The organism is Marinibactrum halimedae, assembly GCF_021234875.1.
GTDB lineage: Bacteria > Pseudomonadota > Gammaproteobacteria > Pseudomonadales > Cellvibrionaceae > Marinibactrum > Marinibactrum halimedae.
On record NZ_JAJQVM010000019.1, the window covers coordinates 1 to 109,761 of the forward strand.

The 109,761-nt window shown below is 45.8% G+C and carries 84 protein-coding genes, 1 tRNA gene and 1 pseudogene; 27 read left to right on the plus strand and 59 right to left on the minus strand.

The genetic code is table 11. The annotated features are described in order from the left end of the window. Positions 1-161: 161 nt before the first annotated feature. From LU351_RS11855 to LU351_RS11875, 5 genes are all read right to left on the minus strand, one after another. Positions 162-647 (minus strand): hypothetical protein, encoded by a 486-nt coding sequence (locus LU351_RS11855; RefSeq protein WP_232594289.1) that lies wholly within the window; start codon positions 645-647, stop codon positions 162-164. Between the two features lie 24 nt (positions 648-671). After that, a complete protein-coding gene (locus LU351_RS11860; RefSeq protein WP_232594290.1) occupies positions 672-1,235 on the minus strand; it encodes a hypothetical protein in 564 nt (187 codons plus the stop codon). Between the two features lie 924 nt (positions 1,236-2,159). Next, positions 2,160-2,864 carry a response regulator transcription factor gene (locus tag LU351_RS11865; protein ID WP_232594291.1) on the minus strand — a complete coding sequence of 235 codons (705 nt, stop codon included), beginning with the start codon at positions 2,862-2,864 and terminating at the stop codon, positions 2,160-2,162. 2 nt (positions 2,865-2,866) lie between these two features. Then, the gene (locus LU351_RS11870) at positions 2,867-4,438 is read right to left on the minus strand and encodes a sensor histidine kinase (protein WP_232594292.1); all 1,572 of its coding nucleotides are present in this window, start codon (positions 4,436-4,438) and stop codon (positions 2,867-2,869) included. A 109-nt stretch (positions 4,439-4,547) separates the two neighbouring features. Next, positions 4,548-5,072 carry a hypothetical protein gene (locus LU351_RS11875; protein ID WP_232594293.1) on the minus strand — a complete coding sequence of 175 codons (525 nt, stop codon included), beginning with the start codon at positions 5,070-5,072 and terminating at the stop codon, positions 4,548-4,550. A gap of 270 nt (positions 5,073-5,342) precedes the next feature. Between LU351_RS11875 and LU351_RS11880 the strand changes: the two genes are divergently transcribed. The 7 genes from LU351_RS11880 to LU351_RS11910 all read left to right on the plus strand — a co-directional run bounded on the left by LU351_RS11880 (position 5,343) and on the right by LU351_RS11910 (position 10,660). Continuing rightward, positions 5,343-6,071, plus strand: coding sequence for a CPBP family intramembrane glutamic endopeptidase (locus tag LU351_RS11880; RefSeq protein WP_232594294.1), 729 nt, complete (start codon positions 5,343-5,345; stop codon positions 6,069-6,071). A gap of 278 nt (positions 6,072-6,349) precedes the next feature. Next, complete coding sequence (locus LU351_RS11885; RefSeq protein WP_232594295.1) at positions 6,350-7,582, plus strand: hypothetical protein; 1,233 nt, start codon at positions 6,350-6,352, stop codon at positions 7,580-7,582. After that, positions 7,582-8,421 (plus strand): hypothetical protein, encoded by an 840-nt coding sequence (locus LU351_RS11890; RefSeq protein ID WP_232594296.1) that lies wholly within the window; start codon positions 7,582-7,584, stop codon positions 8,419-8,421. Before LU351_RS11885 ends, LU351_RS11890 begins: the two co-directional genes overlap by 1 nt. A 41-nt stretch (positions 8,422-8,462) precedes the next feature. Then, complete coding sequence (locus LU351_RS11895; protein WP_232594297.1) at positions 8,463-8,633, plus strand: hypothetical protein; 171 nt, start codon at positions 8,463-8,465, stop codon at positions 8,631-8,633. Next, a complete protein-coding gene (locus LU351_RS11900) occupies positions 8,633-9,472 on the plus strand; it encodes a hypothetical protein (protein WP_232594298.1) in 840 nt (279 codons plus the stop codon). Before LU351_RS11895 ends, LU351_RS11900 begins: the two co-directional genes overlap by 1 nt. Next, positions 9,438-9,821 (plus strand): hypothetical protein, encoded by a 384-nt coding sequence (locus LU351_RS11905; protein WP_232594299.1) that lies wholly within the window; start codon positions 9,438-9,440, stop codon positions 9,819-9,821. The genes LU351_RS11900 and LU351_RS11905 overlap by 35 nt, the downstream gene beginning before the upstream one ends. After that, entirely contained in the window at positions 9,821-10,660 is an 840-nt protein-coding gene (locus LU351_RS11910; RefSeq protein WP_232594300.1) for a hypothetical protein, read from the plus strand. Before LU351_RS11905 ends, LU351_RS11910 begins: the two co-directional genes overlap by 1 nt. Before the next feature lie 260 nt (positions 10,661-10,920). Here LU351_RS11910 and LU351_RS11915 read toward each other — a convergent pair whose 3' ends face one another. Then, the gene (locus LU351_RS11915) at positions 10,921-11,916 is read right to left on the minus strand and encodes a LysR family transcriptional regulator (RefSeq protein ID WP_232594301.1); all 996 of its coding nucleotides are present in this window, start codon (positions 11,914-11,916) and stop codon (positions 10,921-10,923) included. A gap of 434 nt (positions 11,917-12,350) precedes the next feature. Here LU351_RS11915 and LU351_RS11920 point away from each other — a divergent pair, with 434 nt between their 5' ends. Further along, entirely contained in the window at positions 12,351-13,598 is a 1,248-nt protein-coding gene (locus LU351_RS11920; RefSeq protein ID WP_232594302.1) for a 3-deoxy-7-phosphoheptulonate synthase, read from the plus strand. Between the two features lie 354 nt (positions 13,599-13,952). Continuing rightward, the gene (locus LU351_RS11925; protein ID WP_232594303.1) at positions 13,953-14,936 is read left to right on the plus strand and encodes a hypothetical protein; all 984 of its coding nucleotides are present in this window, start codon (positions 13,953-13,955) and stop codon (positions 14,934-14,936) included. Between the two features lie 57 nt (positions 14,937-14,993). Here LU351_RS11925 and LU351_RS11930 read toward each other — a convergent pair whose 3' ends face one another. The 13 genes from LU351_RS11930 to LU351_RS11990 form a co-directional block, all read right to left on the minus strand. Further along, positions 14,994-17,756 carry a serine/threonine-protein kinase gene (locus LU351_RS11930; protein WP_232594304.1) on the minus strand — a complete coding sequence of 921 codons (2,763 nt, stop codon included), beginning with the start codon at positions 17,754-17,756 and terminating at the stop codon, positions 14,994-14,996. Beyond that, entirely contained in the window at positions 17,747-18,325 is a 579-nt protein-coding gene (locus LU351_RS11935) for an ECF-type sigma factor (protein WP_232594305.1), read from the minus strand. Before LU351_RS11935 ends, LU351_RS11930 begins: the two co-directional genes overlap by 10 nt. 401 nt (positions 18,326-18,726) lie before the next feature. Further along, entirely contained in the window at positions 18,727-20,022 is a 1,296-nt protein-coding gene (locus tag LU351_RS11940; protein ID WP_232594306.1) for an adenylosuccinate synthase, read from the minus strand. Positions 20,023-20,130: 108 nt separating this feature from the next. After that, the gene (locus LU351_RS11945) at positions 20,131-21,321 is read right to left on the minus strand and encodes an ATP phosphoribosyltransferase regulatory subunit (protein ID WP_232594307.1); all 1,191 of its coding nucleotides are present in this window, start codon (positions 21,319-21,321) and stop codon (positions 20,131-20,133) included. Between the two features lie 188 nt (positions 21,322-21,509). Beyond that, positions 21,510-22,385 (minus strand): protease modulator HflC, encoded by an 876-nt coding sequence (gene hflC, locus LU351_RS11950; protein ID WP_232594308.1) that lies wholly within the window; start codon positions 22,383-22,385, stop codon positions 21,510-21,512. After that, the gene (hflK, locus tag LU351_RS11955) at positions 22,385-23,542 is read right to left on the minus strand and encodes an FtsH protease activity modulator HflK (protein WP_232594309.1); all 1,158 of its coding nucleotides are present in this window, start codon (positions 23,540-23,542) and stop codon (positions 22,385-22,387) included. The genes hflC and hflK overlap by 1 nt, the downstream gene beginning before the upstream one ends. A gap of 271 nt (positions 23,543-23,813) precedes the next feature. Continuing rightward, positions 23,814-25,127, minus strand: a complete 1,314-nt coding sequence (hflX, locus tag LU351_RS11960; RefSeq protein WP_232594310.1) for a ribosome rescue GTPase HflX — start codon at positions 25,125-25,127, stop codon at positions 23,814-23,816. A 77-nt stretch (positions 25,128-25,204) separates the two neighbouring features. Beyond that, positions 25,205-25,462 carry an RNA chaperone Hfq gene (hfq, locus tag LU351_RS11965; RefSeq protein ID WP_232594311.1) on the minus strand — a complete coding sequence of 86 codons (258 nt, stop codon included), beginning with the start codon at positions 25,460-25,462 and terminating at the stop codon, positions 25,205-25,207. 115 nt (positions 25,463-25,577) lie between these two features. After that, positions 25,578-26,591 (minus strand): tRNA (adenosine(37)-N6)-dimethylallyltransferase MiaA, encoded by a 1,014-nt coding sequence (gene miaA, locus LU351_RS11970; RefSeq protein WP_232594312.1) that lies wholly within the window; start codon positions 26,589-26,591, stop codon positions 25,578-25,580. A gap of 70 nt (positions 26,592-26,661) precedes the next feature. Further along, positions 26,662-28,620, minus strand: coding sequence for a DNA mismatch repair endonuclease MutL (gene mutL / locus LU351_RS11975; protein ID WP_232594313.1), 1,959 nt, complete (start codon positions 28,618-28,620; stop codon positions 26,662-26,664). Between the two features lie 160 nt (positions 28,621-28,780). Beyond that, positions 28,781-30,172: an N-acetylmuramoyl-L-alanine amidase gene (locus LU351_RS11980; protein ID WP_232594314.1), complete on the minus strand. Its 1,392-nt coding sequence runs from the start codon at positions 30,170-30,172 to the stop codon at positions 28,781-28,783. A 314-nt stretch (positions 30,173-30,486) separates the two neighbouring features. Beyond that, the gene (gene tsaE, locus LU351_RS11985) at positions 30,487-30,999 is read right to left on the minus strand and encodes a tRNA (adenosine(37)-N6)-threonylcarbamoyltransferase complex ATPase subunit type 1 TsaE (protein ID WP_232594315.1); all 513 of its coding nucleotides are present in this window, start codon (positions 30,997-30,999) and stop codon (positions 30,487-30,489) included. 124 nt (positions 31,000-31,123) lie between these two features. Continuing rightward, entirely contained in the window at positions 31,124-32,722 is a 1,599-nt protein-coding gene (locus LU351_RS11990; RefSeq protein ID WP_232594316.1) for an NAD(P)H-hydrate dehydratase, read from the minus strand. A gap of 197 nt (positions 32,723-32,919) precedes the next feature. On the opposite strand from LU351_RS11990, the gene queG reads away from it, so the two are divergent. Further along, positions 32,920-34,188, plus strand: coding sequence for a tRNA epoxyqueuosine(34) reductase QueG (gene queG, locus LU351_RS11995; protein WP_416053951.1), 1,269 nt, complete (start codon positions 32,920-32,922; stop codon positions 34,186-34,188). Positions 34,189-34,319: 131 nt separating this feature from the next. On the opposite strand, the gene orn is transcribed toward queG, so the two are convergent. After that, the gene (orn, locus tag LU351_RS12000; protein ID WP_232594317.1) at positions 34,320-34,877 is read right to left on the minus strand and encodes an oligoribonuclease; all 558 of its coding nucleotides are present in this window, start codon (positions 34,875-34,877) and stop codon (positions 34,320-34,322) included. A 193-nt stretch (positions 34,878-35,070) separates the two neighbouring features. Here orn and rsgA point away from each other — a divergent pair, with 193 nt between their 5' ends. The 4 genes from rsgA (at position 35,071) to asd (ending at position 39,809) form a co-directional block, all read left to right on the plus strand. Next, positions 35,071-36,096, plus strand: a complete 1,026-nt coding sequence (gene rsgA / locus LU351_RS12005; protein WP_232594318.1) for a small ribosomal subunit biogenesis GTPase RsgA — start codon at positions 35,071-35,073, stop codon at positions 36,094-36,096. Between the two features lie 85 nt (positions 36,097-36,181). Continuing rightward, positions 36,182-37,960, plus strand: a complete 1,779-nt coding sequence (locus LU351_RS12010; RefSeq protein WP_232594319.1) for a hypothetical protein — start codon at positions 36,182-36,184, stop codon at positions 37,958-37,960. A 76-nt stretch (positions 37,961-38,036) separates the two neighbouring features. Then, positions 38,037-38,861, plus strand: coding sequence for a sulfurtransferase (locus LU351_RS12015; RefSeq protein WP_232594320.1), 825 nt, complete (start codon positions 38,037-38,039; stop codon positions 38,859-38,861). An 84-nt stretch (positions 38,862-38,945) separates the two neighbouring features. After that, positions 38,946-39,809: an archaetidylserine decarboxylase gene (gene asd, locus LU351_RS12020; protein WP_232594321.1), complete on the plus strand. Its 864-nt coding sequence runs from the start codon at positions 38,946-38,948 to the stop codon at positions 39,807-39,809. A 98-nt stretch (positions 39,810-39,907) separates the two neighbouring features. On the opposite strand, the gene LU351_RS12025 is transcribed toward asd, so the two are convergent. The 12 genes from LU351_RS12025 to LU351_RS12080 form a co-directional block, all read right to left on the minus strand. Next, positions 39,908-41,287 (minus strand): HD-GYP domain-containing protein, encoded by a 1,380-nt coding sequence (locus LU351_RS12025; RefSeq protein WP_232594370.1) that lies wholly within the window; start codon positions 41,285-41,287, stop codon positions 39,908-39,910. A gap of 302 nt (positions 41,288-41,589) precedes the next feature. Then, complete coding sequence (gene hemE / locus LU351_RS12030) at positions 41,590-42,654, minus strand: uroporphyrinogen decarboxylase (protein ID WP_232594322.1); 1,065 nt, start codon at positions 42,652-42,654, stop codon at positions 41,590-41,592. An 86-nt stretch (positions 42,655-42,740) separates the two neighbouring features. Next, positions 42,741-44,159: an FAD-dependent oxidoreductase gene (locus tag LU351_RS12035; RefSeq protein ID WP_232594323.1), complete on the minus strand. Its 1,419-nt coding sequence runs from the start codon at positions 44,157-44,159 to the stop codon at positions 42,741-42,743. 82 nt (positions 44,160-44,241) lie between these two features. Continuing rightward, entirely contained in the window at positions 44,242-48,690 is a 4,449-nt protein-coding gene (gltB, locus tag LU351_RS12040) for a glutamate synthase large subunit (protein WP_232594324.1), read from the minus strand. A 228-nt stretch (positions 48,691-48,918) separates the two neighbouring features. Next, positions 48,919-50,535 (minus strand): SPOR domain-containing protein, encoded by a 1,617-nt coding sequence (locus LU351_RS12045; RefSeq protein ID WP_232594325.1) that lies wholly within the window; start codon positions 50,533-50,535, stop codon positions 48,919-48,921. 115 nt (positions 50,536-50,650) lie between these two features. Then, the gene (gene aroB, locus LU351_RS12050) at positions 50,651-51,733 is read right to left on the minus strand and encodes a 3-dehydroquinate synthase (protein WP_232594326.1); all 1,083 of its coding nucleotides are present in this window, start codon (positions 51,731-51,733) and stop codon (positions 50,651-50,653) included. Between the two features lie 93 nt (positions 51,734-51,826). Then, positions 51,827-52,339 carry a shikimate kinase AroK gene (aroK, locus tag LU351_RS12055; protein ID WP_284284843.1) on the minus strand — a complete coding sequence of 171 codons (513 nt, stop codon included), beginning with the start codon at positions 52,337-52,339 and terminating at the stop codon, positions 51,827-51,829. Positions 52,340-52,388: 49 nt separating this feature from the next. Then, on the minus strand, positions 52,389-54,548 hold the full coding sequence (gene pilQ, locus LU351_RS12060) for a type IV pilus secretin PilQ (RefSeq protein WP_232594328.1): 2,160 nt from the start codon (positions 54,546-54,548) through the stop codon (positions 52,389-52,391). A 3-nt stretch (positions 54,549-54,551) separates the two neighbouring features. Continuing rightward, on the minus strand, positions 54,552-55,091 hold the full coding sequence (locus LU351_RS12065; protein WP_232594329.1) for a pilus assembly protein PilP: 540 nt from the start codon (positions 55,089-55,091) through the stop codon (positions 54,552-54,554). Between the two features lie 11 nt (positions 55,092-55,102). Beyond that, positions 55,103-55,720 carry a type IV pilus inner membrane component PilO gene (locus LU351_RS12070; protein WP_232594330.1) on the minus strand — a complete coding sequence of 206 codons (618 nt, stop codon included), beginning with the start codon at positions 55,718-55,720 and terminating at the stop codon, positions 55,103-55,105. Further along, positions 55,720-56,298, minus strand: a complete 579-nt coding sequence (locus LU351_RS12075) for a PilN domain-containing protein (RefSeq protein WP_232594331.1) — start codon at positions 56,296-56,298, stop codon at positions 55,720-55,722. The genes LU351_RS12070 and LU351_RS12075 overlap by 1 nt, the downstream gene beginning before the upstream one ends. Then, positions 56,298-57,365: a pilus assembly protein PilM gene (locus tag LU351_RS12080; RefSeq protein ID WP_232594332.1), complete on the minus strand. Its 1,068-nt coding sequence runs from the start codon at positions 57,363-57,365 to the stop codon at positions 56,298-56,300. Before LU351_RS12080 ends, LU351_RS12075 begins: the two co-directional genes overlap by 1 nt. 121 nt (positions 57,366-57,486) lie before the next feature. Between LU351_RS12080 and LU351_RS12085 the strand changes: the two genes are divergently transcribed. Continuing rightward, positions 57,487-60,267, plus strand: coding sequence for a penicillin-binding protein 1A (locus LU351_RS12085; protein WP_232594333.1), 2,781 nt, complete (start codon positions 57,487-57,489; stop codon positions 60,265-60,267). A gap of 111 nt (positions 60,268-60,378) precedes the next feature. Here LU351_RS12085 and LU351_RS12090 read toward each other — a convergent pair whose 3' ends face one another. Together LU351_RS12090 and rpmE are read right to left on the minus strand one after the other, a co-directional pair. After that, on the minus strand, positions 60,379-61,677 hold the full coding sequence (locus LU351_RS12090) for a malic enzyme-like NAD(P)-binding protein (protein WP_416053953.1): 1,299 nt from the start codon (positions 61,675-61,677) through the stop codon (positions 60,379-60,381). A gap of 316 nt (positions 61,678-61,993) precedes the next feature. Then, the gene (gene rpmE / locus LU351_RS12095) at positions 61,994-62,206 is read right to left on the minus strand and encodes a 50S ribosomal protein L31 (protein ID WP_232594372.1); all 213 of its coding nucleotides are present in this window, start codon (positions 62,204-62,206) and stop codon (positions 61,994-61,996) included. 209 nt (positions 62,207-62,415) lie between these two features. On the opposite strand from rpmE, the gene LU351_RS12100 reads away from it, so the two are divergent. The 7 genes and pseudogenes from LU351_RS12100 to LU351_RS12130 all read left to right on the plus strand — a co-directional run bounded on the left by LU351_RS12100 (position 62,416) and on the right by LU351_RS12130 (position 70,032). Next, complete coding sequence (locus LU351_RS12100) at positions 62,416-64,644, plus strand: primosomal protein N' (RefSeq protein ID WP_232594334.1); 2,229 nt, start codon at positions 62,416-62,418, stop codon at positions 64,642-64,644. A gap of 209 nt (positions 64,645-64,853) precedes the next feature. After that, positions 64,854-65,591 (plus strand): glutathione peroxidase, encoded by a 738-nt coding sequence (locus tag LU351_RS12105; RefSeq protein ID WP_232594335.1) that lies wholly within the window; start codon positions 64,854-64,856, stop codon positions 65,589-65,591. Positions 65,592-65,855: 264 nt separating this feature from the next. Next, positions 65,856-66,623: an SPOR domain-containing protein gene (locus tag LU351_RS12110; protein ID WP_232594336.1), complete on the plus strand. Its 768-nt coding sequence runs from the start codon at positions 65,856-65,858 to the stop codon at positions 66,621-66,623. Between the two features lie 245 nt (positions 66,624-66,868). Then, on the plus strand, positions 66,869-67,408 hold the full coding sequence (hslV, locus tag LU351_RS12115) for an ATP-dependent protease subunit HslV (protein WP_232594337.1): 540 nt from the start codon (positions 66,869-66,871) through the stop codon (positions 67,406-67,408). Positions 67,409-67,505: 97 nt separating this feature from the next. Continuing rightward, positions 67,506-68,819 (plus strand): annotated as a pseudogene (gene hslU / locus LU351_RS12120) (ATP-dependent protease ATPase subunit HslU); the annotation flags it as partial. Positions 68,820-68,998: 179 nt separating this feature from the next. Next, positions 68,999-69,406: a gamma-butyrobetaine hydroxylase family protein gene (locus tag LU351_RS12125; protein ID WP_269783446.1), complete on the plus strand. Its 408-nt coding sequence runs from the start codon at positions 68,999-69,001 to the stop codon at positions 69,404-69,406. 194 nt (positions 69,407-69,600) lie between these two features. Continuing rightward, a complete protein-coding gene (locus LU351_RS12130; RefSeq protein WP_232594340.1) occupies positions 69,601-70,032 on the plus strand; it encodes a diacylglycerol kinase in 432 nt (143 codons plus the stop codon). A gap of 7 nt (positions 70,033-70,039) precedes the next feature. Here the strand turns inward: LU351_RS12130 and LU351_RS12135 are convergent, their stop codons facing one another. The 10 genes from LU351_RS12135 to LU351_RS12180 all read right to left on the minus strand — a co-directional run bounded on the left by LU351_RS12135 (position 70,040) and on the right by LU351_RS12180 (position 83,758). After that, a complete protein-coding gene (locus LU351_RS12135; RefSeq protein WP_232594341.1) occupies positions 70,040-71,581 on the minus strand; it encodes an O-antigen ligase family protein in 1,542 nt (513 codons plus the stop codon). Positions 71,582-71,785: 204 nt separating this feature from the next. Beyond that, positions 71,786-74,533 carry an AMP-binding protein gene (locus LU351_RS12140; RefSeq protein WP_232594342.1) on the minus strand — a complete coding sequence of 916 codons (2,748 nt, stop codon included), beginning with the start codon at positions 74,531-74,533 and terminating at the stop codon, positions 71,786-71,788. Between the two features lie 74 nt (positions 74,534-74,607). After that, complete coding sequence (locus LU351_RS12145) at positions 74,608-76,239, minus strand: hypothetical protein (RefSeq protein ID WP_232594343.1); 1,632 nt, start codon at positions 76,237-76,239, stop codon at positions 74,608-74,610. Between the two features lie 102 nt (positions 76,240-76,341). Continuing rightward, entirely contained in the window at positions 76,342-77,718 is a 1,377-nt protein-coding gene (locus tag LU351_RS12150) for an oligosaccharide flippase family protein (protein WP_232594344.1), read from the minus strand. A 136-nt stretch (positions 77,719-77,854) separates the two neighbouring features. After that, positions 77,855-78,637 (minus strand): WecB/TagA/CpsF family glycosyltransferase, encoded by a 783-nt coding sequence (locus LU351_RS12155; protein WP_232594345.1) that lies wholly within the window; start codon positions 78,635-78,637, stop codon positions 77,855-77,857. Beyond that, positions 78,630-79,889 carry a glycosyltransferase gene (locus LU351_RS12160; RefSeq protein WP_232594346.1) on the minus strand — a complete coding sequence of 420 codons (1,260 nt, stop codon included), beginning with the start codon at positions 79,887-79,889 and terminating at the stop codon, positions 78,630-78,632. Before LU351_RS12160 ends, LU351_RS12155 begins: the two co-directional genes overlap by 8 nt. A 22-nt stretch (positions 79,890-79,911) precedes the next feature. After that, positions 79,912-80,862: a glycosyltransferase family 2 protein gene (locus LU351_RS12165; RefSeq protein ID WP_232594347.1), complete on the minus strand. Its 951-nt coding sequence runs from the start codon at positions 80,860-80,862 to the stop codon at positions 79,912-79,914. 52 nt (positions 80,863-80,914) lie between these two features. Further along, the gene (locus tag LU351_RS12170; RefSeq protein ID WP_232594348.1) at positions 80,915-81,937 is read right to left on the minus strand and encodes a glycosyltransferase family 2 protein; all 1,023 of its coding nucleotides are present in this window, start codon (positions 81,935-81,937) and stop codon (positions 80,915-80,917) included. A gap of 232 nt (positions 81,938-82,169) precedes the next feature. Next, positions 82,170-82,754 (minus strand): serine O-acetyltransferase, encoded by a 585-nt coding sequence (locus tag LU351_RS12175; protein ID WP_232594349.1) that lies wholly within the window; start codon positions 82,752-82,754, stop codon positions 82,170-82,172. Between the two features lie 23 nt (positions 82,755-82,777). Beyond that, positions 82,778-83,758: a glycosyltransferase family 2 protein gene (locus LU351_RS12180; protein WP_232594350.1), complete on the minus strand. Its 981-nt coding sequence runs from the start codon at positions 83,756-83,758 to the stop codon at positions 82,778-82,780. A gap of 368 nt (positions 83,759-84,126) precedes the next feature. Here LU351_RS12180 and LU351_RS12185 point away from each other — a divergent pair, with 368 nt between their 5' ends. The 5 genes from LU351_RS12185 to fusA (LU351_RS12205) all read left to right on the plus strand — a co-directional run bounded on the left by LU351_RS12185 (position 84,127) and on the right by fusA (LU351_RS12205) (position 90,886). Further along, positions 84,127-84,768, plus strand: a complete 642-nt coding sequence (locus LU351_RS12185; RefSeq protein ID WP_232594351.1) for an XrtA/PEP-CTERM system exopolysaccharide export protein — start codon at positions 84,127-84,129, stop codon at positions 84,766-84,768. 18 nt (positions 84,769-84,786) lie between these two features. Further along, entirely contained in the window at positions 84,787-86,301 is a 1,515-nt protein-coding gene (locus tag LU351_RS12190) for a hypothetical protein (protein WP_232594352.1), read from the plus strand. A 9-nt stretch (positions 86,302-86,310) separates the two neighbouring features. Then, complete coding sequence (locus tag LU351_RS12195; protein WP_232594353.1) at positions 86,311-87,096, plus strand: tyrosine-protein kinase family protein; 786 nt, start codon at positions 86,311-86,313, stop codon at positions 87,094-87,096. A gap of 103 nt (positions 87,097-87,199) precedes the next feature. Beyond that, a complete protein-coding gene (locus LU351_RS12200; RefSeq protein WP_232594354.1) occupies positions 87,200-88,486 on the plus strand; it encodes a porin family protein in 1,287 nt (428 codons plus the stop codon). Between the two features lie 309 nt (positions 88,487-88,795). After that, positions 88,796-90,886, plus strand: coding sequence for an elongation factor G (gene fusA / locus LU351_RS12205; RefSeq protein WP_232594355.1), 2,091 nt, complete (start codon positions 88,796-88,798; stop codon positions 90,884-90,886). Positions 90,887-90,965: 79 nt separating this feature from the next. Here fusA (LU351_RS12205) and LU351_RS12210 read toward each other — a convergent pair whose 3' ends face one another. The 15 genes from LU351_RS12210 to tuf (LU351_RS12280) all read right to left on the minus strand — a co-directional run. Then, positions 90,966-91,307 (minus strand): hypothetical protein, encoded by a 342-nt coding sequence (locus tag LU351_RS12210; protein WP_232594356.1) that lies wholly within the window; start codon positions 91,305-91,307, stop codon positions 90,966-90,968. Positions 91,308-91,376: 69 nt separating this feature from the next. Continuing rightward, a complete protein-coding gene (gene tuf / locus LU351_RS12215) occupies positions 91,377-92,600 on the minus strand; it encodes an elongation factor Tu (protein WP_232594357.1) in 1,224 nt (407 codons plus the stop codon). A 74-nt stretch (positions 92,601-92,674) separates the two neighbouring features. Then, positions 92,675-94,786: an elongation factor G gene (gene fusA / locus LU351_RS12220; protein ID WP_232594358.1), complete on the minus strand. Its 2,112-nt coding sequence runs from the start codon at positions 94,784-94,786 to the stop codon at positions 92,675-92,677. A gap of 110 nt (positions 94,787-94,896) precedes the next feature. Further along, positions 94,897-95,367, minus strand: coding sequence for a 30S ribosomal protein S7 (gene rpsG / locus LU351_RS12225; protein WP_232594359.1), 471 nt, complete (start codon positions 95,365-95,367; stop codon positions 94,897-94,899). A 147-nt stretch (positions 95,368-95,514) separates the two neighbouring features. Beyond that, on the minus strand, positions 95,515-95,886 hold the full coding sequence (gene rpsL / locus LU351_RS12230) for a 30S ribosomal protein S12 (protein WP_232594373.1): 372 nt from the start codon (positions 95,884-95,886) through the stop codon (positions 95,515-95,517). Positions 95,887-96,147: 261 nt separating this feature from the next. Beyond that, the gene (rpoC, locus tag LU351_RS12235) at positions 96,148-100,371 is read right to left on the minus strand and encodes a DNA-directed RNA polymerase subunit beta' (RefSeq protein ID WP_232594360.1); all 4,224 of its coding nucleotides are present in this window, start codon (positions 100,369-100,371) and stop codon (positions 96,148-96,150) included. Between the two features lie 155 nt (positions 100,372-100,526). After that, a complete protein-coding gene (gene rpoB, locus LU351_RS12240; RefSeq protein ID WP_232594361.1) occupies positions 100,527-104,612 on the minus strand; it encodes a DNA-directed RNA polymerase subunit beta in 4,086 nt (1,361 codons plus the stop codon). A 225-nt stretch (positions 104,613-104,837) separates the two neighbouring features. Then, positions 104,838-105,215 carry a 50S ribosomal protein L7/L12 gene (rplL, locus tag LU351_RS12245; protein WP_232594362.1) on the minus strand — a complete coding sequence of 126 codons (378 nt, stop codon included), beginning with the start codon at positions 105,213-105,215 and terminating at the stop codon, positions 104,838-104,840. Between the two features lie 75 nt (positions 105,216-105,290). Further along, complete coding sequence (gene rplJ, locus LU351_RS12250; RefSeq protein WP_232594363.1) at positions 105,291-105,821, minus strand: 50S ribosomal protein L10; 531 nt, start codon at positions 105,819-105,821, stop codon at positions 105,291-105,293. A gap of 346 nt (positions 105,822-106,167) precedes the next feature. Further along, positions 106,168-106,863, minus strand: coding sequence for a 50S ribosomal protein L1 (rplA, locus tag LU351_RS12255; RefSeq protein ID WP_232594364.1), 696 nt, complete (start codon positions 106,861-106,863; stop codon positions 106,168-106,170). A 1-nt stretch (position 106,864) separates the two neighbouring features. After that, positions 106,865-107,296, minus strand: coding sequence for a 50S ribosomal protein L11 (gene rplK / locus LU351_RS12260; protein ID WP_232594365.1), 432 nt, complete (start codon positions 107,294-107,296; stop codon positions 106,865-106,867). 200 nt (positions 107,297-107,496) lie between these two features. Next, entirely contained in the window at positions 107,497-108,030 is a 534-nt protein-coding gene (nusG, locus tag LU351_RS12265) for a transcription termination/antitermination protein NusG (RefSeq protein ID WP_232594366.1), read from the minus strand. A gap of 12 nt (positions 108,031-108,042) precedes the next feature. Then, entirely contained in the window at positions 108,043-108,414 is a 372-nt protein-coding gene (gene secE / locus LU351_RS12270; RefSeq protein WP_232594367.1) for a preprotein translocase subunit SecE, read from the minus strand. Positions 108,415-108,435: 21 nt separating this feature from the next. Beyond that, positions 108,436-108,511 (minus strand) — tRNA-Trp (locus LU351_RS12275). Between the two features lie 35 nt (positions 108,512-108,546). Beyond that, positions 108,547-109,761: elongation factor Tu (tuf, locus tag LU351_RS12280; protein ID WP_232594368.1), on the minus strand; the 1,215-nt coding region annotated here is incomplete at its 5' end.

Sequence of the window (109,761 nt, forward strand, 5' to 3'; positions counted from 1 at the left end):
CGATTTGTCACGCTATGCGGCCAACGTGCGTCTGGAATATACAAATAGGGAGAAAAAATCATCAAAAGAACGAATTTTTATCCAATATTTTTGTAAATAAATGCGTAATGATAATTATTTTCGGTAAGTGTTCCGGTAGAAAAAATTAGAAAATTATCGCGCTAAAAAAACGAATTTATAGAGGTTCCCATCAACAAGATATCCAACCCAGTTGATTTTCTAACTAATCGCTCAATAAGAGTAATACAAGAAAGCAGTGCCGAAGCACTGTATAAAAGCACTAAAATTATTTCCTGCCGTGTTAGTTGATATTGCTTCACACTGGCTTCCAGCCTCTCAGCAGCCCACTGGGGTAAAATCGAAGATAACCAACTGGCTAATCGTAATCGGCTGATAATGCCATAAGCAATGAGAATATCGCCACATAACACTATGACGTAATACCACCCGCCCAACGCAGGCAAATTAACTTTTTGCCTAAGCAGAAGGTAGAGGAAATCAACAACTAAAATAAAACCCAATAGAAATCGAGTATTAGGACATCTTAAGCTAAGTAAAAATGCGGCAAAAACTATCGATTGACCAATGTAATCATTGTAAAAACTATAATTATTAAAAAAATCGATATACTGGTTTAGATATTCCACAGCTTCGATATCCTTCTAATGTATTTAATTTGGCTTAGGCTGCTCACCCGTACCCACACCAAAAGTTGACCGCAAACTTACTGGCTTGGGTTGCTCACCCGTTCCGATTCCGGCTGCAACTGCGGGTTTCGGTTGTTCTCCTGTGCCAATACCGGAAGTAACCATTGGCTTCGGTTGCTCTCCTGTCCCAATGCCGGAAGTAACCATTGGCTTTGGTTGCTCTCCTGTGCCAATGCCGGAAGTAACCATTGGCTTCGGTTGCTCTCCTGTCCCAATGCCGGAAGTAACCATTGGCTTCGGTTGTTCTCCTGTGCCAATACCGGAAGTAACCATTGGCTTCGGTTGCTCTCCTGTCCCAATACCCATTACGATCGAGTTTAATGTTTCATTAATATTACTGTCGCTATGAATCAGAACCTGCCGACTCTCTAAATCCAAATAGCCCCATGCTTGTAACTGGTTTAGACAGTAATCTATATCGTCTTGAACCAAACATGTTTCTTGCACTTCAGAAGGTATCAACATTTCCCCCCCCTCTTCCGCGCCAAAAATATGCGCCAATAGAAAATACAAAACTATTTTATTCATCAGACTTTTCCTATTCTCGCTTATTAGCATTAATTGTATGAATTCTAATGAAGCTCTACCAGAACTGTGCTCAATAGAGAGCAATTATGTAGTTTATCTATCTCGGTCAAGACAAACTTGGTAGAAACAAAGGGTTTACCCTGAAGTGATTACCTGAAGACTCTTGGCGTGCGATTCTTTCCATTCACGACACTTCAGTATCAAGCCAATATTGCCTTGATTACACAAGCGCCTCACTAACTTATAGGGTAACGCAATAGCGCTACAATTCCTCAAAAATAACGGAAATATTTCAATTTTTTGATAAATATTGTACACATCAAATACAGAAATGACGCACAAGAAAACATAAAAAAGCAACAAAGTGCATTAAGCGCCCAGCAATATGGAAAAGTAATACATGCTTTCATCCTCCTTATATTGCTCTCCTTTATTACTCTCATTAACACCCATTATTCGTAAATAAGTGTAAAGATAGGTTATTGCCACAACAGACAAAAAATAGACATAAATCCTTTTAAATCAGAGATTTTGATTATTAGATCGGGAGCAAAATAATTGCTTTAAGAACGAATACGGCAGAAATCGGCGCCGTGGCTTATACACTAGCCCCGACTAATCGATCTATCCAGTATCAAGATAGAGTAATGAGCACAATAAAAAGAGTTTTATCATTATAACGAAAAACACCTGTTTTTGGCAGGAGGTCATAAACAGAGAGTTATAAACAGAGAGTTATAAACAGAGAGTTATAAACAGAGAGTTATAAACAGGAAGTGACAAATAGGGCGTTATAGTAATAAATGAGAGCTACTATTAAATGCTGAATTTTCACAGCACTTATAATTTTAGATCATGATTTTCAATCATAAAAATGATGGATTACAACCATAAAAAAGGCCAAATAAATTGGTAAAATGAATACTATCGGCATGGGCCTAAGCGATACCCCATTCCTCTTAACGTATGAATGAAGCAGTCTGCTGCCACCTCACCCTGTAATGCAGTCGAGCTTAATAACTTTTTCCTCAACCGCCTAATATAAACATCCACAATATTTGTCATTGGGTCTGACGTATTGCCCCATACTTTACTGAGAATACGCTCACGAGAAAGTACTCTATCTGGATTCGACAAAAAGTATCTCAGTAGTTGAAATTCCAATTGCGTTAGTTCTACTTCTTGATCATTGATCCACACACGCTGGCTTTCTACATTCATGCGCAGTAAACCTCTGGAGAGCATATTATCAACCGATATGCCTTTATCAGAGCGACGAATTAATGCTTCGATTCTCGCTAACAACTCTTCAAAATCAAAAGGCTTTGCCAAATAGTCATCCGCACCTGCACGTAACCCGTGAATTTTCTCCTCTATATCATGGAGTGCCGTTAAAATAAGCACCATTGACGACGATTGCTTACGACGTATTTCAGGCAATAAATTGATGGTATCAATGCCATAAAGTATTCTATCCAACAAAATCAAATCGAAGGTTTTATTCTCAAGGAATGACAACATAAGCTCAGCACGATCCACCCATTCACACTGATATCCTTCATTTTTCAACCCTCGTAGTAAAAAGTTCGCCAGTTTTTCTTCATCTTCCACAACAAGAATACTATTCATAATTATTGAATACTCGGTAATGAAAGGGTAAACGTACTTCCTTTTCCGACAATAGAAGAGACATCAATTGCCCCCCCGTGGCCTACCACAATGGCCTTAGCAATCGCCAGCCCTAAGCCTGCCCCTTTTCCGGTTCGAGAGTCGGCACCTCGGAAATAACGATCAAAAATATAGGGCAATTCTTTTTCGTCAATGCCTTCTCCCTCATCTTTTATAATGATAATTAATTTGTCTTCTTTAAAAAAGCAATGTATAAAAATACGCGCACCATAAACGGTATGATTGAGGGCATTATCCAAAATAATAATCATCACCTGTGCAATTCTTTCAGGGTCGAACTCAACAAGAGGCATATTAGGCTCTATATCCACTTCCAACTTCACTTTTCTGCGCTCGATAAAACCATCGATTTTTTTAACGGTCTCCACAACAAATTCTTCAACGTTAACCTGACGAGGCACTAAACGCATTTTTCCAGATTCTGCACGTGCAATAAGTAATAAGTCATCCACCAGACGGCTTAAACTGAGGGATTGGTCTAATACCGTTTGTAATGTGGCTTTATAATCTTCTTCCGATACGGTTTTTTGGCGTAAGGTCACTTGCACCTCACCGCGAATGATAGAGAGGGGCGTTCGTAATTCATGGCTAATATCCCCAAAGAATTCTCTACGATCTTTATCATTATCCTGAAGCAGTTGATTCGCGTCGGTTAGCTCTGCCGTTCTTTGTGCAACTTGGAACTCAAGCTCACGAGTGGCTGACTCAACTCGATTGCGTTGTTGTAATAATTCCTCAGCCATTGCATTGAATGATGCGGCAATGGTATCAAATTCTGCATCAAAACCCCGAGAGATCCGGTATTGGTAGTTTTCTTGAGAAATGGCTTCTGCACCCAATCGAATTGAGTTTAAAGGTTGATACAACACACCTAGCAACCAGTAACAACCAAATACCACCATGGGAATCGCAAGTAACGCCAACAATATTGAATACCAAAAAATAGACTGATGTAAGGTTTGAATACGCGCTTCCATTGAGGCCACCACACGACTCTGACGTGTCACCGCTGCATTAATGGCTTCTCTAAAGCGATTGTCGATAGTGACTTCCAGCAACTGTTGGGTTCTCTGTTGCTGCATTCGGTTCTTCTCTTGCGCCTCGTCTTCCGCGTCATCAATAATACTTCTAAATTCCTGTATGATTTCATCCAACAAAGCACTTAATTCGCTGGTGTCCTCTATACTGCCTAAGGTGGCTTCCTCACCCAGAGCATTTCGTTGCTTTTCTTCTAACTGAATGATTTTTTCGATCGACTGATCAATAATAGCGCGTTTATTTCTTACTTCTGCCTGATTGGCATCTTTACCAAAAATCAGCTCATCCGTCAGTTGCTTGAATAAACGGTAAGAGGTGCTAGATACAATGAGGTGTTCATTTAATAAGGATTGCGCAATGGCATTTTGAGTTAAACTAGAGCGAGTAATTTGAGTTATCATCACCACCAACACAGAGGTGATGACGATAACAAAGACAAGTAAGCCGGCGAAGAAAGCAAGTTTGCGTTTATACATTGACCTTATATTGCATCCTAATTAATGTTGCTCACTATCACTATAGGCACTTTTTATCAATGTTACGAAAGCCATACCTTACTTCACATTTTACCTCAATACTAACGTGCTATTGGTTTGAAAAGGGCAATGAAGAATGATGTAAGACAATTTTCAAATCATCATTATCATCAAGCCGATAACCAAACGTATATTCAACTTTAACTTCCTCTCCATTGAGGGTTTCAAAGAAGTAGTTGCCCATTACCATAGCCAATCTGCCTTCTATCAACATTTCATGATTCTCAAACCGTACCGCTGTCCAAGGCGCAATAGCAAAACCATCATCCTCTGGAACAACACCTGTTACGAAATAAGAATGAGCTTCATCAAAGGTTTCTCGAAATTGATCGTTTTTCGCTTTGGTTGGCTTAAATAATACGGTTCCCTCCTGATAGTCATAAAGCGTATTAATGTGCTGAGTCGCCAACAACTCATAATTACCACCGTTAATTTTTGCTTTCCCAATTTCAACAATGCCCTTTCCCCAGCGCTCCTGTGCCGCCACAATAGATTCAGGTGTAATTCCTGCCGACGCCACACTAGAAAACACAGTAAAAAGAAAAGCAACAAGTATGTATTGACCGATATTCATAACGCCTCCAAACAAGTCGATGAGTTTAGGAAACCTTATAAACAAACCGATGAATACGTCTTTACCATCAGATTAACAGAAGATTAACAAGCGGCACTATCACTACCACATGGGTATTGATAAAATTGAATGACTCTAAAACCATTTTTTGGAATAATAAAATAGGTTATCACTAAGAAAATTATGAGCTTTAAAGAAACACACGCCAATCGACGCTATGCAACCGTAATCCTTCTCGCTATATCCTTTATACTTTACACCAGTGGCATAATGCCTCTGTTAAATACACTGCTTTTATTACCCTACTGTGCATTGCTTTATCTCATAACATACCCAAGTAGCAGTAAACTACGAACAGGTTTATTTTTCGTACCAACAATCATACTCGGCTTTTTTATAGCAACCTACCGCCCCAGTGGTTTTCACTACCCGCTTGTATGGACAACAACAGAACTCTACCCAGGGGGAAAAGAATTTGCGTTATACGCAAACGTGAGCAAAGCGATAGCCGGCTACCTCACTCTGGCCTGGCTAATTAATAACACCAATTTAAAGCAGGGGTTTTTCAAGCTGGGAGCCTCCAAAGAAAAGGCCATTCCGCTCATTATTGTGAGCATTATAACCATACTATCCACGGCATTAATATTTTTTGATATTCAATGGCAACCCAAGTTTTCTGAAGCCGTGTTGTATTTCGCCATAATTAATTTGTTTTTTACAGTGATATCTGAAGAGGTCTTTTTTCGCTTATTGCTTCAAGATGGCATTGCTTCTTTTTTTACCAATAAGAAACAAGGCGCTTTTTATGCCCTAATAGCAACGACATTACTGTTTACGCTTGCGCACACTACTGCTTTTGGCCCACTTTTTTTCTTATTTTTATTCTCTGGGTTTATCTATGCTTTTGCCTATACCTACACCAAGAGTTTAACCGTATGCATATCGATACACTTCGGTGTTAACCTTTTTCATTTTATTCTACTGGAGTACCCCCTTTAGAGCGGCAAAAATGAGCAAGGCCCGCTGTTTTGGCAGTGAGCTTTTTATGAGATCCCTCCCCTCTCTTATGATATTTTGCAATTTGATGAAAATTTGCCCCTTAGTTCGTTGAAATCAAACACTTGCATGAATAAAATTCCCGCTCCTTGATTACTAATTGACCTATTGATCACCGCTCTATTGATGAGATTGGCGTACATTAACGCACAGCGGTAGATCAGAATATTTTAGGGCGGCAGCCTTTTACCATCACCCCGATGAGACTACGGAGAGTATTCATGCAAGAAACCACCATTGCTGGCAACAATCACATTGGCATTCCCGTCAAATTACTTGGCCGAGAAACCAAGGAGATGTACAAGCGCATTGTGGCCGCCCACCGACGTCAAAACTACTGGGCCACAGAAGTGCTTACCCAACTTAAGTCGTTAGATTCAGGCCACTACAAAGACAATATCTACCGCGATATGACCGTCCAAAAAGCCGAAATGCTCCTAATGACGTTCTCTGGCTGCACCGTTCGTATTTTACGTCGCACCAATGGGGAGTACGCCATCTTCAAAATTGAGGTGAACCCTCAGTTATTGAATGATTATGGTGCTGAGCAACAAAGTAAAGGGCAACAAGGCATCTATAAAGTTACCCTAAAAGCCGATGGTTCTGTTGAGAATACGGAATTTACTAGGGGAGGGGCTGTAACAGCCGAAAAAGGGCGTGTTATTGTTATCTCAGATCGCCATCCAACAATTGAAGCTGCTGCTAGTGAAGCGGCCAATGTGATGGACCCAGTGTTGGGCTCAAATACAATGAATGATATAAAAAATGAATCGTTCGACTTATTTTACACCCACGGAAAAAAACGAATCGGTGGGGCCCTCAGGTTGAAGGAGGCCGCTAACCCAGAACAGAATATAGCCTTATTTGAACCCGCCGCCCAATTGGCCAACACCATGCGGCGGGCACAGAATATTCAAAATGCCGCGTGGGTGACGGTACGCGGCGGTGCCGGTGTGTTTACGCATTCAACCAACTTATTAAGGCACCAGAAGCTGAATTTTTCCGACTCGAAGCAAAAAGCGTATTTTGGGGAGATCACTACCAACGTGGTGAAGGCAGAACAGCACGCCCGCGAATGCGGGTTTACCGTTGAAAAAGACAAAGGGGGCCTCCTATCGCTCGATATGGCGCGCACTTTTGGTTCTGGCGCCATTACTGGCGGGGCCCTTCACGCCGCAATGAATCGTTTTAGAGCCGATCCAGAAGGAAGTATTCTAAAACTCACTGGCGATATCAGCCGTGAGGTAACGGCGGGCAAAGGGGTTTTTGAGACAACCCAAAAAGTAGCCGCTGCCGTAATGCCCGTGGTGGGTATCAGTGCCGGTGCCGCAGGTACCTTGTCCCCCGGCGCGGCCTTTATTGTTACAGCATCGGCCGCCGTATTGCCCTTGGGGGACGCCCTCGTAAAAGCCTGGTTGCCTGATTTTTATGCTCGCATGAAGAGAAAATTCTAATGTTTTATCAAACGTGGGTGTGGAAAGAACAAACAGAGCCTTTTACGCCGAAAGGGCCCAACTTATCCCGATTAAAAAATCACAAACTCAAATTAGACGGGTCCGTCATTGAGATACGCTGCCCTCGCCATCGCAGCCCTCATAGGGAATCAAAGGTGCTTAAGGGCAATATAGCATTGTGTGGCGAAAATCTTCGGTATGGAGGCGCGTTCGGACCCAATTGGAAACCCATTTATGCCTTTACACATCAATGGGAATTTTACGGGCCACTAGGCACAGGAACCAGTGGTACCGTCACGTTGAGTTTGGACTTATTGACATACAGAGAACACAAAAAAGAGGTGTCGTATTTTACCCCCCGTGCGTTTGAGTTTGCGGTCACTCAGTTCTTAACTGATAAGTACGGTGAATCTGAAAAAAGTGTGGGTAATAAAATTCAATATATTTTTGCACCTTTAAATTGGCGGGTGATGAAAGAGTTTAGTGTTCCAGCAGCACGGTTTGATATGGATATCAGTGATGAAACAAGAAGTCGGCACTTTCTGATGTTTCCAGTATCGTCAGATTTTTTCGCACTGGTAAGAATTGAAATTAATAGGGTGTCTAACACGCAGTGGAAACGTTACCCCAAGTTGGATGATTTCGTCCGCCCGGATGAGATGTTTGCCCTGCGCGATTTGGTTTTCGACAACATAACATTAACCCTTTCACCCGAAGCACAAACACAACAAAAAGCGGCGCTGGAAGGGTTGGACGACACCGAACTGGTTAAGAGCTTTCCGCCGATTCAGTGGTTGCCGTTGGATGACGAAGGCAAGAAAAAATTATTGCTCACTTAAGTGGTGTGTTTTTAGAAGGCTTCCAATTGGAAGCCTTTTTTATGGCCTCCGCCATAGTGTCCGTGGTGGGTATCAGTGCCGGTGCTGCGGGTACCTTGTCCCCCGGTGCGGCTTTTATTGTTACGGCATCGGCCGCCGTATTGCCCCTGGGGGACGCCCTCGTAAAAGCCTGGTTGCCTGATTTTTATGCTCGCATGAAGAGAAAATTCTAATGTTTTATCAAACCTGGGTATGGAAGGAACAAACAGAACCTTTTACACCAAAAGGGCCCAACTTATCCCGACTAAAACGTCACAAACTCAAACTGGACGGGTCTATCATTGAGATACGCTGCCCTCGCCATAATGACCCCGATACGTCTCCCAAAGTGCTTAAAGGCAATCTCGCCCTGAATGCCGAGAGTATCTTGCCTAAGGACTCGTATGGGGATAATTGGAAATACCTTCACCCCGTGACGCAAGAGTGGCAATTTTACGGGCCGCTGGGCACAGGCATGGCTGCCGGCGTCACGCTGCAATTGCATTTACTGACTTATACCAAGCACAAAAAAGGGGTGTCGTATTTTAACCCTCGTGCGTTTGAATTCGCGATCACCCAATTTTTAACTGAAAGCTTTGGTAATTGGGAAAAAAGGTTAGGTAATGATACGCAGTGTTATTTTGCACCCTTAAATTGGCAGGTGTTAGAAGGGTTCGACGTGCCGGCAGCACGGTTTGATATGGATATCAGTAATGAAACAATAAATACTCACTTTTTGATGTTTCCGGTATCGCCGGACTTTTTAGCGATGGCGAAAATAGAAATTAGTAGAGTGCCTAACACGCAATGGAAGCGCTACCCCAAGTTGGATGACTTCGTCCGCCCAGATGAGATATTCGCCTTGCGCGATTTGGTTTTGGATAACATAACATTAACCCTTTCGCCCGAGGCACAAGCACAACAAAAAGCGGCGCTGGAAGGGTTGGACGACACCGAACTGGTTAAAAGCTTTCCGCCGATTCAGTGGTTGCCGCTGGATGACGAAGGCAAGAAAAAGTTATTGCTCACTTAAGTGGTGTGTTTTTAGAAGGCTTCCAATTGGAAGCCTTTTTTGTGGCCACCCGCTTCGCCAACATCATGCGGCAATCAATCGTTTTAGAGCCGACCCAGAAGGAAGTATTCTAAAACTCACCAGCGATATCAGCCGTGAGGTAACGGCGGGCAAAGGAGTTTTTGAGACAACCCAAAAAGTAGCCGCTGCAGTCATGCCCGTGGTGGGTATCAGTGCCGGTGGTGCGGGTACCTTGTCACCCGGTGCGGCTTTTATTGTTACGGCATCGGCCGCCGTATTGCCCCTGGGGGATGCTCTAGTGAAAGCCTGGCTGCCTGATTTTTATGCTCGAATAAAGAGAAAATTTTAATGTTTTATAAAACCTGGGTATGGAAGGAACAAACAGAACCTTTTACGCCAAAAGGCCCGAACTTATCCCGACTAAAACGTCACAAACTCAAATTGGACGGGTCTGTCATTGAGATATGCAGTCCTCGCCATCGTAGTCCCCACAGAGAATCAAAGGTGCTCAAAGGCAATATTGCTTTGTGTGCCGACAGTGTCTTGCATAGGGGCCCATTTGGTGATAATTGGAAATGTATTCACCCCGTTACGCAACAGTGGGAATTTTACGGGCCGTTGGGCACAGGTTCTTGTGGTATTGTCACGCTGAGTTTTTATTTGTTGACTTATACCAAACACAAAAAAGGGGTATCGTATTTTAATCCTCGCGCGTTTGAATTCGCGATCACCCAATTTTTAACTGAAAGCTTTGGTGATTGGGAAAAAAATGTGGGTAATGATACCCAGTGTTATTTTGCACCTTTAAATTGGCGGGTGTTAGAGGAGTTTGGCGTGCCAGCAGCACGGTTTGATATGGATATCAGTGATGAAACAAGAAGTACTCACTTTTTGATGTTTCCGGTATCGCCGGATTTTTTAGCGATGGCGAGAATAGAAATTAGTAGAGTGCCTAACACGCAATGGAAGCGCTACCCCAAATTAGATGACTTCGTCCGCCCGGATGAGATGTTTGCCCTGCGCGATTTGGTTTTCGACAACATAACATTAACCCTTTCACCCGAAGCACAAACACAACAAAAAGCGGCGCTGGAAGGGTTGGACGACACCGAACTGGTTAAGAGCTTTCCGCCGATTCAGTGGTTGCCGCTGGATGACGAAGGCAAAAAGAAATTGTTGCTTACCTAATACAGTGAGCAGCATAGGGTCCGCAAAATAGCGGGCCTTTGACCTCTTTCTACGAGCTTATGTGAACTGAAAATAGGCTTAATTCCAACTCAGTTCACATTACCCACAAGAAACTTCAATAAGTCTGATGATAGCCTGTGGATAACTAAAGGCAGGCCGCTCTTTATCGAGACAAACCGACTCTGCTGAATAACTGAGCGACGACGATAAATTGCCCTTTTATGCTCTCTTACAGCGCTAAGCCCTGTAAATTAACGTAGTTAATCCTCGCACCATTCGTACTGACCAGGCTGGTATTCCACAAACGGCTCTCCTAATTGTCGACGCCGTTCAAGACGAGTACAAATATCCAGTATCACGCGTCGAAACCAGGTATGCAAAGGGGAGTTGCGTAAACGTTCGTGGTTCACCAAGGTGTAACTCACCACAGCGTCTTCTGAGGAAGCGATATTCAATTGCGTTAAATTGTCGCTCAATTTGGTGTAATGCAATGCGGCAGGCGGCGCGAGCATGACACAATCGGTGCGGCGCAGCACCTCCAGTGCTGCAGGTAAATGTGAGGTTTCGAACACCACATTCTCTCTGCTTCCCCCTCTTTTTTCGGAAGGGTGAAACTGACGGATTTGCTCTAGCTCGCGCTGATCAGAAACGTAAAAATGCACATGAGGGTAAGACAAAACGTCTTCCTCTTCGGCTTGTTTACCCACCAATGGATGCGTGTCTCGTGCAACCCACACTGGTGGCATCGCTCCCACCAAATGCACATCAAATTCCGACCCGTATTGCGCCCGCCGCATGTGCAACGCAAAATCCAAACTGCCATCGGCAAGCCGTTCCAGTTGTCGTTCAACCCGATTAAATGCATGTACACGAATGCCGGGCGCCCGTCGTTGCAGAAAATCGACCAGAACCGGTAAGAGTACAATCCCCACATAAGAGCCTACGGCTAAATGTACGTCTGCGCTGGCTGTTTTGGGGTCGAACTGATCGTCGAGAACTAACTGATCAATATCCCGTAATATTCGATGCAACACCGGCTGTAGCTGAGTGGCTTTTGGCGTAGGCACCATACCTTTGGGCGTACGCACAAAAAGCGGATCGTCAAATAAAGTTCGTAGTCGGCCTAATGATTTGCTCATCGCAGATTGCGTTACAAATACACGCTCAGCCGCTTTCGACACACTGCGCTCTTCTAACAGTGCATGCAAAGCCACTAGCAAATTCAAATCAATACGCAATATTTGGCGTATATCCACTCTCTTTATCCTTATTTTCAAGGCGCCTTTAATATTCATGTGACGCCACTCAATAGAGCACCTACTTTATTGCGTTATTTAACCATAAAAGCCACCACCCCAAAGTAAACGGCTGGAATGCTTGAAATGCCTTAGTAGGAGGCGACATTTTTTATTCAATTCACTCATTCTCTCACTAACGGGGTTGATTTATCATCAACGCTGGTTACAATTTGGGTCATGAATATTGATCGTCCGAATAATCGCTGTGTTAACAGCCATAATTTTTCACGAGGCTTGGTGACAAACAACCAGGTTTCGTGGCGCGGTTTTTTTAGCTTTTATTTTAGCTAAACCGCGCCTGACGAGCTTTCGTAGGCAGCGAATACAACAACTGCCTACCGGAACACACCATAAAAAAACCTCCGCTAGGCAAAACCAGCAGAGGTTTTTTTATGTCAACGTGTGAACTTACCCTTAATGAGCCCGGCGCCGTTTTAGAGTCGATGCCAGTGAGCGTCTCCCCACCCAATAAACCGTGTGCTTCACACAATGAGGAACTTTCATCCTCACCCCCTCCCACATCCTCAAACAGCGTACCACTTCCTACTCCACAATCCATACGAACCCAATTCGCCATTGATGATGCCACCGAGGCGAGTATTTCAGCGAATCGAATCGCGATTAACCGCATACTGAAAGGTCAAGACCATCGACAATTGGTCATTACCGGCCCGTGCTCCATCCATTGCCCAAAGGCAACATTAGAGTACGCCGAAAAGCTACGAGCCCTGCAAAACAGAGTGGGGGATCAAGTTCTGTTGGTCATGCGCTGCTACCTTGAAAAACCTCGCACCACCGTGGGCTGGAAAGGGTTCATCAATGACCCCTACATGAATAACACCCATAACCTTCAAGAAGGCATTGAACAAAGCCGAAAACTGCTCATTGCAGTGGCGAATTTAGGCTTACCTATTGCGGTAGAAGCGTTGAACCCTTTATTAGTTCCCTTTTACGAAGATGTGGTTAGCTGGGCGGCTATTGGCGCCAGAACCGTTGAGTCGCAAACCCACAGAGAATTAGCCAGCGCGCTGCCCTTTGCTGCAGGCCTGAAGAATACAACCGCAGGGGATATTGATATCGCCATTGATGCGCTCGAAGCCAGTCGAGCCAGTCATACCATTACGGCCATCAACACGGTAGGCCAACTTGAATTACGTACCTCCACAGGCAACCCCCATAGCCACCTCATTCTTCGTGGCGGCAAATCAGGGCCCAATTACACACAAGATCACGTTCAATCTGTTGAAGCAAAACTGCAAAAACGCAGCATAACCAGCCGTATTATCATCGATTGCAGCCATGCTAATTCTGGCAAACAAGCCAATCGCCAACCCGAAGTGCTTCAATCCGTACGTAATCAATTATTGGATGGGAATCAGTCTATTGCGGGTATCATGCTCGAAAGCCATTTACACCAAGGAAAGCAAAAGATCAGCAATGATCCTTCTCAGCTTTCATATGGGGTATCAATAACGGACGAATGCATTGGGTGGGATTCAACCGCCACTGAATTATTAAACTTCGCACAACAACTCAGGGAGTGGCGTACTGAAATGAGCGCTTTTCAACCCGCTGTCACCGAACCAAAGCCAATGTCAGCACAGCAAAACATGAATTCAATTCATGTTGAAGCTGAATAAAAAGCATTTGAGGAATATCCCACTCATCGATATTGTAAGCCTCAGTGGATGGGCTATCGCAGCCCGAGACACGAGCCTCTTGCTCCTTATGAAAATAGGCGCCCGACCTCTTGGCGCTGAATCGTGGTAGTTTCATAGGTTGAGCACTTCCCAGAGTCAAAATGTATTTCATCCAGGATACATTCGCTAGCTCAGCCCATTGGTAAACAATGGGCTTTTTTTTGCCCTAAATATTCGCGTATTGACCTACCCCACCCAGAGCGATTAAAAAAATTTCCCCAAACTGTCCTCATATTTCACTCGTTCCGGTAAGTATCATTGTTCCCACAATCAGGACTTTACAAGGACGAAATTATGATACTTAACAAGATACACTGGACAATCGCTGTTTCATTTTTACTCTTAACCACTGCCTTTTCTACCCACGCAAACCATCGCTCTTTGGTGTTAATAAGTAACCATCATAATACTCAGGAGTGCAGTGCCTCTCACGTACTGCTACATGACTTTGAATCGCCCGTGTGTATTGCTCCTTCATTACTCCAGAGCATCAGCTTCCAATACGACGGCGAATGCGTAGAGAAAGAACACGTGCCTATTGAAGGCACAGACATGTGCGTCAAGCCCAAACAAATCAAGCTAGACATCAACCATAAAAGTATGCGCTTTATCGAACGTAACCTCAGTAAAGAATATTGCGCTTATGGATATTTACCTATTGAGGAACAACATTACTGTGCCGCCGATTACCTCGCCATTAAACTCATAAAAAATCGTGGTAAATTGGTCTTCCCCAAATTGCGATGCCCAAAAGGCTTTCAACAAGCCCCAAGCTCCACCCAATGCGTACCTGTAGTCTCTCAAAAAATAACGTCTCCACTTAAAACCGTACTACAAACACCCGCATTAAGGCAGTGCGCCAAGGGCTACATGAAAACTCCTGGTAAACCATTGTGTCTCGATCAAAAAATTGTCAAACGCAGTTCCCACAAAGAGAGTTTCGGCATTAAAATTCCAGCTAAAAAATGCCCAATCTACTGGGAGAGAATGAATAAAACCGGCTTTTGTGTTCCGAGCTTCTCAGCCATTGTTTATCGAACCGTACTCGATGATTACCTCTCTTCCGAGGAGGGGGAAAGTGTATTAAGTATCGATATAGTAAAAAAACCCTGTGTAGGAAACCTCAGCGCCATTCCTCAGCCTTCCAATGACGACCCGAAAGAGGAAGATGACACCTCTGAAGATAACGATGAGGAAGAAAGCGAAGGAGAAAACGTTGATGTTCCTGTCTGTTTTGAACAATACTATTCACGAAACGGCTGGCCAATTCCATATTAGTTTGGAATACGACTAACCCTCATTACGATAAATAGAAATCGTGCTATAGAACCATACTCACTGTTTTTCTATGGCACGATCTAACTGTCCCGGCAGCAGTGTACGTATACCGCGAAAAAAGAATTCCGGATAAACATCTGCCCTATCCATCTCTGTGCGCAATGTAACAAGTTGATTTTTATCTTTGTCGGTGAGAGAAGAATACACTCTTTCCATCAGCGCTATTTCGCGTATTTTACTGTGGTGATTTGGGTATCTTTTCTCTCTAATTTGATAAGCTCGTTTTAATCCCGCTAACGCAAGATCGAATTCATCATTAAACAAATACATCGAGCTTAACCCCACCTCAGCGGTGGCACGCCATAAACTCCCCTCAGACATAATATTTAATGCCCTCTGATAAAGCAATTCCGCTCCTTGTTTATCGCCTTGCACAAAAGCCAACGACGCCTGTAATGTCACACCAACACCCACAAGATCATTGTTCAACTCTAATCGGTGAATATTTTCCATCATCACCTTATAACTTTCTTCTGCTGCTTGAAATTTTTTCTGCTCTTGTTGAACAAGCCCCAGCCAGAGCAAATCAAATACATATTCTATGCGATCAGTATGACGCAACGTTTTTCTAATTCGAATGGCGTCTTCTAATAAAACCAATCCACGCTCATACTCGCCTTGGTAGTATTTGATAATCCCTTGGGTTCTTAACGTGGTTGCCACAAAATAGTTATCTTTTTCACCAAAGAGTTGCTTTTGAAGAACCAATGCCTTTTCAGCACTTTGCATCGCCTCATCAAACATTTCCATATCAATTAATGCAAGGGCCAAATTCGTAAATTGCACAGTATGATTAACATGCATGTACTTTGAATTTCGGCTTTGCAACTGAATGGCTTTATTAATATTTTCAACGGCCTCATCAAACTTTCCCAACATTAGCTGGACTAACGCAAGGTTATTTAAAGAAATCGACAACTGAAATGCATCCCCCTCTTGGCCGGTATATAAGCCACGTAGGTGGCTAACCGCCTCTTGAAGCAATTGCTCAGATTGTAAAAAATTCCCCTGTATCTTTGAAAAATTACCTTTCATACCGAGCAAAACAGCATATTCGATCTCAAAATACCGTGTCTCACTTTCATTTTCGGGAAGCGTATAAATCTGAAAAAACCATTCAAGCTGATCAATTAATGCCTCCGCCTTATCATTCTGGCCTAATCGCATATAACTTTCAGCCAGTTGACGGGTTGCTTTTACCTGAGATAAAGAAGTAATAACATCAATTTGATCATAATGGTGGACTGCACTTTCAAAATATCGAACGCTTTCAGCATAATCACCTTGCCAATGGTATATTTCTCCGAATAGAGATAACAAATGAGCTTGAACAGCCGGAACAGTATGCAATTCATTCAGTATTCTCTGCTCACCCCGCTCTAGTAAATCCTGAGCAGTAATCACATCCAAACCCGATACATTAGGGTCTGCCGCTTTAAAAATACCCGTAAGAAACTCAGACACTTGTTGAGATTTCTTTTGCTCAACTTCGCTTATTTGCAACGCTTTACTGATTTCATGACGTTGGACAGTCACCGTAACAGCGTACGACACCAGCAGCATCACAAATGCAGCACTGACCAAAAGGCCACGCCAATGGGTTTGAACAAATTTACGCGCACGATAGGACAGTGCATCTCCCCTTGCAGCAATAGGCGTATTATTTAAATAGGCAATAAAGTCCTGACGCAAAGAGGACATCGATTCATATCTTTCCAGTGGATCATTGCGTAGCATTTTTAAGATAATGGCATCAATATCTTTTCGCTTATCACTGGCGATAGAAAAGGAAAAAAACCAACTGGGTGGGTCCGGCGATTGAGTACAAATGGTTTCAACCATTCTCGCCAGAGAGCTTGCACAATGGGCATAAGGGTGTTTTTGACAAAAAAGCTGGTAGGTAACAATACCAACTTGATAAACATCGGTCGCTACTGTAATGGTTTCGTTTTTTATTTGCTCCGGTGCAGCAACCCCTGGCGTCAATACCTGTTCAGCTGTTGTGGTTTCGTTTACCTGATCATGATCACCAACCAATTTCGCAATACCAAAATCCAATAATTTTAGAACCCCCTCCTCTGTTACTAAAATATTAGAAGGCTTAATATCACGATGCACCACTAAATGACTATGCGCAAAAAACAGTGCATCCACCAATTGTAATAACAAGGAAAATATTTTATCCGCACACAGTGAGTGAGATTGACAATACTCATCAATTCGAACACCCTCTACGTATTCCATTATAAAATAAGGAAAACCTTTCTCGGTGACGCCTCCATCGTAAAAGCGCGCTATATTAGGGTGGTTTAAGGTAGCAAGGACTTGCTTTTCACGCTGGAAACGAGCCAAGACACTTTGTGCTTGACTGTCTTTATTTAAGACTTTGATGGCTACTTTCTGCTCAAATTCACCATCATCTCTTTCACCCAGAAAAACAACACCCATACCGCCTTGACCTAAAGTGCCAGAAATTCGATAAGGGCCAATTTTTTGAAAAGTGAACTCTGAAGCTGTCCCAATCCATGAGGGAGAAGAAATTTTCAATTTTGACTGAAAGAATTTTCCCGTTATCGCTTCTAATAAACTGGCTTCCTTTCTGTACAAATCGAGCATTTTTTTTATTTCTTGATAAGTCTCATCCTCTTTTTTTACTAATCTCTCTAAGACATGACCCCACTCATCCTCCGGATGCCTTAAAATATTATCCAATAAGGCATCCATTTTTTTCCACTGTTCACCTGAATAGGTTAATGGCATAACGATGATTTTTCATCCATGATTTTCAACAAAAGTAGCTTTGCCTTTTGCCAATTTCTTCTTACCGTTCGAACATGAACAGACAGCAATTCAGCAATCTCAACCTCAGTCATCCCTCCAAAACATTTCAACTCAATGAGATTAGCAAGGTCGTCACTGATGTTGCGAACTTTATCAATCACTTCATTGATAAATAAAAATTCTTCTTCGGGTGATTGATGATCAAAAATGGATTCGGTATAGGTTTGCTGCAGCCAATCTCCACCGCGCTTCTGCGCATACTGCTGCTCAATGTGATTCACAAGAACTTGACGCATGGCCCGTGCGGCCAATGCAAAAAAATGTTTTCTATTTTCAATACGTAATGAGTCTGGTGCACTTAATTTAATGTAAGCTTCGTTCACTAAAATAGTGGCATTTAAATTATCGATCGACCAAGCTTTGCGCAACTGATATCGAGCAATAGACTTTAGCTCTGAATACACTGCAGCATAAACATCATTAAAACCTGACAAATCACCAACGGCATGACGACCTAATATTTGAGTAATGTCTTGATGCGCTGACATAATTTCTCGTCCTCTTCCTTAATTTCAGTTTCCTTAGCTTAAATAACCAATACTGCACACCTCCGAATTCATAATGCTTAAAAAGCACCATGAATAGTTTTAATTCGCTCAAAAAATACAAAACACTGCTGCATATTAAGCAGTAAATATACGGCTGCGAATTCGAGATCAGAGTAATTGATCATCTACGTTAGCCATATTCTACCTTGACCTAACTCAGTGACCACAACCGTTTGAGAATCAAAATTTATAAAAAAATAAAATTTTAATTTTAATGAGAAATAAAAAAGGCCGGCATTGCCGACCTTTTTTAAAATAACGATTCTATGCGCCACGCGGCGTAAAAATCATTAAATCATCACTCCGATGGAGACATGAGTAATTAATCCCTGCGTGAATAGTTACTCATCAAATGGGTGACGTAACACAATCGTTTCATTTCTATCTGGCCCTGTAGAGACAATGTCCACTGGAGCTCCGACCAATTCCTCCAAACGATTGATATAATCTCTCGCCGCTTGCGGCAATTCATCTAACGTTTTGGCACCGAAAGTAGATTCAGTCCATCCCGGCATAGACTCATAGACGGGCTTCGCATTTGCCCAATCTTCTGCGTCACTAGGCATCGGCACTGGGTTGCCATTAGCATCTTCGTAGGCCACGCAAATACTCACGCTCTCTAAGCCATCCAACACATCCAGTTTGGTTAAACACAATCCGGTAATGGAATTAATACGAATAGCATGTTTTACCGCGACGGCATCAAACCAACCTGTTCGACGCTTACGACCTGTGGTTGCACCAAATTCATGGCCTTTTACCCCTAAGTGCTCTCCCACTGCATCGTCCAATTCCGTTGGGAAAGGCCCTGAGCCCACTCGGGTGGTATAAGCTTTGGTAATACCTAATACGTAATCAAGATACAAAGGGCCAAAACCGGAACCGGTTGCGGTTCCACCTGCCGTGGTGTTGGATGAGGTCACAAAAGGGTAGGTACCATGATCAATGTCCAATAATGAACCTTGAGCCCCTTCAAATAAAATACTGTTGCCCGACTCACGAGCCGTATGCAACGCATCGGTGACATCAGCGATTAATGGCTTTAATTCCTCTGCCCAGGCAAGAGCATCCGCCAATGTTTTATCATAATCAACAGCATCAACTTTGTAGTATTCGGTTAAGGCGAAATTATGGTATGCCAGCACGTCTTTAAGTTTCTCGGCAAAGCGCTCCTTGTCTAACATATCACCCAAACGTAAACCACGACGGGCGACTTTGTCTTCATAAGCTGGGCCAATACCACGACCGGTAGTACCGATTTTAGCATTACCTCGCGCCAACTCTCGGGCCTGATCGAGTGCAACATGGTAAGGCAATATCAACGGGCAAGCCGGCGATAAACGCAGACGCTCACGCACAGGCACGCCTTTTTCTTCGAGCCCTTTCATTTCTTTTAGTAAAGCATCAGGTGCTAAGACCACACCATTGCCAATTAAACAGGTAACACCGTCACGTAAAATTCCAGACGGAATCAAATGCAAGACGGTTTTTTCGCCATCAATAACCAACGTGTGGCCTGCATTATGCCCCCCTTGAAAACGCGCCACTAAACTGACTTGGTCTGTCAGTAGATCAACGATTTTACCTTTTCCTTCATCACCCCATTGGGTGCCTAAAATAACGACATTTTTGCCCATCGCGTGTATCAACTCTCTTGGACTAACGGTTAAAACAAAACAGTTTTTGTATGTGCGAGTGCATCACTCAACACACTCATTCATCTTTTCTGAGGCGACATCGATACCTTAATTTTTATTTAAAGGCTTGACGCAATATTCACCCTCTTCTAATACCAACTGGCGATCACACAGAGATTCCGAAATCACCAAAGCTTGATCTGCCAGACCACATACAACTCGCTCGCCTTGGCTACGCAACGCCTGAATGGCCAACCATTGTTTTGGATCTTCTGTGGATGCCGCAAAAATAGCGGGCTTTGGTTGGTATTCCACACTTAACAGCTGGTGCAATGTCGTCAATGCGATAGAAAAACCCGTTGCAGGTCTCGCATGACCAAAAACTTCACCAATGTGATCATAGCGCCCGCCATTGGCGATAGCTTCACCATGCCCTGGTGAAAACGCCGCAAAGACTACACCTGTATGATAGTGATAGCCTCTTAGCTCGCTTAAATCGAAGTATAATTTCGCTTGTGGATAACGCTGGCTGATCACACTTGCCATCACCTCAAGCTCATCAATCGCCGCAATGACTTCTGCCGGTGCCTGATCAAAAACATCCCGCGCACGTTGTAAAACAGAAGCATCGCCAGCCAAACCTGCCAAAGCAAAGAACCATTTCGCACTCTCGGTATCGGTCACATTCGCCTCAACCCATGCATCAATGTCTTTTGTGGATTTTTGCTGAAGCAAATCAAATAGCTGTCTTTCTTGCTCTGTCGAAAAACTCACCGACTCTGATAACGCTCGGAAAATACCTACGTGCCCAAGATCAATATTAAGACTTGGTAACCCTGCCGTTTGTAATGATTCCAGCAATAAGGAAACGACCTCTATATCAGCCTCAATCCCCGCCTCACCATACAATTCTATGCCCGCTTGAATAGGAGTGCGTGATGCTAAAGGGTTTTTCGGTTTAGCGTGAATAACATGGCCGGTGTAACAAAGTCGGCTGATGCCCTCACGACGAAAACTGTGGGCGTCCATACGGGCAATTTGCGGTGTCATATCTGCCCGCAGCCCCATCATCCGACCACTTAATTGATCGGTAAGGCGGAAGGTAAGTAAGTCAATGTCGGAACCGAGTCCAACAAGTAGGGAGTCTGTATATTCAATCATCGGCGGTATTACCAAGTCATACCCCCAGCGATGATATAAATCCACCAGTTGTCGTCGCAGCGACTCAATTTGCTCCGCCGCCGCAGGTAAGATCTCATCAACCCCGTCAGGCAACAACCACCGGTCTGCATAGCTCATAGATGTCTCACTTGTGATCGTTCTAGAATGCCGCAATACAGGTTTCAACCGGAGCTCACCCCAGTTACAAAACCTCAAGACACAAAAAAACCGGGCGCCTGGCCCGGTTTGTTCAATTTTACCACTAAGTTAGCGGCTTTGTTTAGCCTAAAACACAAAATGTTAGGCATTAACCTAAGAATGAAGAATTATTGTCCGCCGCCTTTAGGATCATTCAGGTAACGAAAGAATTCACTTTCTGGATCAACCAGCAACAAATCACCTCGTCCACTGAAGGTTTGTTTGTAAGCTTGTAAGCTTCTTAAGAAGCTGTAGAACTCTCTGTCCTTATTGTAGGCCGAAGCGTAAATGGCCGCCGCTTGAGCATCCCCTTCACCTCGGATGTACTCAGAATCACGATAGGCCTCTGCTTCAATTACCGCTTTTTGACGATCCGCATCGGCTTGGATAACTTCGGCTTGCTCACGACCTTTAGCACGATGTTCACGCGCTTCGCGTTCACGCTCAGAAGTCATACGACGAAACACGGAGTCACTCACATCTTCCGGTAAATCAATGCGCTTGACTCTCACATCAACCACTTCAATACCCAAGCTGGAGTTACTGAATTCATTAAGCGCATTGGTAAGATCAATCATTAATTGGTCGCGCTCACCAGACACAACCTCCAACAAGCTGCGTTGCGCGAACTGGTTACGAAGCCCCTCATTAATACGCTGAGCCAACAACTGCTCTGCGCGAGCTTCATCACCATTGGTGGCTTTATAGTAGGTATTCACATCTTGAATACGCCACTTCGCAAAAGAGTCCACCATCATGCCCTTTTTCTCAAGGGTTAAAAAACGCTCTTCCGGCGCATCGAAGGTCAATACACGAGCATCAAATTTACGCACCTGTTGAACCATTGGAATCTTAAAGTGCAAACCTGGCTCAATATTGGGCTCAGATAAACGACCAAATTCCAATAACACCGCACGCTCTGTCTCTTTCACGATGTAAATACTGTTGGCCACAATGATCAGTGCCAAAACGCCAATAACGGCTCCTATTATTTTACCGTTCATTAACGAGACCCTCTTGAAGTGCGGCTATTAATCACATCTCTACGAACCTGCTCAGAGACTCTATCAGTGATTTCTCTTAGCAATTCAGGCGAAATCGCTGTCGCCCCACTGTAACCAGGCGCTGAAGTACTGCGCTCCATAAGCTTATCAAGAGGTAAATACATCATGTTGTTACCACCATCGATATCAACCAGTACCTTAGAGCTATTGGCCATCACTTCTTGTACAGCGTCTAAATACAAGCGTTCACGAGTCACTTCGGTGGCTTTTTGGTATTCGACTAATAGTTTTTCAAAACGCTGCGCATCACCTTGAGCACGAGCAATGACTTGCTCACGGTAAGCATTCGCTTCTTCGATCATTCGTTGCGCGCGACCTCGAGCTTCAGGCACAACACCATTGGCGTAGGTTTGCGCTTCGTTTTTCACACGCTCCTCATCTTCTCGCGCTTTGTTCACATCATCAAACGCCGCTTGCACTTGGCTTGGTGGGGCAGAATCTTCAACGTTGACTTTATCCACCAAGATACCCGTTTGGTAAGCATCCAAGTATTGCTGTAAGCGTGATTGAACATCTGAAGCAATAGCTTGGCGGCCTTCGGTCAACACAGAATGCATGACATTAGACCCCACAACATGACGTAAAGCAGAGTCAGTGGCTTGATACAAGCTCACTTCGGGCGACCGCACATTCAACGCAAAATCACGCGCATCGCCGATGGTGTATTGAACGGAGAGACGAATGTCCACAATATTCAAGTCTTCTGTCAGCATGGTGCCTTTCGTACTGTGAAGACGTTTACGAGTGACATTCACTTTTTCAATGGCATCAATCAGCGGTGGGTTCCAATGAAGACCTGGACCAATCGTGGAGTGATAGGTGCCTAAACGCAAGACAACGGCACGCTCTTGTTCGTTCACCTGATAAAAGCCGGCTATGCCATAAATCGTGGCGGCAATGATCAAAATCAAACCAATGGGTATGCCACTGAGCAGTGAACCACCGCTACCAGAGTTGCCGCTGTTTCCCCCTCCAAACATTCCATTTAATTTTTCTTGGAATTTTTTTAATGCCTCATCAAGATCGGGCGGTCCATCACCGCCGCGCTTGCCGCCCCATGGGTCTTGCTTATTGCCACCCGGTTCATTCCAGGCCATAGAGACTCTCCAATTTAATTGTTCTAATGTGATCGTTCTTTTCTATAGTCGTTATCTTCTATAGTCGCTCTTAAGTAGAGATTCTTAATCAACTATTCTTAAGGAACTACTTTTAATTAGCAGTTACGAATAGTAGTTACGAATATTGTTATTTCAATATCCGTTAGCACTTGTGAATTCTAACAAGCATAAGGTTGGGATATAACAGTTTGTTGTTTCTGCCCGACAACGTTTATCCGACTTAACAACAGCTTAACAACAACGGGCGGGGTTAATTATTGAGTGCCTTTGGGTCACCAGACCAACGTAAGTCGCTCCAATCAATACCGATATAACTAAGAATACGCATTAAGTCTGGCTTTGGGATGCGCAAGTGCAATTCACTGCCACCATCCTCAGCATACTCTTCGCTAACCACCGCTTGCTGTTGATACAACTGAGCGCGCAGTTTGGCATCCGTTGGCGAGAGAGTAACGCAACCATCAACAACATCTTCACCCAGAATTTCCGAAAGCGCTTCATGAAAATACTCAAGCCCAACGCCGTCGCGAGCAGAAAGCCATACAGCGACTGGCCGCCCTTCTTCATTTCGGTCAATGCGGGGTTGAAAATCGCTCAGCAAATCGATTTTATTATAAACACGCAATTGCGGTAGATCGGCGGCTCCAATTTCTTCCAGTACAGAGTGCACTTCAATAATATTTCGCTCACGCTCGTCATCGGCACAGTCAATCACATGCAATAGTAAATCGCTGTTTGATGCCTCTTCCAGCGTAGCACGAAATGCTTCAACTAAGCGGTGAGGTAAATGGCTGATGAAACCAACGGTATCGGCCAAAATACAGGCACCGACATCCCTTAGCTCGATACGGCGCATGGTGGGGTCGAGTGTAGCGAATAACTGATCCTTAGCGTAAACATCAGAATCGGTCAGGACATTGAAGAGTGTGGATTTACCGGCATTGGTATAACCAACAAAAGAGACTGTTGGAATAGAATTGCGTTGCCTTGAACGGCGACCTTGCTGACGCTGCCGACGCACTTTATCTAAGCGAGCCTGAATGGCTTTGATACGCGCCCGTAACAACCGACGGTCAGTTTCCAGCTGTGTCTCACCCGGGCCTCTAAGACCAATTCCGCCTTTTTGCCTTTCCAAATGTGTCCAACCTCGGATTAAGCGCGTGGACATATGCTCTAACTGAGCAAGCTCAACCTGCAACTTACCCTCATGGGTTCGTGCACGTTGTGCAAAAATATCCAGAATTAAGCCGGTTCGATCGAGCACACGACATTTTAACGCAGCTTCAACATTGCGCTCCTGGCTGGGCGATAGGGCATGATTAAAGATCACCAACTCGGCATTGTGCGTCGAGACAATATCGCGAATTTCTTCGAGCTTACCCCCGCCAATAAAATAACGAGGATCCGGCTTCGCTCTTTGCCCAGTTACAAAGGCAACAGGGTCAGCGCCAGCGGATAACGCCAACTCTTCAAATTCTCGCGGATCATCAGGATCATCAATCTGGGAAAAATCCAAGTGAACCAATACGGCTAGCTCACCAGATTGCGGACGTTCAAAAAACAACGATTAAACCTCTCAATCTAACAATACTGTTGCTTCAATTCGTCCGCACTGCCCTTGCGCCAGTATAGCGAGCGCAATCATGCCTCTTCGCTTTCTGCTTCACCCGCTGCCGGGTTGAGCATAGGCACTCGTACCGCACGCGATGGCACAATGGTGGAAATAGCGTGCTTGTAAACCATTTGGCTCACCGTGTTTTTCAGTAATACGACGAATTGATCAAAAGATTCCACTTGGCCTTGCAGCTTAATGCCATTTACCAAGTAGATGGATACTGGAATGCGTTCTTTACGTAAGACGTTTAAGTAAGGGTCTTGTAAGCTATGCCCTTTTGACATATTTATTCTCCTAATTATAAAAAAGACGTACCCACACCAAAATCCTAAAATTACTGCATTATGGGGTACAAGCGTAAAAAACTAGAAAGCGAATCAACTGACATTATATGGCCATTTACGGCAAAAAATTCAAGGCTTGTTCAAGAATTTGACGACGCGTGTAAGGCTCCCCTGATTCATTTTCCGTGTAAACCCATGACAGCGGATATTGCCAACCCCGCAGCCAGGTAAGTTGGCGCTTCGCCAATTGACGTGTCGCCACTAATGATTTTTCTTTTGCTGTTTCTAAATCATACTCACCAGCGATATATTTCCATACCTGTCGATACCCAACGGCACGTATCGCCGGTAATTCTTCGTGTAAATCACCACGCTCATAAAGTTTTTCCACTTCATCAACAAATCCAGCATCAAACATTAATGCTAAGCGTTTTTGAATACGATGATGCAAGACACTTCGATCACGTGGCGTAATCGCCAATTGATGAACACGGTATTGTTCGAGTATATCCCATGTCCCTGACTCTCGCTGCTCAGCTCGTAATTGAGTCATGGTTTTTCCACTGGCATAAAAAACTTCTAAGGCTCGACTTAAACGTTGCGAATGATTCGGATGAATTTGCACTGCCATCTCAGGGTCAATCTCAGCCAATTCACGATGCACACTCGGCCACCCTTCCTTTTGGGCTTTCAGCTCAATACGAGCACGAATATTCGAGTCGGCAACGGGCATTGGCGCTAAACCTTCTAACAAGGCTTTGAAATACAGCATCGTGCCCCCCACCAGCAAAGGTATACGCCCCGCTTCTATGGCCTCTTCAATAGCTATTTTGGCATCTTTACAAAAATCCGCTGCAGAATAAGGCTCGGATGGATCTCGAATATCAATTAATTGATGCGGAAATTGGGCCAACTCTTCCTGTGTGGGTTTGGCAGAGCCAATATCCATATTTCGATACACCAACGCGGAATCAACACTGATCAGTTGCACCGGCAATGTTTTAGATATCGACATTGCCAAATCGGTTTTACCAGAAGCGGTAGGGCCCATTAGAAAAATAATCAGAGGGCGCTCGTTTCGCGCCAATAAGCATTGCTCTTTATGAGGGCCAGCCATCGGGTTAGACATTCTTAGAATTCACTTAATATCGTGGGGCATTTTTTTAGCCGGAAAGAAAACACTGCGTCCAGATACTTTTCTACTGACCACGCATGAATAATTTATCCAATTCCGCCAAAGATTGTAATGCCCAGGTTGGGCGCCCGTGGTTACATTGCCCGCTGCGTTCCGTGGCCTCCATATCACGCAAGAGTGCGTTCATTTCTGCCAAAGTGAGTTTTCGGTTAGCACGCACCGCGCCATGACAAGCCATGGTGCCTAAAATGGCATTCATGTTTTCACGGATACGTGTACTGGCACCGTGTTCTCGTAAATCTGCCAAGACATCTCTGACCAAATTCTCTGCATTCGCTTTCTGTAAAATCACAGGAATCTGGCGAACCACTAAACTTTCTGGCCCCGCACGTTGTAACTCAAAACCAAGGTTTTTAAACACCTCATTTTGTTGCTCGGACAAATCCGCTTCTGCCTCACTCACCGCGATGGTTAACGGCACCAAAAGCGGTTGCGCTTGTATGCCTTTCTCTTCAAAGGAAATTTTCATTCGCTCGTACGTAATTCGTTCATGAGCGGCATGCATATCCACGACCACCAACCCTTGCTCATTCTCTGCCAGAATGTAAATGCCTTTTAATTGAGCGATGGCATAACCCAATGGTGGGGCCTCTCCGCTACCAATATTATGGCCCACTGTATTTTCGACACCACCGCTCGACATTGACGGAGAAAATGGCGCCGCGTCTATCGCAGACCCTGCAGATGAACCCGATTTTGATTGATCAGGATGCAAGGCTCCGTAGGCGCCTATTTGTTCTTTTACCGCCATCGCCCCATGGGATGCAGCAGGATCAAATAAAGATTTGGGACGATACGAATGCACCGGTGCATTCGAGCTGGCCTGAGCTGATGAATCTTGCAGATTCATTTGTCCTTGCCCTGAAAACTCTCCGCGAGTAATTGGGGCATTTTCTTGAGTAGTGGCTGACGATACATTTCCGGCATGATCTAATTCTGAATGGACAGATAACTGGTCTGCTGGTCGTACTTCTGCCAAAGCATGGTGCAAACTTTTAAATAAAAAGTCGTGAACAGAACGATTATCACGAAAACGCACTTCGTGTTTTGTAGGGTGTACGTTGACATCTACCGAGGCCGGGTCCAATTCCAGGAATAATACAAACGCCGGATGACGACCATGGTAAAGGACATCCTGATAAGCTTGGCGAATCGCATGACTCACAAGCTTATCTCTAATGGCACGACCATTAACGTAAAAGTGCTGTAAATCCGCCTGGCTGCGGGAAAAGGTAGGTAACGCAACCCACCCCCACAAACGCAATCCAGTACGCTCAATATCGATATGAACAGCGTTTTCCATAAACGCTGGTCCACACACCTGTGCCACTCTTCGCTCTTGTTCAATTTGAGCAGTAGCCGGTCGCCATTGGTGAACCACCCTACCGTTAGTGCGCAGTGTAAAACCGACACCGAATTGCGATAACGCCACACGCTTGATGACATCGTCAATTCGATTTTGCTCTGTTTTTTCTGTTCGTAAAAATTTACGCCGTGCGGGAGTATTAAAAAACAAATCACGTACTTCAACAGTGGTGCCTTGCGGGTGCGCCGCAGGCGAAGTTTCCGCTTGCATGTCTCGCCCCTCAGCTTTCGCCTGCCAACCGACATTGCCATCGGTGGACGACGTTAAGGCCAAACGCGCCACCGAACTGATGGACGCTAGGGCCTCACCACGAAAGCCCAATGTAGAGACCGCTTCAAGGTCATCTAACTGATAAATTTTACTGGTCGCATGACGACTTAACGCCAAGGGCAAATCATCTTGCTCAATACCACAACCATTATCACGCACACGCATGAGCTTAACGCCACCCTGCTCAATATCGATATGCAAATGGGTCGCACCAGCATCAATGCTGTTTTCCAATAATTCTTTAATGACAGACGCCGGTCGCTCTACTACTTCTCCGGCAGCAATCTGGTTTGCCAAACGCGGACTTAATAATCGAATTTTTGCCATGAATACTGTCGCACTCAAGTTGCTTGTACCATTACAGAAAGCACTTGAGACTTTGGGTTTAAATTTAGGTTAAAGGCTATCTGTTTGAATGGCCCGATGGTAAATAGCCCTGAAAGTTACATGTCCGTGTCTCAGTTATCTTTGAGACCCTCTCATACGATCAAGATGTGGGTATTTTAATACGCTGACCTACACGAATTAAATCGCTGCGTAATCCATTATGGGCCCGTAGGGTATTTACACTGATGTTATAACGCTGTGCGATTTTAGATAAGGTATCCCCAGACGCAATGACGTGAACAGTTTCACCGCTCCCTTTTTTACTTTTGCGCCATGCGACGAGGGAATCCGATGGAGGGTTATCATAAAAATACGACTTAATACCTGAAAAGATTTGTTTTGCTAACTTACGACGATAAGACGGCGTCGAAAGTTTTTTGGCTTCACCCGGATTGGAAATAAAACCGGTTTCCACCAAAATGGATGGAACATCTGGCGATTTCAGCACCGCAAACCCTGCCTGTTCCACATGGCTTTTATGGAGTTTTGCCACCTTACCCATGGACTTTAAAACTTTATCCCCCACCTCAAGGCTCGAACTCAACGTCGCGGTCATGGATAAATCCACCAACACGCTTTGCACATCCGGGCTTTTACTGCCCAAATCTACATTCCCAACGCCCCCAATAAGGTCAGATTTATTTTCGTTTTTTGCCAAAAAACGTGCTGTTTCCGACGATGCTCCTTTTCGAGACAACGCAAACACCGAGGCGCCTTTTGCCTGAGGCTTGTGAAACGCATCCGCATGGACAGAAACAAACAAATCCGCACGCGCATTACGTGCGTGATCACGACGCTTATACAAAGGAATGTAATAGTCTCCAGTGCGCACTAAATTCGATTTAAATCCAGACTCGGCATCAATCAATTTTGCTAATTCTTTCGCAATGGCCAACACAACATCTTTTTCTCTGAGTCGGCCAGGGCCACTTGCACCTGGGTCTTCACCACCATGGCCTGCATCGACAGCAATCAAAATATCTCTTCTCTGATTTCCAGAATCGGCTCGTGCCGTTGCGACGGTTTTCACGGTGGATTTTTTTACATCATCGTATAAATCCACCACAAGACGATCTGGCTTGTCAGCGTTTTTAAGCAATGCAAAACTTTTGGGTTTGATGTCCGCTTTTAAATCCAACACCACGCGTAAATTTTTCTTGTTACGCACTGCAGATCGGATGCGAGCAATGGGCGTATTCTCTAATTCAAGATCGTTAAAGGAGGCAGACAATTGCGTATTTTCAATATCGATAACAAGACGAGAAGGGGATGACAACGTAAATAACTTATGTTCGGCAGGATGGGATAAGTCAAAGACTAAACGTGTATTGTCAGGGGCACGCCACAAACGCACCCCTTCAACATCAGCAGCCAGAGTTTCAATATTAACAACGACGGAGCTTAATAGGATTAAACCGTAACCTAAGCACTTCCCTCCGCGATGTCTTAACGACAACCAACATCGTTGCAATCGCTGAATCAAAATAACCATCTACCCCCCGTGCACCCTACTTTCCAATTTCAATCATTCAACGATATCAACATAAATTGGCGCTTGTTTATAGTTTAGACACCAATCCCCGTTTACTGAAAGCCCTCATCAATTTCACCAAGGCAAATTCACTTCGTGAAATGGCCTTTAGAAATAACCTTTAAAAACTCTCTGTAGTGTGTGCCTATCATTTTAACCTACCCTGAATAGTGACCCAATCGCCACTGAAGTGAAGTAAAAATACTAAAATGAAGAAAAAACCACACTGCAAAATGCCCCGATCACTCCAACAATACATCACCAAGACATTTCGATTACGATAAAAAGGAGGTGAGAATCCCTTCGCCTTTGGAATTCAGCGCCGTCAACAACGCCGAGCGTCCGGGTGCTTTCACGGAAATATCAATCATAATATCGGCCGGCGGTAAAAAGCCTTCCCCACGGGATGGCCATTCCATCAAGCACACAGATTGACCTTCAAAGTAATCACGAATTCCCATAAATTCTAATTCTTCAGGGTCCGCCAAACGATACAAATCGAAATGATACACACGAGGCGATAATTGTTCGTAAGGTTCCACCAAAGTATACGTCGGGCTTTTCACCGCACCATGATGACCAAAACCCGTCAGCAAACCTCGGCTAAACGTGGTCTTACCTGCCCCCAAATCTCCTTGCAAATAAATAACGACCCCTAATGACGCATCACTCTCAGAAAACACTTTAGTAATGGCACGACTCATTCGCTGACCCAATTCAATCGTGGCTGGCTCACCTTCGAGATAGCGCGTTACTGTCAACGTTGAGGTATGAATATCCGCACCCATTTCAAACAACCCATTTCCTATTCTTAATCAACTGATTTTTATCAACTTATGCAATTCATAAAACGAGCTCACGTTTCGCCACGCTCGCGCCCAGAATAAACACAAAAAAACGAATACAACAAAGCTAATACACCAAAATGCCCGAATCGTGATACTCCACCCCATTGAGCAAACTTCGAATAAAGGGAATTAAATCACGAGCCAATAACCCTCGTTGCCCGTCTTCCTCTGCGGCCAAATCTCCCGCTGCGGCATGTATCGCCGTCGCCATGCACGCCGCCGTATTTTGCTCAACACCCTGCGCTAAAAGAGAGGCAATAACCCCGGTAAGCACATCACCCATGCCACCGCTGGCCATACCCGGATTCCCCAAAGTGCAAATAAACAACTGCTCATCGGTTGTCGCCACCACCGTACCTGCCCCCTTTAACACCACAGTGCAACCGAATTTCCGGCGTAATTGGCGTGCTGCAGACAGGCGATCAGCCTGAATATCTTTGGTGCTCATTCCCAGAAGGCGTGCGGCCTCTCCAGGGTGCGGAGTCATCACCACATTAGAGAAATCAGCATTATCGGCATCGCCTAATAAATCGGTTTCTGCAAGCAAGTTAAGAGCATCAGCATCCAATACTTTCGGCAAAGGACATTTTAAAACCGCTTGCAACAGTTGCTGAGACCATGCGGATTTTCCTAAACCCGGGCCAACGGCCAATACCGTTGGCCGAGAGAGTAAATCCGCCAATTCCTGCCCCGACTGAACCCCCAAGGCCATCACTTCTGGATGTGCAGTGATGGCAGCCCCTACATGCTCAGACCGTGTAGCCAAGCTGGTCAAGCCACTGCCACAGCGTGCACTTGCCTGTGCCGCCAACAACGCCGCGCCGCCATACCCACGGTCTCCTCCCACCACCAATACATGCCCAAAGTCCCCTTTATGGGCATCATTCATTCGAGGCGGTAACTGACCCAACAACGTGGGTAAACGCAAACGTTCTGCCGTTGTATCGGCGACATGGTAAGCCTCGGGAGGAATATCCAGGTGATCAAACACCACCTCACCACACAGCGCAGGCCCACGACCTGTAAACATCCCCAACTTCAAACCAATAAAAGTCACAGTAAGATCAGCTTCAACCGCTACATCACTGACCGCGCCCGTATCGGCATTCACGCCCGAAGGTAAATCCACCGCAACCACTTTTGCCCCGAGGGCACGGGCTTTATTGATCGCTTGTACACACTGAGCGTATCGGTCACGAAGCTTGCCAGAAGCACCTGTCCCCAGTAAGGCATCAACGATCACTTCACCAGAAATCATGTCTGCACCAACCGTCGTGGCTTCATTCACTTGCTCAACACTCACCCCTTCTGCTTGAGCGAATTGACAAGCGCGAAGCGCATCTCCTTTCAAATCATCAGGGGCACTCATCGCCAATAGCTGCACTTCAACTCCACGACGCTTGGCTAGCGCCGCAATAACATAGCCATCACCACCGTTATTGCCTGATCCACAAAAAATGGTTATTCGATCTACATTGGGCCACCGTGAAAGTATTGCCTGAAAACATGCACGTCCCGCTCTTTTCATCAACACCACACCGGGAATATCCAATGATTGGATCACATGTTGATCAATCAACCGGGTAGCCTGTGCGGTGTACAGTTGCACAGGTAACGAAAAATGCTGCGTTGTACCCTCCAACGCTTGAAATTCAGGCTGCATAATATTCTCTCAAACTTAATTTAGCGCCGTTGCGAGCAAGGCCTTACCCCAAATAATGTTGGAAGATAAGCTTTGCTCATTCACGATCTTTTCAAAAAACCGTAAAATTATACGGCAGGCTACATGCAATACACAGAGTTTGCGAACACTTAGTTTGCGAACACAAACTCCGTAAAAAACCAACACTCTTACTTGATATGACTCACAATACGCCTTCGCCACAATGCCACCACGCCTCCTGTGAGACAGAGTCGTCGAATGCGCTATCCATGACCCAATTAATGAATCAAATACGAATGTGGGCCAAAGAATTTGGATTTCAACAAGTTGGCGTCAGCGATTGTGATTTATCAGATGCTGAAGATCGGCTAAAGCAGTGGCTCGCCAATGGCTTTCATGGAGACATGCAATGGATGGCCGACCATGGCAATAAACGTTCACGACCCGACGAACTCTTGCCTGGCACCACAAGAATATTAAGTTTTCGAATGGATTATTTGCCCGCCGATACAGATCAAATTTTAATTTTAAAATCCCCTGAAAAAGCATACGTATCGCGTTACACCCTAGGGCGGGATTATCACAAGCTAATTCGAAAGCGCCTCAGTACAATTGCTCGAAAAATCGAAACCTATGCCCAACAACATCATCCAATCAATAGGACGATTAATGGAACAACCAATAGGACAACCAATAGAACAACCAACAAGACAACCCACGACCCTAGTTCATTTTCCCACCGAGCCTTTGTTGATAGCGCACCAGTCATGGAACGGCCCATAGCAGAAAAAGCCGGGCTCGGCTGGGTGGGTAAGCATTCTTTAGTTATACACCCCAATGCCGGCTCGTGGTTTTTTCTAGGGGAGATTTACACGAACTTGCCGTTACCCGTTAACGACACACTAGAAGAAAATCGCTGTGGAGAGTGCACAGCCTGCTTGAAGGTATGCCCTACTGATGCTTTTACGAAACCTTATGAACTAGACGCCCGCCGTTGTATTTCGTATTTAACCATTGAAAACAAAGGCCCGATTCCAGAAGAATTTCGCGAGCCAATGGGCAATCGCGTCTTTGGTTGCGATGATTGCCAAGCGATTTGCCCTTGGAATAAATACGCACGCTTCACTCAAGAAGACGATTTTCAGCCACGCCATCATTTAGATCGAGCAGATTTAGTAGACTTATTTACTTGGCGAGAAGAAGAATATTTACAACGTACCGAAGGCTCTGCCATCCGACGTATCGGTTATGAAAACTGGGTACGTAATTTATCGATAGGGTTGGGCAACGCTCCGACTTCCGAGTCTGTCATCAACGCGTTGACAGAAAAATTAGACGATAAAGACCGCCCGTTACCCGACATGGTAAAAGAACACATCCAGTGGGCGCTGAACCAACACACGGTGGTAAAACAACACAACCCCAAACACCGGCGACGCCGAAAAGTGGCCGACCACAAGTGGTGATGCCTTGACGACATCCGCCACGACTGGCGCCCAATGACTGTGGCCTCTCAATAGCCATGAAAGCCATGGACACTCAATAACCATGGACGCTCAATAGCTATGGGAACGCAATAACCATGGACGCTCGACAATCACTGGTGCTCGGGGAGCCGAATAAAATGTTCCTGATAATGACGCAATTCATTAATGGAATCTCTAATATCATCCAACGCCAAGTGCGAACCAGATTTTTTCACCCCAGCCAAGACCTCAGGTGCCCAGCGCCGCGCCAATTCTTTTAACGTACTGACGTCTAAATTACGGTAATGAAAATATTTTTCTAACTGCGGCATACCTTTAACCAAAAAGCGTCGGTCTTGGCAGATGGAATTACCACACATAGGTGATTTTCCTGCCGGCACCCATTGTTTTAAAAATTCAATGGTATCCGCCTCAGCCTGTGCCAATGTCATCTGGCTTTGGCGCACTCGCTCGGTTAACCCTGAGCCACCATGCTGGCGAGTATTCCACTCATCCATCGCGGCAAGAGCAGACTCACTTTGAGAAATCGCGTACACCGGACCTTCAGCCAACACGTTTAAGTGTGCGTCCGTCACGATGGTTGCAATCTCAATGATGACATCGTTGTCCGGATCAAGGCCGGTCATTTCCAAATCAATCCAAATTAAATGATTATTTTCCTCTGCCATGAACTCACCCTGCCGTTGTGGTTTATCTGTCGTTGTTACGATTTTATTATGTGGTTTTTAAAAAATAAAATTCGACGATTAATACATCGTCGTGGAAGGAATCTTAGCAAAGTTGCGTATAATCACGCCTTTAGAATTTCTTTCTTTTGTTATTTACCATTTGTTATTTACCACTGGAGTACCGGTTTCCAATATGTCGAAACGCAAACTGACTCGCCGACAAGCTTGGCGCGTAGCCAAAATTCAGGAAGAACGACAAAAGCGCGCAGAAAAGCGAGAGCGTGAAACCGATGCCTTATTAGAAGACTCCGCATTGGAACCAGAAGAAATTGGCTTGGTGACTGCGCATTTTGGTGTTCAAGTCGAAGTGGTCAATATTGATGACATTGAGCGCAAAGACCGCTTTCGCTGCCATATGCGGGCCAATTTAGGCTCTTTGGTTACCGGTGATCGAGTGGTATGGCGCCGGGAAAAAGACAGCGACATGGGCGTGATTGTGGCGGTGCAACCCAGAGAGAGCGAACTGACTCGTCCCGATAGCCACGGTGCCCTAAAAACCGTCGCCGCTAACATCAATCATATTATCATCGTATTTGCACCCTACCCAGAACCCCACAGCTTTCTGATTGACCGCTATCTCGTCGCAGCAGAAACACTGGGGATTCGCCCGGTACTCCTGTTGAATAAAATCGATAGCGTGAATAACAAAAACCGGGCTTCAATCGAACAACTCTTGAATATTTATCGGAATCTGGATTACCCCTTGATGGAAGTCTCCACCAAAACCGGTGAGGGAATGGAAACATTAAAAGACTTTCTCGCCGATCAAATCAGTGTGTTTGTGGGTCAATCTGGTGTGGGAAAATCATCCCTTGTGAACAAGTTGCTGCCTACCGCCGAACAGCGAGTAGGCGCGCTTTCTGAAGCACGACAAAAAGGCACCCATACCACCACCACAGCACAACTTTTTCACTTTCCTGCGGGAGGCGACCTTATTGACTCTCCAGGGATTCGAGAGTTTGGCCTATGGCATATGGATGCCCAAGCCGTTTTAGAAGGGTTTACTGAGCTGCGTCCTTTTATCGGCCACTGTAAATTTCGGGATTGCCGCCACGAACAAGAGCCCCATTGTGCGATTCTGAAAGCAGTGGAAGACGGTCATATAAGCGCTGAACGGATCGCCAGTTACCGACACATCATTGCCAGCCTAGAAAAGTAAATACGCACACCAAAGATGGCCTTGCTATGCTTGGGGATGAGTCATTTTCACTCCCAATGTTAATCACAGAGGCCAACTTATTACGATGGATGATGCCAGTCACGCCAGAAAACCACAGGCAGTACCCTCTGAGCATCCATCCTCACAAAAGACGGACACCTGGCTTAGAAAGATTCAAAAATCGTCTACGTTACTGTTGCCAGGGCACCGAGACAGGCTCCTACAAGCCTTATCACGCAAAGCAGCCAATGCGAATAACATTGCCGACGCTGTGGCCAAAGATCTCGCCCTCTCAGCTTGGGTATTCACCAAAACACATCGATTAATGGCAGCGAACCCCAACGGGCAATCGGAATCTCATAATCTTGCCCACGCCATCAGCTTGCTGGGTATTCCCGCACTTGAAGAGCAAGTACGCCGAAGCCAGGAACACAATCCCAAAGCACTGCAAGCCAATCTTGGGCTATGTAATGCGTTTGTGGATGCTGAGCTCGTACAAACCCTCTGGTCGACATTGTCTTCACCCAACCTATCGACATCGCCAATCAAACCCATCGGCGAGCCACATCTGCACCAATCGCAAAACCAGTCGGGCCAAAGCCTATCGGGAGTAAACATAAACGCAGCAATCTTATTCAGTGCACCACTGTGGCAACTGTGGCACATACAACCCGGTGCTATGTTGGAACGAGAGCGACGATTTATTGCGTTTCAGCGAAGCCCCGTCCAAGTGGAAAAACAGCTATTCCAATGTACGCTGGCGCAAATCTGCAATCACTATTTTTCAGACTCTCCTCTTTCCCATGTTTGCGCTGACGCCTGGGCGTTTATCGGCACACTGCAACAAAATCCATTCGCTCAGCAACGCCATATTATCGGTGACTTCACAACCCCTGACTCGCCACAACGTTCCACCGCGCCTGAAAGCTTGCAGCATCGATCCTCTCAATGCTTGGCATTGACCTATTTATGGGTGCGATCACTGCGAACGCACCCTCAACATCCTCACACCCAGCGTTGGCAACACTGGCTCGCTAACCAACTTACCCCACCATTGGAAGGCAACGATGCCCATCAACATGAATGGCTACACAAGCTGTGGATAAACACCATCACCCAGTACACACTTGCACCCCAATTCCCGTTAGAAGCCCACCCTGCACGACATCTCATCAGCCATGGCGGTACGGTGGATTATCTATCGCCACTGCGTGATGCCCCCCTTCAGGCAGAAGGGCATCAAACAACAGCGCCCGCACAAGCTATAGCTATATCCAAAACAACATCCAAAACAACATTGAAAACGGAGACGATAACACCGAAAAGCACAGCAAAGACCCGAAACAGCATTGTGCTGTCGCAACTTCAAAAACGCCTTAAAAACGGTATGCCGACTCTGCATTCACTCATGCATGCACTGGTGAGCGGCCTCCATGAGGGGCTTGGGCTAGAAGTCTGTACACTCGCTCTACTCAATAGCCAACGAGATACTTTACGATGGTATTACTATCAAGGTGTGACTCGGGACGACGAGTTAATCCAAACCTCACTGCCTTTTCCAAACGCAACAGGCGAGGTGTTCAATCAACTACTTGACAGTGACCCCCCAGAAGCCAACCAAGCGAGCGCTCTGTCATCCCGCTACCTTCAAGCCGTGCAGTGGCAGCACCTGAAAAAGTCGTTACCGGCACCATTACATGCCTTCGAGCGTCACGGAACTCTGTCTCTTGTCCCGATTCGACATTACCAGAAAGCCATCGGCATTCTTATGGCGACGCCAACAACCCCATCAGAGCACAAGCGTATTATTCAGTTCTCGGCATTAACAACCAGTGCGTTACAACGCTTACGTCGACGTCAATAGCGATTAGGGAAATCAATATCATTGTCATACAATGACGACCTAACTGTTATTCTTCATTCCGCCACAAGAGTGCGTTATGTCTTCACTTCCATTACTCATCGAACCCGCAGAACTGGCATCACTCCTTGAACAAGGGAAAGCCGACTCTCAACCGTCTACCTTGTTAATTATCGACCTCTGCCAAGAAGCCCAATACCATGCCGGACACCTTCCTGGTGCCATTTATGTCTCTCCTCGATCACTGGTGGCAGGCACGCCGCCAGCGCCAGGAAAACTGCCTAACGAAGAACAACTGACACAACTGGCAAGGCAAATTGGTCTGACGCCAAACACCCATGTGATTGCTTACGACGACGAAGGCGGCGGCTGGGCTGGGCGTTTTTTATGGACGCTGGAAATCATTGGCCACCATAAATTCAGCTACCTCAACGGTGGGCTACATGCTTGGGCCGGTGAAAGCTTGCCCATGGAAAATACCGTCAATACAGCCACACCCAGCGACTATGATATCGCACTCAATTTCACACCCAGAGCCACTGTCGAGAGTATTCTTTCAGGCCTTGAAAGTCATAACCTTATGGTGTGGGACGCCCGTGGCGCCGATGAGTATCGTGGTGAGAAAGTCCTAGCAGCCAAAGGCGGCCATATTCCTGGTGCTATTCACTGTGAATGGACCGAGCTCATGGATCGCAATGCCCATTTGAAAATTCGTCGCGATGCACGGGAATATCTGCAACAAAAAGGTATCGATGGAAGCCTACCCATCGCCACCCATTGCCAATCTCATCATCGTTCTGGTTTTACCTATTTGGTTGGCAAAATCCTTGGGTTTGAAATGCAAGGCTATGACGGTTCATGGTCTGAATGGGGTAACCACCCCGATACCCCTGTTGAACGCTGATTCCTTGGCCCGACTTCTTTCCCTTAGTCTGACTTTTTAAAAGAGATACAGATTAAAAGAAACACCGATTAAAAGAGACACCGAATGAACGAAAAACTTTTTGCGGCACTGCAATATTTCACGCCTCAAACAACTCTATCGCGCGCCGCAGGCTGGATGGCAGAAACCCACATTAGCGCTATTAAAAACCCCTTTACCCGTTGGTTTGTCAAACAATTTGATGTGAACATGAGTGAAGCGGTAGAGGAAGATCCAACTGCCTACCCAAGCTTCAACGCCTTTTTCACCCGCGAATTAAAAGAAGGGGCTCGTCCTTTTGACTCAAGCCCCCATGCTCTTATCAGCCCCGCCGACGGTGCCATCAGCCAAATTGGCGCCATTGAATCAGGCCGTATTTTTCAAGCCAAAGGGCAATCGTTTACAGCATCTGAGCTGGTGGGCGGCAATCCGGAATGGGCAAAGCCTTTTAATTTTGGCCAATTTTCTACCATTTATTTGTCCCCTAAAGACTACCACCGCGTCCATATGCCCATCGCCGGTACTCTGAAACGGATGGTGCACATCCCAGGAGACCTGTTTTCGGTAAACAACGCCACCGCAAATCAAGTACCACGCTTATTTGCACGCAACGAACGCGTTGCCTGCTTCTTTGATACGGAATACGGAGAAATGGTCATGGTGTTGGTGGGCGCGATGATTGTAGCCAGTATTGAGACTGTATGGGCAGGCTTAGTCACACCACAAAAGAAAGTCGTCCGCACCTGGGATTACGAATCAGATCCGATTCACTTAGAAAAAGGCGCAGAAATGGGCCGATTCAAATTAGGCTCTACCGTAGTGATGCTCTTCGAGCCTGGGAAAATCGATTGGTGTAAAAAATTAGAGCATGGCTCTCCTTTAAAAATGGGCGAAACCATTGCGAATAAAATCATTGATCAAAAAAGTTGATGGAAAATAAATCATCAATCTGAAGTGAATCACCAACATCAAAACATGGCGCAAGGACGCGTCAAAAAAATCTTTGCACAGAGAGGTTAAAATTAGCGTTACCGTTTAAAAAAAGAAAAAAGACCTTTTTTCGGTTTTACCATTTGCGAAAAAATATATTTGTCACGAATAGCATTAACGTCCACATCGTAACTGCCCGGCTCTAGATCACGAGCAATTTCAATCATTTCCACTTCGTAGCGCGTCTTTTTCCCTTCATCAATTTGCTTTTGTTTATTTCGTTCATCCACCGCCAAATCCAGTAACACCGGCTTGGGCAAGCGCTGCTTGAAAGAATCCAATACCACCATGACTTTGGGCTTCAAACGACGAGAAAAATTCTGCTCCACTACAACACCGACTTCACCTGTGGACAATTCCACCAACGTACCCGTCGGATATAAACCAATCGCACGAATGAATTCCACGACCAACTCTTCCTGAAATTCAATATCGCGAAGTTCATACAATTTGGCGACCGCCTTTGAAGGCGACATCGGGTGTTTTTGGTCTCGTGGGTTGGTGGTGTAATCGTAAAACGTCACAATGCCCGCAATTTTTCCCAACAAAGGAATCTTATCGCCACGCAAGTGCTGCGGAAACCCACTACCGTTTATACGTTCACAATGCGTTTTCACTACAGAAATCACTCGGGGTTCTACACCCGAGGTATTTCGTAACATTTCAACGCCTTTATCAACGAAGGATTCAAACACTTGCACTTCATCAGGGGAGCGTAATTGTTTTGCCAAAAGGTCACGAGACAATTGTGTCTTACCCACATCTTTTAGCAATACACCCATCGATAAAGTCTCTAAATCACTCTTGGGCAATCCGATGTGACGACCAAAAAGAATGGCCCATACTGAAGAGCGAACAACGTGGGCATAGGTATATTCATCCACTTCCTGTACACGAGAGAGCCACGTAAACGCATCGGGGTTACGCAGTACGCTATCCACCATTTGGCTGGCATAACGCTTAGTTTCATGAATAGGTACATCACCGCCTTCACCAATGTGCTGCATTACCTCTGACACTGCTCGATACATGCGTGAATGCAACTGCTGGGCGCCCGATAATTCCACTTTTAACGGCTGGGTAAACTCACCGTATACTCCGCCACGAATTTTTAATGGCCCCACTTGAATATTGGCTCGCTCATGCTTTGCAGAGCGAGCTTGTTTTGGGCTAAGAATACCGGGTTTATTAGGAGCAACAGGGGCGGCGGAATGTTTGACTGAGACCACACCACGGCCTTTTGCCACATCAATATAAACATGCTTACAGTGAATTTTTAACTCGCGAATTTCATCCAAATCACGAACGTAAAAGCCCTGTAAAGGGAAGGGCGTTTGCGTCCACGGGCGATCCAGCCCAGACACAAACATGCCTACAACCAATTCATTAACATCCACCTTAACTTGTTTTACGCCCAACGTAGCTCCCTCATGGTCGATCGACAAAGATCAATCATCATCGGGTTACCCATAAATACCTCTCACAGAGGGACTCAAATTATGGCCCGAAATGTTATTTATATAATAAATATGAACGCGAAGTCATCTAATCGCCACAGCTATCTTCAGCATAAAAACGCTCACACGAAGATGACTCAACAATACACTTACAGTGTAGAAAAGGATAAAGGTCTTTGTAAGGCGGTAAACTGAGTCTACCGCCACTCAATCAAGGGCCAACAGAGCCAAAATAACCCGCTCTAGCTGCACTCTATGTTCGATCAACGATGATAGGATTCCGACAACTCATGCACAGCATTGATGAAAGCCCCGGCATGTTCTGGATCCACTTCAGGCGTAATTCCATGGCCTAAATTAAAGACATGGCCACTCCCCTGACCAAACCTCGATAAAATCCGGCCCACCTCTTCCCGAATACGCTCAGGTTTTGCGTACAAAATGGAAGGGTCCATATTGCCTTGCAGGGCCACTTGACCGCCGACTCTCGCACGAGCATCACCGATGTCACAAGTCCAATCAAGCCCCAAGCAATCAGGCCCGGCCTCTGCCATGGATTCTAACCAAAGACCTCCGCCCTTGGTAAATAGAATGGACGGGACTCTACGCCCTTCACGCTCTTTAATTAAACCACTGACAATCTTTTTCATCGGCTTTAAAGAAAACTCTTGGTAAGCGTCGGCCGATAACGCCCCCCCCCAAGAATCAAAAATTTGAACCGCCTGGGCACCGGCTTCAATTTGCGCGTTCAAATAAGCGGTAACGGAATCTGCCAACACATCCAATAGCTGCGCAAATACTTCAGGCTCGTTATACATCATCGCTTTCGTTTTACGATAATCTTTGCTGGAACCCCCTTCAACCATATAAGTGGCCAATGTCCATGGGCTACCCGAGAAACCAATCAGTGGCACTCGACCATTCAGCTCTCTGCGGATAGTACTGACCGCATCAATGACGTATCCAAGATCCTTGACTGGATCAACAATACTCAATGACTCAATGTCCGCAGCGGTAGAAATGGACTTTTTAAACCTCGGGCCTTCCCCGGTTTCGAAATACAAACCCAAACCCATCGCATCCGGTATCGTTAAAATATCAGAGAACAAGATGGCCGCATCCAGAGGGTAGCGCTCCAAAGGTTGCAAAGTTACCTCACACGCGAGCTCAGGGTTCATACACAAGCTCATGAAATCTCCTGCTTTCGAGCGTGTTGCTCTATATTCTGGAAGATAACGGCCCGCTTGGCGCATCATCCATACGGGGGTAACGTCCACCGGCTCACGCATCAATGCGCGTAAAAAGCGATCATTTTTTAGTTCTGTCATTTCGCTGCCAACCTAATTTGTTGATTCCTAATACGGTTTAACCATAAGAAAACGGGGGCCAATGGCCCCCGTTTCGTCATTCCCCTTTATACCCCCAAATAGTCGAGGATACCATCGGCGGCTTCACGCCCTTCCCAAATAGCAGTCACGACAAGGTCAGACCCTCTGACCATATCCCCACCGGCGAAGACTTTCGGGTTGCTGGTTTGAAACTTAAATGTTTGCTTCTCAGCGGCAACGACGCCGCCCCAATCATTCACCTGAATATCATGATCGGAGAACCAAGGTTCGGGGCTCGGCCTGAAACCAAAAGCAATCAGCACCACGTCTGCCGGTAAAACCTCTTCACTACCAGGTATCGGCTCAGGGCGACGACGACCATTCTCATCAGGCTCACCCAGTTTTGTGGTCACCACTTTCACACCTTCAACGCGATCATCACCCACAATGGCAATAGGCTGACGATTAAACAAAAACTGCACACCTTCTTCCCGAGCGTTAACGACCTCGCGTTTGGAACCCGGCATGTTTTCTTCGTCTCGTCGATAAGCACAGGTGACGGATGTTGCCCCTTGGCGAATAGAGGTTCGATTGCAATCCATGGCTGTGTCTCCACCACCAAGTACAACCACTTTTTGCTCTTTCACACTGATGAAATCAGCAGGGTCTTTCTCAAATCCCAAATTACGATTGACGTTGGAAACAAGGAAAGGCAATGCATCATGTACGCCTGGTAAATCTTCACCAGGGAACCCACCTTTCATGTAGTTGTATGTTCCCATGCCCATGAATACAGCATCGTATTCTTGAAGCAGTTCTTCCATCGTAATGTCTTTACCCACTTCAGTATTTAATCGGAATTCAACCCCCATCTCTGTGAATATCTCACGACGGCGGCTCAATACAGACTTCTCCAATTTGAACTCAGGAATACCAAAAGTCAGCAAACCACCGATTTCAGGGTAACGATCAAACACCACAGGTTTCACGCCATTGCGCACCAAAACATCGGCACAACCAATCCCGGCAGGGCCCGCACCAATCACGGCGACTTTTTTGTCGGTCCAAACCACCTTGGACATGTCTGGCTTCCAGCCCATGGCAAAGGCGGTGTCAGTAATGTATTTTTCTGCATTGCCAATCGTGACGGCACCAAAGCCATCGTTGAGGGTACACGCCCCTTCACATAATCTATCTTGAGGGCAAACTCGACCACACACTTCCGGCAGTGAGTTAGTTTGGTGGCTCAGTTCCGCTGCTTCAAAAATATTGCCTTCAGAAATTAACTTTAACCAGTTAGGGATAAAGTTATGCACTGGGCATTTCCACTCACAATACGGGTTTCCACATTCCAAACAGCGGTGGGATTGCTCTTGCACTTCTTTCTTAGAGAAGGGCTGATAAATCTCAACGAACTTTTCTTTGCGCGCTCGTAGAGATTTTTTAGCGGGGTCTTTACGCCCCACGTCTATAAACTGGAAATTGTTATTTAGCCGTTCAACCATCGAATATCACCTTTTCTCGTGGCTCACCCTAGGCCGTCGAAACGACCAGCGCCTTGTTTATGAGGAAGTCAGGGCCGCCCGGCTATTCGCCGCGCTTCGTTACCCTGTCCAACAAGCTGGCCAAATCGGCCGCTTTGGGTTTTACCAACCAGAATCGACCCAGGTAGTCTTCAAAGTCATCGAGGATCTCCTGGCCCCACGCACTGCCCGTTTCAGCAACAAATTCTTCAATCACACCACGCAGATGGTTACGATGTCCTTCTGTTGCTTCACGATTAATGCGTTGAATATCGATCAATTCATGGTTATAGCGATCTACGAACGCGTTGTTCTTATCTAGCACGTACGCAAAACCACCGGTCATACCAGCACCGAAATTCACACCGGTATCACCCAGTACTGTGACGACACCGCCAGTCATATACTCACAGCAATGATCACCAGCACCTTCTACCACCACATGGGCACCCGAGTTACGGACGCCACAGCGCTCACCGGCCCTACCCGCTGCATATAACTTCCCGCCAGTGGCGCCATACAAACAGGTATTACCCATAATGCTGGTGGTGTTGGTTTTGAAACTGGAAACTTTCGGTGGGCAAATCACAATTTTACCACCGGCCATGCCTTTACCCACATAATCGTTGGCGTCGCCTTCGAGATACAGCTCCAAACCGCCAGCATTCCAGACACCGAAGCTCTGCCCCGCAATACCCGTTAAATTCAGTTTGATCGGTGCCTCGGCCATGCCTTGGTTACCGTGACGTTTGGCAATTTCACCACTTACACGAGCACCAATTGAGCGATCACAGTTGGTGATGTGGAAATCAAATTCCCCTCCCGACTTAGATTCAATCGATGGAAGCACTGCTGCCACGATCTCTTCGGCTTTTTGACCTTCATCGTAGGGCTTATTTCGCTCAACCTGACAAGAATCAGGTTTGGACTGTAAGAAACTATCTGTGTGGATAATTCGGCTTAAATCCAATTTTTTGTGCTGCTCTGTCGAGCCATCAATCACTTTAAGGAGGTCCACGCGACCAACAAGCTCTTCCAAGGAACGAACACCCAATGTAGCCATCCACTCACGGGCTTCCTCGGCAACAAACTTAAAGAAATTCATGGCCATATTCACCGTGCCAATGTAATGATCACGACGAAGATCATCTCTCTGAGTGGCTACACCGGTAGCACAATTATTGAGATGACAAATTCTCAGATATTTACAACCCAACGCCACCATCGGAGCAGTTCCGAACCCGAAGCTCTCTGCACCCAAAATAGCCGCCTTGATCACATCTAACCCTGTTTTCAATCCACCATCAGTCTGTACTCGTACTTTATCGCGCAAATCATTCGCTTTCAGAGTTTGATGCGTCTCAGATAAGCCAAGCTCCCAAGGGGAACCCGCATAACGGATCGAAGTTAAAGGGCTCGCTGCCGTACCGCCATCGTATCCAGAAATCGTGATCAAATCGGCATAGGCTTTTGCCACACCTGCCGCGATGGTACCGACACCAGGACGAGAAACTAACTTGACCGAAACCAGTGCATTCGGATTCACTTGCTTCAAGTCATAAATCAGCTGCGCCAAGTCTTCAATAGAATAAATATCATGGTGGGGCGGGGGTGAAATCAAGGTCACACCCGGCACAGAATAACGCAGCCGTGCGATCAATTTATTGACTTTACCGCCGGGTAACTGGCCACCTTCACCAGGCTTAGCGCCCTGAGCCACCTTAATTTGCAATACATCAGCGTTGACCAGATAGTGTGGTGTCACACCAAAACGACCTGATGCAATTTGTTTGATTTTCGAGACTCGATTGGTGCCAAACCTCGCTGGGTCTTCACCACCTTCACCAGAATTAGAACGACCTCCTAAGGTGTTCATCGCCTCCGCTAAAGCTTCATGGGCCTCTGGCGACAACGCGCCTAAAGACATCGCTGCAGAATCAAAACGTCGTACGATCGCCTCAATGGGTTCAACTTCATTAACGTCAATTGATTGCAGATCGTCTTTAAAACCCAATAAATCACGGAGTGTGGCGGTTGGACGGTTATTCACAAGCTCAGCCACATCACGCCATGCACTGTAGTCACCGGATTTCACCGCACGGTGCATAGCTTGAACCACATCTGGATTGTACGCATGGTATTCCTGACCATGGACATACTTGAGTAAACCGCCTTGAGCAATAGGTTTACGATTAATCCACGCGTTGGCCGCCAATAAGCGCTGTGCGTCTTCCAAGTCTGAAAAATCCGCACCTTGAATACGGCTGGGCGTGCCAACAAAGCACAGATCAACCACCTCGTCTGCCAAGCCAACCGCCTCAAATAGCTGAGCACCACGATATGACGCTACCGTGGAAATACCCATCTTCGATAGGATTTTCAACAACCCTTTGTTGAGTCCTCGGCGATAATTTTTATAGGCGGAATCGGTATCCACCATTAACTCACCGGTCTCGATTAAGTCATTGAGGAGGTAGTAACTCAGATATGGGAATACTGCTGTGGCACCAAAGCCTACCAACGCCGCCACTTGGTGTGGGTCTCGTGCCGTTGCGGTTTCCACAAGCAGATTAGACTCACAGCGCAAACCGGTATTGGTCAAATGATGATGAACTGCTCCGGTGGCGAGTAAGGCATGAATGGGCAATTGCCCTTGTTCAATACCATTATCGGTCAAAACAAGAATAACGCGGCCATCTCGAACGGCGGCTTCGGCATCCGCACAAAGCTTTTCGATAGCCTGTTTTAAGTTAAGCTGGCTTGGGTCGTACATCAATGGCAGTTGGATCGCCTCATAACCGGGGCGCGATACATCCAACAAGGTACGGAATTTTGCAGGTGATAAAACAGGCGAAGTCAGAATAATTCGATCAGCATGGTGTTCGGTTTGATCATACACCGACAACTCACGCCCAATACACGTCTCCAAAGACATAACGATCGCTTCCCGCAATGGGTCGATCGGTGGGTTGGTCACCTGTGCAAATTGCTGACGGAAATAATCATAGGGACTACGTAATTGGCCCGAAAGAACGGCCATCGGCGTGTCATCGCCCATGGAGCCTACGGCTTCTTGACCACCTTCGGCCAGAGGGCGTAGCACCTGATCTCGCTCTTCAAAGCTGACTTGGAACATTTTCATGTTCACTTTAAGTGCTTCAGCATCCATGGCGTTTTCCGCCACATCCGCTTCTAAGGTCGATTCAATACGTAACGCATTCTTGCGCATCCATTTTTTATACGGGTGGCTGTCTTTCAATTGACGATCTACATCTTCGGTATGGAAAAGCTCGCCAGTCTCTGTGTCTACTGAAAGAATCTGACCCGGCCCTAAACGCCCTTTAGCAACAACATCTTCAGGCTTGTAATCGTAGACACCGACTTCAGACGCGACCGTAATCACGTCGTCTTTTGTAATGACCCAACGGGATGGACGCAAACCATTACGATCGAGCGTACACACGGCATAGCGGCCATCGGTAATCACCAAGCCTGCCGGGCCATCCCAAGGCTCGATGTGCATGGAATTGTATTCGTAAAAGGCACGCAGGTTGGAGTCCATGTTCTCCACATTCTGCCATGCAGGCGGCACCAACATACGCACCGCTCGATGGAGCTCCATACCGCCTGTCAACAATACTTCTAACATGTTGTCCAAGCTGGAGGAATCTGACCCTTCTCGGTTTACCAACGGAGTGATGTCTTCAACATTGGGTAGCAAATCGCTGACAAATTTCGGCGTCCTCGCTACAGACCAGTTGCGATTGCCCATAACGGTATTAATCTCACCGTTGTGCGCCAAATAGCGGAACGGCTGAGCCAATGGCCAACGAGGCAAGGTATTAGTGGAGAAGCGCTGGTGGAAAACACAGATGGCGGTTTCTAAATCAGCATCGGCAAGGTCAAGGTAGAACTTGTCCAAGTCCACCGGCATCATCAAGCCTTTGTAAGAGATCACTTTGGTGCTAAGGCTTGCGATATAAAAGCTTTCGTCGCCAAATAGACGTTTTTCAATTTTTCGACGAGCCACATACAGTCTGGCGCTGAGCTGCTGCTCAGTTAAACCAATACCACTGGCAAAAACATGGAAGAAGGAAGGAAGGGATTCTAAAGCGATAGGACCAAGGCAACTAGGGTCGACAGGAACCTCTCGCCAGCCATGCACCTTAATGCCTTGAGCTTCAAATTCTTCATTGGCGATAGTTTGAGCCGATTTGGCTTTCTCACTATCGGAATCCAACATTACCGATCCTACGGCATACAATTGCGGTAGATCGATATCCAGGGCACTTTTCGCGACTTTGCGAAGAAAAGCATCAGGCTTTTGCAACAGCAAACCACAACCATCACCCGTTTTCCCATCTGCGGCGATACCACCACGGTGGGTCATGCACGTTAAAGCTTCGATAGCAGTCTTCAGCAAACGATGGCTTGGCTCACCCTTCAGGTGGGCAATTAACCCAAAACCACAGTTGTCTTTAAACTCATCCAAGCTATAGAGGCCATTACTCATAGACGGTCTCTCTTTTTACTCAGGTTACACACGTTTTTTGTTTGTTGTTGTCCCTATCGATGTCCTTTAAATGACATCAATTGCTTTTCCTCTTCCCTGAGACCAAAAAGCCCCGGAAACGGGGCTTTTTCTAAATGGGCGCTGAATGTTACTCGCAGTATTTGACCTTGGCAAGACAGCGCCGTTCCAATCATCGTCTAAAAAATCAAAAAACCGTCGAAAGGTGATTTAATTTCGTCGATATTCGTCTATTTGCTGCTTTAGTTCACTAATTTTTCTCGGCCAAGCACCGGCTTTTTTTTGTGCATTTGGAAGATTTTGCAGCCCAATCCTTGCTTCAGCCTCACTTTTATAGTCACCTTCCACTACCACAAACCAATCTTTTCTGCCCCGTTTCAACTTTAGCAGGCGTAGAGAAGCTCGGTTGGGTTGACCCTGTAAAAATTGCGTAATCGCCCTTTCTGATTCCGCCCCCATTACTTGCAGCATGAAGCGCGAATCTTCTCTTTGGTATACGTCTTCTGCATCATAAGACTCAATATTATTCGCATCTATCGATTGAACGACCTCTGGACTCTCGACAGATTCCCTATTTGGCAATGGCTCTGTAACCTCATCGACCAGCACCCCTATTTCATCTGGTATATTTTTGGCCATCTCGACTTTCCCATCTTCAAGTTGAGTATCAATCTGCTCAGCATTGCCCTCCAAAACGGCATCTGTCTTATAATCAGAAGAACTAGGTGCTTTCTCCGAAGTACCACTCAAAGGCAAACTCACCGTTATTACTTTTCTTTTTTCCTCATCGGCTTTTTCGATTTCTTGAAGAGCACCCATAACTGGGGGAGTGGCCACATCATCAATTATAGGCTCAGCAAGACTTGAATCCTCAGATACAGTCTCTTTTTGAGTCGCGTTTTTACTGGCACCAAGAGGGTTCGTATCCCCTTCAGAAGCCGCAAAGCCCGTTTGTTCAGAAGACCACCAACCACCAAACACAAGAACCAGTACAAACAGGACCCCCAAGCCAATAAGCATCGATAAGTGCATAGGGGGTAATCTGCGGTTTACGCGCTTATCTTCACCCTCAACCATGCTCATTAAGTGGCTCATCATCATTCGATTGAAATGATTGACATCACCAGAAGCTTTCTCAGCACAATCGGAAATAAAATCAGGCTCAATTTGAATTAAACCCTGAGAACCAGCTCCCTCTAGACACTCTTCAACATAACGACACCAGTCCTCTTGTGTAGGTGAGGCAAGTTCCATGTCGTACACCATCACCTCAATCAAATTTAAAGCATCCAATCGCTGAAGCAATGCATGAGTTCCTGCAAGAACTAAACGAAAGGCGGGCGACTCCTCCGATTCTGCCGCAGCCAACGCTAAGGTCATCAACATACCCAACAACTCGTCTTTACAGGTGTCAGCGGAATCAAGCAGTAAAGTGATCGGGCTATCACTCGAATGCGCTATACGAGAACGTAGTAACGCCAGTAACGAACCGGCCGTAGCTCCCTCATCCGCATTTAAATGTAAATGATGACAAACATGGGAAAGAAATTGCTGACTGGAGAGGTACTGACGAGAATCAAGCAGCAAACAAGGCGATGATTTTGATAAAGAGCTCGATAATGTTTCTAAAAAATAACTTTTACCAACACCAGTTTGACCACAAACCACCAAAACCTGATTACCAAACTGGCATAAGTGCTCAGCATGCTCAAGCTGCTGAAGGCGTGCTTTTGCAATAAAACCATCTTTACTGCCTTCCCCTTCAAAGGGAAGGGAGGTTAACCCCAAGGTCTCCAAATAATTTTCTGGAGAATGAATTTGAGTCATCCGAAATCTCCCTTTGGCGACATCGGTTTCGCTTTATTGTTGTGAATGGAGAAAATGAAAGGGAAACAACATGTTAAATGTAATGACGATATTTACCACCCTCACTATATGATGTTCAACCTTTACAGGCATCAAGCGTTTCTTTCACACGCTCAATATCAACATCACTGGTGACAACAGCCCCACCCAATGCCTTTAACAACACTAAGCGAATTCGGCCATCAATGACTTTTTTATCCAAAGACATCAGCTCTAAAAAACGAGCGTTAGATATTTCTGAAGGTGCCTTTATAGGCAACTTTGCTGCATCCAAGAGTGCAATCAAACGTGTCAAGAGAGGCGCATCTACCCACCCGAGCCTAACGGATAGGTCTACCGCCATGACCATTCCGGCGGCTACGGCTTCACCGTGTAGCCATTTACCGTATCCCATGGCCGTTTCGATCGCATGACCAAAGGTATGCCCAAGATTTAAAATCGCACGAATGCCCCCCTCCCTTTCATCCATAGCGACGACCTTAGCTTTATTTTCACAAGAGCGCTCAATGGCATACGCTAATGCCTCATCATCAAAGGCCATGAGCTTTCCCACATTTTGCTCAAGCCAATCAAAAAAAGGCGCATCGCAAATCAAACCGTATTTAATGACCTCAGCAATACCGGCGGATAATTCACGAATAGGCAGAGATTTTAAAACACGAGTATCTGCCACAACACACGACGGCTGGTAAAATGCGCCAATCATGTTTTTCCCTAAAGGGTGATTAACGCCTGTTTTTCCACCAACACTGGAATCCACCTGCGAGAGGAGCGTTGTGGGTATTTGCACAAACCCAACACCACGTTGATAACAAGCGGCCGCAAAGCCCGCCATGTCTCCGATCACCCCACCCCCCAAAGCAACAATCGTCGTTGTTCGATTGTGATTATTCTCTAACAACTGATCAAAAATTTGGGTAACCGTCGCCATGGTTTTGTAAGATTCACCATCAGGCAAAACCACGGTCAATACATTAAAATCACTTAAATGTTCGACAATCTGCTCTAAATAAAGAGGCGCCACGGTTTCATTTGTCACAATACACACTTGCTGACCTTTTATGTACTGCGGCAATTGCTCCTTTAACTCTTCTAAGACAGAACCAATGAGTATGGGGTAGCTTCTCTCACCTAACTCAACCAACAAACGCTTTAGCATAATTTCACTTCTCCGTGACGTAACAGCATCTACGCCAAACACTACGCAAAAAAATCAATTCAGAAAAGGTTTAGCAAAAAAGAAGAATGAAGATTACAGTTGCTGAGAAAGCTGTATGATCTTCTCTGCAACTTGCTTGGGGGATTTTGATTCGGTAGAAACCACCAACGAACAGACCTCCCTATAAAGAGGGTCTCTGGTCGACATTAATTCTTTGATTCGCTGCTCCGGATTGCCCACCTGCAATAGCGGACGCTTCTTATCTCTACAGGTGCGTTTAATAAGGTCTTCTAACGATGCTGTTAAATACACAACACAGTTTTGCTGCTGCAAAAGTGATCGGTTAATAGACTGGGTCACAATGCCACCGCCAGTAGCAATCACCAATTGCGGCTGCTCAACCAACTCCTTAAGCACAGAAGACTCCCTTGTACGAAACCCTTCTTCACCTTCAACATCAAATATCCAAGGAATATTTGCCCCTGTTCGGGCTTCAATCACATGATCTGTGTCTTTAAATTCACGAGAAGAGAGTGAGGCCAAGATGCGGCCGATGGTGGATTTGCCGACCCCCATGGGGCCGACAAGAATAATATTATCAGCAATAGGCATTCAACTTCCTAAACATACCAAAGAACACCAATCGCCTAAAGGATTACCGGCGAACAGGGTCCTCAAGCAGTTTTGGTGTAATAAAAATCAACAGCTCGTTCTTTTCTGTGTCTCTTGAGTCATTTTTGAATAATCTACCCACATAAGGGATATCACCCAACAACGGCACCTTTCTTTCAGTGACACTTTCTACAGACTGGAATATACCACCCAATACGATTGTCTCACCATTTTTTACCAGCACTTGAGTTATTACCTCAGTGATATCAATGGTGGGCGCTGCGCCGGTTCCCAATAACACATTCTCCCCGATCGCATCCTGATTCACTGCCAGATCAAGAATAATGTGATCGTCAGGGGTAATTTGCGGTGTCACCTCCAGCTTTAAGGTGGCCTCACGGTAAGCAGTTGTCGTTGCACCACTGGCAGAGGCTTCTTGGTATGGGATTTCAGAACCCGAACGAATCGTGGCAGTTTGTTTGTCTCCCGTTACCACCTTAGGTTGAGAGATGATTTCACCAGTACCCTCAGACTCCAAAGCACTGAGCTCCAGTCCAATCAAAGAGTCATCTGTGATGTAACCGAATGCAATATCAGCAGCTGCACCAGCAACCCCCAAGTCCACCACACCGAAGTCGCCACTTAATGTTCCAGAATCAAATTGTAAATCCCCAGCAAGATTACCTCCTGCAAATCCCACTGAATCATCATTAACATCCAGCGTTGCAGAACTCCACTCAACGCCTAATTGACGGGCAAAGTCAGCACTTGCCGTTACAATTCTGGCCTCAATTAATACTTGGCGAATGGGGATATCAATTTGCTCGACAAGACGTTTAAACTCCTGAATTTTTTCTTCTGTATCCGTAAGAATGATGGAGTTCGTCCGCTCATCCACAATAACGCTGCCACGTTCAGACAAAATGCTACCGGTAGACGTTGAGCCACTTGCGCCGCCGGCTGCTCCACCTCTACCTTGGCCACCACCCTGATTATTTTGATCACGAAAGAGTTCAAACAGCTCAATTGCATTTGCATAGCGCACACGAACATGCTCTGTTCTGAGTGGTGCAAGTTCCTCCAACTGTTTTCGTGTTTCCAGCTCCTGACGCTCCCGATTGGCAATTTCAGCCGCAGGCGCCACCATTAAAACATTACCAATCTGCCGCTTATCCAGCCCTTTTGCTTTTAATACGATATCTAATGCCTGATCCCATGGTACATTTTCTAAACGCAAGGTAATTCGACCACTGACAGTATCACTGGCAACCAGATTAAGGTCAGTAAAGTCGGCTATTAACTGCAATACCGCACGGACTTCAATATCTTGGAAGTTTAACGATAATTTATCACCAACATATTCGAACTTAGAACGTCGCTCTTCCTGCTCCTGAACACTCAACGGCTTTACACTGATCACATACTGTAAATCCGCCTGATACGCTAAATATTCATACTCTCCTTCGGGGTCAATGGAGACAGTAGTCACCCCACCTCGATTATCGGTATCAATAAAACTGACAGGCGTTGCAAAGTCGGTGACATCAAGCCGACGCCGAAGCTCACTGGGTAACGCTACATCAATAAAACTAACGTTGATGCTGGAAGCAGTCTCCTCCACATCCACATTCACCGAGGAACTGGAAAGCTCAATGATGACACGCCCTTCGCCAGTTTCCGTACGACGAAAATCAACATTAGTCACCGTTGGTTCTTGCGAAGAATAAGCGTAGCTAGGTGTTGAAGGCGGAGACGCCACAGCCGCATTATTACTGGCTTCAGCCACCGTTGACACACTACCAGAAGGCGCACCCCCTACCACCACCACATATTTTGAACCGTCAAATCGTGTGGTGTAAGCGGCCGCCTCATCCAAATTCAAGATCAATCGAGTTCTATTATCTGCAGTTAAGACAACAGCACTTTGGGCATTACCGAAAGACAACGGATATTTTTTTTCCGGTAGCTGACTTTCAACATTAGGAAAATCAAGCACAATTCGCGCAGGCTGCTCGATGATATAACCCACCGGCTCAGCGGGGGATTCCGAAAATTGCAGCTCCACCTCAAATTTATCGCCCGGCAAAGACGAGAAATCAATATTGTCCAACGTAATAGACTGAGCATGAACCACACCCGCCATTAGAGCCGGCAAACCCACTACCACGCAGCGCAATAAATAAGCTCTGATTGTTTTGTACATATTTTAGTCCTGCACTTGAAGCTCTAAAGTTCGAGGGCGCTCTACCCAACCATTTAACCCATCAGACACAATCTCGACTAACGTCAATTGTGTTTTGCCAGCGGAAATAACACGAGCATGATCTCGCCCCATGTAATTTCCTTCTCTAACCCGATGAATCCCACCATTACCATCATTAATCAGTGCCCATAACGTACCACCTTTCGATATTGACCCCACCAAAGTTAAAGATTGAACCGGGAACTCCTCCAAGTATTCTTTTACTCTGTTTAGGTCTGGGGTGACGTCACTTCGTGGCCCACTAATAAAGGGATCGATCACCTTTACGGGTGGTTCAAATGGGCTTCTTAAGGTTGCAGCGGCATAAATAAATGCTTCATAAGGGCTGAAACTGGGTAATGGCTCAATTGAACCTGCCGGTCTGCGCTTTGTTTCGGCCATAAACTGTTGCAAATCATCATGCTGGGCACCGCCACATCCACCCAATACCAGCGCAGAGAGAGCGACACTTAACGAAAAATAATTCTTCAATCTGAAAAACATGCGTAATATCTCTATTGCTCTTGTGGCTTATAACGATACGTTTTTGCCTGGATGCTCATTTGCAATAAAGGCCCGGCTCCTTTGGATGAAGATTGAATGGAATAATTATGCAGCGTCACAATACGCGGCAAACCTGACACTCCACTAACAAAGGTGCCCAACTGGTGATACCCACCTTCAACGCTGATTGATATTGGCAATTCGACGTAAAATTCACGCACCACCTCAGTTTCTAACTGAATACTTTTTATTGCCAAACCGGCTGTAGAGCCACGTTCAGTGATATCTTCCAACAGCCCCGGCACTTCAGAGTCTTTAGGAAGTTGAGACAACATAGCCCCAAACGCCTCTTCCATTTCGCGCATCTGGTCACGATAAGCTTGTAAGTTGGCGGCTTCAAAAGCACGCTTCTTAAATTTATCTCGCAACTGCTGCTCGGTTCGAACTTCACGCTCTAGCGTTTCATTAAGCTCTTTAACTTTCAAAAAGTAAGCCGCAGTCAAAATAAGAGCGAAAGCAAGAATCCAAATAACGACTTTTGCCAAAATTGGCCATGTACCAATTCTTTCAAAGTCTAAATCATTAATATCAAAATTTTGAAGCTGCTCGACGGCATCCGCTAATGACATCAGACCCCCTCCTCTTCATCGTCTTTCTTGGGGGCGGTAATTTGCACCGTCATATTAAATTTATTGGGGACGTTGTCTCCGTCGTCACCAGGACGTTCTTTCGTCACACTCAATAAATTCGGCTTTTCAAACCAGTCAGAATCATCGAGACGCCTCATCAGTGACGAAACACGATTATTAGACTCGGCCACACCGGAGATAGAAATTTTTGAACCATCTCGATTTAATTGGTCAAAATACACACCATCAGGGATGGCGCGTACTAAATCATCAAATACACGAACAATTTGCGGGCGATCGCCCTGTAAGCCCTGAATAATTCTCATGCGCTCAAGTAATTCTTCGCGTCGTTTTTTGATGTCTTTAATTTCTTCAACTTGCTTATCGAGCTGCGCAATTTCTTTATTTAGCAAAGCATTACGTCCACGCTGGCTGTCTATTTGGCCATTAACGGCACCCAACCACATAAACACAACCACTGCAGCCGCCGCACCCACAAGTGCAAGAACCGTGTAAAACTCTTTTTGTTTTTCTGCGCGAAGCTCATCGCGCCATGGGAGGAGGTTAATATTCGCCATCAGTCAAAACTCCTCATCGCTAAACCCACTGCTATCATCATCGATGGCGCATCATTGGCCAAAGCGACCGTATTCACTCGAGAGGCAACAGACATGTTGGCAAAAGGATTGGCAATCGCTGTTTGTGTGCCGAGTTTCTCTTCAATAAGCGCGACCAAACCATCGAGAGACGCAACCCCTCCAGCGAGGATAATTTGATCAACATCATTGTATTGACTGGATGAAAAGAAAAATTGAAGGGAGCGGGTAACCTGCTGAACAACCGCTTCTTTGAAGGGCTCTAATACTTCAAGCTCGTAATCGTCTGGTAGACCGCCCTGTTTTTTGGCTAGGCCGGCCTCTTCTGCAGAAAGGCCATAACGACGTTGAATTTCTTCTGTGAGTTGTTTTCCGCCGAATAATTGCTCACGCGTGTATACGGTTTTACCATCCACCAACACGCTTAGAGTGGTCATGGTTGCCCCCACATCAACGATAGCAACCGCCTGCTCTTCTTGATCTTCGAGCTGATCTGCAATCAATCCAAACGAGCGCTCCATCGTGTAGGCTTCAACATCAATCACTTTTGGCTTAAGCCCAGCGCCTTGTAATACTTCCGCACGAAGATCAACGTGCTCTCGACGACATGCAGCCAACAACACTTCCATTTGCCCTTCTACCGTTTGGGACTCACCTTGAACTTCAAAGTCCAGCGCGACCTCTTCTAGTGGGTAAGGAATATATTGATCCGCTTCTAACGTGATTTGCGTTTCTAAGGCATCGTCATTGAGACCAGCTGGCATTTCGATCACTTTTGTGATCACGGCAGAACCCGCTACCGCTACCGCCGCCTCTTTGAGCTTGGTTTTTGATTGTTGTACCACCAATTGGATAGCTTCAGCGACCGCCGTCACTTCATTGATGTTTTTTTCTACCACTGCATTAGGTGGGAGTGCTTTCACTGCGTAGCTTTCTACGCGAAAACCACTGCCATGACGACTAAGCTCAACCAATTTTACCGATGTTGAACTAATATCCAGCCCAATGACTGGCTTAGTCTTGTTCTCGAAGAGGCCCAGGAATCCCATTTTTCTATCAATTTCCGCAACTTATGTGACTTTCATGTTATAGCACTTTAAATGAATCGTGCAATAATCCATCAGTTATGTAAAGCGCCAAAAACCCCTTATAATGGGCTAACATTCACCCATGGCTCCTAAGCCCTTAATTCCTATAGAAAAAATGCCAAAGAAACGTTCTGTATTTGCTTTATTTTTCTGGTTTAGCCTTGCTGGCATAGGCGCCATCTCGGCTTCTCTTTCAGGTATGTATCTTTACCTTAGTCCGAAATTACCGGAGGTAGAAACTCTCCGAGAAACCAAATTTCAAATCCCGCTTAGAATCTATACAAAAGACGGTAAACTTATTGGTGAATTTGGAGAAAAACGCCGCAGCCCAATTACTTATGAGCAAATCCCAGAAACATTTGAGCACGCTATTCTCGCCGCTGAAGATGACAGATTCTACTCGCACAATGGGGTAGACATAAAAGGACTTATGCGAGCTGCTTCACAAATATTACAAACTGGAGAGATACAAGGCGGCGGCAGTACAATTACTATGCAAGTCGCACGGAACTTTTTCTTAAATCGAAAACAAGTATTTACGCGAAAATTTAATGAAATTTTATTATCGCTTCAAATTGAGAAGGAGTTAACAAAAGAAGAAATTTTAACACTTTATATCAATAAAATTTACCTCGGTAATCGCGCCTATGGTTTCCAAGCGGCCGCGCAAATTTATTATGGAAAAGATATTGGGGAATTATCTCTGGCGCAGTATGCGATGATTGCCGGACTGCCAAAAGCGCCCTCAGCCTTTAACCCTGTCGTTAATCCATCACGAGCCCTGATTCGACGCAATTGGATTTTAGGCCGTATGCTTGAACTCGGATACATTGATAACGAGCGTTACGAATCTGCCATTTCCGAACCTGTCGTTGCCAAAAATCATGGCACCACCCTAGACCTTTACGCCCCTTACATCGCCGAAATGGCACGAAAAGAAATGTTGGATCGTTTTGGACTGGATGCCTATACCGATGGCTATGAAGTGTATTTAACGATTGATTCGACACTGCAAATGAGCGCGCAAAAAGCCATAGTGAATGGCCTTAACAATTACGACCAACGCCATGGATACCGTGGACCTGAAGCGTCTTTACCCACAAAATCCACCGCCCCTTGGTCGCAAGTTAACGACCCCACGTTACTGCCAGAATCCTACAAATTTAGCCAGCAAAATGCAGAGGTCGCCCTCACTGACGAGCCCCTAGCAAACGATGAAACTGCCTCAGAATTAGAAACCATAAAAAATGATTTCAAACTGGATCTGACAACAGGAATAAGCAGCATTTTTGATCGATCACTTTGGCTCGAACGATTAAAAGATATTCCAATCTTTGCAGATCAGCAGCCCGCTGCTGTTGTTTCCGTTCACAACAACGGCATTACGGTGCTATTAAAAAATGATGAGATTATCGCCATTGCTCGGGAAAATGGATTAAACAAAGTGAGGCGTTTTGTTTCAGAAAATTATGCCGCAGAACCTTATAAAACCCTTGAAGAGTTTCTTAAACCCGGCGATGTTGTGCGTGTTTATGAAAAACAAGGACAATGGTTTTTCTCTCAAATACCCAGCGCGCAAGGTGCCCTAGTCGCCCTAGATCCAAACAACGGCGCGATTCGAGCCCTGGTGGGTGGGTATGATTTTAACCAAAGCCATTTTAACCGAGTGACACAAGCAACTCGCCAACCCGGCTCCAATTTCAAACCCTTTGTTTACACCGCTGCGTTAGAAAACGGATTTACACCTGCATCCATAGTGAATGATGCTCCTATCGTGTTTGACGATACCAGCCTGGAAAATACCTGGAGACCTGAAAATTCCAGCGGTAAATTCTATGGCCCAACGCGACTTCGCACCGCTTTGTATAACTCACGAAATTTAGTCTCCATTCGTGTTTTACGAAGCATTGGTATTGATACCGCCATTAACGCTATGGATCGATTTGGCTTTGACAAAAACGAATTACCTCGTGACTTGTCACTGGCACTGGGCAGCCATGCGTTAACGCCCATACAGGTTGCTACAGGCTATGCCTCTTTTGCCAACGGTGGCTTTAAGGTTTCGCCCTTCTTAATTGAGCGCATTACCAACGCCGAAAGCGAGATCACTTTTGAAGCCTTGCCAGAAACCGCCTGTAATGAAAAATGCCAGCAGGATAGCCGCTTACAAACCCTCACTTCTTTAGCAGAAGCCGAGTTAGAAGCTGAACTTAAAGCGTTAGAGAGCAGTGATGACATCAGCCCAGAAGCGTTATTGAATAACCTCAACGCCAGTGATACCGCCTCTGAGAATCAAAATGATATCGACGAGAATACAACCGACACGGACGAATCAATCGCCATCGTTGAGGCCCAGCCGACCTTCTTGCCCCGAGCTGAACGCGTCATGAGCCCCCAGGTCAATTACCTAATCAACTCCATGCTCAGAGATGTCATCAAACGAGGCACTGGCAGAAAGGCGCTAAGCCTGAAACGAAGTGACCTAGCTGGCAAAACGGGCACCACTAACGGACCAACCGACGCTTGGTTCTCAGGTTATAACTCTAAAATTGTTGCCACCACCTGGGTCGGTTTTGATCAGAATCAGTTGTTGGGCCTAAGGGAGTTTGGTGGCTCTGCAGCTCTGCCTATCTGGATAGAGTTTATGCAAACCGCTCTTAAGGGGGTTCCAGAAGACAACCTGCTGCAACCGGATGGTATTGTGTCAGTAAAGATTGACCCAGAAACCGGATTACGCGCCCGCCCCGGTGATCCAGATGCCATATTTGAAATGTTCAGAGAAGAAAACACACCAGAATTAGTAGACGATACACAAAATGGCGATGAAGACATTCCGAGTCATATTGCCGAAGAATTGTTTTAACAGTGTCATTTCTGTTGTTCGCAAAGAACAAGCAATAAAGGGAGTAAATAGCCCCTATCGCTGTTTGATATCGCCGCTTTTGAGTTCCCTCACGAAAGCGGCAGACACCTATTAACCCTCGAAATGCTCTGGCTCGTAATGCTCCGGATAGGGCAAAGAAGCCACACCTGTTTTGATCGCCGCTTTTGCTACCGCTTGGGCAACGACACTCATGAGCCGCTCATCCGTAGGTTTCGGAATAATATAATCACGACCAAATGCCAATGGCTCGCCACCGTAAGCTTGGCGAACCGCCTCGGTAACCGGCAACTTAGCCAACCCTCGAATGGCCTCTACCGCAGCCAATTTCATTTCTTCGTTGATGACTTTCGAGCGCACATCCAGTGCCCCTCGAAAAATAAAGGGAAAACACAACACATTATTCACCTGATTCGGAAAATCCGAGCGACCAGTGGCCATAATCAAATCGCCTCTCGTTTCGCGAGCAACCACCGGAGAGATTTCAGGGTCTGGATTGGAACAGGCAAATACCACCGGGTTCGGCGCCATTTTTTTCAGTTGTTCAGCAGAGAGCAAATTGGCACCAGATACCCCAAGAAAAACATCAGCCCCTTCGATGGCATCATCCAGAGTTCGAAAATCCGTCTCGTTTGCGAACGCGGCTTTATATTCATTCAAATCGGTGCGCCCGGAATGGATGACACCGCGACTGTCTAGCATTGTTAAGTTTTCAAGATGAGCACCGGCGCTCAGCATCAACTTACAACAGGCGTTAGCCGCCGCACCCGCACCCAAGCAAACAATACGAACTGTATCGATGGATTTTCCTTGAACCTCTAAGGCATTCAACAAACCTGCGACCGTCACGATAGCAGTGCCATGTTGATCGTCATGGAATACCGGAACATTGCACTTTTCTATCAATGCCCTTTCAATCTCAAAACATTCCGGTGCTTTAATGTCTTCTAAATTGATGCCACCAAAGCTGTCTGCAATCCGAGCAACCGTATCAATAAAAGCCTGTGGGCTTTCTGCGTTCACTTCAATATCGATGGAGTTGATCTGAGCAAAGCGCTTAAAAAGCAAACACTTACCTTCCATTACCGGTTTACTGGCCAGCGCCCCCAGGTTACCCAACCCCAAAATGGCTGAACCATTGGTAATCACCGCAACGAGATTGCCTTTACCGGTATAGCGATAGGCGCTTTCCGGGTCTTCAGCAATGGCTCTTACCGGCTCAGCCACACCAGGGCTGTAGGCCAACGACAAATCATTTTGGGTTTCCGCAGCCTTGGTAATTTCAATACTGAGCTTACCTGGAGTCGGTTGTTCGTGATACGCCAGGGCGGCGTCTTTTATATCTTTATAACTCATTTTTATGCGTTCCGTGATGCTTGGGTACTGAGACATGGCACTGTTTTCCAGCGCTCTTTTAGTGTCCAATCAGCCTTGAGGCCGACCGATTTCTTTTGCTCTTTATGATCACTTTATTTATAGCTGGATCATCCAACAGAGGGATTAGAAAAATCTGATTATTGGTGTGTAATATTTCATGAAATGCTTTGGGTGCGCCCTAAACATAGACCAATAACCCAAAGTTAGACCGGTAGGATGACGGATGTAAACAATCTTAAAAAACGAGCATTCATTCCCTTTCGAGAAATCAAAAAAAAGCGCCGTATTGCGACGGCGCTTTTTTGAGGTCTGTTTTGTAATCTGTTTTCGATTACTTTTTGATGCGACTTCCGAAACGCTTAGTGAAGCGATCAATTCGGCCACCAGTATCAACCACTTTCTGCTTACCTGTATAGAAAGGGTGACAAGCTGAACACACATCAAGGTGAATGTCTTTGCCCAAGGTAGATTTGGTGACAATCACGTTTCCGCAACTGCAAGTTGCTTTGATCTCGGTATAATTAGGATGAATATCTGCTTTCATAAATGAACTCACACGATTTAGTGCCGCCACCTGATCTTGAGTCAGGCACCGCACCACGGTTAAGGTTAGCGGTAATTTTTTAAGGGGGCGTATGCTACCAGAAACCGCCCCTTTAGCAAGGATTAATGAGCAGAATACGGCCAGTTCAGAAAACACTCTCAACACCGGCACTGCCACCCCATAAACCCAATAAGATAAGTAGCCTGTAGATGTCAAAAACGGTGGAAAACACCATTGTCAACGTCGCGCTTGCTGTCCCCTTGCGACGAGTTTTCGATTATGAAGTCCCCAATGGGTATTCAACCCCCGAGGTAGGCACACGCATTAGCGTTCCTTTCGGAAAGGGTAACACCACTCAGGTGGGTGTGGTTGTGGGTGCGAAAAACGAATCTGAGTGGGAGTCGATCAAAAAAATTGACAGTATTTTAGATACTTTCTCCACTTTAGATAACGCCATCATGGCGCTATGCCGATGGGCGGCCAGCTATTATCAACATGCCCTAGGGGAAGTATTGCTCGGAGCCCTACCCACTCAACTACGCAAAGCATTACCGGCTCAACTTCCCGCGCTCGACTTTTGGGAAGCGACAGACGAGGCCTTCGGATTACCAGACAACGCCTTAAAACGTGCCCCCAAACAAGCCGAGGCGTTGCAAAACCTAAAGCGAGCCCCTTTACGTATTGGCACCGAAAAAGAGCACAATATTACGCTTACCAGCCTAAAAGCACTGGTACAAAAAGGGCTGGCAACACGCATCAGCCATATGCCTGAACGCGTAGAGACAGTAGCTCAACCCGCCCCGTATGAATTAACCGATGAGCAGTCCATAGCCCTTTATTCCATTCAGCGGCAACTGTCAGCAGACCAAACACAAGCCAACTCAAGCACTGTCACATTATTGGAAGGTGCCACAGGCAGCGGGAAAACCGAGATTTACCTACAGGCCATTGAAACCGCCCTGAAGAACGATCAACAAGCATTGGTTTTGATTCCAGAGATCGGATTAAGCCCCCAAACACTCCATCGTTTTCAGTCTCGATTTACCGCAACCATCGTCAGTTTGCATTCTGGCCTGAATGATCGGCAACGGTCTGAGAACTGGTTACTGGCGAGTAAAGGCATTGCCGATATCGTCATCGGTACTCGATCCGCGATTTTTACGCCTATGCCTCGCCTTGGGCTGATTGTGATCGATGAAGAACATGACCTGTCCTTTAAACAACAAGAGGGTTTCCGCTACAACGCCCGAGACTTAGCCATCGTGCGTGCGCAACAAGCCTCCATTCCGGTGGTTTTGGGCAGTGCAACCCCCTCCCTGGAAACACTCAACAACGCCATTCTTGGTCGATACCAACATTTACGACTCAAAGCGCGACCAGGGAAAGCACATACCCCCCAAATTCAGATACTGGATATTCGCAATCAGACACTCACCGCAGGGCTCTGCGAACCCGCATTAAAAGAAATAGAACACACGCTGCAAGCAGGACACCAGGCGCTGGTTTTCCTTAATCGCCGAGGGTATGCCCCCACGTTGATGTGCCACAGTTGCGGATGGGTGAGCCAATGCCCAAACTGCGACGCCCGCTTCACACTGCATCAAAGCCCTTCGCATTTACGCTGTCATCACTGCGATACCCAAAGACCCCTACCTCGCGCTTGTCCCGAATGTCAAAGTACAAAGTTAACCCACACTGGCAGTGGCACCGAAAAAGCCGAAGAGGTTCTGACGTCACTGTTTCCAGAACACCCGGTTCACCGTATTGATCGTGATAGCACCAGCCGGAAAGGCTCACTGGATGCACTGCTTGATCAAATTCACACCGGAGAGCCTTGCATTCTTGTGGGCACACAAATGCTGGCGAAGGGACACCACTTCCCAAATGTCACATTGGTAGTGGTTCTGGATGCCGACGGAGGGTTATTCAGTGGAGATTTTCGAGGCCCAGAGCGTATGGGGCAAATGCTGCTGCAAGTAGCAGGGCGGGCTGGGCGCGAACAATACCCCGGAAAAGTTCTGATTCAATCCCATCACAGCGATCACCCTCTGCTGCACCAATTGTTGTTTCAAGGTTACCCGGCATTTGCCCAAACCTTGCTGAATGACCGACGACTCACAGGCATGCCTCCCTATGAATATTTAGCCATTCTCCGTGCCGAATGCACTTACCCCGATATTGCTGAACAATGGCTCGACCAAGCACGGCGCTCTGCGCAAGCACTCATGCCGCCCTCAAACCAGTTACAGTACCTTGGCCCCATTCCTGCCATGATGGAGAGGGTTAAAGGCCGATACCGATTATTAATACAAATCAAAGCGACACAACGAAAGGTGCTTCAACAGCTCCTCTCAGCCCTTATTCCAGAGTTGGAAAAGCATTCCCGACACAAGTCTTTACGGTGGTCAATTGATGTAGATCCATTAGAGATTCCTTGAACACATAGAGATCCCTTGAATACAAAAAATATAAAAATACTATCAAATCAATACAAATGATTAATTCTTTAAATATATTATTTTGACCTATAGTTCATCACATAAGTTTTTTACAACCGTTCTTTACAGCTCGTAAGTACGGAACACTGCAATACGCGATTTGCCTGAGACCCTATTTTCTTTCACTTTTTATCCTGGAGCACAAGGCCATGTTAGACAACCGCGAAGGTCAACGCGTCCCTGAAGTCACATTTAAATCTCGAGAGGGAAACCAGTGGAAAGACATTACCACTAGCCAATTATTCAACGGAAAGACCGTCATCGTATTTGCACTGCCAGGCGCATTCACGCCCACCTGCTCCTCCACGCATCTACCACGCTATAACGAACTCGCTGCCGTTTTTCGTGACAATGGCGTAGACGACATTGTATGCCTCTCGGTCAACGACGCTTTTGTCATGCAAAGTTGGCAGGAAGACCAAAAAGCCGAAAATATTACGTTTATCCCAGACGGAAATGGCGATTTCAGTGAAGGAATGGGTATGCTGGTCGACAAAGAAGCCATTGGCTTTGGCAAGCGTAGCTGGCGCTATTCCATGCTAGTGAAAGACGGCACCATCGAGAAGATGTTTATCGAACCCGATGAGCCAGGCGACCCCTTCAACGTTTCTGACGCCGACACCATGCTCAATTACATCAACCCCAATGCCGAGCAACCCAAGCGCGTTACGCTGTTCAGCAAACCCGGCTGCCCGCACTGCCAGCGCGCCAAAGATGCCTTATCGAGCAAAGGTTTAAAGTACGAAGAAATTCTCCTTGGAACAAACGGAGTCAGCTTTTCAAGCTTAATGGCAGTCAGTGGCGCCGGTACGACACCTCAAGTCTTTATTGATGGGGAGATTATTGGGACAGCCGATAACCTAGAAGCGTATTTAAGCAATCTGTAAAAGCCTCAGCGCTCAATCGCGAAACCCGATATCCAAGACCGCCATAATCCAACAATCGAGAGCCTTTGATGTACCGAGAGCCTCTGATATTTTGAAAGGCTCTCGTTTTGCTTTCTCGGTTCACCTGATAGGTCAGACAAACTTAACGATTTGCATCAACATATCAGTTAGATTGCGTTACACTGTTTCGCGATGCAGCAAAAGCACTATCGGCACGTTAAACCGCCGAACTTTCTCACTCATTTGACCGAAAACACCACATAAATGCCCCGAGACTTCGCTAAAAAGCCACGCGCCCGCAGCGGCGGTACCCGCAGTAACTCCACTCGTAAAAGCACTCGCTCTAATAGTCGAACGAACAACAGTCGAACGAACAACAGCCGAAATAACAGCCGGAGCAATGCCAACCGACGCAGCTCAACCCATCGCAATAGCTCAGAGTCGCATGTACCGGGCTGGGTATGGCTATTCACAGGCTCTTTACTGGGTGCATTTGTGATGTTTTTGATTTATCTGCAAGGCTTAACGCCCGACTTGCCCAACCAGCAAGCGCCAACGCATACCCCCACCCCCAAAGTGGTTGAGAGCAAGCCAACCCCGAAACCCGAAACACCAACAAAGGCAACGACTCCCAAGGCAAAACAACCAGAGAGTAAACAAGCTGCTCAAAAAGACGAAGGGGTTCCAAAACCCCGTTTTGATTTTTACACCATCCTCAAGGAAAGTGAGGTGGCTGTTCCAACACCCAAACATTCAGGCAGCACCCCAAAAGAACCGGCAGGGCCAGAGCTTCAGTATTTATTGCAAGCCGGATCATTTCGCAGTGCCAATGACGCTGATCGTATGCGGGCCGAATTAATTCTGATGAATCTAGAGGCCACCATCGAAACGGTTAAGGTAAGAAACTCTGAAACGTGGCATCGGGTGGTCGTAGGCCCCTTTGATAACCGATCCAAAATGGCCAAAGCACGCAGTATTTTAGCGTCACAAAGCATCAGCCCATTGCTTTTACGACGCCCTAAAGAAGGTTAACCCCCACAGTTGAAATGCCTCTTCATTTGCCCCATCTAAACGTCATATTTGTTTAACGGTGGTGTCGTATTGCCGATGGGGTTCAACTGCCCCTAACAATATCTTCCGAATGCGACACCTAGAGCATTGCATCGAGACCGTCAAAGCCTGTTGGCTTGACCAAGCTCTATTTTGAGCGTCACAGCACCTTTGGACGCCACTGCTAAGCTCTCAATCATCACCTTATTAAATCGATAGGATTTTTTGTGGAACAGTATCGAGGTACAACCATACTTTCTATCCGACGCAACAACACCGTTGTGATCGGTGGAGATGGCCAAGTCTCTCTTGGCAACACCATCATGAAGGGCAATGCCCGTAAAGTTCGCCGCCTTTACCGAGATCAAGTACTGGCAGGCTTTGCTGGCGGCACCGCAGATGCCTTCACCCTTTTCGAGCGATTTGAAGCCAAACTAGAGGCCCACAACGGTCAATTGGTCCGCGCGGCGGTGGAATTGGCAAAAGACTGGCGTACCGATCGCGCACTGCGTCGATTAGAAGCCTTACTGGCCGTTGCCGACAAAGATGCCTCATTGATCATTACCGGTAATGGTGACGTCATCCAACCGGAAGACGACCTCATCGCCATCGGTTCTGGCGGCACGTTTGCCCAATCGGCAGCACGAGCATTGCTGGATAACACCGAGATGGATGCCAAGTCCATCGTGCAACAAGGGCTGAAAATTGCCGGTGATATTTGTGTGTACACCAACCACAACAACACCATTGAAGAGCTGAGTTACTGAGGCTCAAACGAGCCAGACAAAACGCCTAAAAATACTTATTACTCCCCCCGCGTCCGCTTTAATTTGTTGAGCGTGCGCGGCTCAGTTACCGGAATTCAACATGTCAAACATGACCCCACGTGAGATTGTTCACGAACTCGATCGACACATTGTTGGCCAACAGGAAGCCAAACGGGCCGTCGCCATTGCACTTCGCAACCGCTGGCGCCGCCAGCAACTCAATGAAGAAATGCGCAACGAAATCACCCCTAAAAATATTTTGATGATTGGCCCTACCGGCGTCGGCAAAACCGAAATCGCACGACGCTTAGCGAAACTGGCCAATGCACCGTTCATCAAAGTCGAGGCCACTAAATTTACCGAAGTGGGTTACGTTGGTCGCGACGTGGAATCCATCATTCGCGACTTGGTAGACATGTCCATCAAGATGCATCGCGAGCAAGAGAAAGAAAAAGTCAAACATCGCGCCGCCGACGCCGCCGAAGAGCGAGTTCTGGATGCCTTACTGCCACCGGCACGGGGTGAAGAGTCTGCCGAAAGCAGCACACGTCAACTGTTCCGTAAAAAATTGCGCGAAGGCGAGCTCGACGATAAAGAAATCGAAATTGATGTAGAAGCCACCAAGGTCGGGGTGGAAATAATGGCCCCTCCCGGTATGGAAGAGATGACCAGCCAACTGCAAAACATGTTCTCTTCCATGAACACCGGCAAAACTAAAAAATCCAAACTCACTGTAAAGCAAGCCATGAAATTGCTGTGCGATGAGGAAGCCAGCAAGCTCATCAACGAAGAAGAAACCAAGTCCAAAGCCATTGAAGCAGCGGAACAAAACGGCATCGTCTTTATTGATGAAATCGACAAGGTCGCCAAACGCGAAGGGGCCAGCGGCGCGGATGTCTCTCGTGAAGGGGTTCAACGAGACCTGTTACCGCTGATCGAAGGCTGCACCATCAGCACTAAGCACGGCATGATTAAAACAGACCATATTCTGTTTATCACCTCTGGGGCCTTCCACCTGTCAAAGCCGTCAGATTTGATTCCCGAGCTGCAAGGTCGTCTACCCATCCGTGTCGAGCTATCTGCATTAACACCTGAAGACTTCGAGCGTATTTTGACTGAACCCAATGCTTCATTAACCGAGCAACAACAGGCGCTATTGGAAACCGAAGGTGTAAAAATCGAATTCACCGAAGACGGTATTCGTCAAATTGCCGAAACCGCTTTCCGTGTGAACGAGACTACCGAAAACATCGGTGCGAGACGCCTTCATACCGTCATGGAGCGCTTACTGGAAGAAGTCTCTTTTGATGCCGGAAACAAAGATTCGGCCATTATTATTAACGCCGAGTTTGTGGACACCCAACTCAAAGAGTTATCCCATGACGAAGACTTGAGCCGTTTTATTCTCTAGTCTTTAGGTACACGTAGTCTTTAGGTACACGTAGTCTTTAGGTACAACCCTACTTTAAGCACCATTTTTTATACAACACCTACTGCGACGATGAGGATTCATCACGCAGCGGGTGTGAGTTTTCCTTAACCCAAATTGTACAACTGCGTACACCCACTCGAATTTCTCACTCTTCCCTTATGCCTGCTTCAAACACCAATCACAAACCTCAGCATCTAAAGTGGCAAAAAAAAAGTCACTGCTTGGAACTGATTTACGAATCCAATGAAGCATCATTCACCTATACACTGACGGCGGAATTTTTACGAGTACACTCACCGTCTGCTGATGTCAGAGGTCATGGCAATGAAGACAGCGTATTGCAAGCAGGAAAGAAAGGCGTGGAAATCACTCATATCGCCATGTCAGGTCACTATGGCATTAACATCCACTTTAATGACAATCACCATACCGGCATTTACACATGGTCCTATTTGAAAGACCTATGTACTCATCAACAAAGCCTGTGGGAAACGTATTTAGAGAAGCTTCACGAGGCCGGACTGACCCGTGAGGCGAATACTCAAGTCATCAGATTCCCCAAATAAGTCTATTCTCTTCTTGATAACCCGAACGATCCATCGCAAATTGATTGGTAAATAAGCTAATCAGTTCAACTTTGGTCTAATTGCGTCATGGAAATGTCATCACATCTGAAAGGGATTGTGGCATCCTTGCCGCTAGGTTTATGCTCAAACTATGAGCAAATTGTTTTTCTATCCCGCATTATGAGGCACGCAATATGGCGGAGAATCCGCAATCTTTCGAAACGGGCACGATGGACGCCCTAGATGACGATGCAACGGTTTATGGTATTAAAACCAGCGTTTCACCCATTACACGTTTCTATAACGCTACCCGTTATTCCATCAAAGGACTAAAAGCCACCTTTTTTTACGAACAGGCTTTCCGCTTTGAGGTCTACGCCCTCGCTGCGGCAATTCCTCTCAGCTATTTAGTAGCCGACTCTGCACTGGATTACGTCTTGCTTCTTGGCAGTATCATTTTTGTGATGATTGTGGAATTACTGAATACCGGTGTAGAAATGGTGGTCGATAGAATTGGTGTAGAGCACCATGAGTTATCTGGCAGAGCCAAAGACGCCGGATCTGCCGCCGTTTTTTTGGCTATTCTTCTTTCGCTGTCAATTTGGGTGACTCTCGCCCTGACATGACCCCGAACTAATGCGGCCCCGCCCCCAAACGATGCGTCGTTGCAACACCCGGCGGGGCTTGAGCGGCAGCCGCAACCGCAGTGTCGGCTACCGGCTTTTTAACACCCAAATCCGCTGTTTGCTTGATATAGCCTGAAATCATTGCCAATGTGAACCAAACATAGTCCATAAGGTAAGCAACAGGGCTCACAGTGGCAATCACCACTGCCAGTCCACAAATCATACCAATCAAAATCGTGCCAACGTGGTAGCGCTCGTCCCCCACCTTCTCAAGAGCCGATACGCGAGAAAACATCTTAAAGATGGCATACAAGAACATCCCTAAAAACAGGAATAACCCCACTGCCCCATACTGCAACAGTGTTTTTAGGTATGTATTAACAAAATCAACAATACCCTGCCCTTGCATCATGGTTTCCACCAATACCTCATTGGATCGGTAAAACGGTGTGCCCAATAGGGGGTTACGAGAGATCGCATCAACCGAATTCACAACCAGTTGCGCTCGATAGTCGAATGTCCCCTCTTCATCCATCCCAGATAGCGTTTCCATGGCGAGGTACACCACCACAACCCCAACCACAACGCCAAACTTGTAGAACGATTTCCACCCTTTGCTCGGAAAATGGAAATAAAACCCTGCTGCCAAGGCAATCAAGCACGTTAAGATCGCCCCTCGGCTATCCGTAAACAACAGAGCCAATGTCATCACGCCCATGACCATATAACCGAAAAAGTTCTGCTGCTTACCCAAACGTTTAATATTAAACGCCGCATAAATCATGGTGGCGATAAAGGTTCCAAAGGTAATAGGTTCAAACCAAGAGGTGGAAATCCTAAGCCCCAAACCACGGAAGTAATTTCGAATCCAAATTTTGTTGATGTTGACATCATCAATGTGACGCGCAAATTTAGCGTAGGATTTCCAAATCAACCGCCACTCAATCACCCCTTCCACCGCAAGAATTAGGGCAGAAAATAAAATCGCAAGAATCCATCGACGATGATCGGCTTTGACGTTACTAATCACATAGTACGGCAACCAAATATCGAGAAAAGTCATAAAGGCCGAGCGAGCCCAGAACGTTATCGAAGTATCCAGACGGAAATCCAATAACGTGGAAACAATACAGTAGGCAAGTACAAACTTATCTAAGGGGATGGTTTCAATGTCTTGTTTTCGCTTGCGCAATTCAAAATAGATCGGCAAGAGTACAACGAGCGCCAACAACCGAGGGTATTCCAAGATGAACAAATAATTAATGCCCGGAAACGGCAATTTAAACTGCAAATCCGGCATGGCGACAAAAATCACCAAGTAATAAAAAACCTTTTCATCCAATTTTTTGGGGGCAGAGTTCAAACAGACAATAATGACGGAAAAGTAAAGCAACCAAATATTAGTGGTGATCGCCCCCACCGCCACAAAAATAAACCAAGGCTTAGCCCACTGAAAGGTATCCTTTTCTTTGTAGGCAATCCTGAATAATACGCAGGCCACCGTAATGGAGGTATAAAGAATGAAAAGGGATTTAAAATCGGGGTGCATGGGTCGTTAAGCCTAACGTAATGGTTCTAATTTTGCGCACTCAACAGTGCTCGCTACCAACATCCTAACTGTGAGTATTGGCCAAACGAGAAGAGCTTTCCGTACAATCGCTCATCCTGACTCATCTTTCAGCCGAGCAAAAAATCATACGGCTCGGCTAAATACATCAATCAACAACGCCCCACTATAAAGCAGAATCGCCCTCTATTTGGAGTAGTTTAATTTATAGCATTTCACAATGAGCACACCAGATACCGATATAAAGGCAAGCAATGTGATCAATAACGCAATATTCTTACTCAACCCCAAAGAGGCCAGCAAGTGTTTCACTGGAATCACCATTTCATGGGCAAGGAACATTGGGAAGGCTAAAAATCCGATACACGCGATAATATCAACAACTAATTTTACCCACTCACAACCTTCGGTTTTGGGAAGTACGTAACGCTCAACACCACGATAAAGCAACAAAATGGCCCCGAAATAGAATAGCCACTTCCAACCCGATACTGTAGTCGATGGCCACATCCACCACTTTTCGGACTCGCCATACACCATGGATAACATCACCGACGCTACGATGCACAAGCCTCCGATCAAAGCCATGCTGTTAACCCAATTAGCGGTGGAATGATCGACAGAAGAACTTTGCTCATTGGAATTCAGTCCGGTAGTACCCAGCGCTGCTTGTGCATCACGAGCATAAGTGAGCGCAATACCAAACGCCATTCCCCAGAAGACCCCAGAGCACATGTTAAAATAACTGTACTTGGCCGCGATAATAAGCTTACCTAACTCAACCAAACCTTCTGCGCGTACATCAACCAAAGGATACATCCACTGCAGATAAATCAGATGAGAAATAAACCCAAGAACAAGCGCCACCAGTACAGGCGCTCGGCTTTTCTTGAGTAACCAAAACCATCCATACAAAGATAATGTGGCCACAAAATAAAAAGAAAGCACACTGTAAAAGCTGTTTGTGAAGTGCGTAAACGTTAACTCAGTACCTCCTACCCAGGCCGCTAATATTCGCAGAACGGCCAGCAGCGAAATCCCCCCTCCCAAGAAGAGAGCAATATTGATCACCAATTGCCGTATTCGTGAAGGGCGTTGGACAAATTGAGGATAAAAAGCATAACCAATCGCCACCCCATACATAATCGCAAAACCTGGGGTGCCCGCTGCAAACAGTGGGGCAAAGCCACCCTCTAGTTTTTTGAAAACACCTGGCAGACGCTCGAAAATACCTCCAGACCAATGGGCAAAAATAACGGCTAACACCAACAGACCACGAAGGAAGCGAATATTCTGATTATCAAAAATCTTAACCGTAACCGATTGGTCTACGGGAACCGCCTCATTTCCGCAATCTTCCCGCGCTAATTGCGCAATCGTCTTTCCCTGCAGCATGCCTTTACACACTTGCTCAGGAATTCCCAGCTTTCGCATTCGCAAACTGGCCGAAATAGCGGTAAGAGAATCTCCACCTAAATCCATGAAGCTCTCGTCGTAACCCACTTCATCGATCCCTAAAATATCCTGCCAAAGCGTTGAAATTTCTTCGGCTCGCGCCAAAGCTGCTCCAGCCAGCCTCGGTGAAGAGCTAGTACCCGCAACTTCACCGCGAGGTTGACGCTCTTTAGTCGACGCGCCTTTCGATTGAGCGCTCTGCTGGGCCGATGCATTCTCTTGATAATATTGGGTCAGCTTTTTACGCTGCACTTTTCCCGTCGGCGTCACGGGCAAGATGTCAATTTCAATGGTTTTAATACTGCCCTTGGCGTTGACCTTTAAGGTTTGCAACACCTGCTCTGCAACCGCCACTAACTGATCTAAACTCGCCGCGCAATCAGGTTCACGGGCTATCAACACCGCTTCCCCTCTCATCGCATCCGGTACTTTGGCACAACAAAATCCAACTTTAACATCCAGTTGCGAACGGATTTCACGCTCTAAAGCGTCAGGAGAAATTTTAACACCACCACAATTAATCAAATCATCAGCGCGCCCAAGGTAATACAGAAATGAATGATCAATTCGCCCCTGATCACTGGTAATTAACCAACCCTCTTCGTCCACATTCGGGGTCAGCTTTCCTTCCACCATTAATGTTTTCGCAACATGCGAGCCTTTAATCGCAATACGACCAGTGTCGGTAATTTTAAATTGGGTATCGCCTACCGTCGTGCCCACAGACTCCAATATGCTGCCTGATTCTTCATGAATTTTAAGAAAGGTGGTACGAGAGGCTTCTGTTAATCCATAATGCTGAACAATTTTGGCATTGGGGAAAGTATGCTTCAGTAACTCTTTCTCCGCTTGGCTCATGTATTGACTGCCAATCTCAATCCACTTTAATTGCCTTGCCTCATCACCAAAAAGATCCAAGTGCTGAAATAAAACGCGGAATAAACTGGGGACCGCAGAGAATGCATTAATTTTTCCTTCACTCAATAGCTGTTGTATTTCTAAGGGGTTAAAACCATGCTCAGGAATATAAAATTCGCCCCCCACATCGGATACAACACGGCAACGACCAAAACCAAACGAATGATAAACGGGAACACCTATGTATTCACGAATGGAGTCGTCCATCTCCATCACCAGCTTTAAACGATCTACCACATCCGCAAGATTGCGATGAGAAATCATTACACCTTTGGGGGCACCTTCTGTACCAGAGGTAAACGAAACTTGCGCGATATCATCTGAGTAAATATTGCTAAATTGGATTTTTTTCCAACCGTGGGATAACGCAGGGTTCACAATATTTTGAACACCACCTAACCTGATACGCTCTTGGTCGTCCTCTTCTCGCAGCAACACAACGCGCTTGCCTGCCGTAAACGCAGACAACACTTCTTCAACAAAGGCAATGGAGTTTTTAGCCACCACACCTACTGTGCCCGTTCCCGATTTTATTTCCGTCTGTTCCTGTGCTTTTTTCATTTCACTAACCATTCAATGGTAAACCCGAGACGAGGGCGAATCGGATAAATAACTTAACACCTTAACCCGAGGTTCTATTTCGGCGATTTCGCCTGTTGCCCTGAACACACACCTGCAATAGGGTCGATATAATCAGCAACAGCTCGATATTTTGGGTAATCGCATAAGTGACCATCGTATTCACCTAACCCCCACGAACCAAACCGATTAGATTTTTCCACATAGTTATACATCACGATTTCATTCCCCACGACCTTTTCCCAAACAGACAAATAATCCTGATAAATATCGTACATTTGTGGATGACGATTCGCGGCATGAAAGGTTTTATTGGTGGCCTCGACACTTTTTCCACCACCATAGGCCACAAGGTGTTGTCCGGCTTCATAAGTGATGAGCTTCAGTTTGTATTGATCCGTAATGGCTTTTTGAGCTTTCAGCTCTTTTTCGATATTGCGTATAAACGAGGCTGTATTTTTAAGCACATGGGGTAACGGGTATTGTGCCGTCACCTGATTCATACTTTTTTTCAAAGACTGCTCTTCACGCTTCGTCACTGGTTTCCAGTGGTTCGTTCCACCAAAATAAGGCGCAATAGCAAATGCATCTACGTGTTTAAACGCATCTTTCCATTCCAATATATTTTTGGTTCGAGTCGGGGAAACCGCCATCCCAGAAATCACCCGTACCAGCTTAATTTCAGGCTTTAAGTGTTTTTTAACCAAATTCAACACTTCTACAGCACGCTCTGAATAAGCTCTAGCACAAGCTTGCTTAGGATTTTTGCTCAGTTTTTTTGATGCCCCAATTCCACAAAGATGCTTCGACTGTTTGAAAAAAGAATTCCACCCTTCATTCGTGTATTCAATAAAAAGTGGCTTTGAAGAGCGATACTCGGCGTTAAGAAGCTTGGCAAACTTCTCTACATAGTCATCATCTGCCAAGTGAGGAATAACAAACCATCCTGATACATCGAGCTGATTCGCCAAATCAATTTGATACTCCAAAGCAACCCCTTTAGGAAGGGCTTGGGTATAATATTGCTTTGGTGTGCGCTGATTCCACGTGGATACTGACGAGTTATTCGTGCGTTGCCAATCCATAAAACGGATGATTTCAAACGGACTTAACCCTTCAATAAAGGGTTGTGTAAATACTTCTTTAGAATCGAGCTCAGTCTCATGACGCAGATCCATATCCGATAAGGGCGCTCCCACTTTCACATGAGAAATGGATAACCCGAAGCCTTGTTTTGGAGCCGCTATCTCTAACCATACTTCACCGGGTTTCGTTTTAATGACTTTCGCATCACCGTCCCAGCGAAACTTTGCCTCACCTTTATAGGTAAACCGATATTTACCAGAGCGGTAATGGCCATCCAGATTAGAAAAAAAGCGGGTCATCACAAATTCGTTATCCCCCAACATTGTTGGATACCCGAATTCGCTCAATGAAGGAGACTCTTTAACATTAACCCAACGGCCATTCTCTCGACGTTTATAAATCCAAGGGCGAGATTGTTTCATGATGTTCACGAAAGGCTGGCTGCCACTAAAATCTGCCAGCCTAGTGAGTCCTACACCGACCGGAACAGAGGCCGCCACATGAAGTGGCACAAGCAAAGAGATACTGATAACAAGCTGAACAAAGGCTGTTGATAAGAAAGAGATACCGTGATGATTAACATTACTTTTCGAATAACCCATACGCCACCAACAAAAATCGTAAATACAAAACTTTTCTTTTACTTTCCAGCAGCATAAATTCCTGCAAGACAGGCTGAGTTGATGCGACTCATAATAAGTTAACTAAAAAGATTGTGCGTTTTGCAACATTGACAAGGGGTCACTCGGTACAATTGACCAGATACCCCATACCACAAGCAACACAACGGACATCGCAGCGATATCAAACAATGCCCAACGATAACCATACCGTCTTACTAAAACCAACAGTGCCAACTGACTGATAATGGGAGCGACAATAATGGCAATCATAATACCAGCCATACCATAGTGCTCAGCCCCAAAGTACAACGCTAAGATTAAACTAGCCCCTGTAACAAACTGATACACCATCGACAAAAATGAATTTCGATTGGCCAATAAAATAGGCCGTAGTGTCGCATCAAACATTCTTAGAAGAGACGCAACCACCAATATTTGTAGCATCCAGCCAGCCGCATGATACCGTTCATCGTATAAGAACCGAACCAAGTAGTCTCCAAAACCCACCAGTGGCAAACATGCAAGCAACCCTATTGCCAACGTCATTGCTCTTAAATTACGAACATGAATGGCAGACTCGTCTTTGGTTTCCACCATGCGGCGATACACAGGAAACAAAAAGCGCGTCGCAACCGATTCGGCCAGCTCGGTGAACATCATGGCAAACGTGATGGCAACACTATAAATGCCCAGTGTCTCCATCGTCATATAATGGCCCAGCAGTAAGCGATCTCCCTGTATGGTCAAAAATAATCCCATCGTGGAAAAAAGAATCCATTTTCCATAACGAAATATTTCACTCACCGAAGGTTTATCCCACCCTAGGGCATGGGTGGCACCACTAATAAATTGATAACTGAACCATGTTCTAAATACCATTGCCGCTAAAGAACCAATGGCCAGTGCCCAGATATTCCGCCACCACCAAGCCAAGGCAATTAGACACAATAAGCCTAAAACCTGCGACGCAAAATCAATAATGGCAATACGCTTCATGGCCAGCTTCTTTTCTTCCACAAACACATTTACTGAAGCAAAAGAAGCAATCAATGTCGTACTGCCAGTGACCATTAATACGGTTGCAATACCGTCCACATCGTACATAAGCTCTACTGGGTAAGCGATAGCAATCAATACACCATAAATCACTACCCCTCGAATCAGCTGTAATGTCCAAGCGGTATCTAGAAAAGGTTTTTGTTCAGCTCGATCACTGGTAATCACACCACTGCGAATACCCACATCGGAAAACATATTGGCGCCAATAATGAAAGCATTGACAATCACCATGATGCCAAAAAGCTCTGGCTGTAATAGTCGAGTAAGCACCAAGTTACCCAATAAACGGATACCTTGCTTGCCCCCCAAACTGAATACAACCCAGAAGGCCTCGCTAATCATTTTACGTTTAGAAGCCAACATAGACTCAATTGGCCTAGCACTCACTTGAACACTCATTTACGTAATCCACCCAAAGCGCTCCCGCACCGTTAACTTGATCATTATTTTGTACTAAAAAGAAAATCATCACCGTTGGATTACTGAGACAGAAACTTAAACCTGTGTGACGAAAAAAGTATTCAAAAATCAATTTTCAAACACTTTGGTTTTTAAGATTGGCATTTTTACTGCTTACCGACTTCCATATTGAATAAAGGCTTGAAAAGTTATTCAAATAGCGTTTCACCAGTCGTTTCGGATCTTGAGACATACGAAACAGCCATTCAAGGCTTAGAGACCGCATCCATTCTGGCGCTCTTCTTTCTTCCCCCACTAGAAATAAAATAGAAGCGCCAATACATAAGCCCACGCCATTCAATTTCGCCTTCTTCAATGCATTAGACAACACTTCCTGTTGGGGAGAGCCGACGGCCAAAAATAGAAATGCAGGATTGACAGATTCAATTTTCGAAACCAGTTCAGCCACTTCTTGAGGCTTTCGAATGAAGCCCATAGAGGGATTATGATGAGTAATTTGAAGTTCTGGGTACAACCGACGCAAATCATTAATCAGGGGCTCTTCACCACCAATAATCATGACAGAGTCATTACCATTGAGCTCACGAGAAAATAAATGCGCCGTCAAATCGCTACCTGTGACCACTTGGCAATCAGCACCACGAGCAAACTTAATGATTTTTTGCAAAATACGACTGTCACAAAGAATCAGGTCGGCATTACTGTAAATCGCTCTTAGTTCACTATTGTTTTTTTCCACCAATCGAGCCATGTGGTCGATATTGGGAGTAACAACATACGAAAACCCATCTGTATTACTTAAAGACCGAACAGCACTAGAAGCTTCAAGCAATGACATACTATCGAACGATAAAAAGCCCGCTTCGACCCGAGATGAGACACCACTGGAATCAGACATGTTGCTTTACTCCCGGTAGGTCATTATTTTCTATAATCAGATGCAATAATTTTTCTACATTTGCCGCTTGTTCAAATTCTTGACATACCAATTCAATAGCCGATGACACAATCTTCGTTATTCCTATTTCATCTGTTGCCATCATTCTTTCAATGGTTTTCGCCAACGATGCTGCCGATTCCGTTTTCGCAACAAACCCAGTTTGTTGATCCATCACTAATTCCGGCAAACCGGATATATCCGTCGAAATAACCGGCACCCCCATCAACATCGCTTCCATTAATGCTACCGGTATGCCATCCATATCACCTCGGCGATCTTTCACGCACGGCAATACAAAGCTATTTAACCCGTTAAGCCATGAGGATACTTCACTATGGCTCATAGCTCCGAGGAAGCTCACCTTGTCGCTCAAATTATTATTCGCCACGAATGCCTGAAGTTCGTCCTGCAACGGCCCCCCTCCGACAATTTCTAAACGAAAGTCGACACCCTGATCCGACAACTGTTTGCACGCTGCCAACAAAATTGCCGCCCCCTTTTTCTCTACCAGCCTGCCTAAAAAACCCATTAAAAAAGTCGAATTAACAGGCTGTTTCTCACGAGAAATAAATTTGCTTGGATCGATACCGCACCGAATAATCTTAATTTTTTCCTCATCAGCACCTCGTTGCGTTAGATACACACGATTAAACTGGGAGATAGTGGCAAAGAATGCGCTTCTTGATACTTTTTCATTTAACAACCAACTGTTGTCAAAAATATCGTTAGCATGGGCAGTAATGCTAAAAGGAATACCACACATGGTCGCCGCATACATTCCAATATCCGCTGAAATGTGGGCAAAATGAATGTGCAAGTGATCGACTCTGTCTTTTTTAAGTTGACAAGCCAGTCGACTCGCCACCATAAAACGGGCCACCAGACCTAGTGCAATCCTAGGCTTTGCAACATTTTTTATAGCATCCTTCAAACACAGAACAGACGCTTTCAAATAGCCCACTGGCGCGGTAACAAGAGAGGTCGCATCTGCCGCCAAATACGACAAAGGTGATGCACCATACAACACTTGGGTACTTTTATATAAAGGCGTGAGTGAATGATCTTTCGGCTCCGGGACAGGGTGTACCGAATAAGATTGGACATCGTAGCCAAGGCGCTGCAAGCCGAAGATTTCAGTATAAACAAACGTAGAAGAAGGCCCTGGAATTTCAGGAGCCAAATAACCGATTTTCAATTTTGAGTTCTTCATGGGCTATCCTTGCAATCACCAACTATTGATCAACCGGCATGGGTAACGGTAAGCGTTTTAAATCCCAGTGTGTTCGCAATTTCGCATCCCACTTCTTTGTCGTACTTTTCTTACCTTGCAATAAACATTGCCATTGATAACGCCGAATAAACTTTCTCAATTCTTTATCTTCCATTCGCTGGGAACCATTGAAAAAGCTCTTGATATAACCCCAATACATTGCCGCACCACCAATAACATAAGGTGTTTCCAGCATTCTGAATATTGAAGACGCCAGCATATAAAGAGGCCCCGTCCCCATGTAGAATTGACCAAAACCATGACGCATTCTTCCGGTAATCACACCGTGCTGACTTGAGCCCATGATCCGCAAATGAGTGAAACGCAACTCCGGCTCATCCCAACTGCAAGCGATCCAGCCCAATTGACGACATCGGTGGCTATCAATAGCATCCCACATGACTTCACGAACCAACCCGCCGATTTGTTTAAAACAAGACATCCGATAAAATTTCGTCATGCCAACGGACATTTCATCTCCACGACGTTCGCTAATGTATTTCCCATTAATCCGATTGTAGGGCTTGCCGCTGCACGTCCCAATGCGGGGATTCTCTTCCATTTTATTCATGAGCGTTTCGAAGTAACGCTCAGGCAATTCTAAATCGAGATCGAGCTTACAGATATACTGATATTTATCAGGCTCGATCGCTTTAAAGCCAGCGTAGAAAGTATCAACGACACCAGGGCCAACGCTTCTGAATCCACGATTCTCACGACGCACAATTTGAATAAAATCGTATTTGGCGGCATATTCATCCATAATCTGAGGGCTTGCATCGGTAGAACCATCATCCACAATCACCCACAACGCAGGTAATTCAGACTGCCCAACCACCGTATCAAGAGTTTGTTTCATAAACTCTTCTTCATCACGGCATGGGGAAATAATTACATAACTTCTCTCTGACATAACGTTGTCCTACTTTATAAACCCTGTATTGTGTGATCCTTACTACCGCCCGCTATGAGCCTGTCGGCGAGGCGCCTTTGTATTCGAGAATGGTCATTTCTTTTTTCGTCAACTTTCGCCAAAAAAATCGGAGCCCACCCAAAGCTTCTGGTACTTTCCCAACAACAATCGAAGCGCTGTATGAACGGATAAGGCTTATTCCATAACCCACTCTGCGCTGACGTTCAGAACGAAATACTTTAAAAAAGAGCAGAATGTATAACAGCGACAATACGCTAAAGAAAATACTAATAACCAGGCTGGAAAACACGATAAACACCGGGAGTATTGCCCCCCATACTAAAGTGCTCAAACAACGTTTGACGTTGAACCGCTCGGGTTCACCCCCATGTAAAAAAGCACCTTGAGCATATGCATGGCCACAGCGTTCTGTTCGACGCCACCACTGATTAAATGTCGTCATATTGGCATCATGAAGGGTCATTAGGTGATTCAAGCGTTGTACTTCCCACCCGAGTTGTCTTATTCGATAACACAACTCGGGCTCCTCACCCGCAACAACACTCGGGTTAAATCCGCCCGCATCAGAGAAGGCTTTCGTACGACATAAAAAATCCCCACCCGTTGACTTTGCTGTGCCAACGGGCGTATCCCATTCAAGATCACACCACGCGTTATACATGGACGCCTCTGGGTAACGCTCTTGGCGACGACCGCATACAGCCGCTATTCGAGGAGATTCATCCAATTTCTTCGTAGCAGTATCTATCCAGCCCTCACAGACCTCACAATCACCGTCGACAAATTGCACGTAGTCTAAATCAGGCAATAATGAAATCAGCTTTGCAAAGCCTTCATTTCTCGCACGCGCAGCACTAAAGGGGATGGACATATCTAGCGACACCACCTCAACGCCTAAGCTTTGCGCCATGGCTACGCTATCATCGGTAGAATTGGAATCAACGTAAACGATTGTCAACTCAGCATTGGACAAAGACAGCAAGCAACGTTTCAAACGCTCACCCTCATTACGCCCGATAACAACCACCCCAACCCGACTTGTATTCTCTTGCATATTATTGTCAATCCCAGACTTGCTTATTGGCTTAGGAAAACCCGGCGATACTAACGACACAAACGGTGTCGACTTCTTCTTTACCCAACCAGCTATTCAGCTTCACAATAGCCGATTATGACAAATAGGATTAAATTCTACATCTTTTAAAACGTTAAGATATTTAATCTGTGAAAACCTACCGCAGGATTTCTGACTCAGTACCCAAGCCAACCTTCACAAAAACCATCATTTACGCTGATGTCTCTGGATGTGTAGAAATGACTTTTGCTGGTATGCCGACTGCAGTCGAATGGCTGGGTAAATCACTCACCACAACGGCATTGGCACCAATATTTACTTGGTCTCCAATATTAACCATTCCCATGAGCTTAGCACCCGCACCAACATTAACCCCCACTCCCAACTTTGGGGCTTCTCGAGGGTGCGTTAGCCGCCGATTGCCTAGAGTTACGCCCTGCCGCAAGATACAATCGTGGCCAATCTCCGCATCACCATGCACCACAATCGCACCTTGATGCTCAATAATGACTCGACGCCCCAATTTGACCGAGTAGGGCAATTCGATACCATACCCATTGCGCACCCGACGAAATAAAAATCGATAAACAACACTGAGCGGTGCTCTCAACCATTTAGAGCGAACAGTCATCCTCCATACCCCAAAACGATGGATGGCAACGGCTCTAAAACCTGGACGCGTCCAATCTTTACCATGAGAATGCCAATCTTCACAAAGGATTGACCACAGCCCCATATTATTACCATCATAAAATGCAAAATGAGGCTCAATGACTTCTGATGTAGAATTTTGCATAACAGTACCTGATTCCTTTTTTCTTATTGTTCCCTAGACCCAATATTCGCGCCTCGCACAAAGATCGAATTCATAAAGAAATCACGAAGAAAATAAGGGGGATCAAGGCACTCTTTGCGTGTTAATGCCATCTTAATTCGCTTCAAGGGGTAGGCCACCATCCAACATACGTCTGCAAAAAAAAGCGACAAAAAGCCGTAATTCTTAAAAAAGAAGCGCTTTCTCGATTCAAACCAATAAGTTGGTCTTCGTTTGGCTTTCTTGCGAGTATCAGAAATACCTGTAGAGGCACCAACATAATGAACAACGCGGCTTTCAGGTACAACAAACGTTTTAAACCCTGCTCGCTTCGCTGTAATGCAATAATCCACTTCTTCGAAATACAAAAAGTAGTCTTCATCCATCAATCCAATCGCGTCCACCACTTCCCGCTTAATTAGCATGGAAGCACCAGCCACCCAATCCACACTTTCAGCCTCACCTGAGTGCAACTTTTGCGCCACAACATAGGACGGAAACGTTCGGCGTAGCACGCCTAGCCCCAAAGTATTAACAAAGTCACCAAATGGGCGCGGGAAATTGAAAGCCGATATTTGTTGAGTGCCATCATCATCTTCGAGTCGACTGCCCGCAATGCCCGCTTCAGATGTATTGTCCAACAAAGTAATCAACGCTTTTAAGCTTCCTTCCCTCGGCCGAGTATCTGGATTAACCAACCAGAAAAAATCTGGCGTCGAAGAACTCTCAAGTGTTTTTATGGCAAGATTATTACCATAGGAAAACCCTCCATTCTTCTCTCCATCTACAATATCAACCCAACCCTCCCAGCCTTGTTGCTCAACAAATTGTTGTAAGGCATCAAAAGAACCATCTCCTGAATCGTTGTCAACGACAGCGACCTTAAGCTCACTGGCCTCACCTTTAATGGCAAATAGACCCTGTAAACATTCCTTTACCAACTCCGCCGTCCTGTAATTGACGATACACACCCCGACTTTATGCACAATGCCTCCAAAGGCTCCTTAATGGAGTTACTGAATGAAATAAAAGATAGGCATCCTCGACAATTCTCAAACCTTGTCAACAATTGTCCGAATTTAACACAAATTATTTATCACTTTTATAAAGCTTTGCTTTTAGATCAATTTGTTTGACGCTAGACTTTGTAAACATTCGGTAATTTATGGTGTGCTCTGCAAAAGCTCCGTCAATATTGAACTGGAGCGACGCCCAACTACAGATTAAACTTATTCGGCGACCGGTTCGTTATATCTTCTGTAGTAGGATGAGGCCACACTCTTGGCGCCACACAGTTCCGATTTTTAACATCAACACAAACAAGCGTATCATTTCGGCCAACGGGAGCTCATGGATGCAAAACAAACCGTCTCAATTAACAAGCAAAATTTTTACTTACGGAGCCTGCCTCTTAAGCTTACTTACGGTAGTTGCATGCTCCACAAATACACAAGTCTCTGCACCAGAATTCACTCCCGCACCACCTGTCGCTCAATACAAAATCGGAGTGGGAGATGACCTTAGCATCAATGTTTGGCGTAACGATGAATTATCTATCGATATTCCTGTAAGACCTGACGGCAACATTTCTGTCCCTCTGGCTGGGGATATTAAAGCGGCAGGCGAAACCCCTACAGCTTTGGCTGAGATGATCACCAAGAAACTCAATCAATACTTAAAAAATCCTCAAGTTACTGTGATGGTCACCAACCCCAGTAGCTTAGACTTCCAGCGGCGTGTTCGAGTTACCGGTGCGGTAGAAACCCCCATATCGATAGCGTTCCGCGAAGGGATGACCGTACTTGATCTCATTTTATTGGCGAATGGACCCAACGAGTTTGCCTCGCTATCAAACGCAAAATTGTATAGAAAAGGTGCTCAAGGTGTTGCCACTTACAACATTAATCTAGATGACTTGCTCAATAAGGGTAAACTAGAGGGAAATTACGAATTACAACCATCCGATGTTCTATCAGTACCAGAGCGACTATTCTAATTTTAATCGTGGTATATCATGGATATAAGATACTTATTGGAATTGCTGAAATCAGCATTTGAAGAGCTAAGCAACTACAAGTATGCAGGAACTGCTATTTTTATAGCAGTTACCTTTGTATTGTGCTTTTTAGGTAGCGTTTGGCCTCAGACCTATACGACAACAGCCCTTATTCAGGCAGATCGAAAAAACATCATAGAGCCGCTCCTCCCAGGGCGCGTGGCGATGACGGAAGTCCCGCCTGTTAGCATTGTGATAGAAACACTTTATTCCCCGCGCATACTCATTAGAGCCGCTGAAGAAATAGGCCTAATCAACGATGAGTCATCAGACCGCGAAATGGATATTGCAAAAAATAGAATCGGCGCTGCGCTAGAGCACAAAATTGTCGATGACAACCTACTTCGTTTAACCGTTACATCCGATTCACCGGAAAAGTCCTACGACACTCTGACCAAAGTACTCGAAGTGTTCAATGAAGACGCATCGAAACAAAAGCAAGACGAAAGCAAAAATGCCTTCGATTTTATCAGCACCCAGGTTAATAAGTATAAAATCCAATTAGAAGAAGCCGAAACAAAGCTTTCCGACTATAAAATCAATAATATGGTAGGCACTGAGCTTGGTGTCCAAAATCGAATTTCAGAGCTGCGCATTGAGCTCGAAAGTCTCGAAATCAGTGTTGAAGAAAACGAAGCAAAAGCTGCCTCCATTCGCTCTCAGTTAGTCAATGAAAGCGTTTTTCAGGAAGCTCGCAGTAAACTTGCAACACTCAATACACAAAAAGTCGAAATACAAAATAATCTTCAGACTCTTCAGTTGTCGTTTCAAGACGATTACCCGGATGTGGTTTCGGCTAAGAGCCAATTAGCAGCTGTACAGTATGAGATTGATTACCTAAGAGACCTTTACCCTGAGCTTCCTAGCGATATCTCCTCAGATGAAATCACCCTTTTCGATGAACTGCGTGGAACACTGTCGGATATAGAAATCGAAAATAAAAGCTTAAAGCGACGACGCACCGCTATAGAAGCATTACTCAAAAAAGAAAATGAACGCGCTGAAAAAATTACACAGGATCAAGCAAAACTCGCCGAGCTAACTCGTGACTACGACAAAACCAAACAAATTTACGAAGAACTACTGCAACGCAGAGAAAATGCTTCTTTGTCTATGACAATAGACAAAGAAGGGCAAGGAATGAGCTACCGGGTAAGAGAGGCACCAACTTACCCCACTCAACCGACGGGATTACAAGCTATGCATTTTGTGATCGCGGCCCCAGTTTTAGGCGCATTAGCACCACTCGGTTTATGCTTTATTTTTGTATTCTTAGACCCACGTATCCGCACCTCGTACAGTTTAAGAAATCATCTACCAGAAGGCATCGATATATTAGGCTCCGTACCGGCCTATGAGGAAGCTTCAGCACCTGGTTTTTCAGCCTTCTCAAATAAGCTGATTTTGATCATTATTTTACTGTCTCTGGGTTGCTATGGTTATTTAGCAAGTCTATTACTCGCAGGACAATAGGAGTGGTGCGTGGATAAACTTAAACAAATTATTTCTCAAAAGCGTGCCGCCACTGGTACCTCACAGCAAGATCCGAACAGCCATGACCTGGTAAATCGATTCATTGCCGGTGACATGCTACTCACCAAGGAAGAAAAAAAGCGACTTTGGTCTCCAATACAAATGGCAGACAAAAAAGTTATTTACCAAGGAATGGAGAATCTTGATGTGTTAAACGCTTACCGAGAAATCAGGACAAAACTGCTTCGTCAATCTGGAGGCTCAAGTTCCATTGTCTTAGTTAGTAGTGTAGGTCCCAAAAGCCATCATGAATCTGATGTTGCTTTTAACCTTGCAACCAGTTTCGCAATGGATACCAGCAAGTCTTCCATTTACGTTGACTGCAACCCATACACGGAAGATCGTCAAGATCTAGCCATTCGCCAATTCGAAGTAGGCTTAACTGACCACTTACAGAACACAAATATCTCATTAGCCGATGCAACTTACCCCTCTGGCGTAGAACACCTTAAAATCATCCCAACAGGGGCGCACACTGATACAGCGGCTGAATTTTTTAATAATCCACGACTGGGCGGAATCTTTAACGAAATCAAGTATTCATTGCCTCACGTATTCATTTTTATCAACACTCCCCCTGCACTTCATTATTCGGAAGCATCAATCCTGGCAGATATTGTTGATTTAGCGATCCTTGTCGTTCCCCCCAAAAAAGCCACAGCCGACAGCATTAACTCTGCAGTAGATTTAATTGGTCGCGATAAAGTAGCCGGTGTAATTTTTAGTGAACACTAGACGCAAGCAAACCAGCACAGTCATAAAAAAGTCATCGTATCTAAAAAGTCGAGCGAGGCGCTTTAATGCACTAACCGGAACTAGCGGCATCAAGATAGTCAGCTTGCTTCTAGCAATTGTGCTTCTACCTGCAACATCTCATGCAGATTTCAGCGCATTTGGTACCCTACAAACACAGTTCAGCGATAACGCCAACAAAACTAATGACGATGAGTTTGATCAAAGAGAAGATCAGCTGATTATTGGGCTAGGTTACGAAGAAAATCGCAGCTGGATAGACCTTCAGGCAGATTACCAGGCAACTCGCTATAACTTTGATACAGATAGCCCAAGAGCTCAAACGAATCGTACAGAATACTTAGGTGAAACACAGCTTCACTTGGAAAACGCCACACGAATCATTGAGTTTGATGCTAGGCACGAACGAGACCGCTTATTGAGCAATCCTGAAGAGCTCTCTCTTCAAGATAATTTCTTAGCACGTGATACTATTTCTTTGTCTCCTGTCGTCAATATTCTCAGCACCCAAGCTGATACACTATCTGTCTTCGGTACCTACTCAGAAACACGCTTTGATCAACAGGCCAGCGGAGGAAATGGTTTTGATAGCTCAAGATCCGGTCTCGGGCTTAGTTGGCGCAGATCTTTATCCGAAGTCGATCAGATTGTTTTATCATTACAAGATCAGGACATTGATTACGATGCTCTAGAAAGCGACTTTGGTTACCAGCGCTATACACTTTCCTACATTGCCACACTAAGAAGAATCGATTATTCATTTACAGCCGGCTTCAACGCCTATGAAGACCCCAGCGGGGAGACCTTTAACTCGCCTTTAGGAAGAATCACACTCGGCTATCGCAATGGCCAAACCTCAGTAACTGCCGACTCTTCCTTTTCTATAACCGATACATCATTAGGCAACCAAATGATCGGCGACATTGCCGACAACCTCTCGCAAGGCTCAAATGGCAATATACAGTTCATTGACCAATATAAGCTCTGGAATACCAGCGTTACCGTTAACACCTCCATTTGCAATCTTTGTACACTCAGAACATCTTTGACGTATACAGAACAAGAATACAACGTGCGCACCAGTGAGGATATCGAGCAAATCATTCTCAGCTCCGACGTTTCCTATGAGCTGTCCACGTTAGATAGCCTATCTTTCGGTATCACCTATACTGATTTGTCCTTACAAAACCCCTCTATTGATTCCATAAACCAAGCTTTTGATTCAACTGCCGTCAATTTTGAATACAACCGCACCCTTTCGAGGAACATCAATGCACGCGCTCGATTCCAAAATGAGCAACGCAATAGCCCTGATGAAGCACGGAACTACACAGAGAACACTCTACTGATATCAATTACTTATACATACTGATCGCTAACATAACGAATATGCTGATTAATTGATCAAACCCCTTCCTTTTCTCGTCTGAAAATTCGTTAATCCACTGTTTTTGCACAAAAGAGTGTTTCAAACCGAAATTCGCCATTTATTGACGGGTATAAAAAACAGTAGAATACGCGCAGGCAGCCGATAGTGCCGCTCAGATTAATGCCCTGCGAAGGCTAACTTTCATGAAACGTGGGAAGATTGCTGAGGACCCATGCGTGGTATCGCATTCTCTAAGTCTTGCGTCTTTCCGCCAAACAGCGCGCAAGTTTGCGCATGACAATGAGTAACCCCATGACAGATCTATCTTTATACAGAAATATTGGTATTTTCGCTCACGTAGACGCGGGAAAAACCACCTCTACCGAGCGTATTCTGAAACTCACCGGAAAAATCCACAAAACAGGTGAAGTGCATGATGGTGCTGCAACGACAGACTTCATGGAGCAAGAGGCAGAGCGTGGTATTACCATCCAGTCCGCTGCGACAACTTGTTTCTGGAAAGATCACCGCTTAAACATCATCGACACCCCTGGGCACGTTGACTTCACTGTTGAAGTATATCGCTCGCTAAAAGTACTTGATGGTGGCGTTGGTGTGTTCTGTGGTTCAGGTGGTGTAGAACCGCAATCTGAAACCAACTGGCGTTATGCGAATGAATCCGAAGTTGCTCGGGTTATTTTCGTCAACAAATTGGACCGTATGGGTGCCGACTTCTACCGCGTTGTAGAGCAAGTGAAAAAAGTACTTGGCGCAAACCCATTGGTAATGACTTTGCCAATCGGTATTGAAGATGACTTCAAAGGCGTGGTTGATGTACTCAGCCAAAAAGCCTACATCTGGGATGACTCAGGCCTTCCAGAAAACTATGAAGTCGTTGATATTCCAGACGAGCTAAAAGAAAAAGCCGCTGAATACCGTGAGCAATTGATCGAAACCGCCGTTGAACAAGACGACGACCTGATGATGGCGTACATGGAAGGTGAAGAGCCTTCAGAGGAAGACATCAAACGCTGTATCCGTAAAGGTACTCGCGAGTTGGCGTTCTTCCCGACTTACTGTGGTTCTGCATTCAAAAACAAAGGTATCCAATTGGTATTGGATGCGGTTATTGATTACTTACCAGCACCAACCGAAGTGGATCCACAACCATTGACCGACGAAGAAACTGGCGAACCAACGGGTGAAGTGGCCACCGTGTCTGCGGAAGAGCCTCTGCGTGCCTTAGCATTCAAAATTATGGACGACCGTTTCGGTGCATTGACCTTTATCCGTATTTACTCGGGTGTCCTAGAGAAGGGCATGACCGTGCTGAACTCTTACACCGGCAAAACCGAGCGTATCGGACGTATGGTGGAAATGCACGCTGACGAGCGTACTGAACTGAGCCGTGCACAAGCGGGTGACATCATCGCTGTTGTGGGTATGAAAAACGTTCAAACCGGTCATACCCTTTGTGATCCAAACAACCCATGTACTCTTGAGCCAATGATCTTCCCTGAGCCTGTAATTTCGATTGCAGTGAAGCCGAAAGACAAAGGTTCAGTTGAGAAAATGGGTATCGCTATCGGTAAGATGGTTGCAGAAGACCCATCTTTCGTTGTTGAGACTGACGAAGATTCCGGCGAAACCATCCTAAAAGGTATGGGTGAACTTCACTTAGATATCAAGGTGGACATCCTGAAGCGTACCTATGGTGTTGAGCTGGAAGTGGGACAGCCTCAAGTTGCTTACCGCGAAACCATCACTCAGGCCATCGAAGATTCTTACACTCATAAGAAGCAATCGGGTGGTTCTGGTCAATTCGGTAAGATCGATTACCGCATCAAGCCAGGTGAGCCAGGTTCCGGCTTCCAATTCGAATCTAGCGTTGTGGGTGGTAACGTACCGAAGGAATACTTCCCTGCGATCGAGAAAGGCTTTGCTGGCATGATGGAAGAAGGCCCAATGGCAGGCTTCCCAGTGTTAGACGTACAAGTCGAGCTTTTCGATGGTTCTTACCATGCGGTTGACTCTTCTGCGGTAGCGTTTGAAATCGCAGCAAAAGGCGCCTTCCGTCAATCTATGCCTAAAGCCGGCCCACAACTGATTGAGCCTATCATGAAAGTTGACGTTTTCACTCCGGACGATAATGTCGGTGACGTTATTGGTGACCTTAACCGCCGCCGTGGAATGATCAAAGATCAAGAGCCTGGTACTACTGGCGTGCGCATCAAAGCTGACGTGCCACTATCAGAAATGTTCGGCTACATTGGTCACTTGCGTACCATTACCTCAGGTCGTGGGCAATTCTCTATGGAATTCTCTCACTACTTACCATGCCCACAAAATGTGGCTGAAGACGTAATTGCCAAAGAGAAAGAAAAGAAAGAAGCCAAAAAGTAATTAGGCTTTAAACTCTACCAAAAAGCCCAGTGAGGAATCCTCACTGGGCTTTTTATTAATAGATTCGGGGAAAATAACTCTATTTCCACATACTCACGTTATGAGCAATACATCGAGTTTCATTAGCAGTCCCACTTTTCCAATCAAACCATACACTTACATCTCTATCACTGATTAAAGCGGCCATTAACATAGAATACGCTTCTTGGTGATTTTCTTGCTGAGCAGGCAGATAAAAACCTTTACCAAATGAATCTGTGAAGTTACAAGTACACCGGCCATTAGGCTCTAAAGCAAAATACAAATCACCATTACTCTCCGCATATAACCGACTTACTTTTCCAGGACATCCTTCTGCGGAGTATGAGGACACTGAGAAAAATGACAAAAAGCTCAAAAACCCTAAAAGAAAAACTTTCATTAATAAACATTCCATATAAAAAAAGCCTCTAAAAAGAGGCTTTTTCAATTAAGGCGAAACACGTCTTAATTATTCGATGATCTTGGCAACAACACCAGCACCAACGGTACGACCACCTTCACGAATCGCGAAGCGTAAACCTTCGTCCATCGCAATTGGGCAGATCAAGGTAACGGTCATTTGAATGTTGTCACCTGGCATGACCATTTCAACGCCTTCTGGCAACTCACAAGCACCGGTTACATCGGTAGTACGGAAGTAGAACTGTGGACGGTAGCCTTTGAAGAATGGGGTATGACGACCACCTTCATCTTTAGATAATACGTACACTTCACCTTCAAACTTAGTGTGCGGAGTGATTGAGCCAGGAGCAGACAATACTTGCCCACGTTCAACTTCGTCACGCTTAGTACCACGCAAAAGCACACCAACGTTCTCACCTGCACGACCTTCGTCAAGCAGTTTGCGGAACATCTCCACACCAGTACAGGTGGTTTTGGTGGTTTCTTTGATACCAACGATTTCAATTTCTTCGCCTACTTTGATGATACCGCGCTCAACACGACCGGTAACAACCGTACCACGACCTTGAATTGAGAATACGTCTTCGATCGGCATAATGAAGGCACCGTCGATTGCACGCTCTGGTTCAGGAATGTAAGAATCTAACGCTTCAACTAATTTCTTAACCGCGCTAGTGCCCAACTCGTTGTCATCTTCACCATTCAACGCCATTAACGCAGAACCAGCGATGATTGGCGTGTCGTCACCTGGGAATTCGTAAGTGTCTAGCAACTCACGGATTTCCATTTCAACCAACTCAAGCATTTCGGCGTATTCTTCAGAATCAACACCACCACAGTCTTCCGCCAACAAATCAGCTTTGTTCAAGAAAACAACGATGTAAGGTACACCTACCTGACGAGACAACAAGATGTGCTCACGAGTCTGAGGCATAGGGCCGTCAGTCGCACCACACACCAAAATAGCGCCGTCCATCTGAGCAGCACCAGTAATCATGTTTTTCACGTAGTCGGCGTGCCCTGGGCAGTCAACGTGCGCGTAGTGACGAATAGTAGAATCGTACTCAACGTGAGAGGTCGCAATGGTAATACCGCGCTCACGCTCTTCTGGCGCATTGTCGATACCATCGAAAGCAACAGCTTCACCGCCGAACACTTCTGCACAAACGCGAGTCAATGCGGCAGTCAAAGTGGTTTTACCGTGGTCAACGTGACCAATGGTGCCCACGTTTACGTGGGGTTTACTACGTTCAAAAGTTTCCTTAGCCACTGTATTTTTCCTCTATTTTCAGCAACTGTGTAATTAAATAAACCGGGCAACAAACCCAGCCAATTCTCGGGAAATTAATAACCAATGGTGTTCTTTGCAATAATTTCATCAGCCACATTTTTCGGGGCTTCTGAATAGCGCTCAAACTCCATGGTAAAAGTCGCTCTGCCCTGAGTAGCAGAACGTAAATCCGTGGCGTAACCGAACATTTCGGCAAGGGGAACCTCTGCGTTTACAACTTTTCCAGAAACGCTTTCTTCCATCCCCTGAATCATGCCACGACGACGATTCAAATCACCGACAACATCCCCCATATTTTCTTCTGGGGTCACCACCTCTACTTTCATCAGTGGTTCGAGCAATACCGCTCCACCTTGCTGTTTCAGTGATTTAGTCGCCATCGATGCGGCAATTTTAAACGCCATTTCACTGGAGTCTACATCGTGGTAAGAACCATCGTATAACGTGGCTTTTAAACCCAACAATGGAAATCCAGCAACGATACCGTTTTGCATTTGCTCTGCGATACCTTTCTCCACCGCTGGAATGTATTCCTTAGGAACTGTACCCCCAACGATTTCATTCACAAATTCTAAACCTTCCGCATTATCATCTTCGGCTGGTTCGAAACGTACCCAAACATGACCGAATTGACCTCGACCACCAGATTGGCGAACGAACTTGCCTTCAATTTCACACGCTTTGGTAATGCGCTCACGGTAAGCAACTTGGGGTTTACCAATATTGGCTTCTACCGAAAACTCACGACGCATACGGTCAACAATGATATCCAAATGAAGCTCGCCCATGCCGGAAATAATGGTCTGGCCGGTCTCTTCATCGGTTTTAACACGGAAAGAAGGGTCTTCTTGAGCTAACTTGCCTAACGCTATGCCCATTTTTTCCTGATCTGCTTTTGATCTCGGCTCAACTGCCACCGAAATAACGGGCTCAGGAAACTCCATACGCTCTAAAACAATCTTGCCTTGCTCATCGCACAAGGTGTCACCGGTCGTGACATCTTTCAAGCCAATGGCCGCTGCGATGTCGCCCGCCAAAACCACTTTAATTTCTTCACGAGAGTTCGAGTGCATCTGAACCATTCGGCCCACACGCTCTTTTTTAGACTTCACGGAGTTATAAACGGCCGTGCCGCTTTCTAACTTACCTGAGTACACTCGGAAGAAGGTCAGCGTTCCAACAAAAGGGTCTGTCGCAATTTTGAATGCCAACGCAGAGAAAGGCGCATTATCATCAGCCACACGTGTAGCAACTGTTTCGCCATCGTCCAATGTACCTTCAATCGCCTTCACTTCTGTTGGCGAAGGTAAATACTCGATGACCGCGTCCAGCATGGCTTGAACACCCTTATTCTTAAAGGCAGATCCACCAATAACCGGGACAATTTCATTTGCCAAAGTACGCTCACGAATACCCGCTTTAATGGCTTCTTCTGAAAGCTCACCACTTTCAAGGTATTCATTCATCAAGTCTTCATTGGCTTCTGCTGCAGCTTCCACCAAAAATTCTCGCATCTCTTCGCACTGATCTTGAAGATCTTCAGGAATGTCTCCGTATTCGAAGGTCATACCCATATCCTGCTCATTCCACAGGATGGCCTTCATCTTGATCAGGTCAACCACGCCTTTGAACTCATCTTCAGCACCGATGGTCATCTGTAAAGGAACTGCATTAGCCCCCAAACGAGACCCGAGCTGCTCAACAACGCGCTCAAAATCCGCTCCTGCACGGTCCATTTTGTTAACAAAAACAAGACGTGGTACTTCATATTTATTTGCTTGGCGCCAAACAGTCTCAGTCTGAGGTTGAACTCCCGATGAGCCGCATAGCACAACGACCGCACCATCAAGCACACGTAATGAACGCTCTACCTCAATAGTAAAGTCAACGTGCCCAGGAGTATCAATGATATTGACACGATGCTGATCAAATTGTTGCTGCATACCCGACCAAAAACAGGTGGTGGCAGCGGAGGTAATGGTAATACCGCGCTCTTGTTCTTGTTCCATCCAATCCATAGTGGCAGCGCCATCATGAACCTCACCGATTTTATGTGATAAACCGGTGTAAAAGAGCACACGCTCGGTGGTGGTAGTTTTACCCGCATCTACGTGCGCACAAATTCCGATATTACGATAACGTGAGATGGGTGTTTTGCGTGCCACAGCGATTACTCCAAACAGTTATTTTTGTAAAAGCATGAGTTTCAAAACGTACAAAAGGCAGCGATAGTGCTGCCTTTTGAGACGTCCAAATCAAGCGAACCTGACTACCATTAGAAGCGGTAGTGAGAGAATGCTTTGTTGGCTTCTGCCATACGATGTACGTCTTCGCGCTTCTTAACAGCCGCACCTTTGCTTTGTGATGCATCAATAAGCTCACCCGCTAAACGCTGAGCCATCGACTTCTCACCACGAGCACGTGAGTACTCTACCAACCAGCGCATTGCCAAAGCAGTACGACGAGCTGGACGAACTTCAACAGGTACTTGGTAAGTCGCACCACCAACACGGCGAGACTTAACCTCAACCATTGGCGCTACGTTTTCAAGCGCTTCATCAAAGATCTCAATAGGATCTTTTTTCAATTTTTCTTCAACAATTTCAAGAGCACCGTAAACGATACGCTCAGCAACAGATTTTTTACCGCTGACCATTACGATGTTCATGAATTTCGCTAACGTGGTGTTACCAAACTTAGGATCTGGCAAAATTTCACGTTTAGCGACAACGCGTCTTCTTGGCATTGTAAATCGCCTCTCTTCAGGGGTTTCTAAGACAACGCTCTCACATTTTGCTCACTTACGCTGACATCTTATGAGCGCGCTTAGCCTTACTCGGTTCTACCGAAAACGTTAATACGATCTTCGCAGCTAGCACTGCGATTTAAGGTCTTACTTAGGACGCTTAGTACCGTACTTGGAACGACCTTGTTTACGGTCATTCACACCAGAGGTATCCAACGCACCACGAACGGTGTGGTAGCGGACACCAGGCAAGTCTTTAACACGACCGCCGCGAATCAAAACAACACTATGCTCTTGCAAGTTGTGACCTTCACCACCGATGTACGAAGTTACTTCGTAGCCATTGGTTAAGCGAACACGACAAACTTTACGCAATGCAGAGTTTGGTTTTTTCGGGGTAGTAGTGTAAACACGAGTACAAACGCCACGTCTTTGTGGGCATGCTTCGAGCGCACGTACATCGCTAGCAACTGCCTTACGTTTTCTCGGCTTACGAACCAACTGGTTGATCGTTGCCATGAAAATAAACTCCAAATTAATATTCATTTCCCTGTCCCAAAAGGCGATTAATCACAAAGTTGTGATTGGTGCAAATGGCTAGGGAAAAGTGATAGAAAGAATAACCCCAATAAAACGGGGTGCGGCATTATAAGTATGGCTTTACTAGAGTTCAACCCCTGCACAAAGCGCGCAGGATTTAACTTGATAGTTTTACTGAATTTGCCGTATAGCAAACATAAAAAACGCCCCAAAAGGGGCGTTTTTTCCGAAAATTGAATTTTAGCTTGCGCTAGATTTCAATGCCTCGGTCAATGCTGCTTCAACTTCTGCTGCACTTGGCCCGTCGACCAAGCTCGTTTCGGTTGTTTGCTGCTTACGTCTCTCGTTGTGGTACGCCAAGCCTGTACCCGCTGGGATCAATCGACCTACAACAACGTTTTCTTTCAAGCCACGTAATGTATCAACTTTACCCGTTACCGCTGCTTCGGTAAGCACTCGAGTGGTCTCCTGGAAGGATGCTGCTGAGATAAAGGACTCAGTTGCCAACGAGGCCTTGGTAATACCCAGTAGCTGGCGCTCATATTGCGCCGGTTGCATACCTTCGGCACGCAGCTTCTCGTTTTCTTCCAGAACATTCACATATTCCACTTGCTCGCCTTTAACGAAAGAAGAATCGCCCATTTCGGTAATTTCGACTTTGCGCAACATTTGACGACAGATGGTTTCAATGTGCTTATCGTTGATTTTTACACCTTGTAGTCGGTAAACATCTTGAATCTCATTGGTGATATAACGAGATAAAGCTTCGACACCTTGTAAGCGCAGAATATCATGAGGGTTACTTGGTCCATCAGAAACCACTTCCCCTTTTTCTACTTGCTCACCTTCGAACACAGTTAGCTGGCGATGCTTAGGAATCAACAACTCATAGTTAGTTGAACCATCAGGCAACGTCTGCCCGTCATTCGGGGTAATTACCAAACGACGCTTACCTTTGGTCTCTTTACCGAACGAAACGGTACCGCTAATTTCCGCCAAGATAGATGGCTCTTTAGGCTTACGCGCTTCAAAGAGGTCAGCAACTCGAGGTAGACCACCTGTAATATCTTTCGTACCACCAGATTCTTGTGGAATACGTGCAATAACATCACCCGCTTCCAACTTATCACCATCGGAAAGGCCCAGTAGTGCCTTCGCTGGCAACATGTAATGCGCAGGCTGGTTAGAGTTGGCCAAGGTGATTTCATTACCCGCATCATCGTACAAGGTGACTGCTGGTTTCAGATCTTTACCGGCTGCTGGACGCTCCGCTGGATCAAGAACCTCGATCGAAGTCAGACCAGTTAAATCGTCTGTTTGACGGCGGATCGATAAGCCATCTTCCATACCTGTCAACTTAACGGTACCCGCAACCTCAGTAATGATGGGGTGCGTATGTGGATCCCATTTAGCAACGGTTTGACCACCAGAGACTTGAGCGCCATCAGCCACAGAAATGTGCGCGCCGTAAGGCAGTTTATAACGCTCACGCTCACGACCATTCGCATCCGCCACAGCTAACTCACCGGAACGAGATACTGCCACCAAAGAGCCATCGGTACGGTTCACCAATTTGATGTTTAATAGGCGAACAGTACCATCTTGTTTCACTTGAACGCTGTCTGCTGCAGACGCACGGCTTGCCGCACCACCGATGTGGAAAGTACGCATAGTAAGCTGGGTACCCGGCTCACCAATAGATTGTGCTGCAATCACACCCACCGCTTCGCCGACATTCGCACGATGACCACGTGCTAAGTCACGGCCATAACACTGAGCACAAATACCATGTCGAGTTTCACAGGCAATTGGTGAGCGTACACAAACCTCATCAATACCCAATTCTTCGATACGGTTTACCCATTTCTCATCGATCATGGTGCCAGCGGGTATCAAAATCTCATCGCTATTGTCGGCCATCACATCACGCGCAACAACACGACCGAGTATACGATCACCCAATGACTCAATAACGTCTCCGCCCTCAATAACCGGAGTCATAATTAAGCCTGCATCAGTACCGCAATCTAATTCGGTAATAACAACGTCTTGAGCCACATCAACCAAACGACGAGTCAAATAACCCGAGTTCGCCGTTTTTAATGCAGTATCAGCCAAACCTTTACGCGCACCGTGGGTTGAAATGAAGTACTGACCAACGTTCAGGCCTTCACGGAAGTTTGCCGTGATCGGCGTTTCGATAATGGAACCATCCGGCTTCGCCATCAGACCACGCATACCGGCAAGCTGACGAATCTGAGCGGGGGAACCACGTGCACCAGAATCAGCATACATGAAGACGGAGTTAAATGAAGACTGCTCTTCTTCTTCACCATCTTTATTGGTGACTGATTCTTTAGAAATACCTTCCATCATTGATTTAGCCACCAAGTCATTTGCTCGGGACCAAATATCAATAACCTTGTTGTATTTTTCACCTTGGGTAACCAAACCAGAGGCGTACTGAGATTCAATCTCTTTCACTTCGGCTTCCGCACGACCTACGATATCTAACTTCTCGTCCGGAATTTCAAAGTCATTAACACCAATGGAGGAACCAGAACGTGTCGAGTACTCATAACCGGTATACATCAACTGGTCAGCAAAAATGACAGACTCTTTCAAACCGACAGAGCGATAACAGTGGTTGATCAACGCAGAAATGGCTTTCTTAACCATGCCACGGTTTACCAAATCAAATGGCATACCGTCTGGAACAATTTCCCAAAGCAAGACACGGCCAACAGTGGTGTCTTCGATGCTGGTACGGAAGATTTTTTCACCATCTTCACGAATTTCCGCTTGAGTAATACGGCATTTAATACGTGCCTGTAGGTCTACTTGCTTAGAGTGGTAAGCACGGTTAACTTCGGCTGGATCTGCGAAAACCATCCCTTCACCACGCGCATTAACACGCTCACGACTCATCCAATACAAGCCCAATACCACGTCCTGAGAAGGTACGATAATAGGCTCACCGGAAGCAGGCGATAGGATGTTATTGGTAGACATCATTAACGCACGAGCTTCTAACTGAGCTTCTAATGTCAACGGTACGTGAACCGCCATTTGGTCGCCATCGAAGTCAGCGTTATAAGCCGCACAAACCAATGGATGTAACTGAATCGCCTTACCTTCAATAAGCACAGGCTCAAACGCCTGAATACCAAGACGGTGAAGTGTTGGCGCACGGTTAAGCAGTACTGGGTGCTCACGAATCACTTCATCAAGAATATCCCATACCACTGGTTCTTCGCGCTCAACCATCTTCTTCGCAGCTTTGATAGTAGTCGCTAAGCCACGGAACTCTAATTTGCTGAAGATAAAAGGCTTAAATAGCTCCAATGCCATTTTTTTCGGTAAGCCACACTGATGCAGCTTAAGGGTTGGCCCTACCACAATGACGGAACGGCCAGAGTAGTCAACACGCTTACCCAATAGGTTTTGACGGAAGCGACCTTGTTTACCCTTAATCATATCCGCAAGTGATTTCAACGGACGTTTGTTCGAACCGGTGATTGCACGACCGCGACGACCGTTATCTAACAGCGCATCTACCGCTTCTTGCAACATACGTTTCTCGTTGCGCACGATGATGTCTGGTGCATTCAAATCTAGAAGGCGCTTCAAACGGTTATTACGGTTAATCACTCGACGGTAAAGGTCGTTCAAGTCGGAAGTCGCGAAACGGCCACCATCCAACGGAACCAATGGACGTAAATCTGGTGGTAAGACAGGCAATGCTTCCAGCACCATCCACTCTGGCTTATTTCCAGAGTTGTAAAACGCTTCTAACAGCTTTAAACGCTTAGAGAGCTTCTTAACTTTCGTTTCAGAGTTGGTATTTGGAATCTCTTCACGGAGGAATTGAATCTCCTGTTCAAGATCAATGTCTGCCATCAACTCTTGAACCGCTTCAGCACCCATCTTAGCTTCGAATTCATCACCGAACTCTTCCATCGCCTCGAAGTATTGCTCGTCCGTTAGAAGCTGACTTTTCTCCAAGGTGGTCATACCTGGATCAGTCACAACATAAGATTCAAAATACAGGACACGCTCGATACTACGAAGTGTCATGTCAAGCAATAAGCCAATACGGCTTGGCAAGGATTTCAAGAACCAAATATGCGCAACAGGGCTGGCTAATTCAATATGCCCCATACGTTCACGACGTACTTTGGCCAAGGTCACTTCTACACCGCATTTCTCACAAATAATGCCACGGTGCTTCATGCGCTTGTACTTTCCACACAAGCATTCGTAATCTTTTACTGGACCAAAAATCTTGGCACAGAACAAACCTTCACGCTCTGGCTTAAAGGTTCGGTAGTTGATGGTTTCTGGCTTTTTGACCTCACCGAAAGACCAGGAACGGATCATATCTGGAGACGCCAGACCAATACGAATGGAGTCAAACTCTTCGCTTTGTCCTTGGGATTTCAACAGATTCAGTAAATCTTTCAAGATACCCTCCTGCGGGCGCGCTGTATCGCTGGTACTGTGTTCAGTTCTGTTTTCAAAAACTCGCAAGCTTGCATTACACAGTACTGAATAGACTTTATCGTTGGTCGGGAAGCTCAAATAACTTCACCGACCAATACCCGGTTAAATGCCAAATTTTAGGCGTCGTGGTCGAGTTCCATATTAATGCCCAAAGAACGAATCTCTTTCAGCAATACGTTAAACGACTCTGGCATTCCCGGCTCCATCCGATGATCACCATCAACGATGTTTTTGTACATTTTAGTACGTCCGGCAACATCATCAGACTTAACGGTAAGCATTTCTTGCAGAGTATATGCCGCACCGTACGCTTCCAGTGCCCACACCTCCATCTCACCGAAACGCTGACCACCGAACTGAGCTTTACCACCCAGAGGCTGCTGCGTAACCAAACTGTATGAGCCTGTTGAACGCGCATGCATTTTGTCATCCACCAAGTGGTTCAACTTAAGCATGTACATGTAACCAACGGTGACCGGTCTTTGGAAAGCGTCCCCTGTGCGACCATCAAATAATGTACGCTGACCACTGTCTGGTAAATCCGCCAAGCGCAACAATGCTTTAATTTCATGCTCTTTCGCACCGTCAAATACAGCAGTCGCCATAGGAACACCAGCACGTAAATTTTGCGCTAGGTCGATGATTTCCTTATCCGAGAAGCTGTCCAAGTCTTCTTTAGAATAACTATCGCCTGTGGTGTTATAGACATCTTCAAGGAAGCCTCGAACTTCAGCTATGGCACGCTGTTCACGCATCATCACATCAATCTTATCGCCCAATCCTTTTGCTGCCATTCCCAAGTGCATCTCAAGAATCTGTCCGACGTTCATTCGGGATGGAACACCTAGAGGGTTCAATACGATATCAACCGGCACACCATGCTCGTCGTAAGGCATGTCTTCAACCGGCATGATGACGGAGATAACACCTTTGTTACCATGACGTCCCGCCATTTTGTCACCTGGTTGAATACGACGCTTAATAGCCAAGTACACCTTAACTACTTTGAGAACACCTGGGTTCAGGTCATCACCAGTTTGTAACTTACGTTTCTTGTCCTCAAAGCGCTCGTCAAGCTCCTTGCGGCGCTCAGCCAATTGCTCCTCCGCACGGTCGATTTGCTCATTTAGAGCATCGTCATCCATACGAAGTTTGAACCACTCTTCATTAACTAAACCATCAAGCACTTCGTCGGTCAGGACTTCACCTTTGGCAACCGCTTTACCGCCAGAGACAGTTTGACCAACCAAAGCAAGACGCAAACGCTCAAAGGTTGCAGACTCAACTATGCGATACTCTTCGTTCAAATCTTTACGAACTTTGTCCAATTGAGCTTTTTCAATCTCTTTGGAACGCTGATCTTTTTCAAGACCGTCACGAGTAAAGACCTGCACATCGATGACAGTACCTTTGGTACTGGTAGGTACACGTAAAGAAGTATCTTTAACGTCGGACGCTTTCTCACCGAAGATCGCTCTCAATAATTTCTCTTCTGGTGTCAGCTGGGTCTCACCTTTTGGAGTCACTTTACCTACGAGAATATCACCTGGGCCCACTTCAGCCCCGATGTAGACAATTCCAGACTCATCAAGCTTCGCAAGAGCACTTTCACCCACATTTGGAATATCCGCAGTGATCTCTTCACTTCCAAGCTTGGTATCTCGAGCAATACAAGTCAGCTCTTGAATATGAATGGTGGTGAAGCGATCCTCTTGTACTACACGCTCGGAAACAAGAATGGAGTCTTCGAAGTTGTAACCATTCCAAGGCATGAAAGCGATACGCATATTTTGACCGAGGGCTAACTCACCCAAGTCGACGGAAGGACCGTCCGCCAAAATATCACCACGGCTTACTGAATCACCAATGCCAACAATTGGGCGTTGGTTAATACAAGTATTTTGGTTTGATCGGGTGTACTTAGTCAGGTTATAGATATCAACACCTGCGTCACCTGCATCGACCTCATCATTGTTGACTTTAACAACAATTCGGCCAGCATCGACACGATCGATCACACCACCACGTTTCGCAACAACACAAACACCCGAGTCACGAGCAACAAAGCGCTCCATCCCCGTTCCAACAAGAGGCTTCTGAGCCTTAAGTGTTGGAACTGCCTGACGCTGCATGTTTGAACCCATTAATGCACGGTTCGCATCATCATGTTCCAAGAATGGAATTAACGACGCCGCTACCGAAACCACCTGGCGAGGTGATACGTCCATATATTGGACGTCTTCTTTTGGCTTTAAGGTAAATTCCCCAGCAGCACGAACGGAGACCAAATCTTCAGTAAGATTACCGTCTTCGTCTAATTTTGCCGCCGCCTGAGCAATGACGTACAAGGTTTCGTTAATGGCTGACAAATATTCAATTTCGTCAGTCACCTTGCCATCAATAACCTTACGGTAGGGACTTTCTAAGAACCCGTAACTGTTGGTACGTGCGTAAGTCGCCAAAGAGTTAATCAAACCAATGTTTGGTCCTTCAGGCGTTTCAATAGGGCAAACACGTCCATAGTGGGTTGGATGCACATCTCGAACTTCAAAGCCAGCACGCTCACGCGTCAAACCACCAGGGCCGAGAGCGGATACGCGTCGCTTATGAGTCACCTCAGACAATGGGTTGTTTTGGTCCATAAACTGAGAAAGCTGCGAGGAGCCAAAGAACTCTTTTACTGCTGCAGCAACTGGCTTCGCATTGATTAGATCTTGCGGCATCAATCCTTCAGATTCAGCCATTGAAAGACGCTCTTTCACAGCTCTTTCTACACGAACCAAACCAACACGGAATTGGTTTTCTGCCATCTCGCCAACGGAACGAATACGACGGTTACCCAAGTGATCGATATCATCCACAACACCATTGCCGTTACGGATATCAATTAAAGTCCTTAAAACTTCAACAATATCTTCTTGGGATAAAGTACCTTCGCCGGTATCGTCTTTTCGACCTAAGCGACGGTTAAACTTCATACGGCCAACGGCTGATAAATCATATCGTTCTTGGCTAAAGAACAAGTTCTGGAATAATCCTTCTGCCGACTCTTTGGTTGGCGGCTCACCTGGTCGCATCATACGATAGATTTCAACCAAGGCTTCAAGCTCAGATCGAGTAGGGTCAACTCTCAATGTATCCGATACGAACGGACCACAATCGAGTTCATTGGTGTACAAAGTTCTAAATTCTGTAACACCATTGTCTTGCATGATTTGGAGGGCATCTTCGGTAAGCTCTGAGTTACACTCAAGTAAAACCTCACCCGTAGCCTCATCTACAACATCATGAGCAATAGATCTACCTAATAGGTATTCTGTCGGTACAGCAAGCTCACTGACTTTCGCTTTTTCTAGCTGTCTAATATGACGTGCAGTAACACGACGACCTTCTTCAACAATGACATTGCCATCGTTATCCACAATATCAAAACCAGCGATATCCCCTCTCAATCTTGCGGGGATCAACTTCAGAATGTACTGGCCATCAGTCGAAACGTTAAAGTCATTGGTCTCATAAAACATCTCGAGCATTTGCTGAGAATCATAGCCCAATGCACGCAATAAAATTGTGGCTGGCAACTTACGGCGTCGATCAATACGCACATATACCAAGTCTTTAGGGTCAAATTCAAAATCTAACCAAGAGCCACGGTAAGGAATAACCCGTGCGGAATACAACAACTTACCGGAAGAGTGTGTTTTACCTTTATCATGATCAAAGAACACACCAGGAGAACGATGCAACTGAGAAACGATTACTCGCTCGGTACCGTTAATGACAAAAGTACCGTTATCCGTCATGAGCGGTATCTCGCCCATGTACACTTCTTGCTCTTTGATATCTTTAATAGACTTATTTGACGACTCTTTATCGTAAATAATAAGCCTTACTTTCACTCTCAAAGGCACAGCATAAGTAACACCACGGAGGATACACTCATTCACATCGAATGCAGGTTTCCCCAACTGGTAACTTACATATTCTAACGCCGCGTTTCCTGAATAACTTACTATGGGAAAAACGGACTTAAATGCAGCATGCAAACCTTGATCTAAGCGAGCTTCGGCGCTTGTGTTTGCTTGCGTAAATTTTTGATAGGAATCCAACTGAATCGCCAGGAGGAAAGGGACATCCATGACATGAGGCAGTTTGCCAAAGTCCTTGCGGATACGTTTTTTCTCAGTATATGAGTAAGCCATCTGTATTCCCCAGCTTGTCTTCGAAGAAGGCAATCTCAGCCTTTACTAACGCGGGTAGCGTCACTCTTTTTAGGCATGGTGGTCACGACGTTATGTCGTTTAACCCAAGGTAGAACCCGATATTCTGCGTCACCGGAAACGGAAAAAGGCCGGCGAGCATTTATTGCTCACCAGCCCATTATCGATTGATTAGGCAACCGATAACTGGTCTTCCATAAGAATGAATTACTTCAATTCTGCGGAAGCGCCAGCTTCTTCTAGCTGCTTCTTAGCTTCTTCAGCGTCTTCTTTCGATACGCCTTCTTTAACAGCTTTAGGTGCGCCCTCTACCAACTCTTTAGCTTCTTTCAAGCCAAGGCCAGTGATAGCACGAACTGCTTTAATAGTATTTACTTTCTTATCGCCAGCAGAAGTCAATACTACGTCGAATTCAGTTTGCTCAGCAGCAGCTTCACCAGCAGCTTCACCAGCAGGTGCAGCAACAGCAACAGCAGCTTGTGCAGAAACACCAAACTTCTCTTCCATTGCTTCAACTAATTCAACAACGTCCATTACTGACATTTCAGCAATTGCATTCAAGATATCTTCTTTAGACAGAGCCATGACTCAGATCTCCAATAAACATGTGTAAAAAAAATTTTAAAACCGCATACATTGATGCAGAAGAGCAACGCTTTATTACGCTGCGTCTTTCTTTTGATCGCGTACTGCAGCCACAACGCGAGTAACTTTTGTAGGCACTTCGTTGAAAGTGCGAACCAATTTGGTTACTGGTGCAATCATTGTTGCTGCCAATTGTGCCAACGCCTGTTCCAAAGTTGGTAGTTTTGCCAATGCATCGATTTGAGATGCATCCAAAGCTTTACCACCCACTGCAAGAACTTTCACTTCAAACTTTTCGTTTTCTTTTGCGAAATCTTTGAAGATGCGCGCTGCGGCACCTGGGTCTTCCATAGAAAACCCAAATAACGACGGACCAACTAGAGCATCTTTGACGCACTCAAACTCAGTACCTTCGATTGCGCGCTTTGCTAAAGTGTTACGCACAACACGAAGATCGACTTTGTTTTCACGGGCCAACTTGCGCAATGCAGTCATGTCAGTTACGTTAACACCACGGGCGTCAGCAACGACTAATGACAAAGCACTGCTAGCGGTCTCGTTAACTTCAGCGACAATCGCCTTTTTGTCTTCGAGTCCTAATGCCACAAGTTTTCTCCTGGATTTGATTAGTCGAAAAAGCTTTTAAACACTTAAACTAACTAATCGTTCATTTTAGCAACCGCCAAGGGGTCTTACATTCAAAATTGCTCTTTAAAGCAGATAACAACATAAGACTAAACTCGGCGAACTTATCGGTGATCAAATCCAGTCATGGATACTGAACTGGGTTCACCGTCTGCGTAGGTGAATGCAAAGAGATTCATTAAATTCGAAAAGAGTAAAAAAGCCTTTCAAATACCTACGGTCTTTGACGACCTTCCTGAAACAATGAATTTCTAGAAGACCCCAAAGTACTGAATTAGCCTAGAGTGAACCCTAGGCTAAGAAACTCTTAAACCTCTAGGCTGGATTGGTCCAAAGTAAGACCAGGGCCCATAGTTGTGCTCAAGGAAATTTTCTTAAGATAAACACCTTTGGCAGAAGCAGGTTTTGCTTTTTTCAAATCTGCAACCAATGCTTCTAGGTTTTCCTTTAGCGCACTCGCATCAAAAGACACTTTACCAATTCCGCCATGAATGATACCGCCTTTATCAGCTCTGTAACGAACCTGACCCGCTTTGGCGTTATTAACAGCAGTCACTACGTCAGGAGTCACAGTGCCAGTTTTAGGGTTAGGCATCAAACCACGTGGCCCTAAAATTTGACCTAGCTGTCCAACAACCCGCATTGCTGCTGGATCTGCAATAACAACATCGAAATCGATCTTGCCAGCTTTTACATCTGCCGCTAGATCTTCCATTCCTACAAGATCCGCACCTGCTTCTTTTGCCGCTTCCGCATTTGCGCCTTGAGTGAAAACAGCAACACGCACATCTTTACCATTTCCATGAGGAAGAGTGGTTGCACCACGCACCGCTTGGTCGGACTTACGAGGGTCAATTCCTAAATTGATAGCCGCATCTACGGTCTCAGAGAACTTAACTGTCGACAGCTCTTTCAAGATCTCAACCGCTTCTGTAATTGAGTATGCTTTTGTGCTATCAACTTTTTCATTAATTAACTTTTGGCGCTTAGTAAGTTTAGCCATCTTACACACCCTCCACTTCAAGGCCCATTGCACGAGCAGAACCGGCAATAGTGCGAACAGCTGCATCCATATCAGCAGCAGTAAGATCTTGCATCTTCATAGTCGCAATCTCTTCCAATTGCTCTCTATTAACTTTGCCGACCTTTTCTGTATTAGGGCGACCACTTCCAGATTTAATCTTGGCTGCTTTTTTCAAAAGGAAAGAAGCTGGTGGTGTTTTCATAGTAAAAGTAAAACTACGATCACTATAAACACTAATCACGACAGGAACTGGAGCGCCTGGCTCTAGGCTCTGAGTTTGAGCATTAAACGCCTTACAAAACTCCATAATATTGACGCCATGTTGACCTAATGCTGGGCCAACAGGGGGGCTTGGGTTTGCTTTACCAGCCGCAACTTGGAGCTTAATGTAAGCCTCAATTTTCTTAGCCATTCTGTATTACCTCAAAGAGAGATGATTTGGGTCAATAACGCCTCCAAGACACAGTGTACTTAATATGCACAACGAGACTATGACTCTTCTAAAGCTGCCCGTTTTAGTCTAAAAGGCTGCCTCACGCAAACAAACCTCACAGACACAAAAACCCTTCACCACACAAAGGCGGTGAAAGGTTATACATTTAAAATAAAGAGTTAAGTTTTTTCGACTTGCGAAAACTCTAGCTCTACAGGAGTTGATCGTCCAAATATGAGGACAGCAACCTGAAGGCGACTTTTATCATAGTCTACCCCTTCAACAACTCCATTAAAATCATTAAATGGTCCGTCTACGACACGCACCATCTCGCCTGGCTCAAAAATCGTCTTAGGCTTAGGCTTATCAGCCGAATCATCTACTCTCTGGAGAATAGCATTCGCTTCTTTTTCAGTAATTGGCGCTGGTTTATCAGCCTTACCGCCAATAAAACCCATAACACGCGGAGTATCTTTAACCAAATGCCACGAGTCATCGGTTAATTCCATTTGCACCAAAACATAACCGGGGAAAAACTTTCGCTCACTTTTACGTTTTTGGCCGCCACGCATCTCAACAACTTCTTCAGTTGGCACCAAAATATCACCAAAGAGGTCTTGCATAGCATTAAGCTGAACACGCTCCTTTAAAGAGCTTGCAACTTTTTTCTCATAGCCTGAATAGGCATGAACCACATACCATCGCATTGACATTCTTAAGTGACCTTAACCAATAATAAGCGAGACCAACCAACCAAGAATACTATCTAGCGCCCACAAGATAACTGCCATTACCAACACGACGGCAACAACAATCAATGTAGTTTGATTTGTTTCTTTTCGAGTTGGCCAAACAACTTTTCTTACTTCTGTTTGAGCCTCCTTTAGAAGCTCCCAAAAAGCTGCCCCTTTCTCTGTATTTACAGCGACAAAAGAAGCAAATGCCCCTGCCGCAACGAGAGTAATAACTCGATACAGCAACGGCACATCGGCGGCAAAATAAGAGTTAGCAAAAACACCGGCTGCAACAACAAGCGCAACAAGAAGCCACTTGATGTAATCAAGACGATATTCAACTGGCTCAACTTTGCTATTCATTAAAAAGCCTCGATAAAATAATGGCAGGCCAGGAGGGACTCGAACCCCCAACTTTCGGTTTTGGAGACCGATGCTCTACCAATTGAACTACTGGCCTACTAAACACCCACCACTAAGGGTGGGAAAACACACTTACTCAATAATTTTGGCAACAACACCAGCACCAACAGTACGACCACCTTCACGAATCGCGAAGCGTAAACCTTCGTCCATCGCAATTGGGCAGATCAAGGTAACGGTCATTTGAATGTTGTCACCTGGCATTACCATTTCAACGCCTTCTGGCAACTCACAAGCGCCGGTTACGTCAGTGGTACGGAAGTAGAACTGTGGACGGTAGCCTTTGAAGAATGGAGTATGACGACCACCTTCATCTTTAGACAATACGTACACTTCACCTTCAAACTTGGTGTGCGGAGTGATTGAACCAGGAGCAGACAATACTTGTCCACGCTCAACTTCGTCACGCTTAGTACCACGCAAAAGAACACCAACGTTCTCACCTGCACGACCTTCGTCAAGCAGCTTGCGGAACATTTCTACACCAGTACAAGTGGTTTTGGTAGTTTCTTTAATACCAACGATTTCAATCTCTTCGCCCACCTTGATGATACCGCGCTCAACACGACCAGTAACAACCGTACCACGACCTTGAATGGAGAATACGTCTTCGATCGGCATAATGAAGGCACCGTCGATTGCACGCTCTGGCTCAGGGATGTAAGAATCTAACGCTTCAACTAATTTCTTAACCGCGCTAGTACCCAACTCGTTGTCATCTTCACCATTCAACGCCATTAACGCAGAACCAGCGATGATTGGCGTGTCGTCACCTGGGAATTCGTAAGTGTCTAGCAACTCACGGATTTCCATTTCAACCAACTCAAGCATTTCGGCGTATTCTTCAGAATCAACACCACCACAGTCTTCCGCCAACAAATCAGCTTTGTTCAAGAAAACAACGATGTAAGGTACACCTACCTGACGAGACAACAAGATGTGCTCACGAGTCTGAGGCATAGGGCCGTCAGTCGCACCACACACCAAAATAGCGCCGTCCATCTGAGCAGCACCAGTAATCATGTTTTTCACGTAGTCGGCGTGCCCTGGGCAGTCAACGTGCGCGTAGTGACGAATAGTAGAATCGTACTCAACGTGAGAGGTCGCAATGGTAATACCGCGCTCACGCTCTTCTGGCGCATTGTCGATACCATCGAAAGCAACAGCTTCACCGCCGAACACTTCTGCACAAACGCGAGTCAATGCGGCAGTCAAAGTGGTTTTACCGTGGTCAACGTGACCAATGGTGCCCACGTTTACGTGGGGTTTACTACGTTCAAAAGTTTC

What these genes read in the sequence shown, in the direction of transcription:
- LU351_RS11860 (WP_232594290.1), bottom strand. Translation starts at nt 1,235, where the DNA reads ATGAATAAAATAGTTTTGTATTTTCTATTGGCGCATATTTTTGGCGCG.
- LU351_RS11865 (WP_232594291.1), bottom strand. Translation starts at nt 2,864, where the DNA reads ATGAATAGTATTCTTGTTGTGGAAGATGAAGAAAAACTGGCGAACTTT.
- LU351_RS11870 (WP_232594292.1), bottom strand. Translation starts at nt 4,438, where the DNA reads ATGTATAAACGCAAACTTGCTTTCTTCGCCGGCTTACTTGTCTTTGTT.
- LU351_RS11875 (WP_232594293.1), bottom strand. Translation starts at nt 5,072, where the DNA reads ATGAATATCGGTCAATACATACTTGTTGCTTTTCTTTTTACTGTGTTT.
- LU351_RS11880 (WP_232594294.1), top strand. Translation starts at nt 5,343, where the DNA reads ATGCCTCTGTTAAATACACTGCTTTTATTACCCTACTGTGCATTGCTT.
- LU351_RS11885 (WP_232594295.1), top strand. Translation starts at nt 6,350, where the DNA reads ATGCAAGAAACCACCATTGCTGGCAACAATCACATTGGCATTCCCGTC.
- LU351_RS11890 (WP_232594296.1), top strand. Translation starts at nt 7,582, where the DNA reads ATGTTTTATCAAACGTGGGTGTGGAAAGAACAAACAGAGCCTTTTACG.
- LU351_RS11895 (WP_232594297.1), top strand. Translation starts at nt 8,463, where the DNA reads ATGGCCTCCGCCATAGTGTCCGTGGTGGGTATCAGTGCCGGTGCTGCG.
- LU351_RS11900 (WP_232594298.1), top strand. Translation starts at nt 8,633, where the DNA reads ATGTTTTATCAAACCTGGGTATGGAAGGAACAAACAGAACCTTTTACA.
- LU351_RS11905 (WP_232594299.1), top strand. Translation starts at nt 9,438, where the DNA reads ATGACGAAGGCAAGAAAAAGTTATTGCTCACTTAAGTGGTGTGTTTTT.
- LU351_RS11910 (WP_232594300.1), top strand. Translation starts at nt 9,821, where the DNA reads ATGTTTTATAAAACCTGGGTATGGAAGGAACAAACAGAACCTTTTACG.
- LU351_RS11920 (WP_232594302.1), top strand. Translation starts at nt 12,351, where the DNA reads ATGTCAACGTGTGAACTTACCCTTAATGAGCCCGGCGCCGTTTTAGAG.
- LU351_RS11925 (WP_232594303.1), top strand. Translation starts at nt 13,953, where the DNA reads ATGATACTTAACAAGATACACTGGACAATCGCTGTTTCATTTTTACTC.
- LU351_RS11930 (WP_232594304.1), bottom strand. Translation starts at nt 17,756, where the DNA reads ATGCCATTAACCTATTCAGGTGAACAGTGGAAAAAAATGGATGCCTTA.
- LU351_RS11935 (WP_232594305.1), bottom strand. Translation starts at nt 18,325, where the DNA reads ATGTCAGCGCATCAAGACATTACTCAAATATTAGGTCGTCATGCCGTT.
- LU351_RS11940 (WP_232594306.1), bottom strand. Translation starts at nt 20,022, where the DNA reads ATGGGCAAAAATGTCGTTATTTTAGGCACCCAATGGGGTGATGAAGGA.
- LU351_RS11945 (WP_232594307.1), bottom strand. Translation starts at nt 21,321, where the DNA reads ATGAGCTATGCAGACCGGTGGTTGTTGCCTGACGGGGTTGATGAGATC.
- hflC (WP_232594308.1), bottom strand. Translation starts at nt 22,385, where the DNA reads ATGAACGGTAAAATAATAGGAGCCGTTATTGGCGTTTTGGCACTGATC.
- hflK (WP_232594309.1), bottom strand. Translation starts at nt 23,542, where the DNA reads ATGGCCTGGAATGAACCGGGTGGCAATAAGCAAGACCCATGGGGCGGC.
- hfq (WP_232594311.1), bottom strand. Translation starts at nt 25,462, where the DNA reads ATGTCAAAAGGGCATAGCTTACAAGACCCTTACTTAAACGTCTTACGT.
- miaA (WP_232594312.1), bottom strand. Translation starts at nt 26,591, where the DNA reads ATGTCTAACCCGATGGCTGGCCCTCATAAAGAGCAATGCTTATTGGCG.
- mutL (WP_232594313.1), bottom strand. Translation starts at nt 28,620, where the DNA reads ATGGCAAAAATTCGATTATTAAGTCCGCGTTTGGCAAACCAGATTGCT.
- LU351_RS11980 (WP_232594314.1), bottom strand. Translation starts at nt 30,172, where the DNA reads ATGGTTATTTTGATTCAGCGATTGCAACGATGTTGGTTGTCGTTAAGA.
- tsaE (WP_232594315.1), bottom strand. Translation starts at nt 30,999, where the DNA reads ATGGGTGCGGATATTCATACCTCAACGTTGACAGTAACGCGCTATCTC.
- LU351_RS11990 (WP_232594316.1), bottom strand. Translation starts at nt 32,722, where the DNA reads ATGCAGCCTGAATTTCAAGCGTTGGAGGGTACAACGCAGCATTTTTCG.
- queG (WP_416053951.1), top strand. Translation starts at nt 32,920, where the DNA reads ATGACTCACAATACGCCTTCGCCACAATGCCACCACGCCTCCTGTGAG.
- orn (WP_232594317.1), bottom strand. Translation starts at nt 34,877, where the DNA reads ATGGCAGAGGAAAATAATCATTTAATTTGGATTGATTTGGAAATGACC.
- rsgA (WP_232594318.1), top strand. Translation starts at nt 35,071, where the DNA reads ATGTCGAAACGCAAACTGACTCGCCGACAAGCTTGGCGCGTAGCCAAA.
- LU351_RS12010 (WP_232594319.1), top strand. Translation starts at nt 36,182, where the DNA reads ATGGATGATGCCAGTCACGCCAGAAAACCACAGGCAGTACCCTCTGAG.
- LU351_RS12015 (WP_232594320.1), top strand. Translation starts at nt 38,037, where the DNA reads ATGTCTTCACTTCCATTACTCATCGAACCCGCAGAACTGGCATCACTC.
- asd (WP_232594321.1), top strand. Translation starts at nt 38,946, where the DNA reads ATGAACGAAAAACTTTTTGCGGCACTGCAATATTTCACGCCTCAAACA.
- hemE (WP_232594322.1), bottom strand. Translation starts at nt 42,654, where the DNA reads ATGACAGAACTAAAAAATGATCGCTTTTTACGCGCATTGATGCGTGAG.
- LU351_RS12035 (WP_232594323.1), bottom strand. Translation starts at nt 44,159, where the DNA reads ATGGTTGAACGGCTAAATAACAATTTCCAGTTTATAGACGTGGGGCGT.
- gltB (WP_232594324.1), bottom strand. Translation starts at nt 48,690, where the DNA reads ATGAGTAATGGCCTCTATAGCTTGGATGAGTTTAAAGACAACTGTGGT.
- LU351_RS12045 (WP_232594325.1), bottom strand. Translation starts at nt 50,535, where the DNA reads ATGACTCAAATTCATTCTCCAGAAAATTATTTGGAGACCTTGGGGTTA.
- aroB (WP_232594326.1), bottom strand. Translation starts at nt 51,733, where the DNA reads ATGCTAAAGCGTTTGTTGGTTGAGTTAGGTGAGAGAAGCTACCCCATA.
- pilQ (WP_232594328.1), bottom strand. Translation starts at nt 54,548, where the DNA reads ATGTACAAAACAATCAGAGCTTATTTATTGCGCTGCGTGGTAGTGGGT.
- LU351_RS12065 (WP_232594329.1), bottom strand. Translation starts at nt 55,091, where the DNA reads ATGTTTTTCAGATTGAAGAATTATTTTTCGTTAAGTGTCGCTCTCTCT.
- LU351_RS12070 (WP_232594330.1), bottom strand. Translation starts at nt 55,720, where the DNA reads ATGTCATTAGCGGATGCCGTCGAGCAGCTTCAAAATTTTGATATTAAT.
- LU351_RS12075 (WP_232594331.1), bottom strand. Translation starts at nt 56,298, where the DNA reads ATGGCGAATATTAACCTCCTCCCATGGCGCGATGAGCTTCGCGCAGAA.
- LU351_RS12080 (WP_232594332.1), bottom strand. Translation starts at nt 57,365, where the DNA reads ATGGGATTCCTGGGCCTCTTCGAGAACAAGACTAAGCCAGTCATTGGG.
- LU351_RS12085 (WP_232594333.1), top strand. Translation starts at nt 57,487, where the DNA reads ATGGCTCCTAAGCCCTTAATTCCTATAGAAAAAATGCCAAAGAAACGT.
- LU351_RS12090 (WP_416053953.1), bottom strand. Translation starts at nt 61,677, where the DNA reads ATGTCTCAGTACCCAAGCATCACGGAACGCATAAAAATGAGTTATAAA.
- rpmE (WP_232594372.1), bottom strand. Translation starts at nt 62,206, where the DNA reads ATGAAAGCAGATATTCATCCTAATTATACCGAGATCAAAGCAACTTGC.
- LU351_RS12100 (WP_232594334.1), top strand. Translation starts at nt 62,416, where the DNA reads ATGTCAAAAACGGTGGAAAACACCATTGTCAACGTCGCGCTTGCTGTC.
- LU351_RS12105 (WP_232594335.1), top strand. Translation starts at nt 64,854, where the DNA reads ATGTTAGACAACCGCGAAGGTCAACGCGTCCCTGAAGTCACATTTAAA.
- LU351_RS12110 (WP_232594336.1), top strand. Translation starts at nt 65,856, where the DNA reads ATGCCCCGAGACTTCGCTAAAAAGCCACGCGCCCGCAGCGGCGGTACC.
- LU351_RS12125 (WP_269783446.1), top strand. Translation starts at nt 68,999, where the DNA reads ATGCCTGCTTCAAACACCAATCACAAACCTCAGCATCTAAAGTGGCAA.
- LU351_RS12130 (WP_232594340.1), top strand. Translation starts at nt 69,601, where the DNA reads ATGGCGGAGAATCCGCAATCTTTCGAAACGGGCACGATGGACGCCCTA.
- LU351_RS12135 (WP_232594341.1), bottom strand. Translation starts at nt 71,581, where the DNA reads ATGCACCCCGATTTTAAATCCCTTTTCATTCTTTATACCTCCATTACG.
- LU351_RS12140 (WP_232594342.1), bottom strand. Translation starts at nt 74,533, where the DNA reads ATGAAAAAAGCACAGGAACAGACGGAAATAAAATCGGGAACGGGCACA.
- LU351_RS12145 (WP_232594343.1), bottom strand. Translation starts at nt 76,239, where the DNA reads ATGGGTTATTCGAAAAGTAATGTTAATCATCACGGTATCTCTTTCTTA.
- LU351_RS12150 (WP_232594344.1), bottom strand. Translation starts at nt 77,718, where the DNA reads ATGAGTGTTCAAGTGAGTGCTAGGCCAATTGAGTCTATGTTGGCTTCT.
- LU351_RS12155 (WP_232594345.1), bottom strand. Translation starts at nt 78,637, where the DNA reads ATGTCTGATTCCAGTGGTGTCTCATCTCGGGTCGAAGCGGGCTTTTTA.
- LU351_RS12160 (WP_232594346.1), bottom strand. Translation starts at nt 79,889, where the DNA reads ATGAAGAACTCAAAATTGAAAATCGGTTATTTGGCTCCTGAAATTCCA.
- LU351_RS12165 (WP_232594347.1), bottom strand. Translation starts at nt 80,862, where the DNA reads ATGTCAGAGAGAAGTTATGTAATTATTTCCCCATGCCGTGATGAAGAA.
- LU351_RS12170 (WP_232594348.1), bottom strand. Translation starts at nt 81,937, where the DNA reads ATGCAAGAGAATACAAGTCGGGTTGGGGTGGTTGTTATCGGGCGTAAT.
- LU351_RS12175 (WP_232594349.1), bottom strand. Translation starts at nt 82,754, where the DNA reads ATGCAAAATTCTACATCAGAAGTCATTGAGCCTCATTTTGCATTTTAT.
- LU351_RS12185 (WP_232594351.1), top strand. Translation starts at nt 84,127, where the DNA reads ATGCAAAACAAACCGTCTCAATTAACAAGCAAAATTTTTACTTACGGA.
- LU351_RS12190 (WP_232594352.1), top strand. Translation starts at nt 84,787, where the DNA reads ATGGATATAAGATACTTATTGGAATTGCTGAAATCAGCATTTGAAGAG.
- fusA (WP_232594355.1), top strand. Translation starts at nt 88,796, where the DNA reads ATGACAGATCTATCTTTATACAGAAATATTGGTATTTTCGCTCACGTA.
- LU351_RS12210 (WP_232594356.1), bottom strand. Translation starts at nt 91,307, where the DNA reads ATGAAAGTTTTTCTTTTAGGGTTTTTGAGCTTTTTGTCATTTTTCTCA.
- rpsG (WP_232594359.1), bottom strand. Translation starts at nt 95,367, where the DNA reads ATGCCAAGAAGACGCGTTGTCGCTAAACGTGAAATTTTGCCAGATCCT.
- rpsL (WP_232594373.1), bottom strand. Translation starts at nt 95,886, where the DNA reads ATGGCAACGATCAACCAGTTGGTTCGTAAGCCGAGAAAACGTAAGGCA.
- rpoB (WP_232594361.1), bottom strand. Translation starts at nt 104,612, where the DNA reads ATGGCTTACTCATATACTGAGAAAAAACGTATCCGCAAGGACTTTGGC.
- rplL (WP_232594362.1), bottom strand. Translation starts at nt 105,215, where the DNA reads ATGGCTCTGTCTAAAGAAGATATCTTGAATGCAATTGCTGAAATGTCA.
- rplA (WP_232594364.1), bottom strand. Translation starts at nt 106,863, where the DNA reads ATGGCTAAACTTACTAAGCGCCAAAAGTTAATTAATGAAAAAGTTGAT.
- rplK (WP_232594365.1), bottom strand. Translation starts at nt 107,296, where the DNA reads ATGGCTAAGAAAATTGAGGCTTACATTAAGCTCCAAGTTGCGGCTGGT.
- nusG (WP_232594366.1), bottom strand. Translation starts at nt 108,030, where the DNA reads ATGTCAATGCGATGGTATGTGGTTCATGCCTATTCAGGCTATGAGAAA.
- secE (WP_232594367.1), bottom strand. Translation starts at nt 108,414, where the DNA reads ATGAATAGCAAAGTTGAGCCAGTTGAATATCGTCTTGATTACATCAAG.